The following is a 115,343-nucleotide window of genomic DNA, read 5'->3' as shown; positions in this document are numbered from 1 at the left end:
TTCTCTGGCTGCAATAACTTAAATAGCTTTGCCTGGTCCTCTAAATTCGGGCATGCCGGATAACCAAACGAGAACCGCTGACCTTGGTATTTCGCGGCGAAGCGCTGCTGCATGGTAAAGTCAGGTGCATCAGGGAATCCCCACTGATCACGCATCAGTTGATGGACTCTTTCGGCAAAGCCTTCCGCAAGCTCTAAAGCCAACGCTTGCAATGCATGGCTTTGTAAGTAATCACCTTGTTTTTTCAATACAGAAGCAAATTCGCGGATATTTTTTCCGGCCACAACCGCAAACATTCCGACATAATCCATCACTCCACTATCCACTGACTTCAAATAATCAGCCAAACACAGATACGGAGCTTGCTCTTGGCGTGGGAAGGTAAACCGCTCTATTTCCACACCAGGATTCTCATGGTCATAAATTATCACATCATCCCCATCCGATTGAGCCGGGAAAAACCGATATAATGCGGATGGTTCCAGCAAGCGATCTGATTTTGCCTTCATCAGCAACTCATCTACTTGCTCCTTCAATTTCACCGCTTTTTCATCTTGCTCCTCCAAAAGCCTTGCAACTTTTCCTTTCAATCCTAAATGATGTCCAAATAGCATCTGCATATTCACATAAGGTTCAATATGTGCAACCGAATAATTCCGTAAAATATGCTCCTTTAAATCAGCTGGGACAAATACAGGACCATCCGTCGAAATTGGCGAACGCACCGCTATTTTCCGTTCCGGCCTCGTCACCTTATGCTCAATTTCCGCCTGCTTTAATTGCCGCTCCCTTTGTTCCTCCACCAAAACCTCGCGCTCATCCGCATTCAATACACGATTCGCTAAGGATAGCCCATCCATCGCATCCTTCGCATACACAACAAGTCCATTATAGGCAATTTTATTAGTAGTAAACTTCCTCGAAAGTGCCGCTCCCCCGACTAAAATTGGAAGGTCAATCCCGGCCTCCCGTAAATCCTGTGCTGTCAGGACCATTTGCTGTGCGGATTTGACAAGCAATCCGGACAATCCAACCACATCCGGCTTCTCTCTTCTAACCGCTTCAATTAAATCAGCCGGTGCCACCTTAATTCCAAGATCCACTACATCATAACCATTATTAGATAAAATGATATCGACTAGGTTTTTCCCGATATCGTGCACATCCCCTTTTACCGTTGCAAGGATAACCTTTCCCTTCGAACTTGACTCCACGCTTTTTTCCATAAAAGGCTCTAAAAAGGAGACGGATGTTTTCATGACTTCTGCACTTTGTAAAACCTCAGCGACAATCAACTGGTTGTCATTAAATAGCCGCCCAACCTCCGCCATCCCATCCATTAACGGACCATTAATTATTGCCAAAGGGGAAGGATACTCCTCAAGTGCCTGTTGCAAATCCTCCAGTAAGCCTTCCTTTGTGCCTTCCACGACATAACTTGCCAGGCGCTCCGCTAGACTCAAAGTTTCAACCGCTACCTTCTTCTCTTTCTTCTTCCCGCGGTAAAATTCCGTAAAAACCGCTAGCGCATCATCACTCGTTTCAAATAATAACCGCTCCGCCATGCGTACTTCTTCCTCTGGAATTGAGGCAAAACGCTCAAGCTTTTCGGTATTCACGATGGCATAGTCCAGTCCAGCTTTCGTACAGTGATACAAAAATACAGAATTTAATACTTCGCGCCCTGCAGGAGGTAAACCAAAAGAAACATTGCTTACTCCTAAAATGGTTTGGCACTTAGGAAGCCTTTCTTTAATGAGACGAATCCCCTCCACTGTTTCCTTTGCCGCACAAAAATATTGTTCATCCCCTGTTCCAGCAGGAAAAACAAGCGGATCAAAAATAATATCGCTTGGGTGAATCCCATATTTAGTAACTAGTAAATCATAGGACCGCAATGCGATTTCCAGCTTCCTCTCAGCCGTTACTCCCATTCCAGCCTCGTCAATGGTACCAACGACGACTGCACCGCCGAATTGATGAATAAGCGGGGTTACTTTTTCAAATCGTTCTTCCCCATTTTCGAGATTAATAGAGTTAATAATATTTTTCCCCTGGCAGTAGGTAAATGCCTTTTCGATTACTGCTTCATCTGTCGAATCTATCATTAAAGGAACTTTTACTTTTTTCACAACCTGTTGGATGAATTCCTCCATATCCTCGATTTCTTCACGGTCGGGATCCGCCAAACAGATATCAATAATATGTGCTCCATTTTTCACCTGGGCACGGGCAATTTCGCTCGCTTCTTCATATTTGCCTTCCGCAATCAATCCTTTGAATTTCCGTGACCCAATCACATTTGTTCGTTCCCCTACAAATAGCGGCCGCACACTTTCATCTTCATAAATGAATGGCTCAATTCCGGAAACTGCATGTGGGTGCTCCTCATTTGGAATTCTTGGTACTACATCCTTTAACGCTTCTGCCAGTGCTTTTATATGTTCAGGTGTTGTCCCACAACATCCGCCCGCAACATTTAGCCAGCCCTTTTCTGCAAATCCGCGAATCTTTGCAGATAACGATTCCGGTGATTCATGATAATGTCCCTCTTCATCAGGAAGACCCGCATTCGGATAGCAGCTTACAGCGGTTGTCGCTAAGCCGGATAATGCACGAATATGATCAGACATAAACTCTGGACCTGTCGCACAGTTCAATCCGACCGCTACGGGATTCATATGTTCCACGGAGATATAAAAAGCTTCAATGCTTTGCCCTGCAAGTGTCGTTCCCATCGGTTCAATCGTACCGGAGATCATCAGCGGAACTTTCACACCCAATTCTTCCAAAGCAGCACAAATTCCTAAGTATGCAGACTTTACATTCAACAGATCCTGTGATGTTTCCAGTAAAAGAACATCTGCACCACCTCGAACTAATCCTTTCGTCTGCTCATAATAAGCCTGCCTCAGCTGGTCAAAGGTTGCTCCGCCCGTAACAGATAACGTTTTTGTCGTTGGTCCCATTGAACCGGCAACAAACCGCGGCCATTTCTGCGTGGAAAATTTATCCGCCGCTTGTTTCGCCAATCGGGCAGCCTTAAAATTTATTTCCTCCGCTAAATGACCAAGGCCATATTCATCAAGGACAATACTTGTCGCACCAAATGTATTGGTTTCAATCACATCAGCACCTGCCTGTAAATATGCTCGGTGAATATCGCCGATAACATCCGGGGCAGTAATCGTTAAGTACTCGTTACAGCCTTCATACTCTTCCCCGCCAAAGTCTTCAGCTATCAACTGCTTCGCTTGAATCATGGTCCCCATCGCACCATCTAATATAAGAATTTTTTTCTTCAGCTGTTGTTCAAATAACGTTAGTGCCATGGACCAGTTTCTCCTTTTCGTGTACATAATTTACACAATCCACCGTTAAATCATAGCGAGTAAATGGTGTAATCAAATAAATGCCATTAAAATATTTCATCGCTACATCAACCAATGCCTTCGAAATTGCTAAGCTTTCCTTCGTTGCCTGAACTGGGTCGTCCTTTACTCTTTCCATCACATCTAAAATTTGCTCTGTTAACGTTATACCCGGAACCTCATGATGAAGGAAACTCGCATTGCGATAGCTTGTTAAAGGCATGATGCCAATGTAAATCGGCACCTTCAAATGTCTGGTTGCCTTATATACCTCTTCTATTTGCTGTTCATTAAAAAGCGGCTGGGTAATAAAATAATCTGCACCGCTCCGAACTTTTTTCTCTAACCGAGCAACTGCACGATCCAAATTACGCACATTTGGATTAAAAGCAGCTGCCACAGAAAAGGAAGTTTTTTTTCCTAAAGACTTTCCGGAATAGGAAATTCCTTCGTTAAATTGCTTCATCATGGCAATCAGATCCATGGAAGATAAGTCATAGACAGACGTTGCACCCGGAAAATCGCCAATTTTTGAAGGATCCCCCGTCACCGCTAAAACCTGATTTATCCCCAGAGCATCCAGCCCCATCAAATGGGATTGGAGTCCAATTAAGTTACGATCCCGGCAAGTAATATGAACAAGCGGGCGAATATGATGCTGCTCCTTCAGAATCGTTGCCATAGCGACATTGCTAATACGCGGTGAGGCAAGTGAGTTATCGGCCATTGTTAAAGCATCAATACCCGCTTCCTTTAAACGGTTAGCCCCGGTAAAAAAAGCTTCTGTCTGTAAATGCTTTGGTGTATCAAGTTCCACAATAATCGATGTCCGTTCTTTCACAATCTCATGCAGCGGAGGTTCCTGATCTACATGGGAAGCGAGGACTTCAATCTTTGGGCGAATCGGTTTCACCGTTTTTTCCTTAATAGGCTGCAGCCCGCGGACTCCCTCCGCAATTGCCTTAATATGCTCCGGCGTTGTACCGCAGCAGCCCCCTATCAGGCGTATCCCCTGTTCCACAAGCCGTACGGAACAACTCTTAAAGTACTCAGCATTTTTTGTAAAGACATACCTGCCATCCTCGTAATCTAGCAGACTTGCATTTGGATATGCCGATAAAAATGCCCTGTTAGGCAAGGGTATCTGCTCAAAGGATTGGATCATATGATGAGGTCCTAATCGGCAATTCAATCCGACCACATCCGCCCCAAGCTCTTCTAACCGCCGTAGTCCGTCTTTCACATATGTTCCATTTTGCAAAACCTCTGGTTCTAATAAGGAAAATTGCGCAATAACCGGTACATCCGCTTCCTCCTTCGCAATTTCCACAACTGCAAAAAGCTCCTCCGCATCATAATAGGTTTCGAGCAATATCCCATCGACCCCTTCATGGAGAAGATGATAAAGCTGTTCCCGAAAACTGCGCTTAATCTCGGCAAGAGTGATGTCTGCCTTGCGAAAACCGCGGTATCCTCCCATTGAACCGAGTATATAAGTATCTTTGTTCGCAGCCTGCTTGACAATCCGGACCGCTTCTATATTGATGGCTTTTACCTGCTCCTCCAGACCATACTGGCTTAATTTATAGTAATTAGCACCATAGGTATTTGTTTGGATAACCTGTGCACCCGCCTGTATATATGCTTGATGAATATTAAAAATATCCTCGCTATGGGATAAATTAAATTCCTCGTAGCATGTATCTTTTCCGTAGGAGTAGAGAAGCGTTCCCATGGCACCATCCGCAACTAAAATAGAGTTCTTTAGTCTATCTAATAAGTTCATGCCTTCACTCCTTTTATTTAATGGTTGCAGCAAAACGAATTGCTTTCTGCAGCGATTGTTCGAAATCCTCCAGTAAATCATCTACATGCTCAAGACCGACAGATAACCGGAGAACACCATCTGTAATTCCCCTTCTTTCCCGTTCCTGCTTTGGCATTGCAGCATGAGACATGGTTGCCGGATAGGAAAGGATTGATTCCACCGCCCCCAAACTTACTGCGAAAACAGGAATCCGAACATTCTCGACAAATGCTTTTGTACATTCCCTGTCAGGCAAGCGAAACGAAAGGACAGCACCTGCTCCTTTCGCCTGTGAATGGTGAATAGCGTATCCTGGGTGAGAGGTTAATCCTGGATAAAATACTTCCTCGATAAGCGGGTGTTTCACTAGAAAAGTAGCAATTTGTTCGGCAGTCTTGGAGGACTGCTGAAGCCTGACACTCAATGTTTTCATTCCTCTTAATAACAACCAGCAATCCTGCACCCCTAATACAGACCCGAACGCATTTTGAATAAACCCAACCTTTTTAGCAAGGTCATCGTTCTTTACAACTGCGAGACCAGCCACAACATCACTGTGACCTGATAAAAATTTCGTAGCACTATGAAGGACAATGTCAGCGCCAAGGTCTAATGGCCTTTGAAGAAACGGAGTCATGAAAGTATTATCAACAAACACTAAACAACCGTTTGCTTTCGCTATTTTTATAACACCTTTCAGATCGGTAATATGCAAAAGCGGATTTGAAGGAGTTTCTACATATAAAACCTTTGTATTCGGCCGGATGCCCTGTGCCACTTGATCCAAATCGGTCATATCGACAAAGGTATGTTCTATTTGAAATCTCGTTAAAACCTCTGTAACGATTCTGTATGTTCCGCCATATACATCCTGGGATATGAGAACATGATCCCCTGCGGAAAGAAGCATAAAAGCGGATGAAATGGCAGCCATTCCAGACGAAAAAGCAAAGCCTGCTGTTCCTCCTTCTAAATCAGCAATTGTCTCCTCCAGTATTTTCCGAGTCGGGTTTCCCGAACGGCTATAATCGAACTCGCCAAATTGATTAAAGGATGATTGATGGAAGGTGGATGAATAATGAATAGGCGGGTTCACTGCCCCCGTTACCCCATCAATATATCCTCACCTGTGAACTAGCTTTGTATCAAATGCATGATGAATACCCATTACAGCACCAACTCCTCCTGCCGAATTTTCGCAAATGCCTGCTCTAAATCACTAATTAAATCATCTGCATGTTCAATCCCTACTGAAAAACGCAGCAGCCTGTTGCATACACCACGCTTAATACGTACTTCTTCCGGAATATCAGCATGTGTTTGCGTAGCCGGATAGGTAATGAAGCTCTCCACACCGCCTAAGCTTTCTGCAAAAGTAATCAACTGTAAACTCTTTAAAAAAGCCGGAACCCATTCTGCTTTTTGCAAACGAAAGGACACCATTCCACCTTTATTTGGATAAAGAACACTTTCAACCTCAGGACATTCTTGTAAAAACTCAACTAATTTTTTCGCATTTTCCTGATGGCGTTCCATTCTTATACTCAAGGTTTTTAAACCGCGAATTAACAGCCAGGAATCAAATGGTGACAAAACAGCACCAGCCCCATTATGGTAGGCACTAAGCTTTTCACAAATAGCAGTATCTTTCGCCACAACAAGTCCGGCAAGCACATCATTATGACCGCCTATATATTTGGTTGCACTGTGAAGGACAATATCTGCTCCAAGTGTTATTGGTTTTTGTAAGTACGGGGTTAAAAAAGTATTATCAACAATCAGCAGCAGATCATTTTTTTCTGCAACCGCAGCAATAGCCGAAATATCCGTTTCAATCATTAAAGGATTAGTTGGTGTTTCTACTAAGATTGCTTTAGTTTTCTCTGTTATCGCTGCCTTAAGCTTAGCCGTATCATTTAAATCGATAAAATGTGTACGAATTCCGTAGCTTTCCGAGTATTGTTGAAGCAAGCGATAGGTTCCACCGTATAAATCATCGGAAGCAATAATCTCTTCATTTTGGCGAAAGAGGGATAATACGAGTTGAATAGCAGCCATTCCTGAACTGCAAGCAAATCCTTGCTTCCCTTCCTCCAGTTTGGCAAAGCTATCCTCCAAAAGCGCACGGGTCGGATTTTTCGTACGGGAATAATCATAGCCCGTGGAAAGTCCGATTCCCGCGTGGCGATAAGCGGTTGAAAAGTAAACAGGCGGATTCACCGCGCCTGTTACCTGTTCACTGCGGTTTCCAATTTGTACAAGCTCTGTATGAATATGATGATTTGTCATGAAATATCCTCCTATTTGTTGAATACAAAATAAAAAGGACCTCCATAAGAAGAAGTCCTCGAAAATGCCCTAACATTCTTCTTATCTTTCAGGCAAAAAAATACCTGCTGGAATTAGCACCATTTCAATAAAAATTGACGGTTGCTGAGGCGTCATCGGGCCAGTCCCTCTACCTCTCTTGATAAGATTTTTAGTATTTAGTTATTATTCAGAAATTTACCAACTTAATTAACAATTTACAACAATAATTTGCTTTTATCAAGTAAAATCTTTTTAAAATAGTGGTAAAGCGAAATATATTATTTTGATAAAATCTTCATCAGGCTATCGATTTCGTTTACCCAATAGTTTTCATCTGTATAAACGTCTTGAATCATCAGACCGCTGATAACAGAAAGATAGAGGAACAAGATCCGATGAGGATCCCCTTCACAAAATTCCCCCATCTCCTGACCTTTAACAAATATTGGGATTAATTGCTCAATTGTGTCCTTTGAAGAGAATTGATCTAGAAGCTGCTTTACCTTGACAGGCGTCTCATCGGATGTATGCGCCTGCTGTATGAGCAAGAAATATTGTTTGTGATTTTCCTCCAGCATATTTTTAGTCAATGCTTTTAGCTGTTCAAACGGTGTTCCGGGAAGGTTTCCGATATTCGCTATTGCTGTCTGCGCTTCTTCCAATGCTTCCTGAACAAGCAAGCTGAAAAGCTCTTCTTTAGAGCTGAAATAACGGTAGGACAACCCTTGACTAATTCCTGCTTCTGCTGCAATCATACTCATTTTTGTTCCCGAAATTCCTTTGCGGGCAAATACTTTCAAGGCAGCGCGCTTAATCTCTTCTCTTCTTTCATCTTGGGCATAATCCTGTTCTTTTAACGTCATTTTAAAAGTACACTCCCATCTATTGTGTATTTAGGCTGTATTGAAGCTTATTCATTCTTAATTGAAATAAGGATGTTTATAAGGCTTTCGTTAACAAAAGCTGAGGTTAACCAACTTGTTCTTGGCTGATTTCCCACAGACGCTTTGCTGCCTCCAGATTTTGAGCCGGTACTGATGGAAGAATTTTTTTCATATCCGCATAATAACCGCCGTTATCCTCTGAAATATCATCTGTATCTGCAAGCCATACTAATGTTTCGGCACCTTTTTCCGGACTGCGGGAAAAAGGCTTCATTCCTGCCATTGTTAACCGAGCCAATAAGCCATTATTTTGATTAAAATTTGTTGCAACAAGCCCCGGGTCGAAGCAGTGTGCTGTAACCCCTGTTCCTTCTAACCGTTTAGCTAATTCTGTAGTAAATAAGATGTTGGCAAGCTTCGTCTCGCCATACCTGATAGTAGGTCCGCCGAAAAGCATTTTTGGAAAAGAATATAAGCTTTTAGCATGTATATCATCAAAGTCTATTCCTTTCTTCACCATTTTGTGGCCGTGAGAGGCAGTGGTAATGATACGGGCGTTACCATTTTCCTTTAATCTTTCCAAGAGAAGTGTTGTCAAAAGAAATGGTCCTAAATGATTAACTGCCCACGTCATCTCCATCCCATCGACACTTTCTTGACGTCGATCAAACATTGCTCCAGCATTATTAATGAGAATATCAATTTTCGGGCACTTTGACAAAATCTCTTTTGCTACCTGTCTGATTGATTCTTGAGAAGACATGTCAGCTAAAAACACATCTACCACCGTCTTTCCTCCCGACACATTTTTTAATTGCGTTGCCAATTCATTTGCCTTAACTTGATTTCGTGCGATAATTCCTAAATTTGCACCGCGCTTGACTAGCTCCTTAGCCGTAGCCAACCCTATACCGCTAGTAGCCCCAGTTATAATAATGTACTTTCCTTTTACAGTCCATCTTTTTTCCATTTTAACCATCCTCCTAAGTTATCGTGAATGAATGAATCATTCATTTATTTGATTTTATTTTATGTTGCATTATTTTAATTGTCAATATAGTTTTTATAAAAATTATTAATAATCTGAAAATGAGTGAGATTCTTTTCGAAACAAGGAAAAACAGAGCATTTCAAAGAATTTATATGTATTAAACCAGAAAGGAAGACTTTATCCATGACTGCTATTACGAAAGACATACATAAAAAATTGGCGATTGACAATTTCAATCAAACATGGGATTTAATCGAAAAGGAAAATCGCACCAAAATGGAAGATGATACAATGATACATATGGCGCATACATCCCGTTTTCATTGGGGAATAATTGGGGAACCGGTTAACCTTTCTAGAGGTGAATGGCAAATATCCAGAGTGTATTCCATCCTTAAGCGAGCTGAGCCTGCACTTTACCATGCAAAAAGAAATTTAGAAATATGCCTTGAAAACCAAATTGGGGACTTCGATCTTGCATTTGCTTATGAGGCATTAGCCCGTGCATATATGATCGCTGGGAATATAGAAGAAGTACATCATTATAAAATGCTTGCCACCCAAGCAAGTGAACATATAAAAAAAGAAGCAGATCGAAAATTATTGTTAGATGATCTGAAAACCATATAACTATGGCCGTTATGATGATCGAAACATTTTAAAGATTAATAGACATTATAAAGGAATCAAAAAAGCTAGTCCTCTTTTTTAGAAGACTAGCTTTTTGTTTATGGATTTGAGCTGTTGACTGTACTGCTATTATCATTCAAAAAATTATTAATCGCTTGCTGGTTTTTCTCTTTATCAATTTCCAAAACAGCACCATCATAGGATACATATCCATTTTGGTAAGCACCTTGAACTGGCACTGTTAAAGTATCGATATTTTTCGGACGTTTTAGTAAAAACTCACTAGCTAACGCAATCGCATCACTGGTATCCATATTCGTTTGAATATAAGGCTGGATTGTTCCTAATAACTTAGGTGCTTTTGTAAATCCATTTACACTTAGAACTTCATCCTTTATAGCTTGAAGAACCTCTTGCTGGCGTTCTACACGGCCAAAATCACCTTGAGCATCATGTCTAAACCTTGCATACCCTAATAATTCTTTACCGTGCAGCTTTTGAAGACCTGGATGTAATGTAACACCAATATTTTTTGACATTTCTTTTTTCACATTAATTTCAATGCCATCAGGTGCGAGTGTATCGACAATTTTTTCAAATCCTTTAAAATTCACCATTACATAATACTGAACATCTAGACCAAAATTCTGTTTAATCGTTTTTCGCAGTAATTCCGGTCCTCCTAGGAAGTATGCTGTATTCAACTTATAATTTTTATATCCCGGAATTTCGACAAACATATCCCTCATCAAAGAGATAAGCTTCACCTTTTTATTCTTTGGATCATATTGTGCAACCATCATGGAATCCGTACGGGACTTTTCATTCTTGCGCTGATCGATTCCAAGCAATAAAAAGTTTACCTTTCCATTGGCGTCCTTTTCACCATGAAACACTATTTTTTCTTTTTTAATTCCGTCATTACCTGCTTGTTTGATACCTGAATAATATTGAAAAGCAACATATATCACTGCTGCTATAATAATCACAAAAAATAACAAGAGGAGAATTCTTCTTCTTCTTTTTTTCCTTCTTGTTTTTTTATCAAGTCTTGTAACCATAGTATCCCTCAACTTTGAAGATAGATTTATTCTTATCTATACAATTTTTGGTGACCTTTCTATTATCAATGAAAAACCGAAATTTGTCACCCCTCCAATTTCTGCTGATATAATAGGAGAAAGTTACCTTAAGAGGATGTGCATGATATGAAAGGGATAAATCACCTGTTATTTTCTGTATCAAATTTGGAGAATTCTATCGATTTTTACGAGAAGGTTTTTGATGCAAAATTGCTTGTAAAAGGGAATACCACCGCGTATTTTGACCTTAACGGGATATGGTTAGCACTTAACGAGGAAAAAGATATCCCCCGGAATGACATCCACTATTCCTATACCCATATCGCCTTTTCGATAGAGGAACAAGAATACGAACATTTTTTGTCGAAATTTCAAAACTTAAAAGTGAATATTCTTCCTGGAAGAAATCGTGATGAAAAGGATCGCAAATCCATTTATTTTACCGACCCGGATGGACATAAGTTTGAACTACACACAGGGACTTTGGAAGATAGATTAACTTATTATAAGGAAGAAAAAAAACATATGAATTTTTATACTTAAAATGGTAATATATAAGTGGAAATATTCAGATTTATCAGGAGTCGGAGGATAGGGTTATGTTACAAAGAGATGAAATCTTATTTAATCAACTAGAATCATTCAGAGAATGGACACTTGGACTTTTAAAAAATATTACTGAAGAGCAGGCTGATATTGTGCCTAAAGGATTCAACAACAATATTCGTTGGAATTTAGGGCATATCTATTTGGACCAATACCTTTGGATTAAAGCTGTAACAAAAGAACCAATTCCGATTCCCGAGGGCTTTCAAGAGTGGTTTGGCTTTGGGACAAAACCGGCAGATTGGAAAACTGCTCCTCCGCGTTTAGATCAGCTAAAAAAGTTGTTGGCTGAACAGCCTAAAGTAATTCGTGAACTATACGGAAACCGTTTAGAGGAAGAATTTGCACCAACAGAGCTCGGAATGCATACAATCGCCCAAGTTCTTGTCCGTACTATTTATCATGAAGGAATGCACGCGGAAACGATTAAGTTGATGAAGAGGTTTCTGTAGAATTTGGGATTGAGAAGTAATTGTTCCGGATTAGGGATTGAGAATGTCCTTCACTTTTTTGTGAAGGACATTCCTTGGGGATTGCAATGGAATCGTGTCCTTCATCGACTTTGTGAAGGACATTCCTTGGGGGTTGCAATGGAATCGTGTCCTTCATCGACTTTGTGAAGGACATTCCTTGGGGATTGCAATGGAATCGTGTCCTTCATCGACTTTGTGAAGGACATTCCTTGGGGGTTGCAATGGAATCGTGTCCTTCATCGACTTTGTGAAGGACATTCCTTGGGGATTGCAATGGAATTGTGTCCTTCATCGACTTTGTGAAGGACATTCCTTGGGGATTGCAATGGAATCGTGTCCTTCATCGACTTTGTGAAGGACATTCCTTGGGGATTGCAATGGAATTGTGTCCTTCATCGACTTTGTGAAGGACATTCCTTGGGGATTGCAATGGAATCGTGTCCTTCATCGACTTTGTGAAGGACACTTGAGTGGTTATTCTACTTTATTTTGTCCTTCATCGCAATTATGGAAGGACACTTTGACTGCCTTTCTCCTTTTGTCCTTTTGGCACCATAGAGCATTCTTATAGGAAACTTCAACTGCTTTTCTAACTAATGTTGTGCATGACTATCACCCGGCAGCCTCCATTGAGACCAGGGCCATTCACTAATCTTTACTTATCTGCCTCTTGAAATTCTTTCTGAACTTTTTCTAATAATTCCTTATCTGTTAACAGACGATATCCGGTAAGAGCTAATGCTTTTGCTGCTGTTAGTAAGGCATGTTCTCCTTGTTTGGATCCAGCCGCTTCTCGAAATTCATTTGTATGGGCAACTAGATTGTCCGGTCCGATTTTGATATAGGAGTGGGAAGTTGGAACAACATGGCTGACATTCCCTGCATCCGTTGAGCCAATTCCACCATCTTTTCCTTCCACTGACTCTCCCAGCAGCGCTAATTCTTCCCCTACTATTTCATCTAATGAATGATTAATAATGAAATCATGTACTTCATTTTGGAATCTTTCAATCTTCACTGTACTTCCGGTTGCCAGTGCAGCACCTTCCGCAATGTTACGGATTTTACCTGAAACTTCTTCCGTATGCTTCCATGTATTTGCGCGGATGAAAAATCTTGCGGAAGCATGTTCAGGGATAATGTTGGGGGCATCGCCACCATGAGTAATAATTCCATGAATCCGTACATCTGTTGATAATTGTTGACGAAGTGCATTGATACCATTAAATAATTGAATAACAGCATCTAGAGCATTGATCCCTTTTTCCGGGGCACCCGCTGCATGTGCAGCTTTTCCGTAAAAATGGAAATCCAATGGATCTACTGCCAATGATGGACTGGATAATCCTGTTTTTCCACTTGGATGTGCCATTAATGCCGCGTCAATCCCCTCCAGCAATCCGTGTTTCACAAAGCTGCCTTTTGCACTTCCGTTTGGGCCTCCTTCTTCTGCCGGTGTACCAAATACAACTACTTCTCCACCAGTTTCTTCAATTACTCCTGCCAACGCAATACCTGCCGCGACACTTGTTGTTCCAATGATATTATGGCCACATGCATGACCAAGACCAGGAAGAGCATCATATTCTGCTAAATAGGCAATTTTTGGACCAGGTTTGGAGGATGATTTTCTCGCAACAAACCCTGTTTCATGCCCTGCAACATTTCTAGTAACCTCAAAACCTGCTTTTTCAAGAATCCCTGTCAATGTTTCGGACGCAAAAAACTCTTGGTTTCCGATTTCCGGATTTTCGTGGATACGATGACTTGCATCGATATATACTTCCTTAGAATCCTCAATACTTTTCACAATTTGCTCTCTTTGTGTTTCTACCTTAACAGTCATGTCAAGCTCTCCCTTCTATTATTTAGCCCCAAACTAGTTGGGGCTCTTTAAATGATTTATAGATTCTTAATTTTATCAACCGAAATAGTAACAGGTACGGTAGCCCCTTTATCACGTTTGATAATGTAATCATGTAGTTCTTTTGACTGGTATGCCTTTACAATTTTCAAAAAGTCTTTATCGTTTTTATCCTTTGTACGTGCTGCAATGACATTGATATAAGGCATTGCTGCTTTATCATTTGGATCTTCTTTATAAAGCGGATCTTTTGATGGATCCAATCCTGCCTGTACGGCAAAACCATTGTTAATCACAGCTCCGGCAACATCGTCTAATGATCTTGCTGTTTGTCCAGCGGCAATCGGTTTAATTACTAAGTGTTTTGGATTTTCTTTAATTTGATCAATGGTTCCTTTAGGGTCAAAGTTATCTACTAGTTTGATTAGCTTTGCAGATTGTAAAAGTTTAAGGGCACGGCCTGCGTTTGTTACATCATTTGGAATCGTAATAGTTGCTCCATTTGGTATATCGCTTAAATTTTTGTATTTATTTGAGTAAAGTCCCATTGGTGCAATAACGGTTGATCCAATTGCTGCGATATCCAAGTTATGATCTTTCTTAAACTGATTCATGTAGGTGATTGTTTGAAATGCATTTAAATCAAGGCTTCCATCATTTAATGCTGTATTTGGTTGAACATAATCAGAAAAAGAAATAATTTTTAACTTAATGCCGTCACCTTTCACTTGTTTTTGAATAATTCTCCAAAGATCACTGTCATCACCATTGATGCCAATTTTAATCGTACGTGTTTTTCCATTACTTGATGATGCGGAACTAGATCCACATGCTGATAATACAGAAACGGTTAAAACTAATGCTGCAAAAATAACAAAAAACTTTTTCATCCTCTTTTCCTCCTCACATATCTTGACCATGAATTTCCTAAACTTTGAATTAGTTGAACTATAACGACAAGCAATACAACGGTAATCACAATAACAATAGTGATAAATCGTTGATATCCATATGTAATTGCTAAGTCTCCCAACCCGCCTGCACCAACGGCACCAGCTGCTGCCGTTGATCCGATTAGACCAATCGTCGCAGTGGTAAACGAAAGAATTAAAGATGGTATGGCTTCAGGAAGGATAAATTTCGTGATAATTTGAAATTTCGTAGCCCCCATTGCATATGCCGTTTCCAGCACCCCTTTATCTACCTCCAGCATCGAATTTTCTATTAATCTAGCTAAATAAGGTCCAACAAAAATCGATAAAGGGACAATTGCGGCTGCTACTCCGATTGAAGTTCCCGTTATGAGCCTTGTAAAAGGAATAATTGCAACTAGCAAAATGATGAACGGAACGGATCGGACAATATTGATAATCGTATTCAAAACAGTAAAGACTGCTTTATTTTCCATAATGTGCCCCGGTCTAGTCACAACTAAGATAATGCCTAATGGCAATCCGATGATGGTTCCAAAAATGAAGGAACCGAGCACCGTCAGAAACGTTTCTTGGCACGCCTGCAAAAACTGCGGCCAGAAAAACTCCCAATTAAGCTCCATGTGGTAAAACCTCCTTCACCTCTATACCATTTTCTAAAATAAATTGAATAGCCTTTCTACTCTCTTCCTGTGATCCTTCCAGTGCAACAAACAAGTTTCCATATGGTCTATCCTGCAGCTCTGTTATGGACCCGTACAGAATATTTAAGTGAATATCAAATTTCTTGGAAACCTCCGATAATAATGGATTTGCTGCTCTGTCACCCAAGAAGACAAGTCGATAAAACTTGCCGCTTGAAAGTGTTTTGGAAAGACTAGGCGGAACTTCATTTTGCAACACCGTATTAACAAAGTTGCGAGTAATCGTTTTTTGTGGATTGGTAAATACTTCATATACTGTCCCTTCCTCTACGATTTCGCCATTATCAATAACCGCTACCTTGTCACACAAATCTCGAATAACACTCATCTCATGAGTGATTAAAACAATCGTGAGGTTATATGATTTGTTTACTTTGCGCAAAAGCTCCAAAACATTCTTTGTTGTTTCAGGATCGAGAGCGGACGTGGCCTCATCACAAAGCAATAAATCCGGATCGGTGACCAATGCTCTTGCTATACCGACACGCTGCTTTTGCCCGCCAGACAGATGGCCAGGATAAACATTTTCTTTCCCAGTAAGACCAACGAATTCAATCAATTCTTTTACTTTTGCCTGAACATCTTTCTTCTTTTTGCCTTCCAAATATAGCGGCATGGCAATGTTATCAAAGACCGTTTTAGCAGAAAGTAAATTAAAATGCTGAAAAATCATACCGATTTTCCTGCGGGTTTTACGCAGCTCCTTTTCATTTAATGACATCAAGTCCAATCCATTAAGATGGATTGTCCCCTCTGTCGGTTCTTCCAATCTATTTAGGCATCTGATTAAAGTACTTTTTCCAGCCCCTGAAAAACCAATGATCCCAAAGATGGATCCTTTATCGATTGTCAAATTAATATCTTTTAATGCATGAATCGGCGGCTTCCCTGGATAAACCTTTGAGACATTTTTAATTTCAATCAAGTTGTCATTCCCTCCTAAGTGAATTTTAATCAAGTAAACTGATGAGATAACTTGGTTTTAGAATTAATTTGACGGCCTATTTTCATGAGTTTCCCCTTTGAAAAACCAAAAAACCCTTCCTCTTATCCATATAAAGATAAGAAGAAGGGTTTATATAATAAGCCGTTCTACTTCTTATCTTTCAAATCGATTTCTCGATTTGCAGGAATTAGCACGGTATTTGCAAAAATAGCAAACCCGTTGCCGAGGTTTCATCGGGCCAGTCCCTCCACCTCTCTGGATAAGTAATAGCGTTTTTTATTTAATTTTTGAACTTGCAAGACTAATAATATTGCGATTTTTAAAATAAGTCAAGAGTTTTTTGAAACTTACGGTTTAATTAATAATTTTTGCTTTAAGTGGGAGATTGACTTAATGATGGCATAGCTTAATGGAGATGCAATTATTGCCCCACCAATGGAATATATGATCACCCATTTGATGATATCGTCAATATTATAAGAACTAGGATCTATGAATATATTTCGATCATTAATTAAAAAACCTATTAGAATAATAAAAAGCGAGGAAAAAAAGCTATATATCCAGAGCTTTGAGCCCGGGATAATCGGTTTAACTTTAAAAGTAATGAATAAATAAACTAAAATAGATTGGACAATGGATAGCTTAAATAAATCCGGAAACCACAAATAAGGTATCATTCCAATGAAAAGAGACCCAATTACTGATATTACAATGCCTGCCGCTACACCAATAAGTAATAACATAATCCACCCCCTAAAGACAGCTTATGAACATTCATATAATAACATTAGTATTCACGTAATTCTAAATTTACTTTAATTTACTACTTACAAATTATATAAAATTAACTAAAAAAGGTTAAAAGAACATCCGCTTGTTCTTTTAACCTTTTTCTATCTATTTACTCGCATATTCCCGCTGAAATCCATAATTCAGCATGGCAGTCGAATCCTTATAAACCCCTTCCTTGCTTGAATGCAGCACTACAGATATAAGGTTTTTCCCATCTCTTGTCGCGGATGACACTAAGCAATGTCCCGCCTGATCGGTAAAACCTGTTTTAATTCCATCTGCTCCTTGAAAGAAGTTGTCACTGCCTCGGTTTACAAGTTCGTTTCGATTGTAAAAGGTGAAAAAGGAATCCTTGTAGGTTTCCTCACTGACAATTTCACGGAAGACTTGATTTTTTCTTGCCTCTCTTGCAATGATAGCCAAATCCTTTGCAGTAGAATAATGATTTGGATCGTGAAGCCCATGAGGATTTACAAAATTCGAGTGGGTTGCCCCAATTTCCTTCGCCTTCTCGTTCATTAACCCTGCAAAATAGTGAATCCCTTCCTCTGGACTCATATTCGGTTTCCCACTATCTTTCTTGGCGATATAAATAGCAATCGTTCTTGCAGCATCATTTCCGGATGGAAGAAGCATTGCTCGCAAAAGAACCTTTAATGGAATCACATCACCTCGTTTTAGACCGGCTGAGCTTTCATCAGTAGTTCTTAAGGAAACTTCATCCCCCACCCGCACCAGATCATTCAGATTTCCTTTATCAAGCGCAACCAACGCAGTTAGGATTTTCGTGGTGCTAGCAGGATAAAGGCGTTTATTTTCATTTTTTGCAAATAAAATATTCCCGTTATCCTCATCCATCAGCACTCCTGCTTCCCCTTGGATCGGCAGATTTTCTGAATTGGAATGGATGAAATTCAACTTCATGTTTTTTCCCATATCAAAATGCTGAAATAGAAATATACCTCCTATGACCGCTATAAGGACAAAGATCTTCTTCAAATCCCTTTCACTCCCCTGAAAATTTTCCCATATTAACTTTAACGGAAATTACTTAAATGCCGTGTAAGGATTTCTAAAGAAAAGCTTAAAAAAAGCTAATGATGTGAAGGTTTGAAAAAAGCCATCCTTTAAGACAGAAAGAGATTACCTGCTATTCGGCAATCTCTCCATTGGAAGCATAATTTTAAAATTGGTTTCATTCTTGTTGCTTGTTGCCTCAATCGTTCCATTGTGGAGCTCCACGATGCTTTTCGTGATTGCTAAACCGAGCCCGGATCCACCTGTATCAATGGAACGGGATTTTTCCACCCTATAAAACCGTTCAAATATAAACGGCAAATCCTCCTCTGGTATGGGATTCCCGTAATTCACTACTTCTGCAACTACCATGTTTTTTTCTTTTCCAACCCTTATATCAATGCATTTTCCTTCTTTTCCGTATTTCAGTCCATTTGAAATTAAATTTTCGAACACTCTTACCAATTTATCTCCATCTGCTTCAATAAAAATACTCTCAAATTCACTTTTTAATTGAATTTCCATTTGTCGTTCTTCCAGCTGCGGCAAAAATTGCGCCGAAACTTGGGATAAGAGCTGAACTAAATCAATCCTTGCATACTCGAGCTGGATGGTACCAAAGTTTACACGAGTATACTCAAATAAATCGCTCACCATTCGATCTAATCTTATTGCCTTATCAAAGGCAATGGACACATAGTAACGGAGCTCGACCTCATCATTATATCGATCCTCCTCAATGAGCCTTAGATATCCCATAATGGATGTTAATGGTGTTCGCAAATCATGAGAAACATTTGTAATTAGTTCGTTTTTTGCCTGAACAGCTTTCCGTTCCTCCTTAATGGATTTCTGCAATTGAGAGGATATACTGTTCAAGTTCTGGGCAATATCCCCGAGCTCATTTTTCGAATAAACCGGAACATGAAAATGAAAATCTCCTTGTGAAATTTTGGATGTTCCATCTAAGATTTGGTCAAAATTCTTTGCCCACTTTCTGCTTAAAACCAGAATAAAAATCAAAAATAGAATGCCGCATACCATATATAAAATTTTATGAAGTCCAAGGAAATTATTTAAATAATACAGCCTTAATAAGACAGAGTATGAGAGAAAATGCGTAGCTCTTAGGATGTAGGCGAGAAATAAAAGTCCAAAAGTAACAGCTGCGGATAAAAGTGCACTTAATGCAATCAGCGTTAAAATCCTTAATTGGATTCTGGCAAGAAATCTATTCTTCAATTTTATACCCTACTCCCCAAACTGTTTTAATCAGCTTATACCCCAGCTCCTTCTCTAATTTTTCCCGGAGATTGCTGATATGAACCATGACGGTATTATTAGAGGCAAAGTATTTCTCTTCCCAAACTCTTTCAAATATTTCCTCCGTACTAAAAACTCTGCTTCGATTACTTGCAAGTAAGTAAAGAATTTCAAATTCCTTTGACGTAAGTGTAATTGGTTTCCCATTATGAAGTACCGTATGGGAAGCTCTATTAATTTCTAATGAATTAATATTTAAAAGGTCGCTTTGCTCCTCCTGCTCCACTTGTTTGAATTGATAGGAACGGCGAAGTAATGATTTTACCCTTGCAATTAATTCCAATGGATTAAAAGGCTTAATCATATAATCATCTGCACCCGTCATCAATCCAAGCACCTTGTCCATATCCTCTGCTTTTGCACTCAGCATCAAGATTGGAACGGTATTCGTTTCTCTTAGTCTTCGACAAACCTCCATCCCGTCCAATTTCGGCATCATTAAATCTAAAATGATCAAATCAATTTTCTTTTGTGCAAACATATCTAAAGCTTCCTCACCGTCATATGCCTTAAAAACGGTAAATCCATCATTTTGCAAATAAATAGATACTAGGTTTACAATTTCCTTTTCATCATCTACAACTAATATATTTTTCACGTTTATCACCCAATATAATTATACTATTTTATATCTAGACTACCATTTCATTCCCATTATCTCCATAAACTTTTTTAGAAAAAAGTGAATCAAAATTCTTTCTTTTACGTCTAATGTTCAGATTATTGGAGGAGGAATACGTCCATGGTAAGTTCAGACCAGTTGCTTGGAGATTTATTCCATGAATATAGCGATTTAATTTATCGGTTTATTTTGTTAATGGTGAACAGCCGTGAGGAAGCAGAGGACCTTACACAAGAAGTGTTTATTAAGGCGTGGAAAATTGATTTCATCGCGGGTGTCCGTAAAAGATGGTGAACTACGAGTAAAGCAGGAATAATGAAGGAAGGCCAAGCTGTTATAGAAGTTTGGCCTTATTTATTTTATCGTTTCATTCGATTGACTGAATTATTTTGAGTTATGACCGAATTATTTTGAGTTATGCCTGAATTATTTTAAAAAGAAAACGCCTGAATTAATTTTACAAGGAAGGAATTTTGCAAATAAATAGCTTTATATAATGGTAATTTGGTATATAATTCGTCTAATTTCTGATTCCAATAGCAAGAAAAGCATTCAAATATGCTTTTGTTCTGTTAAACTCATCCTTCAAATCACGTATTTACCCAGTCAAATTAAATATATTTCAAGAATAAACTCCTAATATATCTAATATTTTGACGCAGCCTTCATTAAAGCAGGAAAAAATAAAGCGAACAAAATAACTCCCACCGGTATACTAATCCAAATGTCACTATAGCTAATCATATTCTTTCGCCATACAACCTTATAAAACCATAAACCATACGGAATTAGAAAGAAGATAGATGTTATCACACCAGGGGTATATCTTCTTAGTAAAATTGCTTGACCGATATGTGTAAAAGAATGCAGAAATAAAACAGCGAACAAGCCTAAATAAAACCATTTGTAAAAACCCGTGAATCCATTAAGAAAAACAAAAAGAGTGGCCAATGAAATAATAATAAATTCAGCAAAAACTACAATAGAAAATTGATCGGTTTTCATCGCAAAATTTTTTTCAAAAAAGTTCTTGGCCCGTTTCGGTAATTTATGAACGAGATCCTGTTTATTTTTAGCAATCCACTTCTCCACTACAATGATTTCTTCAAAATCATGAATAGCAAAGATAATTGGAAACAGCCAAACTAGCAAAATAATTAGTTTATCGATATAAATCTCCCCCCAAAACGCTTAATGCCCGATAGCTTCCTCCAGCCTTTGAATAGCTGCGATACTGAATTCCCAATTGATATTTGTATACTTGTGGCCTTGAGCATTTTTGCTATCATCATTTAATCAATCCGTTCTCTACACAAAGTTCTCGTATCTGTTCGGCCACCATCTCAAGATCATCAGATACTTGCGGAATCACATATCCTACAAACAAAGGCGATACCGGAAATCGAGGAATTATTTTACAACTAATAATATTTTCTATGTGATAGAAGAATAGATTATAACTTTCACAACGGTACGGGGCATGATGCAACAAATATTGAACAGCTTTTTGAATAAAATCAGCCATTCGATTCATTTTGTTCCGGTCATACAAATTTACATTCATTTCGCGAAAACCCATAATCGGTTTGGTTGAGATATTAAAATCAACAGATGGATCTCTATAAATCGTAACTCCCTTAAAGTTCTCAGTCTTAATATTTTTCTTATAATCGACGTCTTTCAGCCCGACAATTTGCATATGAGGATGCCTAATGGTGCCGCCGGACAATGGCCCATGATTTTTATAAAAGAGAACGGATGTAAATTTACCGCTATTCTCTAGCTCTAACCAATGACGGACTCCAAACTTTATCACTTTATGTAAATGTTCTTGAGTATATTCCGACAGCTCGCTATTACACTCATCTGTTTCTATCAAAACGGTTTGTAGCGTATTTTGTAAAGTTGGGTATTTATTTTTTAAAAAGATAATGGAATCCTGTTGATCGATAATATTCTCCAATTCTTCCACATTACAGAATGGACATGAAGTTGTCTTATTCGTTACGGTTACAGGCTTTTGTTTTCCGATTTGGGATGTAAAATATAGCTGGGTTTCCATCCAATCACCTCATTCATCTATGTAAAATGTTCTCTTCAGCTCTACTATATTTAAACTCCATTTAGATTTATATTCTACAAGTAAGTGAGTACTCCTTTTTCCATAAAAAATATCTATTTTATTGAGCCGAAGTTTATGAAAGGAGATATCCGTAAAGTGGAGAATTCTTATAGCAATGAAATTTTTAAATAAAGGAGCGAAAATAGCTTGAAGGAATATAAAATAAATACTTATGACGAGGCTGTGCAAGTTGTTAAAGAAGTTGGGATTCTTCCCCTCGCCTCATTCATCCCTGATTTCCCTTCCCTTGACACCATCACGTTGAAGCAAAACTGGCACACGGGAACAGAATTAGATCCATGGCTATGGCGGGCACAATTTCCTGTTGATGGAATCGCAGCTTACGGAAAGTTTATAAAGAAAAAAGCCATTCTCATATCTCGTGAAATACTGCCTTTAGTCAAGACGGTCCTAGGAAGCGAGTACTCCGTGAAGCAGCGTTATGAAGATGGAATGATATCTAAAGAGGCGCTTGATTTATACTCGATTATTAGCGAAGAGGAAGGAATAGATACAAGGGTTTTACGGGTAAAAGCTGGTATGAAGGATAAAGAGAAGAAAAAGTCATTTGAACATGCCTTGCAAGAATTACAGGGAACCATGGATATCGTGATCTCCGGTACAAAACAAAAACAAAACGAACTGGGTGAGATAAACGGCTGGAGCAGCACTTCCTATGAAACAATGGACAACTGGTCAAGGAAAAATAATGTTGTTATAACCGGAGTTAAGAAGGAAAAGGCAAAAGAAATGCTTAAAAAGTATTTTGCAGAAAAATGCAGCACGGAATCCATGAAAGCTTTAGCTAAAATTTTTATGTTTTAATAATGAAAAATGAAAGCCCAACAATAAAATCATAATAGTTTATACAAATTTCATTTCCTACAAAATAGGGGTAAGTTCGTATCTTGGAACGAGATTTAATACATGCAATACCTAGAGGATCATTAAACTTACCCCTGACAGGATTAACCTTCTCTTTGATTTATTTTTACTACTTACGATCATCCATTTTTTGCTCGGTTGGCTCTAAGCCTTGTATTTTAAGGCTTACCTATTTTTAATAAAACTAACATCACTTAAAAATTTAGTTCACAATCATGATGCTCCCAGATATCATATAGATTTCCGTCCATATCTTCTAAGGTAAAAAAGTTACCATTCTCGCCTTCATAGCTTATTTTGCTGACTAATAGTTGCTTTGACAGCAGCTTTTCATGAAGACTTTCTATATCATTTGTATAAAAAGTAGTTACCCATTTTTTTCTTCCACCCACTTCAAATACTGCTCTTGAATCATGATCACTTTTAATTAAGTGAAGAATGGGCCGATTTCCAATAAATAAACTTAATGACTCTTCCATTTTATGTCTAATATTAAAGTCCAGATGTTCGACAAACCAATTGGCTGATTTCTCTAAATCCGCTACTGGAATCACGTTATATGCGATACCTAATACTTTTCCTTCTTTGTCTTGGGAAATCATTCATTTTTCCTCCTTTCATCTTATAAATCTAAATTCTACAAATAAACGGATTCTTCCTCCAGATTATGTAAAATTATCCCCCAGCAATTGCTAAATAACAGGGTCCATTTGTTCAAAAAAAGGATCGCCACCGCAATCCCTTCGTTTTTACTTTAAATTAAATATTCCCTTCCCAGTCTCTATATTGATTGGCAATGATGAATGCTCATGTTTAATGTTCCATGACTCATTTTCTTTTTTTAAGCCGAATGTAAATCTATTAGTAATCTGACGAAGTTTCTCCCCCGAATCTTCGTTATGAGCGGCGAATGTAACAGCACCATGAACGAAAGCAATATACGAATCTGCTTCTACTACTAAATCATTAAAATCTACTTTGAGAAAAACACCTTCATCACTCAAACTATTAAACCACTCCGTCGCCTTTTCCCTCCATGCGGAAATACCAATACATTCCCAGTTCTCCCAGCAATCATAAATATGAATGTCAGAAGCGTATGTAGATAAGAATTTCTCCACATTTTTTTCATGAACCGCTGATTGATAATTTTCAAGCACACTCTGAACGTTATGAAAGACAGTACCCATAACCACATCCCCTTTGCTACTAGTTTTTTTCACTATTCCCATAACCCATTTTCCTTTTCAATTCATTAAAAAAGCTATCTTGTATTAACGCAATAACAACGCAAAGTGGTGTAACTTTCATTTACGTTTTTGAAGATTTTTCTTCATAAGAGATGCTACTTGTATATTTTCTTGATCAGAAGAGTTTATTCGGAATGCGACAATTCCTTTACTCATTCCCTCAATAAAATGGGGATCTACCTCATATAATTTGTATGGACTATCCGCACACCTACCAAACCTCATTTTTTGTTTACTTCCACAAAAAAAGTACTTCTCCTTCTTCTGGAGAAGCACCCGCTAGTTATTCATAATATTGATTTATAAAATCCTCTCTAATAAAATCCCCACTTGTTCTGCCATCACATTAGGGGGAGAAGGCATTCCATCCTTTAACCATGATTCCACTACCCCAACATAAGCATTTCCAACAAATTTAACCATAACATCTTTACTTAGGCCATCATTTTTTCCAGTTGTTGTGTCCACCTCATCCTTGAACTCGTCAATAAGAAAATCAAGAAACTTACTGCGAAAAGAAGGTGCTCCTTTACTTGCCAACATGGTCGAAAAGAATAAGTAATTACTCTCAAAGTATTCAAAAAAGACTATAGTAGCATCTACCCATTCCATATCACATGCCCATTCGCACGCTTCCCTTAGATTATTTATATGTTCTTCCATCAGTTTATCCAACAGATCAAATTTATCTAAGTAATGAAGATAAATAGTTCCTCGATTCACATTCGCTCTATCGGCAATATCTTGTATCGTAATTTCATCAAAGCTTTTTTCTGACATCAGTTCAAGCACTGCTTTTTTTATTGCTTCCTGAGATTTAATTATTCTTCTATCCACTTTCGACATTATATAGTCACCAAACTTCCGTAAGATAATCAACAATTTTAAGTGATTTGTTCAGTAATCAACGGATTTTAATATTTTAACCATTGAAAGCTTTCTTGTTCTTTTTATAATTATAGACATATGTTGATTAATCAATCAATATTGAATATTTTTTGCATCTATTATTTTATAAGAATGGCTTTAAGCCTAAAATATACGAATTATAAGGAGGAAATAATAAATGTCATTATTAATAGATAAAGTTGTAATCATCGCCGGAGCCTCAAGCGGTATTGGTGAAACCACTGTCCGCCGATTAACAGATGAAGGTGCGCAGAAATTGCGGTAGCCATCGAAGCCATTACTCACTTATCATTTTATGCCGGATGGCCAAAAGCATGGTCTGCTTTTAGTTTAGCGAGGGAAGTTTATGTTGAGGACTAAATTTTCCCTTTAGTTACAGGGGGTTAACTTCATCTAGAGAATGTTCATCGCTTTGTGCGAATAATTTCATATCCTAAGCGGACATAGAATCCGTTATTCTTATTAAATGTCCCTATTTTAAGGGGGAAGCGGACACAGATTCCGTTATTCACGAAAAAACACAAGGAAAACACTGCGTTTTGACAATATAACGGATCCTGTGTCCGCAAACATAAGGAATTAACCCATTTTGTCACAAATAAGGGATCCTGTGTCCACCAACCAAATCAGTACACATTTGGTCTCTAAATTCCACAGAAAAGAGCATAAAAAATAATCGAGCTAACCAGAATGAATTTTTTTGAGGGGTGAATTGTAAAAAATATGAGTAATACCTTTAAAATTTATATACTTGCTTTCATTACCTTTATAGTCAGTACATCGGAGTACGTTATCGCAGGCATTCTAGATAAAGTCGCTGCCTACTCTAATGTATCGGTATCGTTGGCTGGACAACTAATCACAGTATTTGCAATTGCCAATGCATTCGGTTCTCCACTTGTCATAATGGCGACGACAAAATTGAACCAGCGTATATTATTAATTCTTTCACTATCATTAATGGTAATTGGCAGTATTATGACAATCAGCCTTCCTGGCTTCGGCTTTCTAATCGTTTCTCGCATTATACTTGCAGTAGGCAGCGGTGTTTTTGCTATCGCGGCTAAAACAGCCGCTGCAAAACTTGCGTCACCAGGACAGCAGGCAGGAGCTATTGGTACCGTTATAATTGGATTCAGTGCGGCTCTCATCGTCGGTGTACCAATTGGTCGTGTTGTAGCAACTGCATATGATTGGAAAGTAATATTTGTGGGCATCGGTGTTCTTAGCTTGCTTGCAATCTTCACTGTCATTTATATGATTCCCGCCACAAATAGCGATGTGACTGTTCCTCTAAGCAAGCAACTCGTTTTGTTAAAGAACCCCAAAATCTTAATGGGTCTTGGTGTAACGTTTTTCTGGCAATTAGGATATGCAGTGCTTTATTCATATATCTCCCCCTTCCTGCTAACCGTTACATCTATGAGCGGTCGAGAGGTGAGTATTGCCCTCTTCGCCTTTGGTCTCGCTACTTTAATAGGTTCCAAGTTCGGCGGATTCATGACTGATCGGATTGGAATTCCGCGATCACTTATTGGTGGCATGGTCATTCATGTAATAGCTCTTGTGTTATTATCTACAATTGCTAAATCAACAATTACTGCTATACCGCTGCTTATGTTATGGTCCTTTTCAGCATGGTCATCTGGTCCTGGTCTGCAGTATAACCTGGTCTGGCAAGCTCCAGAAGCGTCGGGAATCTTACTAAGCCTGTACGGTTCCTTTATACAGTTAGCCATAGCGGCAGCCGCTGGAATTGGCGGCATCGTCACAAAAAGCTCATCGATTCTAACCGTCAGTTGGATAGGTGCCGCATCTGTCGCGATAGCTATATTTATTGCAATGGTTTCATTTAGTTTTAAGAGTAAAGGAATGAAGAACGAAGAAATCGCATAATGGAGGTTTTATTACGGAATATCGCACAGTGCTGAACAGGAATTCAAGTTTCCAATTTTTATAAAGCATAAAATAAACATAATAATGTATGACCCCCTTCCTAACGTTGGGGGTTTTTCTTTATGTTAAAAAAATAGTTCAAAACCTTTCGAGTTAATTTTTTCTATTAAAAAGTTCTAATTTGAACATCACCAGCCCCACTTTCACCATTTTATAAAAGATAAATCTACCACATCCAAAGTCATCAGTCTTAGGTCTTAGATAAAAATAAACCTGTGAAAGGATTTAACGATAAATAAACGATGCTATACTCTGTTTGGCAGGTAAGGAAATTACTGTTATTTTATTACGACTAATAACAAACAAAGAGAAAAAAGTGGAAGGGGTTATGTAGATTTTATGAAGTATTTAACGAAGTGGTCCTTTCGAAATAAGGCTGCCTTAATTGTCATGACCGTTTTAACGTTGGGGCTCGGGATTGGAAGTTATTTTATTTTGCCGATGGAGTTGATGCCAGAAGCTGACAATCCTCAGGTAACGGTTGCGACTATAGGGCAAGGATATAATTCACAAACAATGACTCAAGAGGTTACGGAACCAATTGAAAGTGCAGTAGCAACCATTAAAGGCAAAACCGATGTATTATCTACTACGGGTGATGGTTATTCACAGGTGAACATCTCCTTTGATTCAAAAACAGATATGAAGGAAGCGAAAAAACAAGTAGAAGATGCTATGAATAATTTAAAGCTTCCAGATAATGTATCGAAACCAAATATCATTCAGTATGATACCTCGATGATTCCCGTTGCAGAACTTTCTATTGCCTTCGATAAAGGCTCCAGGGAAGCAAACCTTCAAAAATTAGAGAAAGAGATTTTGCCTAAGTTCGAGAGTATTAAGGGAGTAGGCAATGTCGCACTATACGGCAAGGATAATCCTCTTGTAGAAGTGAAATTGAATTTAAAAAAATTAGCCGCTAAACAGCAATCAATAAATTCTGTTATGAGTTTATTACAAGGACAAAATCTTTCTGTATCTTTAGGTGATAAAAGCATTGATGGGCAAATGAGTAACCTTAAAGTAGTAGGAAAGATTACAAGTATAGATGAACTAGGAAATCTTGTTCTTCCTTCTACAGTACCAGCTGCACCGGCAGTACATTTAAAAGATGTGGCTGATATTCAAAGAAGCAATGGGCAAGAAGGAATCTCCCATGTCAATGGAAAAGATGCAATGGCTATTTCTATCACTAAAGAAAGCAATGCTAGTGCAGTAACGGTTGGAAAGGAAATAAAAAAAGTTGCAGAGGATATTAATAAATCCGGTACAGGAGAACATGCAGAAATATTGTTTTCGAGCTCGAAAATGGTAGTTGACTCTGTCAATAGTATGCTAAGAGAGGTATTATTAGGAGCTTTATTTGCGACCATCGTCATCGTGCTATTCTTAAGGAATATTCGTTCAACCTTGATCACCGTTGTATCCATTCCACTTTCACTAGGACTTACTTTGCTATTACTTTGGCGCTCCGGTATCACGCTGAACATCCTTACATTGGGAGGAGTAGCGGTAGCGGTTGGACGGTTAGTAGACGATAGTATTGTGGTGGTCGAGAATATTTTCCGGAAGACACAGAAGGAAGGCTTTTCTAGAGAGACTGTTATGCAAGCTACGAGTGAAGTTGGTAAGGCAATTACATCCTCTACACTTACGACTATTGCCGTGTTTTTACCGATGGGTCTGATTCAAAGCTCATTAAAAGCGTTCTTGTTGCCATTTGCATTAACGGTTACTTATTCCCTTTTGGCATCTCTATTAGTTGCTTTAACGGTTGTTCCGTTAATGTCATTTGGTCTGTTAAAAAAGGCGAAACTTCCAGAACATAAAGAACCTAAGCGTTATATGAATATTTTAAAATGGAACCTCAATCATAAATGGGTACCAGTACTCTTTGCAATTATTGTGTTTGCAGGCTCTATTACCCTTTATACCGTGCTTCCAAAAGGTTCCGTTAGTGCAGATGATACAACGATGGTGTCTGTTACAATGACATATCCAAGTGACACACCAATAGCAAAAGTGCAAGACAACGGACTCGCTTTTGAAAATAAGCTGTTAGAGTTAAAAGGTTATCAATCTATTATCACTCAACAGGGAAATAGCGAAGAACAAGCAAAATGGGGTCAGGTATCTAATCCTACACAAACCACTTTCACGGTTATCATGAAAGATAATGCCAATGCCGATCATTTTATGAAAGATGTAAATACATTGAAAAAAGACTATCCAAATGCTGATATTCAAGCATCTACAGCATCCTTTATGGGTTCAAGTCAAACGGCAATTACCTACGATCTTGAAGGTCCGGACCGAGAAAAGCTGTTAAAGGCATCCGATGATATGATTAAGTTATTGGATGGGACGAAGGGTGTTAAGAAAGTCTCCTCCAATGCAGAAGAGAAGAAGCCAGTCTATCAATTTGTTGTGGACCCGACGAAAGCTAATACAGGGCAAATTGCAATGCAATTAAATGGATTATTGAACAAAACACCAATTGGAAATATGACAATAGGCGGAAAAGAAACCTCCGTCGTGATGGACACCGATCTTAATCCGACATCGAAAAACGATTTGGATAAGATACAAATAGCAACCCAAACAGGAATGGTTCCCCTTTCTTCTATTGCTAAAATAGAGAAGGTAACACAAAGCAGTACAGTGCTCCATAAAAATGGAAAAGAATATATTCGCATCAGTGCAGAGGTAAATCCTAAAAAGCTCTCCGTTATTTCAACCGATATAGATAAGAAGCTCGATAAGTTGAACCTTCCTAAGAATGTTAAGCTCGTAAAAGGCGGTGCAGTTACTCAGCAAGCAAGCGATTTTGCTGATTTAGGGTTAGTAATGCTGATTTCCATTGGTTTAGTTTATTTAATTATGGTTATTACATTTAAAACACTCCGGACACCTGTTGCGATTCTAATGACATTACCACTTGCTTCCATCGGCGCTGTTCTTGGTCTGGTTGTTTCGAGAGTATCCGTTGATTCGACTGCTCTTCTAGGCGCATTAATGCTGATAGGAATTGTTGTAACGAATGCCATTGTGTTAATTGATAAAATTAAACAAAATGAGGAACATATGTCCATACGTGAAGCCATTGTGGAAGCAGCAGCGACAAGAACACGTCCAATACTTATGACTGCGGTTGCAACCATTTGTGCTATGCTGCCGCTATTGTTTACACACGCTGAAGCAGGAAGTCTTGTTTCAAAAGGGCTAGCTGTTGTCGTTATAGGCGGACTTGCTGTAGCAACAGTCTTGACACTATTTATTGTTCCCGTGTTCTATGAACTGCTTTATTTCAGGAAATCGAAAAAACAACGAAAAACTGCAAAAACAGAGTTAACACAAAGCGTATAGTTTGTTAAAGAAGCTTCTCATGTGAGAAGCTTCTTTTTCGGTTAGTTGCCATGATACAGTATACGGGCATGTTCGGACTCTTAATGTTACCTTTGTTTGCAATTCGCAAGTTCCAATTAATTCCAAACTCCTATACTGATCACAAGGAACTTTTTAATTTCATTTATAAAATATAATAGCTCTAACTATTTCAAGAAAATAATCTCTCCGTCTTTTAGTGTGCATCTCCGTTCACAACCTCCTCCAAGCAGGCTTTAAAGATAATATTGCACCAAAATACTGTTGTGCAGTGGTAAAGGTAATAAATGCACAAAGCTCACTTATTTGCCCTTCAGAAAAATACTCCCTCAATATTTTAAAGGCAGAATCTGGGACATCTCCTTTTTCTTTTAAAAAGACTTCAGCAAAACCTACAGCAACAGACATTTGTTCCGTAAATAAATGAGGTTCGGGTTTCCCTTTTGCTTTACAATATTCACAACCATTTTTTTGTGCTAATGTTCTTCTAACTTGTTCCTTTAATTGCGAGGATAGAAGTCCGTCTTTTTCTAATGCTTCGCCTAACTGTGACCATGCTTCCATCACTTCTTTGTTGTGTCCTAAAAGCTTCTGAAAAGGTGTTTCTCCGTAAACTGATTCATTAATTCTTGCCATTACACAACCTCCTTGTTATATTAAATATACAGTATAAAAATTTCATTTTACATTAAATAAAACATGTAATTCTGATTTATAGATTAAATATTTAACGTAATAGAAGGGATTTTATTAAAAATGAAAATAGATGAAATTGATAAAAAAATTTTACAAGAGTTAAGTGAGGATAGCCGTCTTTCCATGAGTGAACTTGGGAGGCGAATTAACCTATCTTCCCCTTCCGTGACTGAAAGAGTAAGACAGATGGAATCATTTGGGATAATAAAAAAATACACGTTAGAAGTTGATTATGAAAAATTAGGATTTCCCATCCAATGTATAATAGAAGCAACAATTAAAAACGGAGATTATCAAGCCTTTAAGAATTTCATTGAAGGTCTTCCAAATGTAGAGTTTTGTTACCGGGTAGCCGGAAAAGCCTGTTATATGCTTAAATTGCAATTTGAGACCCTCGCCAAAGCAGAAGAATTTATTGATGCTGTAAGTCCATATGCATCCACTGTTACACATTTTATTTTTTCTCAAGTCCCAACAAAATTAAGAATCGATTCTCGTTGAATTTTTTAACTTTATAGATCCTTGCACCTTAAAGAAGGAAATTGTAAAAAATACACCTTGAATTTCTTCATAATAATGACAAAGGACTGTCGAAACAGTCCTTTTTAGCAGTATTATGACAAAAATGTCTTCCGAGTTAAATGAATAAATGCTTCTAAAGGAGCGCTTAGCCATTTGTCCTTATGCCAGGCAATATGAGTAAAAAGCGGGGATTGTAGTGACTTCCATGCTATTTCCTTTATTTTTCCTTCTTTAATATCGTTTTTCACTACCATCTCCGGTAATAATGCTATGCCTAGTCCGGCAATGACACATTGTTTGATTGCCTCTATACTTCCAAATTCTATTTTATCCAAAGGGTATACCCCTGCTGAATTAAGGGTGTCTTCAAGCATCATACGATAAGAACACCCTGCTTCTGTAAGCAAAAGAGTCTCATCTTTAAGATCGTTCACTGAAAGCACTGATTTGGGATGGTTTGGTGCGACAACCAATTTTAACTTTTCTTCGATAAGTTGTTCGACTTTTAACGAACCTTCAGGTTTACTTGCATCCATAATAAAAGCAACATCTAATACCCCCTCCATCAGCTGTTTTCTCGCCATCTCGTCAGAGTGTGCAGGTTTAAAAACGAGTTTCACTTTTGGAAAGGAAGCCTTGAACTCCTTAAGAATGGGGGGCAGTCGATAGGTGCACTGACTCTCTTGAGCTCCAATTGTAATGGTGCCAGTTGTTTCATCATTTCCGTTTGCAGCCATAATGGCTTCCTCGCTTAGTTTAATCATCTTTTCCGCATATTGTTTAAATTGATGTCCTGCCTCCGTTAGAATCAATCGTTTTCCAAGACGCTCAAATAAGGGTTTGCCAATTTCATCTTCAAGAGCTTTCATTTGAGCGGTTACACTGGATTGTGCAAAGTTCAATATTTTTGCAGTCTGGGTGAAGTTTAAATTTTCCGCTGCATACTTAAAAGTAATCAGTTGTTTAATTTCCATAATACCCACCTTTTATAATCGCTTTTTTCGATTGAATAAATCAAAATAATCATCTTTATCGATTTTTAATTTCATTATAAGATATAAATAAGGAAGGAGGAATAAAAAATGTCAATAGCAGTCATATATGGGGGAACTCGTCCAAATAGCAATACAGAGATGCTGACAGAACACGTAATTCAAGATCTGGAAACAGAGAGAATTTTCCTTAAGGATTATCATATTAAGCCAATTATAGACATGCGTCATTCAACAGAGGGATTTCAGGACAGGAAGGATGATTATAATTCCATAATCGACCGTATTCTTCCGCATGACATTTTAATATTCTCTACTCCAATATATTGGTATAGCATGTCAGGAATAATGAAAAACTTCATTGATCGATGGTCACAAACTTTGAGAGACGAGAATTACCCTAATTTCAAAGCAAAAATGGCGTTAAAAAAAGCCTTTGTAGTGGGTGTCGGCGGAGATGATCCACTTATTAAGGGACTCCCTATGATTCAGCAGTTTAAGTTTATATTTAATTTTATGGGAATTAATTTTGCGGGATATGTTATAGGAAATGGAAATAAACCTGATGACATACTTCAAGACAAAAATGCACTTTTCACAGCGTCTCAAATTCATAATGAATTACAATTATTAACCAAATAATGGAGGTTCCAAAATATTCGTTCAGAGAAACTCCCATTAACTCAAAAATAAAGGAATCCATTACTCTTACTTGGATTCCCCTTTTTTTATTAATCGTCTCACAAACCATACTTGCAAAAATAGTATCTCGTATAAAAAAGGATAGGAAATCGCCGAATACCACCATTCCCATCCACCATGAAAGTATTCGTATCCGGCAAGATAAAAGGAATACTCGAACGCAGATGAAAATATGGACCAAGCAAGGACATATCTTATCTTAGCTATACTTGTACCTTTATAAGGATACCAATTTATTAAAAGAACTGTGGCTGCTGGATATATTCCTAGGATAATAACTGTACTTGGCCAGTCAATAACATATGGTTCAAAAAAACCATAAAAATCCCACTTGTCCGTCCATCTATCTGTGAATTCTGCAAAGAATAGCCCCCAAAAGATAGAAGCATAATATACGATAGGTTCTAATTTCTTTTTGGTTAAAAGAGCAACACTATTAAAAACCAAAACAGAAAAATAAAGATACCACATAGACTCCCTCACTTGTCTTTTATAGTTTTAGGATGTCTACATGGTATTTTTTTAATCATTGTAGGTGGAATCATCCGTATTATCTTATCAGAGGCATGTTTTTAAAAATTAACTATGCGTATTTTTCTGACTTTTTAAAAACAAAATCCACAAAAATCTTTGAAAGCATAAGCATTAACATCATAACCACAAAGGAGTAAAAATAGTTCCAATTCTCTATCTCATACAGATGGAAATAAACAAAGATTGGAGCCGCTATAAAACATATAATAGCGGAAAGAAGAATACTGGAGAGAATATACATTTTCCACTTACTAAAATATTGATAAGTTAATGACATACTAATTGGAACTACAAAAAAATCTACTGCATTTAAACGATGGGTAAAAACTGCAAGCTGATGCGGGTAGCTCCAAGCATTAAAATAAGTTCCAATTTCATCTGTGAATCCTACAATCACAAAATTTACTAAGAAAGAAAATGTAATTAATAAAATTCTATAACGATCCATTAACATCAAAAACACAATAAGAAACAGAACATTTAATATCACGATCGTCCACCAATGACCGCTAAATAAATCATGATGCAGCCAAATTTTGGTTTGCAGTGAATGATATTTGTTTTCGATTTGGTCGGATTGATTATACATACTTTTACCCTCTCTTTTTGGACAACAATCAAATGAAATCTAGTTTCCTCAAAAAAAGTATTCCCATATCTTGAAAATAAATTGCACAAAATAATATGTTAAAAGACAGCGCTAACTAATTATTTGATATTTTTTACAATTCAATATTGTGTGTATAATGTATAAATAATATAATCAAAGTGACAAAATAGACAGAAAAGTATAATTTACGACACAATATAACTTGCTAAAACTTTTTTAGGAGAGGTAATATGCTTTATTACATATTTTCTTTCATGGTATCGTGCGGAATCGTTTTGATTTTGATACCACCTTTGAAAAATCTGGCTTTTAAGATAGGATTTGTTGATAATCCCCAACCATTCAATGATCGGAAGACTCATCAGCAACCAATTCCACTTTTAGCAGGCGTAGCTATTTTTTTTAGTTTTACCATTACATACTTTTTATTTATTCACAAAATATCGCAAAAATCATTAGGGATTTTATTAGGTAGCTTATTAATATTGATTATCGGAATGATAGATGATTGGTATAAAACGCAAGGAAAAGAATTTAGAGCATTTCCAAAATTTATTGTTCAAATATCAGCAGCCATCATTGTTTATTTTTCCGGAATTACTTTTAAAGGTTTTACCAATCCTTTTAATGATCATTTTATCGTTCTACCTGAATTTTTGCAGTTTCTTTTAACAATAGTTTGGATTTTTGGAGTTTCTACCGTTATAAATTTTACTGATGGCATTGATGGTCTAGCAGCTGGATTAACAGCAATATCAGGGGGTACATTATTCATCGTTGCAATAGTTCAAAGCCAGCAATTATCTGCAATGATGTCCATCATTATCGTTGGCAGTGCGTTGGGATATTTAAGATTTAATAAACCACCTGCGAAAATGTTTATGGGGGATGCAGGTGCAACGTTTTTAGGTTTTATTCTAGGAATAATTGCTCTTGATGGAGCTCTAAAACAAGCTACCGTTCTCTCGTTATTTATTCCCATTCTAGCATTGGGTGTACCAATATTCGACAATATTCGAGTCATCCTTTTTAGGTATTTGAAAGGGATACCGGTATATAAAGCGGATGCATCTCAGGTTCATTTCGTACTTCTTCGTAAAGGATTAAAAAAAGGTGAGGTCCTTTTATTTCTTTGTTTAGTTAATGTTTGTTTTGGGCTAATTTCTATTATTTTGTCTCTTTTAGGTAATCAATGAGTATGTATAAATGTACATTTCAAAAAATCATCTCTTATAAAATGGCCACCAGATATTTCTGGTGACCATTTTTGATGGGTTTTCATTTTAAGCAACAGCTTGGGTGGTAATACCGTTACCCCAATATTCCCTGCCAGTCCAATTGATTTTCTTCCTTGTTTATCCTCATCAATATAGGCAACATAGCGACCGTCATAAGACCATTCTTGACCATATACATAACGGTTCTTTGTAAGTTGTTTTTCTTTCTCCTCTATTTTGATCCCGAATATATGCGGCTTTTAATGGGGGCTCTGCATTGGTCACTGTTGATAGATGAATCTATACCAAAATGAGAGACAGGCACCACGTTCTATCTAATAAAGATGGGATAACTATAAAAGGGAATTTTTTTACCTTTATTAAGGTTATAAAAATATATTTCAAAAATACAGAAAAAACCGAAAATAACATTGACTAATTGGATAATTAATTATAAAGTTAAATTACATCAAGTTTACTTTTCTGGGTATTATATCCACCACCCACTTTAAATTCTTCTAAGAATCCCCATTAAAAAAATTAGTTTCTGACAGTAATTGAGATAGAAAGGAGGATCAATTTTAATTTTTGGAAATAAAAAAATTGGAGGTATGTTTATGAGGAAAATTTTAACGGTTTTTCTAGCCTGTGTCTTATTATTTACTGTAGGATTCTCCGTTAATGCAAATGCTAGTACTTATTCAGATCAACAAATTGATTTCAAGAGTATGAGTGAACAAATCGGAATATCTGCTGAGCAATTGGAACAAACATATAATGATTATTTGGCTATTAAAGATTATATCTCTATAGGTCAAGATGGATATTATTCTTTTGATGCAGAAGGTGCCTTGAAAAATGGTGTGAATGAAGAATTGGTGACTTCGACAAAAAATGACTTTAATAACATTAATAAAGGAATGAAGGAAGCATACAATAGTGGTAATTACAATATCCTTGCAAGTTGTAAGGGTAAATCTAAGTATGAAGATACTATTGATGGAGGAAGAGTATATATAAATTCCTGTAATACGGATAAAATAGTAATTGCGTTGGCCGCAGGGGCAGCTGCTTCAACAATTGCTGGGATTATATCAGGGGCAGTTGGAATTGTTCCAGGAGCAGTAGTAAATGGAATAGCTGCAGCTTTATACGGTTTTGGCGCAACATACGTTGCAGCAGTAGATAATGGGTGTGGTGTTATAGCTACATGGCACAAATGGATTCTCCCAGTATCTTTAAAAGCTCAGGATTGCCCATAAATAAGAATAAGGGCAGCTAATTGTTGCCCTTGTTTATCCGGAAATATAACACATAAAGGGATGATATTTTGTTAAAGTTGCTATTCTTATTGGTTATATTGCTTTTGATATTTTTCCTTATTAAACCTATTGCGAAAATAAAAAAACTTGATTTTCCAAATCGTTTATTATTAGTAGGTCCTTTGATACTCATTAATATGGGATTATTGCCATCTGTTTTTAAAATACAAATGACTTCTTTTGAATATTTCATGCAAATGGTAAATTTCATTATAATTATTGTATTAATAATGATTAACTATTTATTTAAAGCACGAATAATATCATTTATCCTACTATTTATTTCTGCTATTATATGTGGCTTTTTAATATTAAAGTATTTTTTAATTGAATTATAGGCTATTATAATGCGAATAGTAATAGAATCCGAAACCTCAAGTTCATACCTACTATGTATTAGGGATGGACCTGATATTGGATGATGATTCTTAAAAATCAGTTCCTACTCTTCATAGTGATACAACAGTTTCATCTAGTCAAAAAACAGGTAAATTCTATATAGCCTGTTATGCAAATCGAATAATTAAAAGCTGCCAATCTGATAGCCTCGTTAAATTCTTATTGTTCATTTTTTACTTCCTTAAAAAGTACCCTTTCTAAAGGAGAAACTTACTCATCAAAATATCATCGACATAATCATTTGGACCCAATTTAATTTGCTTTTTTCGCCGACCTTCTTCTGTAAAACCCATCTTAGTATATAAATGAATGGCTCTTTTGTTATTGGAGAAAACCTCAAGGGAAATTTTTTCTACCCTCGAATCTTTTTTAGCCCACGCAAACAGATTTTTTATGAGCGCTCTCCCAATACCTCTATTCGTAAATTCTTCTTGAATACTCATTCCAAATATCCCTTGATGGCTAAATCTTTTACGCGGGGATAATTGAAAATTGAGGAGTCCAATAATCATTCCATTAACTTCCGCAACCAATAATAATCCATGCTTATTGTGGGATAGTATCCAATCTTTTTCTTCCTCAATCGTAATGTTAAATTCCTCTAAAGTGTTCCCCATTACATCTGGATTTTCTTCTAACACCTTTTTCGTATGTTGAATTATTTGTTCAGCATCATTTTCCACTGCTTTTCGAATTTGTAGGGTTTCCAATGCGTTAAAATCCTCTGACAAAATGGCCACTCCTTATCCATTAGCGATTAATAAGTTAGCTATCATTTTCATTCTTTCACTTTTAATCCAAGCATAGTAGCAAAAGCAATGGCTTGCTCAGGGGAAACTTCGCATCCTGCTAAATCTTCCATGTTAACGCTAATTCTTTCAAACGTTGAGCTACTTATATCAATTCCTTTGAGAGGTGTTCTAGAAAAATTCACCTCATTGATATCACATTGTCGAAACGAAACTTTCTTAAATTTGCACTCATAGTAATCAGCATTTCTTAATGAACAATGATCGAACTTCACTTGCTTTAAACTGCCATAGCCATACGAGCTTAGATTCAACATACAATTTTCAAAAAGAACGTTACCAAGATTAGCATCCGAAAGATTTATTCCTAGCATTTTTGAATCTTTAAACTCAACTCTATGAATAATTCCTTCTGTAAAATCGGCATTTGACAAATCGCAGTTTTCAAAGACAACATCTGTTAACTCAATATTTTTAAAAGATACTTCATGAAAGATTACATTTTTAAATATAACCTGCGAGAACTCAATTCTCTCCATTTTTTCTCTTTCGACAGAGGAATTTGATATTATACAAGAATTGAGGAAGGGTTCATCCCTATAAAAGATTTCATGAAAGTTTGCTGATGGTAAATGATGTGGAATTTTGGGATGTTCAATATTTATTTTTGTCATATTATCACCTTAATATCTTTTGAAGTTGAAAATCATAATTTCTATGCGGTCAAATTATGTATGAATATATTATTGAAAAGAGAATTCACTACACTGTCTAGTAAAACACAAATGAAACTATTATGATATGTCTCTATTATGCTCCTATTTTTGAATAGATTTTCGAGAGACCCATTAACTTGTAATGAGTCTCTCGTATGGCACCAATCAAAATATCAAATTGTGGCAATAATATAACGGCACTTATCTTCTGCAGGAATTACTCGTACGTTAATAATAGATCAACTTGATTATTACCTTACCTGTTTTATCAACAAATCCTGCCTTTCCATCTTTCTTCACGTAAACAAGCCCTTCATGGAAAGACCCAACTTGATCATACTGTGGAGTGATGACCACTTTCCCCTTATCGTTAATAAATCCATATTTACCTTTATAAGATACAGTAGCTAAATAATCGTTGCTCTTGTAAAAAAAATCAATGTCATCATATTCTGGTTTCACTAATATTTTTCCCGTTGATGAAGCTATTCCATATTTAGAGCCTTGATTTATTCTAATCAAACCATTATGTTCAAAAGGATCGATTCGGTCATATATAGGTTTTAGGATGACTTTTCCTTCTCTGTCTATTGCACCTTCTTTGTTATTTTCTTTAAAAATAACAAAATCACCCGTAAACTCACCTTCTCCATAGGTTGCTAATCTCAAAGAATCATAGACTGGGTCTGCAATGATTTCTCCCTTATCATTTATAAAACCATATTTATTATTTTGCATAAATATAGCCAACCCTTTTTTGTTAAACAAACTGAAGGAATCATATTGAAAATCAAGAATTACTTGACCCTGCTTATTAATAACTCCGTACTTCCCGTTTTTCATAACGACTGCGGCATTCTGCCAAAATTCATAGAGTGAGTTTCCATCTCCATCGTAAGCTTTCTCATATTGCGGTTCCATAATCCATTTTCCATTTGTATCGATATAACCGAGCTTTCCGTTTACTTCAACCGGAGCAATACCCTTCCTAAATACATCGACGGAATCATAAATCGGCTCCGCAATTACTTTTCCTTTTGTATTAATGAAACCATATTTATTTTTTATCTTTGTTTGGGCAAAGTCATTGAAATACGATGATATTTGATCATATGCAGGTTTGGCAAGGATCTTCCCACTTGTGCTCATTACCCCGTATTTGCCATCCAATTTTATTTTAAATAACCCATTTCCATAATAGCCTATAGAATCATAAATTGGTTTTGCGATAACCTTTCCTTGCTTATTGAGTAAACCGTACTTTTTATTTTGGTAAAATGTAAATACTCCGTTATTGTTTTCCTTGATTTTGTCATATGTTGGTTTTAGTACAACTCGGCCATTTTTATCGATGATTCCATATTTCCCTTTACTGATAAATTGGGCTACACCATTTTGGAATCTTTCAATACTTTCATACTTGGGTGAAACAATCGTTTTCCCGCTTGTATTAATCAATCCGCTTTTGTTATTCTTGATAACTACTATCGGATTTTCAAACATGACGAAATCATATTGCGGTGCCACAATGACAGTTCCCTTCTTATTAAGGAACCCGTATTTATTTTTCTTTTTAACCAGCCATAAATCGGTTTGTCCATATTGTTCAATGCTATCGTACTGTGGTTTAACGGCCACACTCCCTTTTTTATTCAACATCCCGTATTTTCCATTTTGCTTAAATAACACTAGACCATTAGTAAATTCATATCCCAGTTCTTTCTTCCCACTATCAGCAAAAGCTGCGGAATTCCAGGTACACCCCATTAACAAACCAAATAGAATAAACCCAATAAACCAAGCTTTAAGATTATTTTTCATATGCTCCTCCTTTCTTCATCTTAATATATGTATTCTTGATACATTTGGTAAATACCTTCTTCACCAATTCTGCTTTAATAGTTCTCGCTTGTTTGGAAAATGCATGTTCTGTAATTTTCAGTGTTTTTACATTGACTAACCGTTCATTCAATAATAAAATTATACTGAATATTATAAATGTTATGGAGGGTTCGCAATGGATTTGTATTATGAGGTAGTTGGAAAAGGTCATCCTGTCGTTCTTCTTCACAGTGGTGGTGCTGATTTACGGGTTTGGACATTTGTTGCACCTCTTCTTGCCAAGCACTATAAGGTCGTTACTTATGATGGACGCGGTTGCGGGCAATCGCCATCCCCTTTAGAACATACCAATTATGTTGAAGATTTGCTGTCGCTGCTTGACCATCTAGGACTAGAAAAAGCAACCATAATAGGACACTCCCTCGGCGGCTATATCGCTACCGAATTTGCTTTGAATTACCCTGAAAGAGTGTCGAACCTTGTTTTGGTTGGTCCTTCTTTGCTAGGCTTTAATTATTCACAAGAATTTAATGCGTATATGAATAAAATTAACGAGGCTGCCCCAGATATAGAAAAGATGATTGAGCTCTCACTTAGTGGCTCATTGTATCATGTTGTTATGGCTGGCCCACACCGTAACCTGTTGATTCAAATGCAAGAGGATTATTTCAAACGGATATTAAAATGGCCAGCGTTCGAAATGATTTGGCCGAAACCTCCGGCTATTGAAAGGTTGGAGGAATTGACCGCAGATACACTCTTCATCATCGGTGAGAAGGACTCCCAAGATAATCTTCGTGTTGCGGATTGTTTTCGAAGACTCCCAAAAGTCCATTTCGCTGAAATCCCGAATGCAGACCATATGGTAATGCTCACCCACCCTGAAGATCTATATCACTATATTACTGGCTTTATGGAGGAATGAATTTAAGCATGCCCAGAACCCAGAAAGAGAATGAGAGAATACGTCAGTTAGCAAAAGAGAATATTCGCAGTGCTGCTATGAGATTGTTCATTAAGCAGGGATATCATGCTACTTCTATTAGCGATGTAGCTAAAGAAGCAGGCATCTCAAAAGGCTTATTATACAATTATTATAAGGGCAAAGAGGAACTGCTTGCTACAATGGTAGAGACCAGAATTGGAGAATTAATTGAGGTAATGGAAGGTGCAGCCGCAATTGAGACACCTACTGAACAACTTAGATTTATTATAGAAGGCGCGATCGATAAAGTTTATCAAAATCCGGAATTATTCCGTTTCTATCTGCACCTGCAAACACAGCCAGAAGCAGATCAAGAACTAATCAAATACAGCAATATGCTGATTCAAGAAAGTGCCAGACTGTTCGAGTTACAGTGTGAGATGTTCGAAAAGCTGGGTGTTAAAGATCCTCGGATGCGTTCGTTATATTTTTCATCCACGCTTCAAGGAATCATGTTAATGATATCTACTTATCCGCAACAGTTTCCCATTGAAGAAGTAAAAACACAGATGATTCGTGAGTTTTGCTTCGCTTCTTCTGAATAAAAGTGATTTAGGATATCGTATATTCTATTTATTGCGATATCCTGGATTTCTCTTGCCTTTAAGCCACTTGTTGATAAAAGTACTTCAAACCTTTAGTTGAAGCTGCCTATTTAATTGAATTAAGATTTACCCTTTAATGCTAGTCTTTATGATTCCATAATCAAATTGGTGTTACAATGTAGAGCATATTCATAACATCAATATTTATACCGCTTTAAAAAATCTTCTCCCATGAAAAGAAACAAACCGATTATCAATATAAATAGTTTAATAGTGATAATAACCTTTCTTTTTTCTGTTCCTGATTAAAATTTTGATCTAATATTTCCTTAATTTGGGCTTCAAGTATCCTGTCTCCATTCGACAAATTAAGTAAACGTACTAAACTCCTCTTTTCTTTTTCCGACAATAAGTTGTTTTTTAATCCATATATAATATCTAGCGCTTCATATCCTAAAGTACTTAGTAAATCGCTATAATTATGTTTCATAATTCCCCCTCCTATCATTATTGAAGCTTTATGTACTATCGTTAGTTACTGCTTTCCCAACTTAAGTATCATTTTGTCCGATTGGTATAAGATTTATTAACTTTTGCTTTATGCTTAATCCACTAATATTTTAAAGTACTTTTACAATATCTTTAGACTATAATATAATATTAAAAATAAATTCCATAATTCAACACTATCAAGGAAACCATTCAATATCTATTAACTTAATAAGCTTTTAAGATATTTTAATTGACCCGAATATTCTCTTAATACATATGCAAGGGGACATTATCCCTGTTAATGAAATTTAAAGTAATACCAGCTATTTAAATATTATCGAAAGAGGTGGAATAAATGGGAAACGATAATATGTCTCTAAAGGAAAAAAGCATCGTCTTTATTGGCTTTATGGGAGTGGGCAAAACTACTATTGGTTCCTTAGTGGCAAAAAAGCTATATCGAGATTTCATCGATATTGATCAAGAAATTGAAAAAGAATATGGTATGCCTGCTACAGAGATTTTTAAGACTTTTGGTGAGAAAGTATTTAGAGAAAAGGAAAAGAACATTATTGATTTCTACTCTAAACAGAAATTAAAGATTATTTCTGTTGGTGGCGGAGCCTTTTTACAAGAGGAAATACAAAAAATTTGCTTATCCAATTGTATTGTATTTTTTCTAGATCTTTCTTGGGAATCTTGGAAAGAACGAATTAATCTAATTATTGATAGCCGACCTGTTTTACAAGGAAAAAGCCTGGACGAAATAAAAGAGCTTTTTTATACTAGACAACAATATTATACGAATCATCATTCAAAGGTGGAAACGGATAATCTTGATATAGAATCCGTTGCAAATAATATTGTAGATGCATTAAAAACTGCATGGGAACTTTATGATTAACATTAGGAATTATTTTATGAGATAACTACTAATACATCATGGAAGATTTTTAGCTATTTAAAAACCAACTAATTATATTCCCTATTTTTTCTTGTATAACCACTGATCTCTTAGCACAATAAAATGCACCGCGTGTGATGATTCTTCATTAACACACTCGATGCATTTTATATCAATTTCCGTTATTAAATGATTAATATTGTCTGCTCGCTGCTAATGCTGCGCGAATCCCTAGTAAATAACTTTCTTGTCCGAATCCGGAAATTTGACCTGTTGCTATTTCCGCAAAAACGGACTCATGGCGAAATGCTTCACGTGAATGGATATTGGACATATGAATTTCAACGACTGGGACTGTTAAAATAGCCAAGGCATCACGGATTGCGTAGCTATAGTGTGTCCAAGCCCCCGCATTGATAACAACTCCGTCAACTCCCGATAAAAAGGCTTCATTGATTTTATTAACCATTTCACCCTCATGATTGGTTTGAAATGTTTCTACTTCAATGTTTAATTCTTTTGCTAGTTGCTGGATATTATTATTTATTTCATCTAATGTAATAGTTCCGTATTGTTTAGGATCGCGTTTACCGAACATATCATGGTTAACACCATGGAGCATTAAAATTTTTGTCATGTCTTTCTCTCCTTCGGCTGCAAGGTTCGTTTCATGAAAACTACTAAAAAGAAATGTCTTACCCGAACATAATTTTCTTAATGTCATCTATTGGCATATCCTCACCAGTGAACAATTTGAATCCTAGTGCTCCTTGCCAAAGCATCATCCCTAAACCATTAATCGCTGTTGCGCCTGCTTCTTCGGCTTGTTTTAATAATTTAGTTTTTTGAGGGTTGTACACCACGTCTGTTACCACCAAATCTTTACGTAAGACATCCAATGTATCATCCACAATGCTTAATTGATCCAACGGTTTCATCCCTAAGCTTGTTCCATTTGCCAACACAGCACTTTCCGCCACTTCTTTACGGAATCTATCTTTATCCTCCAATGGTAAGATGTTAGCTTTTACACCAAAGGATTTCATTTCATTATTGATATAGTTCACATTTTCTTCTGCGTTATGGAAAAATTGATCATTCCGTGCAAAGATATTAAGTTCTTGAATACCTGATTGTGCTAATTGAATGGCAATCGGTGTTGCAACGCCACCAGAACCAACTAATGTTACCTTTTTACCTTTTAAATCAACGCCTTGTTGTTCAAGGTTCTTCACGTAACCTAAGCCATCTGTATTATAACCGATGAGCTTACCATCTCTATTGACAACGGTGTTACTTGCACGTGCATATTTTGCACTATCATCAAGCTCATCAAGATATGGAAGGACTTCCATTTTATTTGGCATTGAAACATTAAAACCCGCAACTCCCAATGCTTTCATACCTTCTACAGCCTCTTTAAGTGTGTCATTGCCTACTTCAAACGCAAGATAAGCATAGTTTAAACCTAAAAGAGTATATCCCAAGTTATGCATTTGCGGTGAAAGGCTGTGGCCTATTGGTGTAGCCAATAATCCAACTAATTTTGTTCTACCATCAATTTTTCCTAAGTTTTTTTCATAGTTTGCCATAATAACTATCTCCTTATCTCTTTATTTTTGGCTATATTCGTGTTGATCTAGCCTAATGCGTACACGTAAACGGGTTTTATTCGTATGAAAACTAACGTGAACGAATACGCAAGGAGGTATGATCGTCAACCAAAGTAATGAACAAAGCCTACTTTATAAATATCTATAAAAATATCAATTTTTATTTAAAAACTTTTCGCCCGCGATATAAAACAAATATTGCTAATAAAACACTTATAACCGCGATGACCATATCAAATACCAATGTCATGGTGATATTCACTGCACCAACTAAATAGCTTGTGATCATCGGCACAAAAATAAAGGCTAAACTTGAAGCGATATTTACGTAAGATGTGGTCGTTGCTTTATTTTTCACAAAGAACTGTGTCATGACACTTAAAGCTAATTGGAAAATCCCTGCAGTTGATAGACCAAGGATAAATGTACATATTAAAACAACCGAATAAGTTTTAATCGTAAATAGACCTAACATGGATAAAAAGGCTATTGCCGGATAAAGAATCATAATGGTTACAGGCTTTACAAATTTATCTAAAATAGCGGCCAAAATTAATACGGAGACTAACGCACCTATACTAAAGTAACTTAACAGCTGTATAGCGTTATTTTCACCTAAACCAATAAATTTACTTCCAAGCTCCGGTAGCCATGTTTGCCATACTACGAATAAGGCGGTACAAGTGAAGCCAATTAAAATAATTGCTAGCCCTTCACGCCACAATTTAGGTTCTACTTTAAATGGTGAAGACTCCTCTTGACTCTCTTGTGATTGCCCCCCACCATTTGCAGATGGAAACGGCATGAAAATAAGATAAATGCCGCATAACAAATACAGAATACCCCAAATAAAGAATGACCAGCCCCAGAAGATGTGATTCGCTACTAATATGGAGATGATAAACGGCAATAATGTTGCGCCAATCGAAACAAAAGCTTTAACAAGAACAGTCGCAGAGCTTGACTTCTTCGGAAATGCTTCAATCAAAGCAGGATATGTGCCCGAATCAAGCAACGAATTGGCGATACCAGCCACAATAGCAAAAATAAAAGCAAGGGTATAACTTGACGTTATCGGTATACCGATCAAAAATAGTATTTCTAAAAAGCTCCCAATAACAATCACTGGTTTCCTGCCGTATTTGTCGGAAATCCGACCAACAAAAAATAAGGATACAAGTTTCCCTATTCCAATAGCAGAAACCAAAAGACTAATTTTTTCCACTGAAACATGATATTTGCTAGAAAGATTATGCATGTTAGATGCAACGATAATGTTAATCATTCCGAGCATGAAGTAGTTTAAATACATTCCAGCAGATGTCTTAATATATCGGTTTTTCAACTTGTCCACTCCTTTGAATGCATCCCAATCTTTTACAAAATCCCCTTTATGAAAGAGACATAATGCAAAAGAAGGAACCAAAGTATATGAGAATGAATGTTCAGCATTTTGCTTTACTCATTCTACTTTTCAAATACGATGCCGGCTTGTCTCAGTTATAAACGGATATGGCTTTATATCTTTTGAAGATATAGATTCCAAGAACAACACTGACAAAAGCCAAACAAATATCAAAAATAAATACAGAGGATACTCCTAAGTATTTAGTTAATAAGCTTGTTACAAAAGGGACGACAATAAAAGCTATACTAGCCGCAGCACTAACATAAGAAACACTTGCTCCCTTTTTTTCTGAAAACAGTTCCATCATCACTGTCGCTGTTAATTGAAAAATCCCTGACATAGAAAACCCTAAAAAGAACGATACAACCGTAAGAATGGTTGGATTATGATTGAATTGAAGCACGATTAAAGTGATCAATGCCATACATGGATAGATAACCATAGCAGTTATTGGCTTCATTAGCCTTTTTAACAAGATAGCAAGTAATAGTACAGACAGGATACCACCTATACCATAATAACTAAGTAATTCAACCGACTTCACTTTGCTTAAATGAAGCACATCTTGTCCAAAGGTCGGAAGCCAAATTTGAACGACATTAAACAATGAAACAGAAGCAAAACCATTTAGAATAAGGGCAACGCCTTCTTTCCAAAACTTTAGCTTTGCCGGATCAACTGGTTGCTTTATATGTGAATCATCCACCTGTTGTTTCTTATGTTTATTTTTTGTCGGATCAGGAAAGTTAGTTCTTATTAAAAAGAGACCACTCAACAAAAACAACGCTGCAGGTACAAAAAAACTATAGCCGTAAAACATTTGGTTTGTGATAATAAAAGCTATAATGATGGGTAACAGGACTGCCCCTATTGAAATAAAAGCTTTCAATAAAACTGTTACGGTACCTGCCGCATTTGGAAATCCTTCATTGAGTGCAGGATAAGAACCTGAATCTAATAAGGAATTACAGATTCCCGCAATGAGAGCAAGTCCCATGGCGTACTTATATTGAGCTGTAAATGGTATTCCTATTAGAAATATCATATATAAAAAGACCGCTGTCACAATTAGAGGCTTTCTTCCATAACGATCGGAAAGCTTTCCGGATACATTAATACTTAATAAGTGCCCAATACCAACAACTGAAATCAAAGAACTAATATCTGTTCTTTCAACTCCCAATTGTTGAGAAAGAAAGCTCATATTTGATGACAAGATGATATTGACCATTCCTAAAAGTAAGTAATTTAAATAAATTCCTGATGCCATTTTCCAATATGGATACTTCATTCAATATCTCCTCGATGTCATACAAATTCCAAATAAATAAATCCCATTCCCCACCTCAGTACCATTTATAATCTTAGTTTGTTTCTTAAATAAAAATTAAATTCCTGTGTATACACAGCTTACTCAGTCTTGTGAATTTTTACGAAGGTTGCTGAGATGGGAAATGAAAGATATTTTTTTGAAATTCCTATTGAAAATGAGAAAGTTCTAGTGATCCTCCCTCCATTAATTCACCTATCTATCTAGTATATCGTTCTACTAAAAATGAAATTTTTATATACATAATAATAATATATAATTTCGAACTGTAACTTTCTTCAGTAGAACAACACATTAAAATAAAGGTGTTTTTATGGGACATTATTTTTAACTCATTAGATAAATATAGGTATTATTTTTAGTAGAACGTTCTACCTAACAACAAATAAAAATATACTCCTGATTTCTATATGTGTCAAGTATGTGACAAGGGCACTTGAAAATTGGTATGTGGATTGGGCTTTTAGGGTAGTTTTACTTCTATTAAAATGCTGTTTCCGTATAAATTGTGGTTTTTCGTAAATTGTTTTAAATCCTAAATTAGTCTTAGTTTCGGGCATCATTTCTTATAATGGATTTTCTTTTCTAACCCGAAATAAGGAAATGATAATATTTTCTTTCATAAAAAAAGAAGATTAACATTTGTTATCTTCTTTTAAAAATAATCTTTAGTTTTATGAAGTTTCACGAATGATAAGTTCAGGCTTTAGTATTATTCGTTGTTTCTCGGGACTACTTTTTGTCATTTTTTCGTATAAGATATTTGCTGATTTAATCCCAATTGATCTTGGAAATGAAGAAACCGTTGTTAAAGGGGGATGATAAATTTCTGAGTCTGGAATATTATCAAATCCGACTATATCGATGTCAACTCCTGGTGTTAACTCATGCAATGCTAGACCCTGTAAGACACCAGAGGCTACCAAATCGCTAAAGCAAAAAATGGCTGTAGGAGGATTTTCATTTTGCAAAACTTTTGATACCGCATCAAATCCCCCTTCTCTAGTAGGCGGTCCATCAATTATTAGGGATTCATCCAATTTCAATCCAGCTCTTTCATAAGCTAACTGAAATCCCTGCATTCTCTCAATCCATGTAGAGGATGCCTTTATTCCCCCTAAATAAGCAATTCTTTTATGTCCTTTTTCTAGCAGATGGGTAACGGCAATATATGCACCTTTAACATAGTCAATTCCTACATAATCACAATTCGCGTCCTCAAGCTCTCGATTAGCAAGTACAATTGGTATCTGAAGTTCATTGATTTTTTTTACGGTTTTCTCGGAGCTTTTCGAAGCCGGATTAAGAATTAATCCATCCACCCTATGCTCTACCATAGTTGATAGTAATTTGTCCTGTTTCGAAACAGAATCGAAGGTAGTACCCAAGAGTACAGTATAACCAAACTGTTCTAAGGTATTTTGAGCACCTATCAAAAATTCCGAAATAAACTTGTTCGAAATATCGGTCACAATTACTCCTACAATACCAGAGCTTTGTGACCTCAAGTTAGCGGCAACTCGATCGTAAACGTATCCCAATGTATTGATAGAATCAAATACCTTTTTTCGTGTGGCTTCCGAAATTCGAGGATTATTCCTTATAACTAAAGAGACAGTTGATGTAGAAACACCTGCATGCGCGGCTACCTCATGTAATGTAACCCGATGTTTTTTGCTCATATAGATTGTCACCAGCTTTAAAATAAATAAAATATATATCAATGTTGATGAAAATAATACTAATAATAACGGAAATGAAATCTATTATCAAATCATTATTTCAACCCTATTAATTTATAACCAGCGTATTCTTAGCTCTGAAAAATGAAATCAGCTTGTTTTTTCGGAGACTCAGTCTCTAGATAATACTCTTCTGCCTTCCAGTATCGGTTTCTAAACTTTTCAATATTTTGTTGTGTTTCTTTGCTTTCACGCTCAAATCTTTTCTGTCTCGGACAATCAAAATATATAACATAGTCATAATAGGCTCTCCACTCTTTTCTTTGGAGGAACACGCCTTCCACTATTATGAGACAAGTGTCAGGTATTTTCATTACCTGGAGATTATGCGTATCAGAATGTTGATCATAAGTTGGTAGATTTAATATTTCTGAACTCTTTAGTTGTTTAAAGAGATTATTAGTAAGCCCTTCTATATCCCATTGCAAATAGTAATATTCATACCATTCTTCATAACTAGTATTATAACGCTTTTTTCTTTCTGCAACATAATCATCTATATGAAAGATGACAGTTGGGATATTTTTCTCTTGAAGATGCTTTTTAAAGTTTGCTGTAAATGTTGTTTTCCCTGAACGGCTTAAACCATCTATACCCAGAATAAACCTCTGACCTTCTGCCATTCTTTCCTTTAATACAGTTAGTATTTTATCTTCCAAACCGTTCCCTCCTTCCCCATGATGTTAAAATATTTCTTTGGCATCGGAGGGCAAGTTTCTTACATGAATTAGATAATCCGTCATATTTTTATCATCATTACTTGGGTACGCAAAGGATAAATTACTTGCAACTTCCACCGCTAACGTTCTAAACAAATCGCAAGTGACAAAGACAGAATCCCAAAGATTGTCATAATTATAATCGGAATATGTTTTTTCGTACATCTCCCAATAAGTTGCAGAAAGGTAGTTTTTGAAATACTTCCCCATTTTCCCCGCAGAAATTTGGAAGTCGTTGTTCATGCCAATCCACCAGGAGACCATTTCATCCAGTCTGCCTCTTATTACAATTTCAAACATTTGCTTTGCATACGGCAGCTCATCTCTCCATATTCCTTTTGCAACGTTTTGCAAACACCACCAAAAATCATTACAGCAGCCCATGAACATAGGCCCCGTCGGCTTTTTCACATGGTAGTCAATATCAGAAGAAGTCGGGATAGATGGAAGAATGTTGTCTTTATCTAAAAGAGGAATGGTAAGACTGTCTTTGACATAACTTTCCAGCGTACTTTCCTTTGTTTCAATATGTAGGTCGATTCGATTTCCATCTGTAAACAGCATTAAATATCCGTAAGATCCATCAAAATCCATCTCCATCCCCAAAAGTTTATCGATTTTATCGGGCTCTTGAAGGATAAGTAACTCTCCAAAAATATCAATCCATTTTTCGTCCTTTATAAAAGAAGCTGTTTCAGTTACCACATATACAATATCGTAATCCTGAAAAATATCCTTTGGAGCATTGGAGTTCGTTCTGGAGCCGTTCATATATACAGCTCGAATCCGTTCATCTTCGCGTGCTACTCCTAATATTAAATCGAACATTTCCTTTTCGCTTCTCATTGTCATCCCCCGGAAATTAACATTATTTTATAGCTGACTCCCTTTGAATCTTTTCATAATCTTCTTGAAGAATTCCATAAATCTCTAAATCAACTATTCCCTTTCCTGCCCAAAGTGTTGCCTGTCTTATTGTTCCTTCCTTGATAAATCCGTTTGTTAATAAAACCTTTTTGGAATTCACATTTAATGGCATTACTTCTGCTTGAACCCGGTTAACTTTTACCTCTTGAAAAAGAAATTCCAGCAATATCCTAACTGATTCGGTTGCTATGCCTTTACCCCAAAACGCTTCTGTTAAAAAATAGCCGATCGTGACCATATTTACTTTTTGATTAAAATCTTGAGCCTCGATTATTCCTATTAATTTATTGTTATTATCAAATATGCCCCACTTAACCTTCGATTTTTTATAAAAATCACGTTCAAAATGCCCAATCATCTTTCTAACCGTTTCTTTATTATGCTTAGGAATAATTCCACAGAATTCGAACACCTTATCGTTGTTATAAATATCAAATACATCATCCAGATGACACTCACTGATTTTTCCAAGTGTGATACTATTTGATTTTAAAACTGGCAGTCTGGAAAACACCGTATCTATGTTCATGTATTCTCACCATCTTTCTTTTTGGTTGTAGACACTTTGGCTCCTTTCGTGGTGCAATCCTTTCGCTATTGTTACTGTTTCCTCTTGTGCTTCCACTTTTCGGGCACAATACTTCCTCTTTTGTTCCCGTTTCCTCCCAGGCTCCCATTTTTCGGGCACAATACTTCCTCTTTTGTTCCCGTTTCCTCTCCAGCTTCCACTTTTCGGGCACAATACTTCCTCTTTTGTTCCCGTTTCCTCCCAGGCTCCCATTTTTCGGGCACAATACTTCCTCTTTTGTTCCCGTTTCTTCTCGAGCTTTCCCTTTCCGGGCACAATACTTCCTCTTTTGTTACCGTTTCTTCTCGAGCTTTCCCTTTCTTGGCACAATACTTCCTCTATTGTTACCGTTTCTTCCCGAGCTCTCCCTTTCCGGGCACAATACTTCCTCTTTTGTTACCGTTTCTTCTCGAGCTTTCCCTTTCCGGGCACAATACTTCCTCTTTTGTTACCGTTTCTTCTCGAGCTTTCCCTTTCCGGGCACGATCCTTTCACCATTGTTATTATTTTCACGCATGGTTACCCTTTTCTTGGATATTTAGTCCGTTTTAACTTTTTTATTTTCCACACCTATTTTTGGATACGTCAGATAAATTGTGCTTTCAGTTAATATTATTTTTATCGATTTCCTCATTAATGGTGGATTCCCAAAATATCTTTTCCTTCCCAGTTGCATAACTGCTAATTATTTCTCTTAAAGGGTATGGCTGAAGGTTCCTTTCCTCTAGCTCATCGATATTGGCACAATAAGAAAATGATAACAATAATAAAGAATAAATTTTCTATACCAGGTAATGTAATTTAATCGGAAATAGTCTCAATTTTATATTTTTCCTTCAAAACAAAATGCAAATACATTATTCTAACAGCTAATATAAACTTTTTCTCTATTTTCAAAGATGCTGGGCTATGTAAAAATTCCTCAAACTCAAATGTATCTATACCGCAATAAACAGCCAACGTTTCATAGCTAATACCAATATTTCTATGCAGCCCCTCGATAATAGAGATTATTCTTACAGTATCATCTATATTATCTACATGTGTTAAAAAGCTGCTGATTTCTATTGGATGATTGGAATAGGTTGTTGTTTCATTCGAATATAAAATCTTATTGATTAAGCCATCAGACATTTTGTATACATTTTTCAACTTCGAAATATTATCTTCTAAATTAATGCTTTTCATAAAAAACACCCTTAATACTCTATTTTTTGCTAACCTATTAGAATAATGCTTTGTTTATAATTTTCTAAATAACAGATAAGTAACCACAGGAAGCAGTACAACCATCATTTCATCATTATTGATAAGCAATTTAATTAAACCAATTCCCCAAATGATAATTAGAAAAGTTATGAGCCAAACCATTCGAACCCCTTTTATTCTCATTTCGTACCATTTCCTTTTGAGACTCAGGTATTATCGACTATATTATTCTTCAACATAGGAGTTTGTTTTCCTCCCTATTAACTATTACATTCCTTACACAAAACAAAATTATAGGTTGCCTAAGCAACCTACTTACTCCAACATTTTTTCATAACAAACACATTCATGTGCCCTATTAAACTTTTTCTTTACTAATTCAACATCTTCACCAACATAATGAGCAAAAGCCTGAACGGGGAATAAGTTAGGCATTTCACTTTTAATCGTTCCTTTCAACTCATTTCCGCCATCAATGTACACATGTAAGTAGGATTCTACCTTTGTGAATCCATTTTTCACATACCACTTATTTACCCATTCATCGTCTCTCGTCCAAGCTTCTAATCGATTTAATCCCTTGTTTTTAGCAATTCTTTCTGCTTCGTTTAAAAGCTTTGTACCGATCCCTTCTCTCCTAAAGTCAGGATGGACGGCAATATGCCATATCATTCCGCCAAGTCCAGTGCCTCTTGAACACACTGTCCTCTCCTTTATTTCGTATTCAATATCTATTAATCCGACTATTTGACCTTCCTCTTCAGCGACTAATTCCATTGCTGGGTTTTCATAGATTTCCTTTTCCTTTAATACATTGTCAAAATACGCAGTATCCAAAAAGGACAATACCCTGCATCTTACCCATCCCTGTTCATCTTCTATTTGATACGGTCTAATCTTCATAACTAAACTCCTTTTTTAAATGTTAGTCAAATAAATAAAGACCTCCGTTTTTTACGAAGGCCTTCTAAATGAAATAATCTGCAATTTTATCATTCTTAATTTAAACTTGAGGGGCTTGAACCAACGTAAAATTCAATTTGTATACAATTTGATTTAATCATAAAAATCCCCTCCCTTTAAAAATAATTACCAACATTATAAATTATACAAAAATTATAAACGGATGTAAATATTAGGGAAGAAGTATGCAGCAGTATTAAACTCAAAAAGCATTAATAAGGATCATTGAAGTTAATAACGAATACCACAACCATTATCATCCCCTTGCTCCCTGCAGATTTTCATTGACAGAATAACAGAACAGGTGTAACTTAACTTATAGTTAAATATTTTTAGAATTTTCTTATCTAGAGAGGCGGAGGGACTGGCCCTGCGAAGCCTCGGCAACAGACTTTTAGGAGTACTGTGCCAATTCCAGTAGCGAATGCTTGAAGATAAGAAGAGATCGGATATGGAAATTGCCCCTCTTCTTATTTGTGAGAAGAGGTTTTTATATTTTTTAAAGGAAAGAGGGAAAGATTTTTATGACTAAAACACTAGTTAAAGCACCATTTAGAGCCGATCACGTAGGCAGTTTTCTTCGAACAGAACCTATTAAAGAAGCAAGAAAGGCTTTTGCAAATGGGGAAATCGATACAGATGCCCTAAAGGCTGTTGAGGATGCAGAAATTGAGAAACTTGTCCAAAAGGAAATCAAGGTTGGTCTTAAATCCATCACAGATGGGGAGTTTAGACGCTCTTATTGGCATTTAGACTTTTTGGCAGGCTTAGAAGGCGTAGAATTGTTTGAAGCGGAATATATTAATAACTTCAAAGGTGACAAACCAAAAAGTAATGCCATTAAAGTAGTTGGTAAAGTAGATTTTAATGGCCATTATATGTTAGAACACTTTAAGTTTTTAAAACAAGCAGTAGAAAAATACGGTGATGGAAGCCAGGTTGCGAAGTTTTCGATCCCTAGTCCTAACATGTTATTTACTAGAATTCAAGGTGATGAATATTATCATGACAATCAAGAGCAGTTCTATTGTGATACGGTAGCGGCTTATCAAAAAGCAATTCAAGGATTCTATGATGCTGGCTGTCGTTATCTCCAATTAGACGATACTTCCTGGATTGATTTTGTTTCAGAAGATCGTATCAAAGCAGTTGTTGAAAAACACGGTAAGGATGTACAAGAAATCATTGATACTAGAGTTCGTTGTTTGAATGATGCTATTTCTAAGAGACCTGATGATATGTTAATTACCATGCATATTTGCAGAGGAAACTTCCGATCTACTTATATTACAAGTGGTGGATATGATACGATATCGGATGCCATATTCGCGAACTTACAGGTAGATGGACTCTTTCTTGAATACGACGATAATCGTTCAGGTGATTTCGAACCCTTAAAAAGCTTCAAACGTACTGATTTAACCGTTGTATTAGGACTCATTACATCTAAATTCCCAGAACTAGAAGACCCAGACAGAATAAGAGAAAGAATAAATGAGGCAAATAAAAATATTCCTTTAGAAAATCTAGCAATAAGTCCTCAGTGCGGATTTGCCAGTACGGAAGAGGGGAACAAGTTAACGGAAGAGGATCAATGGAAGAAGATTAAACATGTAATTGAAATTGCCGAAAGTGTTTGGGGTACTATTTAAGTATATGATTGATAAAACACCTCCTTCTTTTTTTATAGAATGAGATGTTCTAATTTCCTGATTGTATTAATCCCACCGTATATAAATAGACCGTCCATTTGACGGTCTTATGTATTTATCTATATTTTTTTAGGTACAAATCACAATCTTGTTGCCAATCATTTAAAAAAGCATTATTAGTTCCAATAACGACAGTAGCATCTAGTTCTAAGTCTCTAACTACATTTGTTGTTAATCCGGCATTAGTAAAGATTTCGAACGTTTGAGGTGCTTGGATTTCACTCGTCTCTATCAATAGCTGACCTCCAGCAGCGAGCCAATATGGAGCTTCTTCAGCTACCATCCTTTGAATATTTAGGCCGTCATCTCCTCCGTCTAAGGCTAGCTTTGGTTCATAAAGACGTGCCTCCATGGGAAGCATATCGATTGCTTTAGTGGGAACGTACGGAACGTTGGCAACTAATAAATTTATATGACCTTTAATCGATTGTGGTAAAGCATTATACAAGTCACCTTCAAAAATATAGTCCCGGAAATCCGTTACGTTTCGTCTTGTACATCGAATAGCGACCGGATCGATGTCAGCACAGTACAAGGAAATACCCCCGAGTGTTGCCGCCAGAGCAGCACCTACAGCACCTGAGCCACAACAGAGGTCAACGACTATATCTCCAGAACAAGACAGGTCTGCTGCCTGACGAACAAGAAATTCCGTACGTTTCCGAGGTACGAAAACTCCCTGTTCCACTTCTATCCGCAGACCACAAAACTCTGCCCATCCAATGACGTATTCAAGCGGCAGACCATCTGCTCGCATTTTCACCTTTTGGTTGAGGTCGTCTAAAGAATGTGCCTCTGAAATAAGTATTTGAGCTTCCTCTTCTGCAAATACACAGCCAGCACTTCGAAGCCTGTTAACAATAGATTTTTCCGTTTTGTCGTCCAATTGGATACTTAATTTTACTTTTATTCGCTATCACCCTTTTAATTTTGGTTTATTTATTATTCGATAATAAAAGAAAATATCCTTCTTTAACTGACTTGTTACCTTAACATCTTTTGTTGATGGAAGGCCATTGAATACACTCCCTTCTTGGCTGTTCACAATTATAAGACAATATAAAAAAATAATGTCAGTGTTTTGTATATAACTTCCTTGTAAACCAAAAACACCAATACCCAGCAATCGAGTAGGAGGGGGTGACTAACCCCCGACCTCTCACACCACCGTACGTACCGTTCGGTATACGGCGGTTCACTTAAGTATGACGCAAATGGTTGTATCTATCTAACAGACTTTTAAGCTTTTGATTTCTCCAAAACTTTAGATTTAGTGTTGTGTGTAAGATAGGACTATTCGAAATGCGCCAATATTTCTTACGAGAATTTCCCCATTCATGGGCCTTCTCTCTTGGAACGCCAAGGGATATGAGCCTTTTAATTTTTGTTTTGGGTAGTTTCCATTGTTTCCAAAGGCACATTCGGAGTCTTCTTCGAATATGTTCATCCAGTTGTTTAAAGGGAGTTGGCGTGTCTGCCAGCGCAAAATATCCGCACCAACCAACAAGGTATTCATTTAGTTTCTCAATACGCAATTCCAATGGAATGGGTTTTGACCTTGATGTTAGTTCTTTTATTCTACTTTTAGCTCTCTTTATACTTTCTTTTGCGATACGGATTTTTGGATTACGGTTTGATGTGAAGCTGAATCCAAGAAACTTTCGTTTCCACGGTCTGTCCACCGCACTTTTCTCTTCATTTACTTTTAGTTTAAGCTTCTTTTCAATGAAAGTAGTGATAGAACTCTTGACACGTAAACCTGCCTTCTTGGTTTTTACGTAAATATTACAATCATCTGCGTAGCGGACAAATTTGTGTCCTCTTTCCTCTAGTTCCTTATCTAATTCATCTAACATGATATTGGAAAGTAGTGGACTTAATGGTCCACCCTGAGGAACACCTTCTTCGCTGATAGTTTCCACACCGTTTATCATAATCCCCGACTCTAAGTATTTTCTAATTAACTTTAGAATCGTCTTATCCTTGACTCTTTTTGCTAGGAGTCCCATAAGCATATCGTGATTTACCTTGTCGAAGAACTTTTCTAAGTCCATATCTATTACCCATCTGTAGCCCTCTTCTATATATTGCCTTGCTTCCCTAACGGCATCATGTGCCCTTCTTCTGGGTCTAAACCCATAGCTATGTTCGGAAAAGGTTGGGTCATAGATTGGGGTTAATATTTGGGCAATCGCTTGTTGGACAAAACGGTCTGTCACGGTAGGAATACCTAATAAACGAACGCCGCCATTTGGTTTCGGGATTTCGACTCGTCTGACTGGCATAGGCTCATAGGTTCCGTCCTTTATTGAATTTCGGATTTCTTGCCAATTTTGTAGAATATGCGCTCGTAGGGATTTTACAGGCATTTCATCTACTCCATGGCTACCCTTATTCTTTTCGACACGTTTCAATGCCGAAAGTAGATTGTCCCGTGACAGTATTCGTTCCATCATTTCGATACATCCTTTCACGTGAATATACGTGCTATTTGTGCCATTGTTTATTCCACCCTCTTAAAGTCCCCTGTGGAATTCACCACTTCCTCCTTTAAGTAAGTCCAATTGGATTGTCTGTATCATCATAAACAATGAACGCCTAGTGTATATTCTCCTTAAATGTTCAGTCCTTCCCTAACCATCTTAAGCTAGTCAGGTACTATGACCTCTGCTGACTTCTGGCTGTTCAATTACCCTTCACAAAGTAAGTTACCGAGTGTGCTCGGCATTTCAGCCAGACCTCCCCAGGTAAGAGTACAGTCTTTCTCCCCATCTATCTGCTTCATTTACTCTGTATCATCTTTGGCAGAAAGGACTTCGTTTTGTTTGGCAAACTCATCCAATGATACCTAGCCTTATATGAAGTTCGTGTCCCTCAGACCGGAGATTTGCCGCCCGCTTCCTTCAGATTCTGCGTCACCACAGACACCCTTGCGTTTAGCTACTGCTACTTCTGCCTTCACAGTTCGGGACTTTCACCCTATAGACTGCACCCATGCTGGGCGCACCACAAAAAAGAACTCTAAATATTAGAGTCCTTTGTAATTGATGCTCCTCCAACAGTTGATAGAAGTTGGTCATGAAACATACTAATAGGAAATAAATTCCCTCTTTGTAAATTATTCGTTATTTGCCTTATCACACCCACTTCTCGAAGTTCCTTATCTTCCATTTTTGCCAGCTCATTTAGCTTAATCCATTTGCAATCGATTATCTCCTCTTCTGTTAGGTTCAAAGAACCTCCGCTAAGCTTGGCTGTAAAATGAAATAAAATCACCTGATCTCCCGTACTACTTTGAAAATTATATACACCAGTAGTACTAATAAACTTCACTTCATAACCGGTTTCCTCTTTTACTTCTCGTAAAGCTGCACTCAGAATATCTTCGCCATATTCAATATGTCCACTCGGAAAATTCCATTTACCTATGGCTGTGGGTTTGTTTTCCTTAATCATTAATACTTCTTCATCTTTAAATATTGATACGCTAACTACTAAGACAATCCCTCTTTGATCCATTTTATATTTACACCCATTTCTTTTGAAATGCCGAAATGCTATCATACTCTTCCTGCAGCAGCCTTGTAAGGCGAATGTAAATGGGAGTTAGATCCTGATAAATAGAGACATGTTCACTGTTTGGTGTATGGTGATGGGTTGCACCTACCATTTCATCTGCAACCTTGAATGAATCGATTTCTCCAAGACTGAACAAACCAAGTATAGCGGCACCAAGGCATGAACTTTCAAAGCTTTCCGGGATGTATACTTCATGATTAAATATATCCGCCATCATTTGCCGCCATAGCTCTGATCTTGCAAAGCCGCCAGTTGCATGTATTTTTTGAGGTTCTCCTATAAGCTCTGCTAAAGCTAAGAGAACTGTATACAAGTTAAAGATAACTCCTTCCAAAACAGCCCGGATAAGATGTTCTTTTTTATGGTGCATACCCAAACCAAAAAAGGAGCCGCGAGCATTAAAGTTCCAAAGTGGAGCCCTTTCGCCTGCCAAATAAGGATGAAAAAGAAGACCATCAGAACCGGGAGTTACTCTGTCGGCTATTTCCGTCAACACTTCATATGGATCCTTCCCAAGCCTATTCGCGGTCGCCACCTCGGAATCTGCCAGCTGATCCCGTACCCATCGAAAAATCATACCGCCATTGTTAACCGGTCCTCCGATCACCCAATGATTTTCTGTTAAGCAATAACAAAAGATCCTTCCCTTAGGATCCGTAATCGGCCGATCCACCATCGCACGAATGGCACCACTAGTACCAATCGACACAGCCACCACACCAGGTTCTATCGCGTTAACGCCAAGGTTAGATAAAACCCCATCCCCTGCTCCAACTACAAACGGAGTGGAAGGTAAAAGATTCATTTCATTTGCATAGGCTTCATCAAGACCTACCATTTGATAAGTAGTAGGAACAGGCTGAGAAAGCTCTTTTTCCGTCAAGCCAGCAATTTCTAGTGCTTCGCTATCCCAAGTTAATGTTTGTATATTAAAAAGACCGGTGGAAGATGCTATGGAGTAATCAATAACATATCTACCAAAAAGCTTATAAAAAACATACTCTTTAATGGAGATGAATTTATCCGCACTATGAAACAACTCTGTAAAATCGTTTCTGAGCCAGACTAATTTTGACAGTGGGGACATCGGATGGATTGGAGTACCTGTCCGAAGGTAAATTTCATGTCCATTCATTTCCGACTTAATCTTCTCCACCCAGTCAGAACTTCTGTTATCTGCCCAAGTAATGCATTCCGTTAATGGTTTTCCTTTTTTGTCTACAGCAATGACACTGTGCATAACCGAGCTAAATGACACACACAGGATATCCTCCTCGGGAACACTGCTCTTTTGTTTGGTTTTCTTGATTGCCTGTATGACCGCTCTAAAAATTTCTTCGGGGTCCTGTTCAGCGGTTTCCGGAGTGGGAGAATACATAGGATATTCAATACTATGGCTGGAAACTACTGTCCCACTTTTAGAGTACAGAACTGCTTTTGCACTAGTAGTTCCTATATCAACACCTATCACATACTTAGAACTCATTATTATTCCTCCTTGAACCTTTCACAATCTTTCTCAGTTGCATTTTTTTATACAATAATTCCGCACTTATGGGTTTCCCCAAGCAAACGGTTTCAATTTGAATGTTATTAACTCTCTAATTATGCTATACTCCAAGTAGGAATGCTAGAAAGGGAAATAACAATGAGACAAAATTGTTTGCCGACCATTCGGTCCATCTATTCCAAACTGAGTGAAAAAGAAAAGAAAATTGCAGATTATATACTTGAAAATCCTGAGTTGGTTATCCACCAAACCATCAACGAAGTGGCGGATTATTTACAGCTTGCAGATGCCACTGTTTTTCGCTTTTCCAAAAGAGTTGGATACAAAGGCTTTCAGGCAATGAAAATAGCACTTGCATCGGAACTTATCGAATCAGAACCAAAAACGATCATTTCAAAAATAGATAAAAAAGATAGTAAATGTCCTTCCGAGTTATTATTCAAAACGACTATTGCTTCTCTTGAAAAAACGTTTGAACTTTTGGATAAGAATGCTCTTTCTAAGGCAATTGAAGCTATTCTTAACGCAAACAGAGTACAGTTTTTTGGAACAGAGGCTTCCGCAATCCTTGCCCTTGATTCATTTTATAAATTTTCCAGTGCAGGAATAAACGCTTCTGCTTTTTTGGAGACTCAATTTCAATTAATTACTGCTGCCACGTTAACTAAAAACGATATAGCGATTGTAATATCACAATCCGATACCAGTCAGGGAATACTTCCCATTATGGAGGAAATTAAGAAAACGGGGGCCACTGTTATCACTGTAACAGATTCTTCCAATTCCCAAGTTAACTTACATGCGGATATTGCCCTTTATTCCTTTACAAATGAAATACATGAGGCAGGAATGCTTTCCTTAAGAAGTGCACAGCTGGCATTGCTAGATGCTCTTTATATGAATACCGTCTCTATTATGAACAAAGAAAGTTAAACCAAAAACCCCACTATAATACATGTGAGGTTTTTTGTTTTTTCTTTCTTATCATTGCACCCATTTCTTCTGAAATGCAGCGATTCTTTGATAATCTTCATTTAAAGATCTTGAAACATGAATATAAATTGGGGCGAGTTCCTCATAAATTTGAACGTTTTCCTCTATTGGTCTGTGATAGTGGCTTTCCCCTACCATCTCGGAAACTACTTCAAGGGAATCAACCATTCCAAGGCTGTATAATCCTAATATTGCTGCTCCTAGACAAGAGCTTTCAAAGCTTTCCGGAACAGATAATTCTTGATTAAAGATATCCGCCATTATCTGCCTCCACAAGTGGGATCTTGCAAATCCACCGGTGGCTTGTATTTTTTTCGGTTCCCCAATAAGCTCTTTCAAAGCAAGAAGAACAGTATATAAATTAAAAATAACACCTTCCAGTACAGCTCTAATCATATGTTCTTTCTTATGGTGCAAACCAAGTCCAAAGAAGGAGCCTCTAGCATGCGCATCCCATAATGGAGCACGTTCACCAGCAAGATATGGATGAAATAACAATCCATCAGCTCCCGGACTAACTTTAGCAGCAATTTCAGTCAGCAAATCGTATGGATCTACTCCTAACCTTTTTGCGGCTTCTATTTCTGATGCACCAAGCTGATCGCGCACCCAGCGGAAAATCATCCCACCGTTATTAACTGGTCCTCCGATTACCCAGTGATTTTCTGTTAATGCATAGCAAAAGATCCGTCCCTTCGGATCCGTAATCGGCCTGTCTATTACCGTTCTTATGGCACCGCTTGTCCCAATCGTAACAGCAATGGATCCTGGCTCTATCGCATTAACTCCAAGATTAGAAAGGACCCCATCACTTGCTCCAACAACAAACGGTACATTTTCTGGAATACCCATTTCTTCTGCGAATTTGGAATCCATCCCTGTTAGTCTGAAGGTTGTGGAAACTGGTTTTGACAATTGAGATGAAGTAACACCAGCTACCTTTAATGCCTCTTCATCCCAATTTAATTCTTGTAAATTAAACATGCCGGTAGCAGAAGCAATAGAATAGTCCACTACAAACTGACCAAATAGTTTATAGAAAACATACTCTTTTATGGAGATGAATTTTGATGCACTGCTAAATAACTCGTATTGTTCCTTTCTCATCCAAAGCAGCTTGGAAAGAGGGGACATCGGATGGATTGGAGTACCTGTTCGAAGGTAAATTTGATGCCCATTCATTTCATCCTTTATTTTATCCGCCCATTTAACACTTCGGTTATCAGCCCATGTAATACAAGGGGAAAGAGGTTTCCCTTCGTCGTCAACAGCGATCAAGCTATGCATTGCTGAACTAAAGGATACGCATACAATATCATTTGGAGGAATATTACTAGATAATATAACCTCTTTAATTGTCTTCACAACTGCGTTCATGATTTCTTCGGGATCCTGCACTGCTGTATCAGGAGTAGGAGAATAAAGTGGATATTCAATGTTGTAACTTGAAATAATTTCCCCTTTTTCGGAAAATAATACTGATTTTGTACTGGTAGTTCCTATATCTACACCGATGACATACTTTGAACCCATTTCTTTATACCTCCTAAAAACATACAATACCAAATAGCCTATGCTTATTTGTTTGCTCTTTTATTATATTAAATGCCTTTTGCCATTACTTTTATCTATTTTGTGAAAAAGAAAATTTTTTTCATATTAAACAAGAAAAACTGGCTTCAGGTTTCAGCAACCTTAGCCAGTAAAATACCTATTAAATAAAAACATCGAGAATTAGCGCTAATCCAAATGCAACGAAGGATAAAATGGTTTCCAGTACGGTCCATGTTTTTAATGTTTCCGGAACACTTAGACCCAGATATTCTTTCACCATCCAGAAGCCGGCATCATTCACATGCGAGAACATTAGGGAACCGGCACCCGTTGCAATAACCAATAATTCAAGGTTAACTCCGGTCATATGTTGAATAATTGGTGATACAATTCCAGCTGCAGTTGTTAAAGCAACGGTAGCTGAACCTGTAGCAATCCGGATTAAGCCTGCAATAATAAAGGCAAGCACTAATGGCGATAATGAAAAATGCTGTGCCATTTCTCCAATTGTATTACCTACACCACTGTCAATCAATATTTGCTTAAATCCGCCGCCTGCACCAATAATGGCTATAATAGAACCGACTGGTAAAAAGCATTCCTCTACTAACGTTTTCATTCGATTTTTATTTAATCCTTGTCGGAATCCAAGGAAGTACATAGCAGCAAAAACGGAAATTAATAGAGCAATCAAAGGGCTTCCTATAAATCCAAAGAATTTTTTCAATCCGTCAGATAAACCGATAAATGGAACTAGTGCTGAAAAAACCATAAGAATGACAGGTAGTAAAATAACAAGGAATGAAATACCTGTTCCAGGAAGCTTCTTGTTGTCTATATCCTCAACTTTAATTAGCTCAGGTTCTTGCTCAGGTGTTATACGTTTTGTAATCCATTTTGCAAAAACTGGCCCTGCCAGAATCGCGGAAGGAATTGCAATAATAAGAGAGTACAGAAGTACCTTCCCCATATTGGCATTATAAATTCCAATCGCTGCAATCGCGCCCGGATGCGGCGGAATCAAGCCATGTGCAATGGATAAACCCGCAATAGCTGGTAATCCAATAAGCAGTAGATTTTGCTTAGATGTTTTGTGCAGCGAAATAACTAAAGGAAGAACGATTAATATTCCTACTTCAAAAAATACAGGAATACCAGTAATAAATCCTGCAAGAAGCATAGCCCACGGAAGCCTTTTTATGCCAAAGGTACGGACAAAGAAATTGGATACCTGTATTCCTGCCCCTGACTCTGCCATTAACTTTCCTAAAATTGTACCAAGAGCAAGGATTCCAACTAAGTGCCCCAAGGTACCCCCTACACCTGTTTCAATCCCGGTAACAATCTTATCTAAGGATAAACCGGAAAAGATAGCCAGGAACAAGGTTGCTACTAGTAAACTAATAAATGCGTGCCACTTAAACAATGTAACCCCAATAATAACGATAATAATAGCTAATAGTGCTACAACTAAATGAAACATTATTTTCCCCTCCTCTTTATTCTAATCTCTAATCAAAATACCTCTTCATTCATTTTCGCCAAACCAACTATTAAATAGTTTGATTGGGAAATGAAAGCACTTTCAAATCATAAACCTATTATACGAAAGAAAATTTCTTTCATCAATATGTTTTGAAAATTTTTTTCTCAATTTAATTTACCATTAATATGAAGAAAATTAAAGATAGCCTAACAAGTCAAGCATAATTACTGTTCATTTTTGGAATTATATATTAAAAAGGTGGATTAAATGGACAACTACACAAATGACAACACTGCCAGAAGATATAAAGCCCATGTTAGTATTTTAGGAACAACCCAATTACATTTGAGAAATCCTTATATTATTGCTTGGTGGTCTGCAGCATTCCCTGGATTCGGACATATGCTTTTATCTAAATATCTTAGAGGGTATGCATTATTTATTTGGGAAGTTTTCGTTAATGTTAATGCACATGTTAATTCTGCTATGATTTATTCCTTTCAAGGGAAAATAGACATGGCAAAAGAGGTGTTAGATACAAGATGGCTTCTTATGTATATTCCTGTTTACCTTTTTGGTATATGGGACAGTTTTCGGACAACAGTAGATATGAATAAGGTTTATGTTTTAGCCGAAAGAGAGAATCACGGCTTTAATTCATTTTCAATAGGAGCTTTAGAGATTAACTACCTGGATAAACGAAATCCCACTGTTGCCGTTATGTGGTCATTGTTTATTCCTGGTTTAGGACAACTGTATATTCATAGGATTTTAACGGCATTATTTGTCATCATATGGTTAGTTATATTTTTTTATTATTCGCACATTCAAGAAGCGGTTGTACTCTTATTTTTAGGTAAAATAAAAGAGGCAACTTCGGTTTTAAAGCCCGATTGGCTCCTTTTTATCCCTTCGCACTATGGGTTTGCTATTTATGATTCTTATATGAATACCGTTGAGAATAACAAACTGTTCGAAAAAGATTTAAGAAATTACTTATCTGTACATTATCAATCGGAGAGTTTCAAAATACTAAAAGGACAAAAAGTGAAGTGATATAATTGCAGCTTTTTTCAACGTTTGAAAGCACAGGATTTTTGGAAATGGCAGTTTCTACGTTAGAAAAAAAAGGGATCCAAAAAGAAAATATATTTGCCGCCCCGCTGGATAATAGAACGGAAGACCGTAAAATTTTTGATAGCCTGCACCGTTCAGATGGTACAAGCCTCATTGATATTGGTATGGGGATTGCCACTGCATTTGCGGTTATTGGAGCAAGTATAGGATTTGAATTAGCATGGGGGCCAATATACTGGGGACTGATAAGTGCATTTGTCGGGTTTGTTCTTGGCTTTATTATTCGTCTCTTTATGGAATTGGTTGTAAAGAAAAATAAAAGAGTTTTAAAAGGAAAGCATTCGGAAGTCATTCTAATTATTGATTGTGAAGAATCACAAGCTGCATTAATTGAGGATATACTTTGGAAGCATTTTGCTTTAGGAGTGGCAAAAGTAAAGTGATTGAAATCCCACTTTTTGAGAAGAAACGGGTTAGAGGTATCTCGGCTTTATTACATTAAACACATAAAATCCCTCCTTTTTAATTAAAAGCAGGGACTTTTCTTCATATTATTTATAACATCTTTTCAGGAATTTATTATATTCTCCCTATTCACTATTGGAACTTTTCGATGCTTAGTAGCCTGCTCAAAAGCAAAAGCTAATTTAATTAATAAGCCTTCGGTGTATGCAGTGCTTGCAAATGTTACCCCAAACGGTCTTCCATTTTTCATATAACCAGCAGGTACAGCAATGGAAGGATACCCTGCTTTTGCACAAATGGTTGAACCTATATAAGCAGGAAAAAGAATGGCATCAAGATCATATTTTTTTAAAGTAAAATCAATCCCTTGTTCCTGTGAATAATATAAATCTTTCAATTTTGCCTCTAAATACTCAGGATTTCTTAATGTATTAGCAAGCGATTCTCTTTGCTCCAGTTTATTCTGACCATATTTCAATGCTACTTCTTTATTATCTCTATTGAATTGGATTAATTCCGTCAATGAATGTACTGGAATATTGGATGGTAGTTGAGAAAGATAATTGTCTAAGCTATGTTTTAACTCATATAATGATACACCGTAATCCCACTTTCTATGAAAGGAAGGGATTTCAATATCTTCTATTATCTTCGCTCCTTGGTCTTTAATAGTTTGTATTGCACTCTTATATAATTCGTCATCATACTCTTCAAAATCATGAAAAGCATTAGAATCACTATGAAATACTCCTATTTTTGCTCCTCTTAAACCGGCTGTGTCCAAATAAATGGAATAATCATTTTCTATTCTTCCTTCACTTTTATACGTTGCAGCGTCACCTTCATCAACACCAGACATTGCTCCCAATAAAAGCGCAGCATCCGTAACAGTTCTGGCAAATGGCCCAGCTGTATCTTGAGAGTATGTAAAGGGGATAATGCCCTTTCTGCTGATTAACCCAACAGTTGGTTTAATGCCTACAACTGAGTTTTGTGTGGCAGGGCTAAGAATGGATCCATCCGTTTCTGTACCTACTGATAAAACTGTAAGGTTGGCCGCCACTGCAACGGCAGAGCCGGAGCTTGAGCCACCAACAAAAAGACTATCATCCCCATAAGGGTTTAATACTTGCCCACCCCTTGAACTATACCCTGCCCACATTTCAGTAGACATTCCATTCGCAAATTCTGTCATATTTGCTTTACCTAAGATTACCGCTCCCGCTTTACGCAGTTTTTGAACAAGAAATGCATCATTGCTAGCCATACGGTTTTCTAAGGCAATGGATCCTGCACTCGTGTGCATGGAATCACCTGTTTCAATATTATCCTTTAAAACTACTGGAATTCCGTGTAAAGGTCCTCTCATACCTTTTGTTTTTCTTTCATAATCAAGTCCTTCCGCGATAAAAATCGCATCCGGATTAATTTCAAGTATGGAATTTAACCTTGGACCTTTCTGATCGTATTTTGCAATTCTATGTAAATAAAACATTACCAATTCTTTTGAAGTTATCTCGCCATCTTCCATAGCTTTTTGTATTTCATTAATAGTTAATTCTTCTCTGAAAAAATCATTAAATGGTATAGCCATTCATACACCCCTTATTATTTCTATTCCACTAACCGCCCCTTAAAAAGTGAAGCTAAATGAAGTTAAAATGCTTGCCATCACAATCCAAAAGAATACTCTTTTTCCACTTTACAAATCCGAACAGAGTAATTTTTATACCATTCTTGTTTCCCTTTTTCTTGTGCTATTTTATGAGCTGAATTTTCTTTCCAATTTCTAATAGCTTCTAAGGAATCCCAATAGGAAACAGTAATACCCAATTCATTATCCCTTGCACTCTCAATACCTAAAAATCCCGGCTGCTGGGAAGCTAATTGTTCCATTGCTTCGGCCATTTTTCCATATCCTTTGTCACCTATTGTTCTTTGTGAAGTGAATATTACAGCGTAATATGGCGGTTGAAATGCTTTCATATTGCCATTCATTTTCATTTCCCCTTAAGTATTTTGTGTTAAATCTAATACCTCATTCTCTAAGAATCTACTTCATCAATCTATAATCAGCCTTGCTTTATTGGACATTTTTTGTCATCAAATACAAAAACCACTAGCCACCACTATCAGAACCTTTTCATTGACGACCATAGGTCTTAAATGCTTTATATAGTCCACGATCATCACACCTTTAACAAGTACTCCTCCAATTAATTCGATTCTTTGTGGATTATATCCTCTTTAATGAAAGCGATCTTTTTATGATTGTTAAACATGGATGTTATCTTTACTTAGCGGACACCAGATCCGTTATTTTGTGCAAAATAGGCAAATCAACCAAATTTGCGGACATAGGTTCCGTTATTTTGTATAAAAGCAGTGATTTCCTTATGTTTTTTCGAAAATAACGTACTCAGTGTCCGCTAAGACTTCAAAATAGGGGTATTTAATAAAAATAGCGGATTTCAGGTCCGCTAAAAAATATATCTAGTTTTAGATTACACTCTTTCCAATTTAACAAACTTCCGCTTCCCAATCTGAATAACGGGTTCTTCCTTAATATCCACCAGTAAATTTAGATCAATCACCTTTACTTCGTTTATCCTCACTCCGCCATTTTGGATCATTTTCTGCGCTTCTGTTTTAGATTTTTGTAATTTTAATTCTGTCAGTAAATCAACTATGGGAACTTCCATTTCTCCCTGCCATTTTACAACAGGGATATCATCAGGCAATCCCCCTCTTTGAAATACTGCTTTAAAGGCTGCTTCTGCACTTTCTGCCTCCTGAGCATGATGAAAGCTGCTTACAATCGTTCTAGCCAGAAGCATTTTGGCGTCTCTCGGGTGGAGTTTTCCTTGAGCTAATTCTTCTTTTATTTGCTTTTTCCGTTCAAGCGGCAAATCTGTAACAAGCTCAAAATATTTTACAATTAATTCATCTGGGATGGACATCGTTTTTCCATACATATCGCTTGGGCTATCATCCACACCAATATAATTATTTTTGGATTTAGACATCTTTTCTACGCCATCAAGACCCTCTAGTAATGGAAGTAAAATAACAATCTGTTTTTCTTTTCCGAAATGCTCTTGCAGCTGTCTTCCCATTAAAACATTGAAATGCTGGTCAGTTCCGCCAAGTTCAACATCACTTTCCAGTTCAACGGAATCAAACCCTTGCATGAGCGGATAGAAAAATTCATGCAAAGAAATGGGCTTCCCTGCCCGAAAACGCTCTGAAAAATCATTTCTTTCGAGTAATCTCGCCACTGTGATACTGGATGCTAAATGAATAATATCTTCCAGATTTAATCTGCTGAGCCATTTTGAGTTGTAATGCAGCTCAACCTTCTCCATATCTAATACTTTGCCAAATTGTTCGAAATAGGTTTTTGCGTTATTTTTTACTTCTTCATTCGTTAACTGTTTTCTCACCGTTGATTTTCCTGTCGGGTCCCCTATCTTACCTGTAAAATCCCCTATAATAAGCTGAATCGTATGTCCATTCTGCTGGAACTGTTTAAGCTTATTTAAAACAACCGTATGACCTAAATGAACATCAGGAGCGGAAGGATCTAATCCTAATTTCACCTTCAACGGTTTGTTTTTTAGGATGGACATAGCAATTTTGTTCTTTAGCTCCCAAGCAGGAATGATTTCCTTTGATCCGCTGCTATAAGTGTCAAATTGCCTCTCCACTTCTGCTATTTGTTCGTTCGTAAGTTGTTCCAAAAAGTTTTCCAAAATACTCTCCTCCTATCTCAAATGTGAAAGCGCCTTGCTCATCGGCGTACGGATTTCGTAGTCTCAGGCTCGAGATAAAGGAAACCGTGCTGAGGTATTCCACGAGCTATTGAAAATTGAACTACCATTTTCACCGAGTAAAATTTGAAGTGTAATTTTACCTGATGTTGACTTATCGTAGGGAGGAGACGCAGAAATCCGCTAGCCGATAGGCGCTGAAACTAGACGTAAAAAATTTTTTTAAAGTTATACACAAGGATATATTTTATAAATATAAAAAACCACGCCCCGAAAAAAGGGACGTGGTTAACGCGGTACCACCCTTATTGAAGATTTCTCTTCCGCTTCATTCGAATAACGGTTCGTCCGTTCTTTACTACTATCCGTTCGCAAAGAAAGTTCATGGAGGTAATTCGCCCTTATCTTTATACTGATTTTCACCACCACCAGCTCTCTGCTACAGGGAGATAAGAAACTACTTATTCCAATCATTACCTTTATATTGTAAATATTTCATTTATACTAACCTAAATTAGGGGAAAATTCAAACTAATTTTTGCGTATTTTATCCTAACCTATTTAATTTTTGTAAGATTACCCACATTAAATCTTTTGGTAGTTGCTTCCCCATTGATTGTTTCCCAAGATACTGTTACAACTTTAGAGCTTAACGCTTTTTTTACGTCTTCATCGTTTAATCCTTTTGAATAATAAATGAACTCGTAACTATAATTTGCAAAGTTTTCTTCTGCGTTATCCTGCTCCCACCCAGTCATATGTATAACCCTCGTTTTATCAATTGTATTAATTACTTTCTCAATATCTGGTATTACTATTTTCCGAGAAGTAATACCATTTGATTGCTTCATATCTATTTTATAGGTCAATATTCTAAAATCACTTATGCCGGAGTCTTCATAATTCACTCTTTCAAGTCTATTAAATTCATCTTCCGTTAGCTTTGAAATATTAAATTTAATCGTAATGGTCGGCTCCTCTACATTTTCCTTTTTGTAGAATACGATGGCAATTATCATAATAATTAATACTATCGGCACTACTGCCTTAAGATATTTCCCCATTTCGCACCCCCCATAAAACATACATACACTTAAAAAAACTCGTTTAATCCATTCGCAAAATAATCGTATTCCTTATTATTAAGAATTTTCTCCCCGTAACCCTCGAAGAAAGTTTCTCTATCTATATCATTTTCAAATAAATGGGGTTTAGGACGGATAGCCAATGAAAGATCATATCTAGGGTCACCGTTGGCTCCCCCACTCCAATCAATGATGCCTGAAATGACGCCATTAGAAACTAAAACGTTATCGATTGTAAAGTCTCCATGAATCAGTGCTTGTTTAGCCATGCTAGGTTTATTCGTTTTAATTTTATCTAACAATGCTTTATTTCCATCCACCTTGTAATGATTTAAATTATATTCAGCATGAAGTAGCATATCGTCAATCCATGGCCGCTCACTTTTTAGTCGGTCGGGGCAAGGGGTTGAATGGATTTTGGATAGGATATTTCCAAAATGAAAGATCAATTCCCTTCTTTTGTTTTTATTCTTTTGATTGGATATAGCAGTTCTTAAAGTTTCTCCCTCTATGTACTCCATGAGAACCCAACATTGATCATATTGTTTTTGTTTAACAAACTTCATTGCTTTCGGAACAGGCAGATTGGTTTCATTTGATAAACAATCTAATACAGATACTTCTTTGTTTAACCATGAACAAAATAACTCTCCCTTCGCCCTTTTCAGCACATAGATGCCTTGATTGCTTTCAAGTATGCCAACATCGGAAGTATAACCCTGTCTGGGGAATTGAATAGAGTTAATATTTTTTACATACTCTAATATTTCTGTTGGGATTTCCCCAATTAGAATCGGTTGCAATTTAGAATACCTCCTCGCAATTAATTTTCCAGCCATTTATCCACCCCGATTACATTATAAAAACCCGAATCTATTCATTACTTTTCTTTGAAACTGATTCATTATAAGCTTCTGAACCATTCTTAGGAATGCTTAAAATCATCCAATCTTTATCTTTTAATTGTTTACCAATATATAAGATTTGCCCTAAGTGATAACTAATGTGAGCTACTTCCGTTTGAATTGCTTGCAGAACACTTAATGGTTGCTGTCTTAGCGTTACCGTTTTATGTAAGTCTTCTGGCTGGAAATTCTCCAATGTGTGAAAAAGCAATTTCCAGCCATCTTCCCAAATTTTCATAAGTTGTTCCTGAGGCTCCATATCATCTACAAATTCCGAGTCCCTATTTCTATATGGTTTTTCTCCATCTGCAGTTAAAAAATCCACCCATCGAGAGTGCATATTCCCACTTATATGCTTTATTATTATTGCGATATTATTAGATTCTTCACTTGGCTTCCAGTGTAATTCTTCTTCTGATAATTGCTTAAAAGCCTTCTCTGCTCGTTCCTTAAAATGCCTAAATTGCTGCGTTACAATAGATAGGTATTCTTTTTCTAATTGATTCAAAGCTTTTCCTCCTTATTTATTCAAAATTATTTGGGGATGACCATTCATAAGTGTTAAATAACTTTCACTAATTACGTAAGGCCATTGCGATCGTTTAAGATATAATAAAAATAGAAGTATTTCTTTTCTAACGCTCGTAAATAAAGGAGATCGTAGAAATGTTCCTAGCAGAACTTAATCAAGAGGAGAAAACAGCGTTTCTTGAATTAGCTTCTCTCATTGCCAAAATTGACCATAGTCAATCAATATATGAAGATACAATTCTTAATAAATATAAAAAAGAAATGGAAATGGATCATTATAAAATACAAGGATTCGAGATGGTGGACATCCTTAAAGTATTTAAAAATGAACGCTCTAAAAATATCGTTTTAGCTGAGATCCTGACACTTATTTTTTCGGATGGGGTTTTTCATGATTTAGAAAAAGAATCTGTCCGCTTTATTAAGCAGTATTTTGGATTCAACTCCAATGAATACGAAAGCTTCAAGGACTGGGTAGATAAAATTAGGGAATTAGCAAACCATGAAAATTACCAAACGTTGAGTTAGTGTTTAACAAGATATTTGTTCTGTTATGAATGATGATTGGATATTTAAGTCCAATCATTTTTTTAGATCTAAACATAGCCACCTCGCTTCTTTAATAACCTTCAGCAATTCAACCTTTTATGATATGGATGATGCATGTAAAGAAAAATATGTCCTAATTCTACGAAATTGGCATAAAAAGGTTGCAAGAAAAAGGGATATATTATGGTTCATCATCATAATAATATGCATGCACTGTACATAATCCTTCAACAGAAGCTGGACTGTAAATACATAGCCTTTTCCTGTTTCCACCATTCTTTTTCACACCTTTTATATTCTCTTCAAACTCCAATGTAATATTTCTTTACACTTTTTTTAGAAAGCATTAATACGCGCTTAATGAACAGCCAATATAATAAAGTTAGAAAATTAAAGGAGGTCGTAAAGATGACAGTCCAAATAGTAGTGGATGAAATTATGGGTGGAGAAAGAGTAGAAGTCACCTTAGCAAAATATATTGGTTTATCTTTAACTAAAAAGGATGTACAAATCGTCAAAAATGCGGTGAAGAAAAAAGATGAACAACAAATATACCGAGCTGTTCAAACCATTCTACAAAAACCTCGGAATCGGAAACTGTTGAATTAATTTGCGGTGCTTCCTGCTCATTTACCTTTATATTCCTACATTTATCCTCCACTTTTAACCGATTCTAAAAAAATATCCAAAAATCTTTTGATTTTATAGGTAATATTCTTTCCTAAAAGGGAAATAAGATTGCTTTTAAAAATAACTCAGGCAGTTTGAAAGATAATTCCGTCACTTTCCAACATAATTCAGGCATATCTGGGAATAATTCAGTCACAACTCGGAATAATTCAGCCAATACAAAAAGGAGTAGAATCCAGAGACTATTCAAAAAAGGGTTCCACCAATCGGAACCCTCCTTCAAACCATTTATTCATATAAATGACAAGCGACAAAATGCCCGCTCGCAACTTCTTTCATTTCCGGGTCTACTTCCGCACATTTGGCGGTAGCAAACGGACAGCGCGAACGGAATCTGCAGCCTTGCCTAATATCTAATGGACTTGGCAATTCTCCCTTAATGGACTCGATACTGGCACTTTGCGCTTTGATTGGATCTGGAATCGGAATTGCTGATAATAATGCCTTTGTATATGGGTGGAGAGGATTTTTATACAAATCGTTACTATCCGAAATTTCTACTATTCTTCCTAAGTACATGACCCCAATTCGATCCGAAATATGGCGAACCATAGAGAGATCATGAGCAACAAATAAATAGGTGAGACCCATTTCTTCCTGCAAATCCTCCAGCATATTGATTACCTGAGCTTGAATGGAGACGTCCAATGCAGAAATAGCCTCATCGCATAAAATAAACTCAGGATTAATCGATAATGCCCGTGCAATGCCAATTCGTTGGCGCTGTCCGCCGCTAAACTCATATGGAAATTTCTCCATATCCTGCTTTTTTAACCCTACTTTTTCAAGCAATTCACCAATCTTTTCACTTCTCTCCTTTTTTGATAGATTCGTATGAATCTCTAAAGGTTCATCAATTATCTCCCCGACATTCATATACGGATTGAGAGAAGAATAGGGATCTTGAAAAATAATCTGCATTCTTTTGCGATAAGGCTGCAGTTCTTTAGCCTTTAATTTGGCGATATCAGTTCCATCAAAAATGATTTCTCCTTCGGTTGCATCATATAAGCGATTGATGGTTCTGCCGAGCGTTGATTTCCCGCAGCCAGATTCACCGACAAGTCCAAAGGTTTCGCCTTTATTTATATGGAAAGTGACATCATCGACCGCTTTCACATATTGATCCTTTTTATGAAGAAAGGACGATTTTAAAGGAAAGTATTTTTTCAAGTGGTTTACTTCAATGAGTTTCTGCTGTTTGTTATCACTCATGTTCGCCGTCTCCTTCCCCAGCTAAAAAGCACATGCTGCTTTGTGTTTCTGAAAATTTTTTGTAAGCTGGCATCTCCGTAAAGCATTTCTCCATCGCTAGTTCGCAGCGCTCCGCAAAAGGACATCCCTTCGGAAGATTATTTAAGGATGGTGCAGATCCTTTAATTGGCTTCAATCTGCTTTTTTCTCCATCGTCCATCTTCGGAATGGAGTTTAGCAATGCTTTTGTATACGGATGCTTAGGAGAATAAAAGATTTCCGCAGCAAGTCCTTCCTCCATAATCATTCCTGCATACATCACGACAATCCTGCTGCAAAGGCTAGCTACCACACCTAAGTCATGAGTAATAAGAACGACAGACATATCATTTTCGCTTTGTAACTTTTTTAATAGATTCAGAATTTGTGCCTGAATCGTTACATCCAAAGCAGTAGTCGGTTCATCCGCAATTAATAGTTCAGGATTGCAAGATAATGCCATCGCAATTAGAACCCTTTGCCTCATACCGCCGCTAAACTCATGCGGATATTGATTCACCCTTGCTTCTGGTGAGGGAATCCCGACCATTCTTAGCATTTCAATTGCTTCATTTTTGGCTTCCGCCTTTTTCATTCCGCGAACGCGAACCAATAACTCGACAAGATGATCCCCTACTTTTTTTAGTGGATTTAAAGCAGTCATTGGATCCTGGAAAATCATCGCAATTTCTTTGCCTCTGATTGCTCTTTTTTCCTTATTGGAGAGATTCTCAATATGGCGTCCGTTTAAAATCATTTCTCCGCTTTCGACCTTCGCTGTTTTCGGGATTATTCCCATAATGGATTTCATTAAGACACTCTTGCCACTTCCAGATTCGCCTACGATTCCGAGGATTTCCCCTTTTTGTACATTTAGGTTAATCCCACGAATCGCTTCAAGCCTTGTTTTACCATCATAAAAGGTCGTTTTTAAATCTTTCACCTCTAGTAATGTGTCGCTCATACCATTCACCCCCTATTTACCCGTTTTCGGTTCTACGACCACGCGAAGTACATCACCTAATTTATTAAAGGAATACACCGTTAATACAATTAACACACCAGGTAAAATCGCCATATATGGAGCACTTGCCAGATTGCCTTGCGCCGTTTGCAACATGCTTCCCCATGAAGATAGAGGTTGCTGTACACCAAGACCAAGGAAGCTTAGTGCCGACTCCATTAAAATAGCATTGGCAATACTAACTGTTGATGCAACAATAAAGGTTGGCAGCGCACCTGGAATAATATGCTTAAAAATGATTTTCCAAAAGGATTGTCCTGATGCTTTTGCATATAAAACATATTCCCGTTCCTTTATCGTTAAGGTTTCCGCACGAACCAGTCTTGCTGTCCCCATCCAAGTAAATAAACCAATTACAAGAATGATTGCTTTCAATCCTGGAGTTAGAAAAATACTAATAACCGTTACCAGGATCATCCACGGTATGGATGAAATGATATCAACAATCCTCATGAGGAGATTATCAATTTTCCCTCCAAAATATCCGCTTACAGTTCCCACTAATACACCGATGCAGGTAGAAATCGCCATCGCTAAAAGCCCAACGGTAAGGGATATTCTTCCTCCATATAACGCCCTTGTTAAATAATCACGACCGAGCTCATCCGTGCCAAATAGATGACTGCCATTCGGCTTTTCCAATACCTTTCCAACATTTACTGCATTCGGTGAATAAGGTGATAGAAAGGCAAAGATAGAGGCTAGTATAATGAAAGAAAGAAAGATAAAAGCAAATAATGCCGTTTTATTAGACTTTAATTCTTTTTTCAGCTTTTCGATTCTTCTATTTTTTTGTTTAGCCACTTCCGTTACCTCATTTCCTTAATTCTAGGGTCGATAATGCAATATAGAATATCTGACAATAAGTTCCCCAGAATAACTAAACTGGCCGAAAACAACATAATTGCCATCACAACAGGATAGTCAAATCCTTGGATAGCTTTAACAAAATATGGTCCAATTCCTGGCCAGCCGAAAACAGTCTCCGTTACAAAGGCACCTGTAACAAGCATCGGCAAAGACATCCCCACGATGGTTACAAGCGGTAATAAAGCATTACGAAGAACATGCTTGAATAGAATGGCTGCACCAGAAGAACCGTATGCTTCTTGAACCATTACATAATCTTCCGCCAACTGTCCTATCGTTGATGATCGAACATAGCGAATTAATTCCGGTAAAAAGGCAATCGTCAATACTACGCATGGCAAGACAAGATGGTGAAAGAAATCCGAAGCAGAATCTTCCAGACCAATCGTATGCATGCCCAAAATCGGAAATAAACCCATTTTATATCCAAAAATAAAAATAAAGATCATTGCTAACCAAAAACTTGGGATTGCAATCCCGATTGAGCTAAAACCATCAATCATTTTATCTAGTAATTTACCTTTATTTGCACCTGCAATAAGACCAAGCACAATCGCTAAAATAAGCGCTAATACATATGCCGGTAAAACTAATACGATTGTATTTGGAATTCTTGAAAGTAAGTCTTGCGAAATGCTTTGGTGCGTAACAAGGGAGTAACCAAAATCACCACGTAAAATTCCTTTCACCCAATCAAAATATTGAATATAGGCAGGCTGGTCCAGCCCATATTTTGCTTTTATAAGCTCAATGGTCTTTTGCGACATATTAGGAGTAGTCATGGAATCAATCGCATCATATGGCGCCATTTGAATCAGCGCAAAACAGATGATGGAGATGATAATTAACATCGGTATCGCCTGTAAGACCCTTTTTAAAATATATTTGGCCAATCGCTTTCACTCCTTATTTTGAGACTTTTTTCATAGTGAAGATTGTTCGTCGAAAGCATACTCACATCCATCTGTATAAAGTGCCCCCGGACAATGTTTCGGAAATCGAACCATAGCTTATAACAAAGTGGATGAAAGAGCCTATCCTAAAAATAAAGATAAACAGCGCTAGAGCCGTTTATCTTTATTTACATAAAATTATTTAAAAGAAAGTTTTGACATATCCTCAAATGTATACACCGGAACAAGTCCTGCTTGATCAATTCCAGTAATATTTGAATCAATGGCTAAAATCCGTTTGTTTTCTGTAATCGGATAGAATGCTGCGTCATCAATGATTAATTTTTGAATCTTTTCATAGATTGCTTGACGTTTCGCATCATTTGTTTCTACTCTGCCTTTATTGAATAAATCATCCACTTCCGGATTACTATAGTGCATATAGTTGCTTGGACTTCCTGTTACAAATAAGGAGTTAAAAGTATCAGGATCAATCCCCATAATAAATCCGTTTAAATACATGTCAAAATCTGTTTGTACTTTCTCTAGCTTTTGGCTTAATGCATTTGCATCCATTCCAACTAATTTCAAGTCGATACCAACTGCTTTAAGGTCTTGCTGCATAACAGCTGCTTGCTTTTGTTGAATAGGATCGCTTCCAATATAAGCTAGTTTAAGAGATAATCCCTCTACTCCAGCTTTCTTAAGAAGTTCTTTTGACTTGTTGACATTGAAGTCATGTTTATCGACATTTTCTGTGTAGTAAGTCGCCTTTCTTGGTAAGAAAGTATATGCCGGCTCTGCATAATCATTAGATAGATAGCTTGCTTTAATAATTTCATCGCGATTTAATGCGTAAGCAATCGCCTGACGTACTTCTTTCGATTGTACGGCTTTCGAGCTTAAATTAAAGGCCATGTAACCGATGCGGCCTTCATCATATGGTTTAAGGGTAACCTTAGAATCATTTTTAAACTTTGCAACATCTGAAGGCTGGATAATTAAAGCGTTAATTTCTCCGCTTTGCAGTGATATGTTAGCAGTATTCGCATCTTCAATAATACGGAATACAACTTTATCAATTTTTGGAGCACCTAAGAAATAATCTTTATTTTTCTCAAAAGTAACACTCTCACCAGCTTTATATTGCACAAGCTTATAAGGGCCTGTTCCTACTGGAGTTGCATTTTTAGAACTATTGGCAATATCTTTTTCTCCTTCATAAATATGCTTTGGCATGATAAAGGTATTTCCAAGTGATTCCATTGCCCCCATACTTACTTCCGGAAGCTCAAACTTCACTGTATAATCGTCTACTTTGACAACTTTAACCGGTTTGTTGTTAAAGATAAGCATGCTTCTTGCCCAACCACCGTTTGATTCTTTTAACATTTGATCGTAAGTAAATACAACATCATCTGCTGTAAATGGCTTACCATCTGACCATTTAACATCTTTTCTTAATTTTGCTGTGTACGTTTTGAAATCTTTAGACGGTGTCATACTTGTTGCTAAAAAGTACTTCACATCATCTTTTCCGTTATACATATATAAAGGTGAATAGATCGCTTTAATTTCCATAAGTCCAAAACGATCACCTGTTGTAATAACGTTTACAGAATTACCCGGATCTCCACTAATTCCATAGATAAAAGTATTTGATTTGCTTCCCGATCCATTCGTTTTATCACTGGATGTACTGCTGGAATTAGATGAACATCCCGATAAAACCAAGACAAAACTTAGCAATATTGCAGCAAATAAACCAATTTGCTTTCTCATCACTTGTTCCCCCTAAGTTGGTTTTTTCTTTGTAAAACCAAGTATTAAATAACGGAATAAACAGATATTTTATGTACGACTTTTAATTCCGATTAAATCTATATGTTTTACAGACTATAAATATACGATATTATGATAACGAATTCAATCTTTTCCTTTCACATTACAGAAGTCGGAATTACATGAATAATTCTGCTATAATGAATTTAAAGATTACTAGGAGGAATACAAATGTCTACAGTTCAATTATCCATGCCGATCGGTCTTCAATTAGAAATAGCTCGTTCGGGTGGTTTATCGAATGATCGTATACTAGAAATATGTAAGTCCAAGGATTTTCATGCCTTAAAATCTCTGAATCAGGATGATGAAGACTGGGAAATGCTTTTTCAATTTGCTGAAGAACATTGGGAAGAATTTAAAGAGGCTGTACAAGCTGGGTATAAATTCAAGTTTGTTACACGAAATGGCTTAAAGCATTTCATGATACATAGATATGGACTTGAAGAGGGGAAGGACTTCGAATTTGGCGATACCTATTTTGATCAAGTAAAATTGAAACCTAATCAAGTTGTTGAGCTTGAAGGGATGATTACACAAAATTGGAGAATCAAACGCCTGACTACAGAAAATAATGGGCGTCAATTAATCCGAATTGAGTTATCACGATAAGCGCCGCAGCTTCAGCGAACGTTTTTTGGAGAAGCAGAGGAAGCAGGCACTACAAAAGAAACACAAAGTTGGTAATTAAGCGGACATACGTTCCGTTAAGTAAGTCAAAACAGGTGTTTTTACGTTTTTACCGGACATACGTTCCGTTATTTAGCTAAAAACGATCATTTCCCCATAATTTTTGGCAAATAACGGATTCTGTGTCCGCAAACACCTAGAAAACAGCATTTTTTATGAGAATAACGGATTCTGTGTCCGCTAAACAAAAAAGCGCATGAATTTCAGTAACCATCCATACGCTCCCCTTTATTAATATAAATCAAACATATTAACCTCATAACCTAATTCCTTCAAATAGTTAAAAAACTGGCCACGATGATGAAAAATATGTGTTGTACTTTCCGTCAGCCACTTTGCCTGAGTATGTCCTTCCATTTCAGCTCCAAAATAAAAAGGCTTTGATTTTTTTTCAAGGAAATCCGTTTCGGAAAGTGATTCATAATATGCTTTGAAATCTTGGTATCCCTTTTTTAAAACCTCAATCAGTTCTGAAGCATTCCCAGCCTGCAATTTATTTTCTAAATGACGTATTTCCTGCTCATTTTTCTCTTGCCAAATGGCCAAATCGACAACAGGAATCTGGACAAGGTGATTGGCAAGCTCCAGCAATGTTCTCATGTTTTCACGCGGGCGATAATCCCAATCTTTTTCCTGAACCTTAGATAATAAATTGCTTATTGTACGAACAGCAACATCCCACTCAGAAAACAGTACCTCTTTCATTTTACTTACACTCATTTTTTAAAACCTCCTTTTCAAATACAATTTCGCGAAAGAAATGCAAATTCCTTCATAAACAGAAAACCCAACCATTTCGGTTGGGCAAAACATATTTATACGGTTTTCTTTCTTTTTCGGAAAATGGTTAAAACAACATATAGAACAATTACAATTACAGCAATAATCATGACTGGCTGCACATACGGTTTTGCGAGCTCATTTACTTGCTCCCAGTTTGAAGCGAGCTTATGGCCTAAATAGATGAATAAAATAGACCAAGGGATAGCAGCAAGTCCTGTATATAAAGTAAATTTCCCGAACGACATTTTCGTTATACCTGCAGGAATTGAAATGGCATGTCTTACAACTGGAACAAAACGTGCTGTGAAAACAACACCGGACCCATATTTATCAAACCACTTTTCCGCTAATTCAATATGATGTTCATGAATGAAAATGTATTTGCCAAATTTCTTAAGAAATGGTCGGCCGCCATAAGCACCAATCCAATAAATAATCATTTGAGCAATCGTTCCCCCAATAACACCAGCTATAACTGCCCCAATAAAACTGACGTTTCCTTGCGAAACAAGATAACCAGCAAAGGCAAGTACAATTTCACTTGGTATAATTTCAATAGCCAAGCCTAGTATTATTCCTACATATCCAAGACCAGCAAAAGCCTGTAATAAAGAGTGTACTATATCTCCCATTTTGTGCCTCCATTATATTGCTTTTCAAGTTAATAGACTTTCTTTTATATTCTAAAGTTCATTTTAATACACAAAATGATAGCCTGAGCCTATATGCTCAGACTTTCGAATTTATTCTATATCCCACTATGTATAGTATAACCCAAGCGTGGAAAGGAATAAAAGTTTACAAATGTGGACAAGCTGTGTCACCGTAATTACAGAACTTTGGCTATGCTTTGTATTGATTCCTTTCCCTTTCCATAAATTCCTTCGTAAACCGCAGCCACTCCCTGGCAGCAAAAGATAAATATCTATCTTTCCTCCAGATAATCCCGAGTTCCCATGGAATAACCGGATCCTTTAAAGGTATGATGGAAACACGATTTTGATCCAAGTGTCTGCAAACCGTCTCTGGCAAAAGTGCAATGCCGAGATTTGCTGCAACCATTTCGCTGATAAAATCCCATTGAGAGCTCTCATATATGATATGCGGCTGAAATCCTGTTCGAACACATTCCGTTATAATTCGATCATGAAGGGCAAAATCCTTTCGAAAAAGGATAAAATCCTCGTGTTCCAGATCCTTCAAAAGTGCCACTTCTCTTTTACTTAAAGGGTTTGTCGGATGAGTTAATAGCATTAATTGTTCCTTTACAAACGAAAAAGTGTGGAAAATATCATTCTTCGTTGGCAATACAACAACACCAAGATCGAGTATTCCATTACCAACATCTGATTCAATCTTTTTAGCTCCGTCTTCAAAAAGATGCACTGTAATTCGTGGATATTGCTTATGAAACTCCTGAATTACTCTGGGGAAAAATCGCGAACCAGTCATCGGTGGAAGTCCAATTTGAATGCTGCCTGTTTTCAACTCTACTAAATCATCTAGCTCAGAGGACAGATTTTCAAAGGATTTTATAATATTCTGGGCTTGTCCGAGCAATATTTTTCCTGCATCCGTGAGCTTGACTTGTTTACCGGATCGATCAAATAATGTAACTCCCAATTCTTCTTCGATACTTTTGACCATTTTACTAATCGTCGGCTGAGTCACATAGAGCTGCTGGGCAGCTTTTGTAAAATTACCTTGGGTTGCAACTGCTACAAAATACTGTAAATGCTGAATATCCATTTCTATCGCTCCTATAACCTAAAGGAATGGTCATCATTCTATATATTCATTTTACCTATTGTTAAAGCTGCTGTACACTTTGGATGGGGTGAAGAACACATGATGAATTTTAGTAAAGGTTTTATACAAGTAGCAATTTTAGTTGCTTTTTCTTATATAATGGACAAGCTTTCCAACTTGCTTCATATCGGAATACCTGGCACTATCATCGGCATTATCATTTTGTTTATTTTGTTAAAAACAAACATGGTGAAACTGAAATGGATTGAGATAGGAGGAAACTGGCTGCTCGCTGAATTTCTTCTTTTTTTTATTCCTTCTGCAGTCGGGGTGATTCAATACAAAAGCATGCTCTTGGATAATGGCATTAAAATCTTGATGATTATCATATTAAGTTCTGCATTAGTAATGACATGCTCCGGATTCATTGCAGAAAAAATCATGCATCGAAAGGAAGAGAAACATATATAATGGTCGGTCTATTATGCTTGCTTTTAACAATCGGAATCTATTGGGGAGCGAAGTGGTGCTATCAGTATATGAGGAAAATATACTTAACTCCGCTTCTGATTGCACCAATTCTTATTGTTACTATTTTATTATTATGCAATGTTTCCTATAGTAACTATCAAGGCGGCGGCAAATGGTTAACAGATCTTTTAAAGCCGGCAACCATTGCTTTTGCCATCCCGCTTTACAAATTTTATCCTGTGCTCAAAAAACATTTTAGCGAAATTCTTTTAAGTGTATTAACAGGTTCATTAATTTCAGTTATTGCTTCCGCCTTCATGGCTGGCTTTTTACATTTAAATAAGTCGTTGATTCACAGTATTATTCCATATTCTATTACAACTCCGATTGCCATGGGGGTTTCGTCCAAAATTGGCGGGATTCCAACAGTAACCGCCATCTTTGTGATTATAACCGGGGTTACAGGGATGATACTCGGACCTATTATCATCCGTCTATTTAGATTCAAAAGTGATGTTGCCCATGGAGTATTATTAGGAACAAGCTCTCATGGGGCAGGGACATCAAAGGCTTTAGAAATTAGCAATTCAGCAGGTGCTATTTCAAGTGTTTCGATGATCTTAGCGGCGTTGATGTCGTTTTTTATTTCGCCATTCCTTATTAACTACGTATTTCAATTATAAAAGGGCTCCTATCAAGAGCCCTTTTGTTATGTTATAAGAATTTTTGCAGCACATAAATTACTTCACAAGTTTAGCCTTTGTCTGGATGGTCAGGGTCTTATTTCGCCTTTAATTGCTTCAAATGATGCTCGTCATGCTCTATTTCACCATTTACATATTCTTGGAGTGATATTTTACGATCCTTTATCGTAAACGTCCTGGATAAATCTTCATCCTGCAGTTTGTCTAATAACATTTGCCGATATTTCAAGGCCTCATCAATGATCTCTTGAAGGGTTATTCCGGAATGAGCATACTCTTCTGCCTTCTTGTTCATTTCTTCCACTTGCTCAGCAGTGATTCCCACTAAGGTTTCCCCTTTTAACATATGGGGCAGTCGTTCCTCATAAAAGAAGCGATCCCAAAACATCATGTGCGAAATAATGGCCGCTTTCGACCATTTCCCTTCTTTATATGGCTTAAAAAAGCTATCATGTTCCTTTCCATTGATACTGTTAAGATAATCCATCCATGCTTTTAATGTTCCCATCTGTCACACCCCACTTTTTTCGTTATAAAGGAAATGATAAAATTTAATACCAGTAAATGACCTAAAAAAATGGTACACGTCTAGCTCCAGCGCCTATCGGCTAGCGGATTTCTACGTCTCCTCCCTACGATAAGTCAACATCAGCTCGTGAACTACCTCACTGTGTTTCCTTTATCTCAGTCGAAGACTCCGAAATCCGTACGCCGATGAGCAAGACGCTTTCGCATTTGTTTATTCCTTATTATTTCGCCGGAGTATCGATTTTTTCCTTGTGGGATTTTATAAAGGAAGATCCCTTTTTGAAAAAATAAGGATCGCTATAGTGTACAAAACAAGACCCGAAAATCCTAATCCGAGTGATATTGGCAGAATATCAACCGTGCCTTTTGCAATATCAGAAGGATTAAACGTTGAAAAAACGGTAAGATATTTTAACCAATCAAAATCGGTGCTCATCTTCGCTACTAAATTGATGGCAAAGAAAATAACAGAAAGACCTCCAGATACCGCCAGTGCACGTTTCTCATCGTTAAAAACACAGGAAAAGAAAAAAGAGTATCCGCTAATCACAAAGAAAAGCAGGAACCCAACTACATTCATCTGTATAAAATTGGATACGTGAAGATCATTATTTTTAATAATCATATCCGATCCAATTAGAACCGTTGCTATCGTAATAATCGTTATCAGCAATAGGCCAAAAATTAAAATGGCTGCTTGACTAATAGCAATTTTGGTCCTTGAGACAGAGGTTGAAAGCAAATATGCCATTGAGCCCCGATCCACTAAGCGAACCATTAATTGTGAGGAAAGGATGACACTATAAATCATCAAAATTAGAATAAACAACAAACCATAAAACTCCCCAGCTAAAAATCCGCTAAGATCCTTAGGCATCCCGCCGTCAAATCCGAAGGCACTTAAATATTTTTGCGGCATTTGTTTGAGTACAACATCCATGGCATTTGATTTAGCAAAGGATGGATATATAAGCATAATTAACAAAACATAAAAAGCAGATCCAATTGCATAGCTAAAAAGTGTTTTTCCATTTGTTTTTAAGGTTGATAAAAAAAGTGAGGCATTCATATTGCTTTTTCCTCCCTGTCATAGAAATGCATAAAAATCTCTTCTAGTGACTGTGCATGGATATCTAAATTATTAATCTCGCATTCTGCTAATACTTTGACAAAATGATTGTAGTCTCCTTGCACGGCAACTTTTACTCGTAGCCCGTTCTCTGAAAGGACTTCAAGCCCGGATTGCTTTACTATTTCCAGATCCTCTTTCTTTTGAACGGTAATATCGAACACTTTCCGTTGAATCGATTGAAGATGCTGAACATTTTCTACCGCTACTAATCTGCCATCCTTAATAATGCCTACTCTGTCACAGGTGCGATCGATCTCCTGAAAGATATGGGATGACATTAAAATCGTTTTGCCTTTCGATTTTTCTTCTAGGATTAAATCTATAAATAAGCTTTGCATCAATGGGTCCAATCCGGATGTCGGTTCATCAAGGATTAGTATTTCCGGATCATGCATGAATGCTGCCACAATTCCTACCTTCTGTTTCATCCCTTTTGACATTTTACGAATTGGTGTTTTCACATCAAACTGGAATCGTTCAATGAGCTCTTCCCGTTTTGTGAGATCCTTCATTCCTCGCATTCCCCCAAGTAAATCAAGGAATTGAAGTCCATTCATATTATCTAAAAAGGCGATTTCACCCGGTAAATAGCCAACATGCTTTTGAATTTCAGCGCTGTTACTCCAACAATCCAGGCCATTTATTTTAGCAAAGCCTGCTTTTGGCTTCATAAATCCCATTAAATGACGGATGGTAGTTGATTTCCCCGCACCGTTTGGTCCTAAATATCCAAATACTTCTCCTTGCTTCACCTCAAAGGACAAATCAAAAATGCCCTTACCATTTGGGAACACTTTCGTTAATTGGTTAATTTGAATTCCCATCATTAGCTCCCCTTTTTATAAAATATCAGAATTTGTAGTGAACCATTTTAGAATTGTCTAGCTCCAAGTGAAATTGGCACTTCAAATTTCACCAGCTCCTATCGGCTAGCGACTTACACCTTTCTTTTATGTTTTGAATAATATTTATTCATTGGTTTCATAATAAATCACCACTAATTGAAAATCAATATGTTTTGAATAAATTTTATTGTTTCATTACAAAATATATAGTAATCTTAATTTGAGGTGAAAGAAATGGACGGATATCAACGCAGAACGGAGAAGAAAAAAGAGAGTATAAGAAAAGCGGCATTTGAACTTTTCAGTACATACGGAGTGGAAAAAGTGAGCATTGCCGAGATTGCTAAAAAAGCGAATGTTTCTCCGGTATCAATTTATAATTACTTCGGAAGTAAAGAGGAACTGACTAAAGCGGTTATAGAGGAATTTTTTAATACAGAGATGGAAAAATTCGAAAAAATATTTCATATGGATATTCCCTTCCCAAAAAAGGTGGAAAAGGTTCTGTTTGATCGGATGGAGCTGACAAAATCCATTTCGACCGATTTTCTTAAATCCATAACCGACCCAGCGATCCAAAAAGTTATTGAGGATTGGACATATAAGAAAGCGATGCCCGCGATGATGGAGTTGATTGAACAAGGAAGACAAAGCGGCTATATCAATCCGCAAATATCCATTGAATCCATTATCCTTTATTTCCAGATCTTCACGGAAGCGATTCAGCATCCAGAGTTAATTGCTAATCAAAACAAGCAATCCATTATTGATTTAGGGGACCTTTTCTTTTATGGGTTGATTGGCAAACCAAGAGAAGATTGAAATGAGATTATATTGTAACGATATGATGAAGAAAAAGTTGAACAAATTAATACATTAACCACTATATTAAAAATGGCCATCCATTTTTTTGGATGCCCATTAATTCTACCCAACTAGTATTCTCATAAACTCATGATAGTCTTTTGCCTTGATTAATTTTTGCACGATGGAACTGCTATCAATAATTTTTCCGAGCAATTCATACATCGATTGCAAATCCTCCTGGCTATTTTTCTTCACATTGATGATACAAATAAATTGGACTAACTTTTCATTCCATTGAATCGGTTTTTTCAAAGTACAGATGGTTAAAAATGTCTGATATGACTTTGGCGTAATCGGATGGGGGAGGGCAACTAAATTACCAAAGGCCGTTGGTGCTACCTTTTCCCGTTCATAAACGGCCTCCAGAAAGGTTGGCTCCACTAACTCCATTTCCACTAATTTCTCTTGTAAAAATTCTAAAACAGCTTCTTTCGAAGTGAAATCTTCACCAAGAAACATGAGTTCAGGTCTAAAATACTGCTCCACCTCTGATGTCTGATCAGCCAATAGTTTTTCAATCTTCACTAAATCATTTTCGCCTAAAATCGCATTGATTTCTACAACCGGAACAGGTAATTCTGCTTGAATCGGAATGGAGCTAACAATAAAATCGATATCACTTAAATTATACTGCTTTAAATTATAATATTCGGTTGTACCGACAACGTCGAGTATTTCTCCGAATTGTTTTCTTAATTTATAATAAATCAACTGTGCTGTTCCAAGTCCTGAAGCACAGACAATGATACAGCGTTTAGGGCCTGATTTCAGTTTTTGCCTTTCGATCGCTGCACCAAGATGAAGCGCAAGATACCCAACCTCATTTTCATTCATTTTTGTCCCTGTTTGCTTCTCAATTGCCAGGCCGGCAACAATCCCTGCTTCAAATGCAAGTGGGTAATTCTTCTTTATCGCTTCTAACATTGGATTTCGAATATTCATTCCAAATTTATAACGATTTATTGCTGGTTTTAAGTGAAGACTTAAGGCGATGATCAACTCTTTATCATTTTTCAAATCTAGGTTGAGTTCTATTTTTATTTTGTCTAGAGCAAACATAATCATTTCAATAATTTTTTCATCCATCACCTGCTCGACGACTTTTTCACCGACACTAGATTGATTTAATATTTTTGTACCCAACAAATGAATCGCAATGTAAGCGGTCTCATCTTGAGGAAAAGTTACTTGGAATGCGACCTCAACCTCGTCGACAATTCTTTTTGCCACCTTATATTCACTTTGTCGCATTATTTCTTTCATTTCTGACTTAAACAATGTTACATGATTTCCAGTTTTAATCCGTTCATAAGCAATTCCAATATGGATAAGAAGATTATTAAGAGCGACATCTGATAAAGTTATGTTTGTCTCCTTAATTTGACGCATAATGATTTCTTGAATCTTATCCAAATCTTCTTTTGGTAATGGAGAAAAACTAAAATCTGATATCAATTCGGTGCTCCGACTATTCCGATCAAATAAATATTCTGCAATACAAAATCGCAGTTTCAGTTCATTTCCAACCGCCTTCACCCCATAATTTGGGCGTGATTCTATATGAATATCATACTTTTCTAATCTTTGCTTTACATCCTTTAAATCATTTTGAATAGTCGATTTGCTAATATACATTTCATCCGCTAAATCTTCCAATTTCAAAAATGTCTCACTTAATAATAATCGTTTAATAATATACGAAATCCGTTCCTCAGGTGATGTAGGAATATCTTTATCGTATGTTGCCTTTTCTCCAATATTCGCTTGTAAATACTTTACAAACTTTTGATTATCCAGTATCTCTAGTTTATATCCTTTTCCTCTGAATGAATGAATTCTTGCACCATGATCAGCCAGGATGGAATCAAGATTTTTAATATCCTCTCTAGTAGTTCGGGATGTAACCTGATTTACATTTGCTAAGTATGCACCCGTTGCAAGCCCGTTTACTGTCATTAATTCACGTAAGATCATGCGCATTCTATCGTTAAGCATGATGAATTCTCCTTAGATCATTCTCTTATTTATTAGCATGCCATAAACATAAGAAAATTTCTTCTATTTTCCTCTCTTTTGTGTTTCTTTGAATAAATAATTCAAGATGAAGGTTCCAGTTCTTTATGAACCAGAACCTTTCAGACATTTTACTTCATGGTATTTTTCAACCTTCTTAGATCCTAAAAACCATTATTTTCGGATACTTCCTTTATCCAATACGCACTTTTCTTCAGCGTGCGTTTTTGTGTATGAAGATCAACAGAGATAAAACCGTAGCGATTTTTATAAGCATTCATCCATGACCAATTATCCATGAATGTCCACAGATGATATCCCTTTGCATTGCAGCCCTCTTCAATCGCTTTATGCAGCCATTTTAAATGCTCACGAATAAAATCAATTCGATAATCATCTTGGATTTCTCCATTTTCTGCAAATCTTTCCTCATTCTGTACACCCATACCATTTTCAGAGATAAAGGATTCGATGTTCCCGTAATTCTTTTTCAGATTGATCATTATGTCATAGATGCCCTTTTCGTAAATTTCCCAACCACGATATGGATTCATCTTTCGGCCAGGCATTTCATATAGATCAAAGAACCATTCAGGCATGAACGGACCCTCTGTATTTGGTAAATGATCCTTCGCCTTTACTCGGCGCGGCTGATAATAATTCACTCCTAAAATATCGACCTTTCCGGCTTTTAGCAGCTCTTTGTCACCATTTTCAGTGATTGGAAGTTGATCATATTCCTGCAAAATTTGTATCAATTCCTCTGGGTATTCACCCAAAACAGCTGGATCAAGGAAGCTTCGATTAAAGAATAAATCCGCAATCCGTGATGCCTTTAAGTCTGCAGGATGCTGGCTTCTCGGATAGGATGGGGTTAGATTTAAAATAATTCCAATCTTTCCATCTTTCATGTTACATTCACGGAAAGCTGCAACTGCTTTGGCATGAGCAACCATCGTGTTATAAGCAACCTGTGCTGCACGCTTTCCATCTACTACATTCGGATAATGGAAATCATATAGATAACCACCTTCCACTGGTACAATCGGTTCATTGAAGGTAAACCACTTCTTTACACGATCCCCAAATAGCTCGAATGCAATTTTTGCGTAATATTGATATGCATCGACAACCTCTCTGCTTTCCCAGCCACCTTCATTTTGTAATTCCAGCGGCATATCAAAATGGAAAAGGTTTATAAATGGTTCGATATCGTTTGCTATCAGTTCATCAATCACATGATTATAAAAGTCAACTGCTTGTTGATTTACTTCACCACGTCCTCCAGGAATTAATCGTGACCAAGAAATCGACATACGAAAAGTGTTATGCCCGATTTCCTTCATTAATTGAATATCTTCCTTATAACGATGATAGAAATCCGATGTTGCTTCAGGACCAATATTTTCAAAAAAGCGATCTGGTTCTTGTTGATACCAGTGATCCCAAATATTTTCGCCCTTACCGCCTTCATGTGCGGCCCCCTCTATTTGTGTTGCTGACGTTGCGCTTCCCCACCAAAATCCTTCTGGGAAAATATATTTATTAGACATACTGTACCCTCCGATGCATGAATCTAAGGAAATTAGCTTCATAGATTTATGACTTCATATTTACTGTACGGTTGGTTTATTTATTTCGATAGATTTCAATAATTTCAATCGCTAAATCTCTCACTGTCATCGCAGTCATTAAATGGTCCTGTGAATGAACAAGAATAACGTTCACAGCAGCACCTTCACCGCTTGCCTCTTCCTGAAGCAACTTTGTTTGATAGCCATGGGCCTTTCCAAGTTCTGTACTTGCAGCTTGAATTAATTGATCCGCTTCTTCAAAATTTGCTTCCTTTGCTGCTTGAATTGCCTCCATCGCATTGGATCTACCGTTGCCAGCATATAAGATAATTTGGAATGCAATCTCTGTTATCGTATCCATATGTTAGTCTCCTCTAATGTGTTTGTCCTGACAGAAAATCTAAAGATGCCCTTAATTCCTAACAGGGCATCTTTGCTAACAAACGTTAGCTTGCTTTAGAATTAGATTCATATTTTTCCGTTTCATAATAATTCTTATCTAATATTTTCAAGAATGGCCACCAAATCACTGCTACTATTAAAAAGTTGATAGCCTGTAAAACCCCGCCTTGCCAAGCATTTCCTGTGGCTAAAAATCCATTCAAAACAACTGGCGTCGTCCACGGTACAATCACACCAGCTGGACGTGGAACCAATCCAGTTGACATCGCAACATACGTAACAATCGTTACAATAACCGGAGCTAAAAGCCAAGGAATAAGAACTAATGGGTTCATAATGATTGGCAAACCAAAGATGATTGGTTCATTTACGTTAAATATACCAGCTGGCCCGCCAAGCTTTCCAAGTTCTTTTACCTGTCTGCTTTTCCCAATTAAAAAGATTAAAAAGACAACAGCTAATGTCATACCCGATCCGCCCATACCGACAAGGAAGGAATCGATAAATTGTTTTGTAATAACGTGCGGCAGCTCCGTACCTGCTTGGAAAGCCTTTAAGTTGTCGTCATTTAATGCATACCAAATCGGGTCAAAGACAGAGTTGACAATAATTTGACCATGCAATCCGAAAAACCAGAAGATTTGAATTAATAGTACGGCAACAATCGTAGCTGGTAAACCGCTTCCTAAATGTGTTAAAGGCTGTTGAATAATCGTGTAAATAAAGTTCTGAACCGTGTCGTATGGTGTATAGCTGAAAAGGATACGTACTATTAAAAAGATTGTTAATGTCAAGGTAATGGGAATCAATGCACTAAATGACCTTGATACGGCATCAGGGACACCTGGAGGCATTTTAATGGTCCAATTCTTTTGAACAAAAAAGCGATAAAGTTCACTTGAAATAAAAGCTGTAAAAATTCCTAAGAACATTCCTTGTGCTCCGAGACTTGCTGTTGGAATAACACCAGTTACTTTTTCCACTACTTGCGGTGTCAAGATAAGAAAGGATGCTAACGCAACAACACCGCCATATATTGCATCAACCTTATAAAATTGTGTCAATTTATAACCTATACCGATAATCACAAATAGTCCCATGATACTTAGAGTTGCCGCAGATGCTGGTCCTAAAGCGTCCTGATATTTTGCATAGCCATCAGCGCTTATGACCTTATCAAGGAATGGAAAATTTGCAATAACGACAAAGATTGACCCAAAAATAATTAAAGGTAGCGCCACCATAAATCCGTCACGCAATGCAGATAAATAACGGTTATTATTTAACTTATCTGCAATAGGCAATAAGACATTTTCCAATACTCCCATGAATTTATTCATTTGTTTCCCCCCTAAACTTTGTTTTAATTACCAATTAGCTGAAGAGCCTTATTCAATACAGCAGCCCCATCTACACGTCCATATGCGACAGGATCAATCACATCCAATGGAATACCGACTTCCTCCGCAACTTTGGTAAATTTCCCCTTTAAGAACCTCATTTGTGGTCCAATTAATAAGACATCCGCTTTTTTTATATCCTCAAAAGCTTTGTCTTGGGCAACAGCCCAAATTTCCGTTTCAATTCCCTTTTCAGCCGCTGCTTCTTTCATTTTTGATACTAATAAACTTGTTGACATACCGGATGAACACGCTAACAAAATTCTTTTCATGATGATTTCCTCCTAAATAGTTAGTCATTTATAATTGAAATTAAGAATTATCTGATAGTCCTATAGTAGTATATAAGCGTTTACAATAACACATATTGTTTTTCCGTTAGGTAACGGAAATCCGTGCATAAAGGAACTTCATTCCTATATTTCAATCACAACTTGACCAATTTTTCATTCCTGAATTGTGAGAAATGAAAAATAAAAAAAGCTCTCACAAACTGTGAGAACCCTTGAAGTTGAAGTCCTTTTCTTGTCATCAATACTTGTAGACCGTACCTGTAAACACTCTTTTTTGACTCAAACAGACTCGAGATGCTCAAATGAATTTAAACTTCCATCTTATCTACAAATTTTCTTAGCATTAGTTATGATTGTTGTTCTTCCTGATTATAATAATCAACTCCATACATTGCACCTTCACTTAACATTTGATGATCTTCAAAATCATAAGGGTCTGAATGTCCCACCTTTGTTAATGAAGATTTTTTATGTTTCATTTTTGTAATCCAGGAGTCTGCTTTTACCTTTGCATTTTGAAGCATTACACGTGCCTTTTGACGATTATTCTTGGAGGACAAATACGAGATCCCTGCTATACCAATACCCGCCAGAACCGCTTTGTTGATACTGCTAATTTTCGTCATAATATCTTCCTCCTTGTCCATTTTCTTTTATTTACCCCGTTTTTCCACGAATCATGCAGAAATTCACAAAAAAGTTCAATTAAACTTACTTACTTTTAGTAAGCAGTAAAAAGGTGTATAATAGGAAATAAGGTTTAATCAATGGATTATCCTTTTAGGAGGTGTAACAAGGATGGAAGGATTTAGTCTATGTCCTAAATTTGAAAAGGCATTTCAGTTATTGGGCAAACGATGGGTCGGTGTAATTATTCGCGTGCTCATTGAAAGACCAAAAAGATTTAATGAAATTGCTGATCAAATTCCACATATAAGCCAAAAAATGCTTTCAGACCGTCTTAAAGAATTGGAAGCAGAAGATATAGTCGTTCGGGAGGTTTATCCGGAAACCCCAGTTCGGATCGAATATCGTTTAACAGACAAAGGTCATGCTATTATGCCTGTCTTAGATGAAGTACAGCATTGGGCGGATAAATGGATATGTGTTGAATAGGTGGAACCCTTTTTGAAGGGTTCTTTTTTTATTTTTGATTCTGATGTTTGCGAATTCTTAATTTTATAAATTAACTTAATATATTTTAGTTATTGACTAACTATTTGTAAGTAACTATAATAAAAACTGTTAAATGAATTTGAACATTTAAGGAGGAAAATATAGATGAGTGCTTTAGCGAGTTTAGGTTTACTATTAATTCGAGTTATTTTAGGTGCATCCTTTGCAGCACATGGCTCCCAAAAATTATTTGGATGGTTTGGCGGCCATGGTCTTGCAGGTACAGGCGGTTTTTTTGAGTCCATTGGAATCACACCCGGAAAAACGATGGCATTTCTTGCTGGTTTAGGCGAACTAGTTGGCGGATTGCTTTTTGCTTTTGGTTTATTGACTCCAATTGGAGCTATTTTAATTGCCCTCACAATGATTGTAGCTATCGCAAAGGTACATGGCCCAAATGGCTGGATTAAACCAAATGGATATGAATACAATTTATTATTAATCGTTGTAGCTATTGGTGTTGCGTTAGTTGGACCTGGGACATACGCAATTGATGCGTTAATATTTTAATGACTGAAACCTCTCTAATTTGCAGAGAGGTTTTTTGTCCTTTTATTTTAAAATTAAAACTTTAGAATCATCCCGATAGTTCTTTCATATATTAAATGGGGTTTGAAAATATACAGAAAAATAGGGGGTTTTTTCGTGGGGGTAACAATAAAGAAATCTAATCTTCTTGCAGTAATCTTAGCCGTTTTTATTTTTGCTGCAACAATGTTACTAGTGCCTTTTTCGAAGGCATCTGCGTCAATTAATTACGGGGAAGAAGTAACTGCAGTCGCTCAGCTTTATAATGGGGCAAAATTTAAATATGGAGGAACTACTCCTAAAGGTTTTGATGCAAGTGGTTTTACCAAGTTTGTATAAAAAGATGCAGCAACAGAAATGGTCATTCCACGCACCAGTGCTGACCAATATAAAATCGGCAAACCCGTGAAGCTAAAAGAGTTACAACAAGGTGATCTTGTTTTCTATGCAACTGGTGAAAAGAAAGGCAAGGTTTCCTTCGTATCCATCTACATTGGAGATGGAAAATTCATCGGTGCAACATCTAAAGGTGTTAAAGTAGTGAAAATGTCTGATAAATATTGGAAAGCTCGCTTTATTGGTGCAAAAAGAATTGTAAAATAAAAGTGGGTGTCAGGCACCAGATTAGAACGATTATAATCTGGTGCCTGACACCCTTTCATTATTGTTTTAGTATGCTTTTGCCCAGTAAACAAGGTGCTTAGCTTCTTCCCCACAGCATACACATTTATCGGCGAGATGCTCTTGTTCGAATGGCATACAGCGGGAAGTTGCAGCAGTTTCTTCTTTGATGAAGTTTTCGCACGCTTCGCTTCCACACCACATAGCTTTAATAAAGCCTGGATTTTCAACTAAATTCGTTTTAAATTCATCCATGTTGTAAGCAATAGATGTTTTTTCTTCACGGTGCTTTTTCGCTTTTTCGAATAAATTGTTTTGAATTTCTTCAAGCAACGCTGGAATTTTTGTTTCTAGTTCATTGATTGGTACAATGATTTTTTCACTTGTATCACGTCTTGCCAATACAACTTGACCTTTTTCAATATCCTTAGGTCCAATTTCTAAACGGACAGGGATACCTTTCATTTCATACTCATTGAACTTCCAGCCCGGCATTTTATCGCTTGCATCAATATCAACACGAGCAACTTTGCTCAATTGGTCTTTCAATTCATATGCCTTATCTAAGACGCCTTCTTTATGCTGTGCGATTGGCACGATCATTACTTGTTTTGGTGCAATTCTTGGTGGTACAACAAGACCGCGGTTATCCCCATGAACCATGATTAATGCGCCGATTAGTCGAGTTGTAATACCCCAGGATGTTTGATTTACCGTTTGGAGCTTGCCATCTTTATCTGTGAACTGGATGCCAAATGCTTCTGCAAATCCTGTTCCTAAATGATGGGATGTCCCTGATTGAAGTGCTTTTCCATCATGCATTAGGCTTTCAATGGTTAAAGTAAACTTTGCACCAGCAAATTTTTCTTTCTCCGTTTTTTGCCCTTTCAATACCGGTACAGCCAGATAGTTTTCTACAACCTCTGCATATACCTCTAGCATTTTGCGAGTTTCCTCTGCTGCTTCTTCTTCTGTAGCATGACATGTATGTCCTTCTTGCCATAAAAATTCTAGCGAGCGCAAGAATGGTCTTGTTGTTTTTTCCCAACGAACAACATTTGCCCATTGATTATAAAGCTTTGGCAGGTCACGGTAAGAATGAATAATATTTGCATAATGTTCTCCAAATAAAACTTCGGAAGTAGGTCGAACTACTAGAGGCTCTGCTAATTCTTCTGATCCGCCATGTGTTACCAATGCAACTTCTGGAGCAAATCCTTCAATATGATCTTTTTCTTTTTGAAGCAAGCTCTGAGGAATTAGTAATGGCATATAAACATTCTCATGCCCTGTCTCTTTAATTCTACGGTCCAAAACGCTTTGGATATTTTCCCAAATCGCATATCCGTAAGGGCGAATAATCATGGACCCTCTTACAGATGAGTAATCTACTAAATCAGCCTTTTTGACAACATCTGTATACCATTGTGCGAAGTCGTCTTCCATTGCCGTGATTTCTTCAACAAATTTTTTATCCTTTGCCACGTCATTTCTTCCTTTCGAATTTAATATAAACGCAAAAAAGCCTCGAGTCCAAAAAGGGACCGAGGCCTGGTGGTACCACCCTTATTTACAGCTAAAGAGAAGCTGTACACTTTGCTTGATAACGGATATTTCCGCATGTATCTTAGTTTAAATCGATACAGAACTCCAAGGCAGGTTCAAATGCAGTCTTTAGAAATCTTTCACCAATTGATTTCCTCTCTATAAAAGACGAAAAACATTTTACTAATCCTTTTCAACGTTTCATTATAATTTTTTATTAATATATTCATTTTTTTGGCAAATGTCAAGTTGTAATTTTATTATACAATATAAACTTTAAAGCATATCACCTGTATAGAAAGAACTCGCAAGTTGGTTAAAGTCATAATCTCTCAGTTCTTCAAGTGTAATATTGGCATGTGCACCTTCATGCACCATTAGATTACTGTTTTCACCAACATGTATTAAAATTACAGGCTTCCCAGTAGCAAAAGCATAACCGAGTTCCCAGGCTGTTCCACTGTCTGAATAGTTACCATGGTAGATACCTACAACTATTTCAGACCACTTAATATATTTAATGTCTTTCATAAATGTTTCAATGGACCATTGACGTGAACCAACCTCAACTTGTTTGTCAATTGGATTTCGGAACGGTGAGAACACTTGCAATCCCTTTTCTGCTAAAATTGCCTCAACCTGCTCCAAATATTCCATCTCTTTTTCATTAAAAAATGGACTAGCTAAATAGACTCTTTTCACTTTTCGCCCCCCTGTAGTTCCCTGAGATTATATTACCTTAAATTACATATAAATAATTGTTTTTCCAAGTTGAATTATTTCTAACCTAATTTACTTTAAGCGGATTATCTCGTTTGGTCTTAAAATAAAGTCGTAATACGTTTATTATGAACTGTTCAAAAGGTATCTTTTAAAATTATTTTCCGAGAATATTTTCTAATGCATCATTTAAATTTGAATATTGAAAGGTGTAGCCATGCTTCCTCGCAAGTTCCGGTAGAACACGCTGTCCCTTTAATATCATATCACTCATTTCACCCAACCCAAGTTTCATAGCAACGCTTGGAACAGGCAGCCAGTGCGGGCGACTTAAAACCTTACTAATTGTCTGACCGAATTCCTTCATTCGTACAGGATTAGGTGCCGTAATATTCATAGGGCTATTAATATTAGGATGAGTAATTGCATAAGCGATCATTTGCACCGCATCATCAACATGTACCCAGGAAATCCATTGTTTTCCGTTTCCCATCGTACCACCAACACCTAATTTGTAGGGTAGGACCACTAATGGCAATGCTCCCCCATCTCCAAGAATGACACCAAATCTTGTGAAAACCGTTCGAACATTTAACTCTTTCACCTTCCCCGCTTCCCTTTCCCACTCTTTTACAACGCTGGCTAAAAAATCATTTGCATCGCTCCGGCTATTTTCTGTGTAAGTTTCCGTTTCCGACATCCCATAATAGCCAACTGCCGAAGCATTAATGAGAACCTGTGGCTTTTTTTCCAGATTGGCAATAATCCTATAAATTTCTTTTGTTGTATTTAATCTACTGGAGAGAATTCTTTCCTTCTTCGCTTTTGTCCATCGGGAACCACTTATGGATTCACCCGCTAAATGAATGATGGCGTCTACACCTTTAAGCTCCGCTTCCGGATGATTGCCTTTATTCATCCACTCGACCATTTTTACACCTTCTAGTTTTTGGTGCCCATCTAAGCTTCTTGTTAAGATGGTCACCTGATGTCCATTATTTATAAGATATATTTGCAGTCTTTTTCCTAAAAACCCGCTTCCGCCTGAAATAACGATATGCATATGACACCTCGTAATGTTTATTTCTGTTAAAAATAATAAAAGCAGACAATCCATCAGATGTCTACTTTTATGAGTAAGAATATTACATTGAAACCCCGCCTGAGGCAGCAGTATTTTTCACTTTTCCTGATTTTGCACTATTCCTTCTGTTTGTATCTAATCGTTTTTCAAGCCTCCTAGCAACTAGCGATAAGGCATAATTTACGACAAAATACATAAGGATTGCCAAAATAATACTCGGGATAACGTAGTTAACATTTCCACTATATATACCCTTCACATTATGCAGAAGCTCCGGCAAGGCGATAATGATAGCAAGGGAAGTGTCTTTTAGAAGTGAAATAAATTGACTCACTAACGGAGGGATCATTCGCTTAAGCGCTTGCGGCAAAATAATGAACCTCATTGTTTGAATGTATGTTAGCCCCGAAGAGCGAGCCGCTTCAATTTGACCTTTTTCGATAGAATTTAGACCACTTCGGACAATTTCACAAATCATCGCTGATTCAAAAATCGTTAACGCAACAATGGCGGCTGACTTAATTTCAAATTTGATTCCGATTTCCGGCAAGGCAAAATAAACAAAAAAGATGATTAGCAGAAGTGGGAGATTTCGGATAATCTCTACCACTAATAAGACGATATGTGATACGACGGGAATTTTGGAATAACGTAAAATCCCTAATAAACTTCCTATCGCAAAGCTTAATATAATAGAAATAAAAGCAACCTCTAATGTAACAGCGAACCCTTTCAACATATACAGCAGATTTCCTGCTTGATAAGCACCTGCAAAATCCATTTTTTCACTCCTCCCTAGTAGGCATTAGCCATTCTTTTCTCTAAATAATTGACAAGGAGGCTTAATGGGATTGTAATAACTAGATAAAACATTGCCACAAAAATATATGTATCAAATGTTACATATGTTTTTTCATGGACGGCATCAGCAAAATACATAAGGTCCATCCCCGCAATCATTGCCATGATGGAAGAATTTTTCACCAGATTCAAAAATTGATTGCCAATCGGCGGAATAACAATTTTAATAGCTTGCGGCAAAATAATCATTCTCATTGCTTGCGTATACGTTAATCCCGTTGAACGTGCTGCTTCCATCTGCCCTTTGTCTACGGATTGAATTCCTGCCCGCACAGCTTCTGCAATGAAAGCGGAAGTATAAATGGTTAACGCAATTGTACCAGCAACAAATCCGCTCATATTCACATATACACTTAGCCCAAAATAAAAGAAAAAGGCAATTACCAATACCGGTATATTCCGAATAAATTCCACGTAGCATGCCCCAATAAAATTTAATAACCGAAATGGTGCAATTCTTAAAACCGCAATAATAACACCCAAAATAAAGCTTCCAACAAGTCCGATTAGACTAATCTTTAAAGTATTTAGAAATCCTTCCATATACATATCAAAGTAATTTGTTAGTATGGAGAAATCCAGCAATCTTCTCCCTCCTTTATAAAGGAGATGAGCGCCCGCACTCATCTCCGTTTACCTTACTATTTTTTATTGCTGTTTAATCCATTTGTTTTTAATTTGATCGTATTCTCCGCTATCCTTTAGTTCTTTTAAGAATTTATTAATATACTCTTGGAATTTCTTCTGTCCTTTTCTAACTGCGATTCCGTAAGGTTCCTCTGTAAAGGTCCCGCCAACTAATTGATAATTGTTGTCTTGGTCTGCCATACCATAAAGAATGGAATCATCCGTAGTAAGCGCATCACCTTTGCCTGCCTTCAAAGCTGTAAAGGCTTCTGCATAGTTTTCAAATTCTAACACTTCGGTATCAGGTGCTGCTTTTTTTACATTATCAACTGATGTTGATCCTTTCACCGCTAATACTTTTGTTCCTTTTTTTAAGTCAGCAACACTTTTAATAGGGCTTCCTTTTTTAACTAATAATGATTGACCTGCCATGAAGTACACATCAGAAAAATCAACTTCCTTTTTGCGTTCTTCACTTATAGTCATAGTAGCTATAATGGCATCAATATCTCCATTATTTAACTTAGGAACACGAGTTTTTGAAGTAATTTCCACTAATTCTACCTTGTTTTCATCTCCAAGGATTTTTTTCGCCAATGCTTTAGCAATATCAACATCAAATCCCGTTACCTCACCGGTTTTTGGATCCTTATAGCCGAATAAATTCGTATCGTACTTTACACCTACAACAAACTTTCCACGGTCTTTTATTTCTTGAAGAGTATCTTTACTTGTATCCCCATTTGTTTTCTTCCCGCATCCAGCAAACATAGCAGCAACCAACGTAAAAATCAGCCCAAGAAACAATACCTTTTTTAAACCTTTCAAAGACTCTTCCCCCTTAAATTTTCTTTATATAACTAATAAGTGGTTATATGACTTACCTTTATGCACGTTCAGCACTAGGTATTACATTTTAAATCCCACAACCACCTCTAGCTATTCTTTTTTAATGATTCAATACCCTTTTCAAAAATATTTGTGCTCTTTCTGTTTTGGGATTAGCGAAAAACTCGCTTGGTCTGGCCTCCTCTAATATTTGGCCTTGATCCATAAAAACGACGCGGTTTGCCACTTCTTTGGCAAAGCCCATTTCGTGTGTGACGACAACCATCGTCATCCCTTCCTTAGCAAGTGACTTCATAACCTCTAATACTTCCCCGATCATTTCAGGGTCCAGTGCGGATGTAGGCTCGTCAAAAAGCATGACATTCGGTTTCATCGCAAGACCTCTCGCAATGGCCACCCTTTGCTGTTGTCCGCCGGATAATTGTGATGGATAGGATTTTGCTTTATCCGGAATACCGACCTTTTCCAAGTAATACATGGCCGTTTCTTCCGCATTCTTTGGATCGACCCCTAATGCTTTAATGGGTGCAAGGGTAATATTTTGGAGAACCGTTTTGTGCGGATAAAGATTGAAGTGCTGAAAGACCATTCCAATATTCTTGCGCAAATCATTAATATTTGTTTTTTTATCATTGACCTTGAACCCATTGACTGATAAATCTCCATCTGTAATCGTTTCTAAGCGATTGATACAGCGCAGCATCGTGCTCTTACCAGATCCTGATGGACCAATGACTACTACTACCTCTCCATCCTGCACCTCAAGATTAATATTCTTTAGTACATGAAATTGGCCATAATGTTTATTAACATTTTGAAACGATATCAATCCAACCCCCCCAAGATGTAAAAAATAAAAAGAATAGGACTAAGGTCTACTCTTTGTTATGAAGATAAATTTATAATCTTACAAATCTTCATAATTATATATATTTCGACTTTTCACGAAAAATTCCTCCCACTAATTACCTTAATGGATAAAATAGTACAAAAGTACCATTTCAATGTAAAAATAGGCACACAAAAAACACGTTAACTTTTAAAAAGCTAACGTGTTTTAATAAAACATCTATTCAATCTTGACTTTTGTACTATTTAATTTCCTCTTTAATCTCATGATCTTTATTCGTTACATCTAATACGTCTAAAAGGAACATAAAAATTGGAATACCAACAATTAACCCCCACACACCAAAAAAGTGCTCTGAAAAAATTAAAACCATAAAGGTGTAGAAAATGGGCAGATTTGTTTTGGATGACATTAACTTAGGATTTAATATATATGTTTCAAGTGCATGTATTACCAGGATTGTGATAATGACATATACAACCAGCATCACTCCGCCAATACTGTAGCCTATTAAACTTAACGGAATAAATCCGATGATTACCCCTGCCACAGGAATCAGGCCGAGGAAAAAGATTAATATTGCTAACCCAAATAATTGTGGAAAATGCATAATGGACAACGCAATGGTTGTTAACACTGTATTGACAATTGCAATAATGAACTGTGCCTCGATTACTTTTCCGAACGAACGAATAAATTTTTCCGCAAAAAATTCTATTTCATTATAAAAAGCTGCTATTTTACTATGCTTAAACCTCTTCGTAAAATCAATCAAACGCTTTTTTTCTAATAGAAAAAACAAACTTAGCAATATAGACATTAGTACTTGCACAAAGACTTTGCCAATCCCTGTAAAGTAAGTAAAAACAAAAGTGACGCCATGCTCTAAATATGACGAAATTTTAGAGCTGTTAATCATGTTTACGACATAATTCAACACTTTGTTATTATGAGGCTGAGTGTAAAAAGTAGTTACTTGTTTAACAAGCTGTGAAATTTCTGAAATAATGACAGGCAAATATTTCACAATCCCTAAGGACAATAACCCAACGATCAAACAATATACTATAACAACTGTAAGTTTTCGATTGATAGGAATTTTATCTGTGACAAAATTCACTAATCGATCCATTAAAAAGGTAAAAATAAATGTTAGAAGGATTAAATTGATCATGCTCCTTAGAAAGTACAAAACAACTGCAATAAGAGCAAAAATAATTATCCTTTTAACGCTCTTTTTTTGTATAAGCATTAGCAGTACATCCATCAGTTTTTCATATCCCCTTATAATTTATCTTTTCATTCCAATTATATTATCGTCATCAAATATAAATATCTTTTTTATATCCATATTTTCCTTCATTAGGTGAATATGAACTTCAATTTTCACTATAACACGAAACCGCTATTTGTTATAACTTTTTTCCTTATAAATTATGAATTATTTAAACCAACAACAGATTCGAGCTGCCTTCTGCTTCCTGCAAGAAAAAAGTATATACTAACCGTTACAATGAAAGCCATCATCCAAAATAGCCAGTGACCATTCCACTGATTTAATATCCATCCTCCCATCACTGGACCTACAGAATTTCCAATAGAACGAAATTGGGCAGCACCGAAGTACGTCCCACGTAATTCTTCCTTAGCGATTTGATCAATGAACACACTCGTGGATGGGAAAAGAAAAATTTCACCAATCGTTAATAAAACCATCGAGATAATAAAGCTTATCCAGGAGCCAGCAAATCCCATGAACAAGAATCCTAAAACAAAGAAGAAACTGCCAAGCATCATCACATGCAAGACACGCCATTTCTCTACAAGATGACTGAGTGGAATTTGTAGTACAACAACCGTTATAGCATTTATGGACAATAATAATGAAAATAATACAGGTCCATTTTCAATCATCCTGCCCAAATGCTGCGGTAAGGAGGAATCTATTTGGGAATATCCAATATTCACAAGTATCCCGCCGATAATAAAGAATCTTAAAGAAGAGTCCAATCTGATAATGTTGAATGCATCTTTAATGGTTGACACTTTCTTCACCTGATGACTCAACTTGACTTTATATTTCCTCAATAAACTAGCTAGGATCACACCATAGATTAAATAAAAAGACCCTGTAATCAAAAATGTTACAGTCGACGATACTACACCAAAATATGCGCCAAGTAACGGGCCAACAGCTGCACCAATATTGATCGCTGTATAACGAAGCGCAAATACTCTTAATCTTTTTTCCGGTTCTGTTAAGTCCGCCATCAGTGCTTGACTCGTAGGTTCAAAAAACGAGCGGCATATTCCATTCAGGGCATTTAATAGAAAAAAAGCCAATGGATCCTTCGCAAAAGAAAATCCAATAAATACAAATGCCCAAGTAAAAACGGAGGAAAGCATAATTACTTTTCGTCCAAAACGGTCCGACAAGTGCCCACCTATAAATCCACCTACTGTACCGGATAATGGACCAATCCCCACAATGATACCTATGATTACAGGATGTATACCTTGTGTGTGGGATAAGTATAAGGCTAAAAAAGGCATCGCCATAAAACTTGCTCCCCTTGCAAAAACAGTACCTCCCAGTAATGTCCACACGATAGGATGAAATCCTTTTAAACTAAGTCGACTCATGCTGTACCCTACTTTCTCCAATTGAATACGTTAAATATACAAAAAGAAAGTCGATAAGAAAATTATAAATTTTTTAAGTTTAGACATAAGAAAAAATAATCCCAAGTAAATGACTCTTTACATCATAAAAAAGCAAACAAAAAACCATAAACTTGTTAAGCCTATGGTCACTTAGATTTATATTTCCACTATTTATTTTCCTCTTTTTTTATTTCCTCATCTTCTGAGATGATTCCATTCATTCCTTTTTTAAATTCTCTTAATGTCTCGCCTGCAGCTTTACCCAATTTAGGCAGCTTCGATGGACCGAAAATCAATAATGCTACAACTAGGATAATTAATACTTCACCAAATCCTAAATTACCCACTCTTGCCACTCCCTTCACTTTAGAAGTAAAACTAAATTTACGGGTTAGAATAAATACTCTGAAATTAGTCCTCAATAATCATATCATATTCCTATTTTAGGCTTATTTCAACTGCTGATATCCATAATATTTTCCCCTTAAAAAATAGACTTAAACTGTCTGCTTTTGTAGATTTAAAAGGTTGTTTTCGTTGTTATAAAACTTATTATCATTTAGTTTTTGAGCATCTTTTTTTAATGTATATAAAGTTTTCGCCAACAAAAGCAACCTCGTTTAAAAAATAGACTTAAAAAAGGAAAAATCACATCTTTACAAGTGAAAATGATGGGAGTATATTTTTAATATAAATTTTAACATCGAATAACGCTTAATCCAATTGGAGCGGGGGACCCATACTTGTGAATTGATTGTTCACTTGGGGTGAATCCTTTATAAGGTAGGGCTATTCTCTCATGTCCGAATCCGACAGCTAACCTCGTAAGCGTATAGAGAGGAATGAAAGCTTGTGATCGTAAACTACTGACCACAGAAGGCTACATCCCTTCTGTGGTTTTTTGTGTTGCCGTAAAAGAAAATAAAAATTTATACATCTTTGCTTTTTTAGAAACAATACTAAAGTGAACACATCTTTAAGGAGAATCATCCATGTACAGTTCAATTAAACGATTATTAATCGGAAGACCGTTGAAATCCCATGAATTAGGCGAACAGAAATTATCTAAATTAAAAGCTCTAGCCATTCTTTCATCGGATGCCCTTTCATCTGTAGCTTATGGGACAGAGCAAATTTTAATTGTATTAGCTACAATCGGTACTGCAGCCTTTTGGTATAACATTCCAATCGCAGTGGGGGTTTTATTCCTTTTATTGGCGCTAACCCTTTCTTACAGACAAATTATTTTTTCTTATCCACAAGGTGGCGGAGCCTATTTGGTTTCGAAGGAAAATCTCGGGGTAAATCCCGGACTAATTGCAGGCGGATCCTTGCTTGTCGATTATATATTAACGGTTGCCGTTAGTATTTCTTCAGGAACAGATGCCATTACATCTGCTTTTCCTGTCTTACATCCTTACAGCGTAGAAATTGCTATATTTCTTGTTATTTTTATTACCATTTTGAATTTACGAGGACTAACAGAGTCAGCATCTGTGTTAGCCTACCCTGTCTATATATTTGTATTTGCCATTATCCTTTTAATTATTGTGGGTGTATATAGAGTGGCAACAGGGCAAATATCGCCTAATCTGCATCCGCATTTAGGGACACCGGTTGCTGGAATTTCCTTATTCTTGCTGCTTCGTGCTTTTTCATCAGGATGTTCCGCATTAACTGGAGTAGAAGCTATATCGAATGCTATCCCTAACTTTAAGGACCCAGCTCCTAAAAATGCAGCAACGACATTAGCAATGATGGGCGGAATACTGGCAGTACTATTTAGTGGTATTACGTTTTTATCCTACTGGTACGGAATTGGTCCAAAGGCGACAGAAACAGTTGTTTCCCAAATTGCTTCTCATACATTTGGAAGAAATTATGTTTATTACTTTATACAAGCAGTAACAGCCATTATCCTTGTCCTTGCTGCAAATACGGGTTTTTCCGCTTTTCCACAGCTCGCATATAACCTCGCTAGAGATAAATATATGCCAAGGATGTTTACGATGCGGGGAGACCGCTTAGGCTATTCAAATGGAATCATCTTTTTAAGTATTGCTTCTATATTATTAATCATTGGATTTAAAGCAAGAACAGAGCATTTGATTCCGCTTTATGCAGTCGGGGTATTCATTCCGTTTACCTTATCTCAAACCGGGATGATTATTAAATGGATTAAACAAAAGCCAAATGGCTGGATGTTAAAATTAATTATTAATTTAGTTGGTGCCCTTATTTCGTTCCTTGTTTTTGCGATTATTTTTGTTACAAAGTTCCATCAAGTATGGTTTGTTGTCATCTTTTTACCAGCAGTCGTATACCTTTTCCATACTATTAATAAACATTACAAAGCGGTTAGTGAACAATTGCGTTGCTCTCATCCAGTTCTCGAAAAAATTAACGGGAATGTGTTTATTGTTCCAGTTGCCGGTATTACAACTGTTGTAGAACGATCAATTAATTACGCAAAATCGCTTACGGACGAAGTGATTGCAGTTTACGTGGCATTTGATCGGGAAGATGAAAAAAGAATGGAACAAAAATGGGCAGAGTTGAACAATGGAGTGCGATTAGTGACACTTCATTCATCATACCGAAGCATTATATATCCATTATGTAAATTTCTCGAAACCATTCAGTCAAAAGTAGCTGAAAGTGGGTATGTGGTCACTGTTTTAGTACCGCAGTTTATTCCGAAAAAAAGGTGGCATAACATCCTGCATAACCAATCTGCTTTGCTGATCCGAACAAGGCTTCTATGGAGTAAGGATATCGTTGTGGCGACACTACCTTACCATTTTAAAAAGTAGTTCTGTTCAAGTAGAAAACTGAATTGGTTAATTTGACGGACACCAGTTCCGTTATGTGTGACAAAATAGGTTCTTTCCTAAGTTTCGCGGACACAGGTTCCGTTATTTTGTAAAAAAGCAATGAATTCCTAATGTTTTTTCGCAAATAACGGACTCAGTGTCCGCTAAGAGCTTAAATTAGGGTCATTTTGTTAATATAACGGATTCCATGTCCGTTTAATATTATTTTCAGTATTATTAGGGCTACCGGAAATTACCACCATCCCTTTTTCCTATTTTATTCACAAAATCTATTGATTTTTGTCGAATATCCCTTATAATTAATCACTGTACTAATTAAATATTAAAATCCTCATCAGACCGGTGAGGTAGAGGTCGCGACTTTTAATAGTAGGACGGACGAGGTGCAAAGAACACCGAAGACTCCGTTTGAAAGGAATAGTCGCCGAAGTCAAATCATTTTCTTTGAATTATTTGGCTGGGGCTGTCTCCAAATAGGAACAGAACTGTCACGTTTGTTCTTACCAGACAAACGTGTTGTGCTATCTTTCGGAAGGTATGATGCGGGGTATTGTGATAAGCCGTCGATTTTACTTTCGATGGCTTTTTTGATTCCCCACTCCTTCGAAGAAAAGCGCCTTGCCCATCGACGTACGGTTTACGAACCCGCTAATCGATAGGCACCGAAGCTGGAGACATGAAATGCATGGTGACTGACACCCAGAGATGTGGTATCTGGACACCAGCAGTAAATGAAAAGGAGTGACAACTTTGGAAACACATTCATTATCAAATGCAAAACAAGCTAAAAGTGAGCCTCAAACTTTAAAGCGGAGCCTTAAATCACGTCATTTATCGATGATTTCTCTCGGTGGGACAATCGGAACGGGACTTTTCCTTGCAAGTGGAGGAGCTATCCATACCGCGGGTCCAGGAGGAGTTATCGTTGCCTATTTATTAATTGGAATTATGGTTTATTTCTTAATGACCAGTCTGGCGGAAATGGCAGCCTATATGCCAGTCGCCGGTACTTTTAGTACTTATGCCACCAAATTCGTCGATCCTTCTCTCGGATTTGCACTTGGTTGGAATTATTGGTATAACTGGGCGATTACGATTGCCGCGGAATTATCAGCAGCAACCATTATTATGAAATTCTGGTTTCCGCATACTCCATCTATCATTTGGAGTGCAATTTGTTTAATTATCATGTTTTTACTGAACTATCTTTCTGTTAAAGGCTTTGGAGAAGCGGAATTTTGGTTTGCCATTATAAAAGTTATTACCGTTATTGTGTTTATTATTACCGGATTTTTAATGATCTTCGGGATTATGGGAAATAGCCCGGTTGGCTTTAAAAACTTTACAATAGGAGATGCTCCTTTCCATGGAGGATTTATGGCGATGCTTGGAATCTTTATGGCTGCCGGTTTCTCCTTTCAAGGGACAGAGCTTCTGGGAATTGCAGCTGGAGAAAGTGATAATCCTGAGAAAAGTATTCCAAAAGCAGTAAAACAAGTATTTTGGCGAATCCTTCTGTTTTACGTTTTAGCAATTCTTGTCATTGGATTATTAATTCCATACACAGATAAAAGCTTAGCAGATTCTGATGTTACAATGAGTCCATTTACGATTATATTTAATAAAGCCGGGATTGCTTTTGCCGCGTCTGTTATGAATGCTATTATTTTAACTGCCGTATTATCTGCCGGTAACTCAGGAATGTACGCTTCTACACGAATGCTTTGGGACCTAGCACGACAAGGAAAAGCTCCGAAGTTTTTGGCGAAGTTAAACAAAAATGGTGTACCGGTCAATGCTTTAATTGTTACATCTTTAATTGGAACATTAGCTTTCCTTGCTTCCCTTTTCGGAGATGGGGTTGTATACACTTGGTTATTAAATGCTTCCGGGATGTCGGGCTTTATCGCATGGCTTGGAATTGCCATTAGCCATTACCGCTTCCGTAAAGCATATGTAGCACAAGGGCGGGATTTAAAAGAGCTTCCATATCGATCTAAGCTATTTCCATTCGGTCCGATTTTCGCTTTTATTCTATGTGCTATCGTGATCCTTGGACAAAACTATCCTGCCTTTTTAGCCGATAAAATTGATTGGAACGGAATTTTAGTGTCCTATATCGGATTGCCATTATTTATTATTGTGTGGCTCGGCTATAAGTTTACAAAGAAAACGAAAGTAGTTCCGCTTCAGGAATGTGATTTTACGTATAAAAATTAACCATCTTAAGGCCGTCAAATAGACGGTCTTTTTCATTGCTTAAATATTTATTACCACCTTAAAAGAATGGTCTACGTCTGCTTCAGCGCCTATCTTCTAACGATGAACATGACGCTTTCGCTTTTGTTCTGAACAAAAAAATTTCATTACAAATAATAACGAACCCTCTCATTACGAATAGAATTCCCCTATTTATCAAATTCTAATACTACGTTTACTTAGAGGGAGGGGCATAAATTGGCACAAAGACTTACAAGCGCTGAAATTGGCGGACTTTGGTCCACTTATATGAACAGCAGTATGGAGTGGTGCCTAATTACGTATTTTCTCCATCATATTAAGGATTCCGAGATAAAAGCTATTCTCGATCAAGCTTTAGCATCCTCGAATAAAAGATTGCATTATTTGAGAGAACTGTTTACACAAGAAGAAATTCCAATTCCGGATGGATATACCGATCAAGACATTAACTTAGAGGCGCCACCTTTATTTTATGACCCTTTTGCCTTAACCTTTGTGTATTCGCTTAGTAAAATGGACATGGTCTTGTATTCTTTTATCACCACTGATATATGCCGTATAGATATACAGGATTTTTTCACGTCTATTGTAAAAGAAAACACGGATCTTTTAAAGGCCTCCACTTCTTTATTGTTATCAAAGGGGTTATATGATCGGCCGCCAATGATTCCTTATCCTAAAGAGGTTCAATATATCCAAAAGGAATCGTATATAAATGGGTTTATTGGAAAAAAACGTCCTTTAAATGTGGTAGAGATTACAGAAATTTTTTCAAATATTGAACGAAATTATTTCGCCATTTTGCTTTGTACTGGCTTACTCCAAGTAATTAAGGATCCGGAAATTAAAGAGTACTTGAAAAAAGGGAAGGAAATTTCAGAGAAACAAATTAATCTTTTTAACGAAGTTTTAATGAAAGAAGATCTTTTAGGGCTTGTGCCGATAAATATGGAGGTCACGGAATCTACCGAATCACCATTTTCAGATAAGCTTGTCATGACGCTATTTTCCGCACTAAATGCCATTGACATCACCCTTATCGGCCATGCACTTTCCTTATCATTTAGAACAGATTTGTCTGCCCATTATAGTAAATTTATCGCGGAGATCCTTTTATATTCTAAACAGGGGTTTGACATTCTAGTCGACCGTAAATGGTTGGAAAAACCGCCGGGAGCTCCTGATAGAAATAAACTTCAAAAGTCATAAGAAAAGCGCAAGCGCATTGCTCATCGGCGTACGGATTTCGTAGTCTTCGACTGAGATAAAGGAAACACAGTGAGGTAGTTCACGAACAAGTGAAAATAGCACTTCCATTTTCAACTGATGTTGACTTATCGTAGGGAGGAGACGGAGAAATCCGCTAGCCGATAGGCGCTGGAGCTAGACAAGGTTGAATTCGTTCAATAATTTGAATGTTTAAATATTTTGTGCTTTTTTATCCTTAAATAAAAAGAGCAGAGAAAACTCCCTGCTCTTTTTCCATCTGATTAAATATTTCCCGTAGACATCTTTTCCATCTTTACGTGTGGAGTGCTTAACAATTCAATCCATTTCTTAATTGCTGTAATCATGATCACTAAGCCAAGAACGAGCATGATGATAGACAATACACCATTTAGAAGGCTATAACCGGCAGCTGCATGATTTAAGTATACGTTCTTAACCATCCAGTATCCCGCGTAGTTCACTGTTACATATAAATAAGCAAGAGGGATTAAACAAGTCAGCATATATCGCTTCTTATCTGCAATTTTCAAGATAACGGTTGCTCCAACGATTAATCCGATGGAAGCCATTAATTGATTAGAAACTCCGAATAGTGCCCAAACAGATCCGATATCTCCTGAGAAGAGAAGATAACCCCATAAAAGACACGCAACTGCACTAGCAAAAATAGATCCTGGCAACCAATCCGTTTTCTTCAAAGGCTTATAAATTTCACCAAAGAAATCTTGAATTAAATAACGTGCTACACGAGTACCTGAATCGATTGCTGTTAAAATAAATACCGCTTCAAACATAATAACAAATTGGAAGAAGTAGGGCGCTAAATGGGAGAACCAATGAATCTTTGTAAAAATATAAGTCATCCCAACCGCAAGTGTTACAGCCCCTCCTGTACGTCCTTCTAATCCTAAACCAATTTCACTGGCAAGATGCGGCAGCTGTGAAACATGCATTCCTAATGTTTTAAACACTTCCGGTGTAGAGTTAATAGCAAAGTAGTCAGCAGGCTGTAATGCAGTTGCTGCTACTAATGCCATAATCCCCACTACACATTCTACTAACATTGCACCAAAACCAACAACTTTAATATCTGTCCATCGATCAAGCATTTTTGGTGTTGTACCCGAGCCGACAAAGGCATGGAATCCAGAGATAGCGCCACAAGCAATCGTAATGGAGATAAACGGCCATACCGGACCAGCCATTACCGGGCCACCGCCATGGATAAAGTCTGTAAGAGCCGGCATTTTAATCGATGGGTTAATAATAAACACCCCAATGATTAAAGCAGCAAATACACCAATCTTCATGAAGCTGCTCAAATAATCGCGCGGAGCAAGCAATAACCATACTGGTAAAGCGGCAGCAAAGAACGCATAAATAGGTAAAATAATAGCCAATGTTTTTGTATCTAATGTTAAAAAGTCGCCTAATGCTGTTCCTTCTATATATGGACCAACAAACACGCCAACCATGATTAAAATAAACCCTACTGTTGTTGTCAGTTTTAAATTTCCTGTCTTCTTATAAAAGATTCCCACTCCGACTGCAATCGGAATCGTCATACCAACCGAGAAAGTACCCCATGGATTATTTTGCAATGCATTTAACACAACCATCGATAGACCGGCCATCGTAATCGTAATGATAAAAAGCATCGCTAAGCCTGTACAAAATCCGGCAACAGGTCCCATTTCTTCCTTTGCCACTTCTGATAATGATTTCCCTTTTCGGCGCATAGAGGCAAATAATACGACCGCATCATGTACCGCTCCCCCAATAACCGCACCGATCAATAACCAAAGTAAACTAGGCAGGTAGCCGAATTGGGCTGCCAATATCGGCCCAACTAATGGACCAGCAGCAGCAATCGCCGCAAAATGATGACCAAAAGTCACCCATTTATTCGTAGGAACGTAATCTTTTCCGTCATTAAATTCATGTGCTGGTGTCGGTGTTGCATCATTTAACTTTAACACCTTGGCAGCCATAAACGTTCCATATAAACGATAAGCAATCATCAATATACAAATCGATCCTATTACAATTGTAATCGCATTCATTTTATGACACCCCTTTGACTCTTTTATATAACTTATCTACATTTTACGTAATGAAAACGCTGACATTGGCTTTTCACCGTAAAATGCAGAAATATCGGGGTGAAATACAAATTTGCGGATATGAAGTGCACAAAATTTTTGAAAAACTTTGTCTGTTTTTGTTAGAAAAGCGCAAACGAAATGAAGCGAAATCATACAAAGACAAGTCAAAACCCTTTTCCGCTGGGAGAAGATTCAGAAATCCGTTAACTTACTTGTGTATGTACAAGTAAAATCCGAAGCTCCCATGATGCTACTTATTCCGTTAATGAAAAAATTCGAGAAGCATGTCCCTTCCCGAACTTTTTAAAATCCGATTAATTGTTTCAGTTCTTTTGTATATGTTCTGCTGACAGGAACCGATTCCCCATCGTTCATGACTAAATTATACGTAGAATTGAACCAAGGTTGAATCTCCACTATTGCATCTAAATTAACAAGATATCCTCGATGAACCCGGACAATCGATGTGCCTTGCAGCTTTTTCTCGAATGTCACCAAAGAATCACTGGTTTGGTATTTTTGCTTTTCCGTAACAATAATGGTTTTTCCCTCCATTGTACCGATATATAAAATATCTTGAATATGGATAATGATGATTCTCTCATCAACGGTAATCGCCAGTTTATCAGATGGAGTCTTTTTTTCACCAGCTACAGTATCTTTCTCACCATTTTTTAAAGGGAGAAAGCTTGTAATTTTCTCCACTGTTTGCAGCACTCTTTGCTCTTCAAACGGTTTTAAAATATAATCAATCGCATTTAATTGAAATGCCTTTAAGGCATATTCATCATAGGCGGTTGCAAATACAATGGCAGGATGCTTTCCCTTTTTCTTCAGTTTTTCTACTAGATCCAGTCCCGTTTCATTTGCAAGCATGATATCTACAAATAAAACATCAATAGACGTATCGTCGATCTCTAACGCATCCTCTATACAATCTGCTTCCCCAACAATCTCGACTTGTTTTGTTCTTTTTAAAAGATATTTTAATTCATCTCTTGCTAATGGTTCGTCATCCACGATAAAAGCCTTCAGCATACTCCTCACCCCACTTCTGTTCATCCAATGGCAGACTAATAGTAATTTTTGTACCAGAAGCTGGCTCACTTTCTATCTTAAAATCCGCAACTTGTCCATATATCTCATCTATTCGCTTTTTAATATTCCAAAGCGCTGTACCGGTCCCTTCTTTAGAATGCACCGCTTTAGTCCCTAAGTTTCTTCTTTGGTCTTCCGTCATCCCTACTCCATTATCAATCGTTGTAATGTTGATTTTACCATTTTCCTGACAAGCATGTATGGAAATAACTCCTTTTTTCCCTTTTTCCAAATGCTTGAATCCATGATGTACCGCGTTTTCAACCAATGGCTGCAAGGTAAATGGCGGAATCAATACATCTTTCATCGATTCATCAATCTCCATTGAAACAGTATATTTATTTGGAAAACGTGCTTGTTCTAAAGACAAATAGGCATGAACATGCTCCAATTCTTTTTCGAGCGGAATAAGCATCTGCCTTGCCCCTTGTAAATTACTTCTAAAAAATTTGCTTAGCTGTAATAGTAATTTTCGTGCCTGATCCGCATCGGTTCTAATTAAACAAGAAATAGTATTAATGG

General features: G+C 37.0%; 114 protein-coding genes, 5 riboswitches and 2 other annotated features (2 of these 121 running past the window's edge). Of the genes, 31 read left to right on the top strand and 83 right to left on the bottom strand.

What is annotated here, in order from left to right; all coding sequences use genetic code 11:
* The 6 genes from metH to NSQ59_RS02620 form a co-directional block, all read right to left on the bottom strand.
* On the bottom strand, window positions 1-3,332 hold the 5' portion of the coding sequence (metH, locus tag NSQ59_RS02645; protein WP_340828999.1) for a methionine synthase. It extends 103 nt beyond the left edge of the window; only the first 3,332 of its 3,435 coding nucleotides appear in the window; the start codon lies at window positions 3,330-3,332; the stop codon falls past the left edge of the window.
* On the bottom strand, window positions 3,313-5,157 hold the full coding sequence (locus NSQ59_RS02640; protein WP_340828998.1) for a bifunctional homocysteine S-methyltransferase/methylenetetrahydrofolate reductase: 1,845 nt from the start codon (window positions 5,155-5,157) through the stop codon (window positions 3,313-3,315). The genes metH and NSQ59_RS02640 overlap by 20 nt, the downstream gene beginning before the upstream one ends.
* A 13-nt stretch (window positions 5,158-5,170) precedes the next feature.
* Complete coding sequence (metC, locus tag NSQ59_RS02635) at window positions 5,171-6,295, bottom strand: cystathionine beta-lyase (RefSeq protein ID WP_340833124.1); 1,125 nt, start codon at window positions 6,293-6,295, stop codon at window positions 5,171-5,173.
* Window positions 6,296-6,345: 50 nt separating this feature from the next.
* Window positions 6,346-7,467, bottom strand: coding sequence for a methionine biosynthesis PLP-dependent protein (locus NSQ59_RS02630; RefSeq protein ID WP_340828997.1), 1,122 nt, complete (start codon window positions 7,465-7,467; stop codon window positions 6,346-6,348).
* A 78-nt stretch (window positions 7,468-7,545) separates the two neighbouring features.
* A riboswitch (SAM riboswitch) is annotated at window positions 7,546-7,655 on the bottom strand.
* Between the two features lie 111 nt (window positions 7,656-7,766).
* Window positions 7,767-8,351, bottom strand: a complete 585-nt coding sequence (locus NSQ59_RS02625) for a TetR/AcrR family transcriptional regulator (RefSeq protein WP_055738121.1) — start codon at window positions 8,349-8,351, stop codon at window positions 7,767-7,769.
* Between the two features lie 106 nt (window positions 8,352-8,457).
* Window positions 8,458-9,342 carry an SDR family oxidoreductase gene (locus tag NSQ59_RS02620; protein ID WP_437177094.1) on the bottom strand — a complete coding sequence of 295 codons (885 nt, stop codon included), beginning with the start codon at window positions 9,340-9,342 and terminating at the stop codon, window positions 8,458-8,460.
* A gap of 204 nt (window positions 9,343-9,546) precedes the next feature.
* Here NSQ59_RS02620 and NSQ59_RS02615 point away from each other — a divergent pair, with 204 nt between their 5' ends.
* Window positions 9,547-9,993, top strand: coding sequence for a hypothetical protein (locus tag NSQ59_RS02615; protein ID WP_126647299.1), 447 nt, complete (start codon window positions 9,547-9,549; stop codon window positions 9,991-9,993).
* A gap of 98 nt (window positions 9,994-10,091) precedes the next feature.
* Here NSQ59_RS02615 and NSQ59_RS02610 read toward each other — a convergent pair whose 3' ends face one another.
* Window positions 10,092-11,054 carry an LCP family protein gene (locus tag NSQ59_RS02610; RefSeq protein ID WP_055738118.1) on the bottom strand — a complete coding sequence of 321 codons (963 nt, stop codon included), beginning with the start codon at window positions 11,052-11,054 and terminating at the stop codon, window positions 10,092-10,094.
* A 147-nt stretch (window positions 11,055-11,201) separates the two neighbouring features.
* Here NSQ59_RS02610 and fosB point away from each other — a divergent pair, with 147 nt between their 5' ends.
* Both fosB and NSQ59_RS02600 read left to right on the top strand, forming a co-directional pair.
* Window positions 11,202-11,618, top strand: a complete 417-nt coding sequence (gene fosB, locus NSQ59_RS02605; RefSeq protein WP_055738117.1) for a metallothiol transferase FosB — start codon at window positions 11,202-11,204, stop codon at window positions 11,616-11,618.
* 56 nt (window positions 11,619-11,674) lie between these two features.
* On the top strand, window positions 11,675-12,133 hold the full coding sequence (locus tag NSQ59_RS02600) for a DinB family protein (protein ID WP_340828993.1): 459 nt from the start codon (window positions 11,675-11,677) through the stop codon (window positions 12,131-12,133).
* Between the two features lie 676 nt (window positions 12,134-12,809).
* Here NSQ59_RS02600 and NSQ59_RS02595 read toward each other — a convergent pair.
* The 8 genes from NSQ59_RS02595 to NSQ59_RS02560 form a co-directional block, all read right to left on the bottom strand.
* The gene (locus NSQ59_RS02595; RefSeq protein WP_340828990.1) at window positions 12,810-14,000 is read right to left on the bottom strand and encodes a M20 family metallopeptidase; all 1,191 of its coding nucleotides are present in this window, start codon (window positions 13,998-14,000) and stop codon (window positions 12,810-12,812) included.
* A 56-nt stretch (window positions 14,001-14,056) separates the two neighbouring features.
* Window positions 14,057-14,908 (bottom strand): MetQ/NlpA family ABC transporter substrate-binding protein, encoded by an 852-nt coding sequence (locus tag NSQ59_RS02590; protein WP_340828987.1) that lies wholly within the window; start codon window positions 14,906-14,908, stop codon window positions 14,057-14,059.
* On the bottom strand, window positions 14,905-15,573 hold the full coding sequence (locus NSQ59_RS02585; RefSeq protein ID WP_340828985.1) for a methionine ABC transporter permease: 669 nt from the start codon (window positions 15,571-15,573) through the stop codon (window positions 14,905-14,907). The genes NSQ59_RS02590 and NSQ59_RS02585 overlap by 4 nt, the downstream gene beginning before the upstream one ends.
* Complete coding sequence (locus tag NSQ59_RS02580; RefSeq protein WP_340828983.1) at window positions 15,563-16,579, bottom strand: methionine ABC transporter ATP-binding protein; 1,017 nt, start codon at window positions 16,577-16,579, stop codon at window positions 15,563-15,565. The genes NSQ59_RS02585 and NSQ59_RS02580 overlap by 11 nt, the downstream gene beginning before the upstream one ends.
* 171 nt (window positions 16,580-16,750) lie before the next feature.
* Window positions 16,751-16,866: riboswitch (SAM riboswitch) on the bottom strand.
* Between the two features lie 81 nt (window positions 16,867-16,947).
* A complete protein-coding gene (locus tag NSQ59_RS02575; RefSeq protein WP_340828981.1) occupies window positions 16,948-17,346 on the bottom strand; it encodes a hypothetical protein in 399 nt (132 codons plus the stop codon).
* 154 nt (window positions 17,347-17,500) lie between these two features.
* Window positions 17,501-18,394, bottom strand: coding sequence for a D-alanyl-D-alanine carboxypeptidase family protein (locus tag NSQ59_RS02570; RefSeq protein WP_235950530.1), 894 nt, complete (start codon window positions 18,392-18,394; stop codon window positions 17,501-17,503).
* 144 nt (window positions 18,395-18,538) lie between these two features.
* Window positions 18,539-19,654, bottom strand: a complete 1,116-nt coding sequence (locus NSQ59_RS02565; RefSeq protein WP_340828978.1) for a sensor histidine kinase — start codon at window positions 19,652-19,654, stop codon at window positions 18,539-18,541.
* Window positions 19,644-20,339, bottom strand: coding sequence for a response regulator transcription factor (locus tag NSQ59_RS02560; RefSeq protein ID WP_340833123.1), 696 nt, complete (start codon window positions 20,337-20,339; stop codon window positions 19,644-19,646). The genes NSQ59_RS02565 and NSQ59_RS02560 overlap by 11 nt, the downstream gene beginning before the upstream one ends.
* 138 nt (window positions 20,340-20,477) lie before the next feature.
* On the opposite strand from NSQ59_RS02560, the gene NSQ59_RS02555 reads away from it, so the two are divergent.
* A complete protein-coding gene (locus NSQ59_RS02555) occupies window positions 20,478-20,651 on the top strand; it encodes an RNA polymerase sigma factor (protein WP_083489183.1) in 174 nt (57 codons plus the stop codon).
* Window positions 20,652-21,002: 351 nt separating this feature from the next.
* Here NSQ59_RS02555 and NSQ59_RS02550 read toward each other — a convergent pair whose 3' ends face one another.
* Both NSQ59_RS02550 and NSQ59_RS02545 read right to left on the bottom strand, forming a co-directional pair.
* Window positions 21,003-21,509, bottom strand: a complete 507-nt coding sequence (locus NSQ59_RS02550; RefSeq protein ID WP_340828974.1) for an HXXEE domain-containing protein — start codon at window positions 21,507-21,509, stop codon at window positions 21,003-21,005.
* 136 nt (window positions 21,510-21,645) lie between these two features.
* On the bottom strand, window positions 21,646-22,419 hold the full coding sequence (locus tag NSQ59_RS02545) for a DUF4931 domain-containing protein (protein WP_055738107.1): 774 nt from the start codon (window positions 22,417-22,419) through the stop codon (window positions 21,646-21,648).
* Between the two features lie 207 nt (window positions 22,420-22,626).
* Here NSQ59_RS02545 and NSQ59_RS02540 point away from each other — a divergent pair, with 207 nt between their 5' ends.
* The gene (locus NSQ59_RS02540) at window positions 22,627-23,304 is read left to right on the top strand and encodes an AlkZ-related protein (RefSeq protein ID WP_340828972.1); all 678 of its coding nucleotides are present in this window, start codon (window positions 22,627-22,629) and stop codon (window positions 23,302-23,304) included.
* A 254-nt stretch (window positions 23,305-23,558) separates the two neighbouring features.
* Here NSQ59_RS02540 and NSQ59_RS02535 read toward each other — a convergent pair whose 3' ends face one another.
* The 4 genes from NSQ59_RS02535 to NSQ59_RS02520 all read right to left on the bottom strand — a co-directional run bounded on the left by NSQ59_RS02535 (window position 23,559) and on the right by NSQ59_RS02520 (window position 25,460).
* A complete protein-coding gene (locus tag NSQ59_RS02535) occupies window positions 23,559-23,966 on the bottom strand; it encodes a VOC family protein (protein WP_340828969.1) in 408 nt (135 codons plus the stop codon).
* Window positions 23,967-24,113: 147 nt separating this feature from the next.
* Window positions 24,114-24,554, bottom strand: a complete 441-nt coding sequence (locus NSQ59_RS02530; RefSeq protein ID WP_340828967.1) for a nuclear transport factor 2 family protein — start codon at window positions 24,552-24,554, stop codon at window positions 24,114-24,116.
* Between the two features lie 117 nt (window positions 24,555-24,671).
* Entirely contained in the window at window positions 24,672-24,839 is a 168-nt protein-coding gene (locus NSQ59_RS02525) for a hypothetical protein (RefSeq protein WP_340828964.1), read from the bottom strand.
* Window positions 24,840-24,914: 75 nt separating this feature from the next.
* Window positions 24,915-25,460, bottom strand: coding sequence for a TetR/AcrR family transcriptional regulator (locus NSQ59_RS02520; RefSeq protein ID WP_126647290.1), 546 nt, complete (start codon window positions 25,458-25,460; stop codon window positions 24,915-24,917).
* Between the two features lie 786 nt (window positions 25,461-26,246).
* Here NSQ59_RS02520 and NSQ59_RS02510 point away from each other — a divergent pair.
* Both NSQ59_RS02510 and NSQ59_RS02505 read left to right on the top strand, forming a co-directional pair.
* On the top strand, window positions 26,247-27,419 hold the full coding sequence (locus NSQ59_RS02510; protein WP_340828958.1) for an MFS transporter: 1,173 nt from the start codon (window positions 26,247-26,249) through the stop codon (window positions 27,417-27,419).
* Window positions 27,420-27,818: 399 nt separating this feature from the next.
* Window positions 27,819-30,845, top strand: a complete 3,027-nt coding sequence (locus tag NSQ59_RS02505; RefSeq protein ID WP_340828955.1) for an efflux RND transporter permease subunit — start codon at window positions 27,819-27,821, stop codon at window positions 30,843-30,845.
* A 231-nt stretch (window positions 30,846-31,076) separates the two neighbouring features.
* Here the strand turns inward: NSQ59_RS02505 and NSQ59_RS02500 are convergent, their stop codons facing one another.
* On the bottom strand, window positions 31,077-31,499 hold the full coding sequence (locus tag NSQ59_RS02500) for a carboxymuconolactone decarboxylase family protein (protein ID WP_126647287.1): 423 nt from the start codon (window positions 31,497-31,499) through the stop codon (window positions 31,077-31,079).
* 120 nt (window positions 31,500-31,619) lie between these two features.
* Between NSQ59_RS02500 and NSQ59_RS02495 the strand changes: the two genes are divergently transcribed.
* Window positions 31,620-32,060 carry an Lrp/AsnC family transcriptional regulator gene (locus NSQ59_RS02495; protein WP_126647286.1) on the top strand — a complete coding sequence of 147 codons (441 nt, stop codon included), beginning with the start codon at window positions 31,620-31,622 and terminating at the stop codon, window positions 32,058-32,060.
* 113 nt (window positions 32,061-32,173) lie between these two features.
* On the opposite strand, the gene NSQ59_RS02490 is transcribed toward NSQ59_RS02495, so the two are convergent.
* Window positions 32,174-33,055, bottom strand: a complete 882-nt coding sequence (locus NSQ59_RS02490; RefSeq protein WP_055738097.1) for a LysR family transcriptional regulator — start codon at window positions 33,053-33,055, stop codon at window positions 32,174-32,176.
* Between the two features lie 108 nt (window positions 33,056-33,163).
* Here NSQ59_RS02490 and NSQ59_RS02485 point away from each other — a divergent pair, with 108 nt between their 5' ends.
* Window positions 33,164-33,715 carry a flavodoxin family protein gene (locus NSQ59_RS02485; protein ID WP_340828950.1) on the top strand — a complete coding sequence of 184 codons (552 nt, stop codon included), beginning with the start codon at window positions 33,164-33,166 and terminating at the stop codon, window positions 33,713-33,715.
* A 66-nt stretch (window positions 33,716-33,781) separates the two neighbouring features.
* Here NSQ59_RS02485 and NSQ59_RS02480 read toward each other — a convergent pair whose 3' ends face one another.
* Both NSQ59_RS02480 and NSQ59_RS02475 read right to left on the bottom strand, forming a co-directional pair.
* On the bottom strand, window positions 33,782-34,246 hold the full coding sequence (locus NSQ59_RS02480) for a hypothetical protein (RefSeq protein WP_055738095.1): 465 nt from the start codon (window positions 34,244-34,246) through the stop codon (window positions 33,782-33,784).
* Window positions 34,247-34,358: 112 nt separating this feature from the next.
* Window positions 34,359-34,898, bottom strand: coding sequence for a CBO0543 family protein (locus tag NSQ59_RS02475; RefSeq protein ID WP_340828949.1), 540 nt, complete (start codon window positions 34,896-34,898; stop codon window positions 34,359-34,361).
* A 251-nt stretch (window positions 34,899-35,149) separates the two neighbouring features.
* Here NSQ59_RS02475 and NSQ59_RS02470 point away from each other — a divergent pair, with 251 nt between their 5' ends.
* On the top strand, window positions 35,150-36,115 hold the full coding sequence (locus tag NSQ59_RS02470) for an MraY family glycosyltransferase (protein WP_340828947.1): 966 nt from the start codon (window positions 35,150-35,152) through the stop codon (window positions 36,113-36,115).
* Between the two features lie 638 nt (window positions 36,116-36,753).
* Window positions 36,754-37,398, top strand: a complete 645-nt coding sequence (locus NSQ59_RS02465; RefSeq protein WP_340828945.1) for a hypothetical protein — start codon at window positions 36,754-36,756, stop codon at window positions 37,396-37,398.
* 656 nt (window positions 37,399-38,054) lie between these two features.
* On the opposite strand, the gene NSQ59_RS02460 is transcribed toward NSQ59_RS02465, so the two are convergent.
* The 3 genes from NSQ59_RS02460 to NSQ59_RS02450 form a co-directional block, all read right to left on the bottom strand.
* Window positions 38,055-38,588, bottom strand: coding sequence for a GNAT family N-acetyltransferase (locus NSQ59_RS02460; protein ID WP_340828943.1), 534 nt, complete (start codon window positions 38,586-38,588; stop codon window positions 38,055-38,057).
* Window positions 38,589-38,635: 47 nt separating this feature from the next.
* Window positions 38,636-39,280, bottom strand: a complete 645-nt coding sequence (locus tag NSQ59_RS02455; RefSeq protein WP_340828941.1) for a pentapeptide repeat-containing protein — start codon at window positions 39,278-39,280, stop codon at window positions 38,636-38,638.
* 270 nt (window positions 39,281-39,550) lie between these two features.
* Complete coding sequence (locus NSQ59_RS02450) at window positions 39,551-41,143, bottom strand: WG repeat-containing protein (protein ID WP_340828939.1); 1,593 nt, start codon at window positions 41,141-41,143, stop codon at window positions 39,551-39,553.
* A 196-nt stretch (window positions 41,144-41,339) separates the two neighbouring features.
* Here NSQ59_RS02450 and NSQ59_RS02445 point away from each other — a divergent pair, with 196 nt between their 5' ends.
* Together NSQ59_RS02445 and NSQ59_RS02440 are read left to right on the top strand one after the other, a co-directional pair.
* Complete coding sequence (locus tag NSQ59_RS02445) at window positions 41,340-42,089, top strand: alpha/beta fold hydrolase (RefSeq protein WP_126647281.1); 750 nt, start codon at window positions 41,340-41,342, stop codon at window positions 42,087-42,089.
* Between the two features lie 8 nt (window positions 42,090-42,097).
* Window positions 42,098-42,694: a TetR/AcrR family transcriptional regulator gene (locus tag NSQ59_RS02440; RefSeq protein ID WP_055741097.1), complete on the top strand. Its 597-nt coding sequence runs from the start codon at window positions 42,098-42,100 to the stop codon at window positions 42,692-42,694.
* A 253-nt stretch (window positions 42,695-42,947) separates the two neighbouring features.
* On the opposite strand, the gene NSQ59_RS02435 is transcribed toward NSQ59_RS02440, so the two are convergent.
* Complete coding sequence (locus tag NSQ59_RS02435) at window positions 42,948-43,184, bottom strand: hypothetical protein (RefSeq protein WP_055738090.1); 237 nt, start codon at window positions 43,182-43,184, stop codon at window positions 42,948-42,950.
* 357 nt (window positions 43,185-43,541) lie between these two features.
* Here NSQ59_RS02435 and NSQ59_RS02430 point away from each other — a divergent pair, with 357 nt between their 5' ends.
* Window positions 43,542-44,090 (top strand): shikimate kinase, encoded by a 549-nt coding sequence (locus NSQ59_RS02430; protein WP_055738089.1) that lies wholly within the window; start codon window positions 43,542-43,544, stop codon window positions 44,088-44,090.
* A 193-nt stretch (window positions 44,091-44,283) separates the two neighbouring features.
* On the opposite strand, the gene aroQ is transcribed toward NSQ59_RS02430, so the two are convergent.
* The 12 genes from aroQ to NSQ59_RS02370 form a co-directional block, all read right to left on the bottom strand.
* Entirely contained in the window at window positions 44,284-44,727 is a 444-nt protein-coding gene (gene aroQ / locus NSQ59_RS02425) for a type II 3-dehydroquinate dehydratase (protein WP_055741096.1), read from the bottom strand.
* Window positions 44,728-44,785: 58 nt separating this feature from the next.
* The gene (locus NSQ59_RS02420; RefSeq protein WP_340828934.1) at window positions 44,786-45,682 is read right to left on the bottom strand and encodes a shikimate dehydrogenase; all 897 of its coding nucleotides are present in this window, start codon (window positions 45,680-45,682) and stop codon (window positions 44,786-44,788) included.
* 181 nt (window positions 45,683-45,863) lie between these two features.
* Entirely contained in the window at window positions 45,864-47,048 is a 1,185-nt protein-coding gene (locus tag NSQ59_RS02415; RefSeq protein ID WP_340828932.1) for an MFS transporter, read from the bottom strand.
* Window positions 47,049-47,199: 151 nt separating this feature from the next.
* Complete coding sequence (locus tag NSQ59_RS02410; protein ID WP_340828930.1) at window positions 47,200-48,402, bottom strand: MFS transporter; 1,203 nt, start codon at window positions 48,400-48,402, stop codon at window positions 47,200-47,202.
* A gap of 713 nt (window positions 48,403-49,115) precedes the next feature.
* Entirely contained in the window at window positions 49,116-50,129 is a 1,014-nt protein-coding gene (locus NSQ59_RS02405) for a LacI family DNA-binding transcriptional regulator (RefSeq protein WP_437177105.1), read from the bottom strand.
* A 125-nt stretch (window positions 50,130-50,254) separates the two neighbouring features.
* Entirely contained in the window at window positions 50,255-50,842 is a 588-nt protein-coding gene (locus NSQ59_RS02400; RefSeq protein ID WP_340828927.1) for a kinase, read from the bottom strand.
* 24 nt (window positions 50,843-50,866) lie between these two features.
* The gene (locus NSQ59_RS02395) at window positions 50,867-51,748 is read right to left on the bottom strand and encodes an aminoglycoside 6-adenylyltransferase (RefSeq protein ID WP_126647273.1); all 882 of its coding nucleotides are present in this window, start codon (window positions 51,746-51,748) and stop codon (window positions 50,867-50,869) included.
* 22 nt (window positions 51,749-51,770) lie between these two features.
* Window positions 51,771-52,358, bottom strand: coding sequence for a GNAT family N-acetyltransferase (locus NSQ59_RS02390; protein WP_340828924.1), 588 nt, complete (start codon window positions 52,356-52,358; stop codon window positions 51,771-51,773).
* A 6-nt stretch (window positions 52,359-52,364) separates the two neighbouring features.
* Window positions 52,365-52,673, bottom strand: coding sequence for a hypothetical protein (locus tag NSQ59_RS02385; protein WP_340828922.1), 309 nt, complete (start codon window positions 52,671-52,673; stop codon window positions 52,365-52,367).
* A gap of 525 nt (window positions 52,674-53,198) precedes the next feature.
* A complete protein-coding gene (locus NSQ59_RS02380; protein WP_340828921.1) occupies window positions 53,199-53,585 on the bottom strand; it encodes an HTH domain-containing protein in 387 nt (128 codons plus the stop codon).
* Between the two features lie 54 nt (window positions 53,586-53,639).
* Entirely contained in the window at window positions 53,640-53,768 is a 129-nt protein-coding gene (locus NSQ59_RS02375) for a hypothetical protein (RefSeq protein WP_268888324.1), read from the bottom strand.
* 153 nt (window positions 53,769-53,921) lie between these two features.
* Window positions 53,922-54,509 carry a GNAT family N-acetyltransferase gene (locus tag NSQ59_RS02370; RefSeq protein ID WP_340828918.1) on the bottom strand — a complete coding sequence of 196 codons (588 nt, stop codon included), beginning with the start codon at window positions 54,507-54,509 and terminating at the stop codon, window positions 53,922-53,924.
* A 400-nt stretch (window positions 54,510-54,909) separates the two neighbouring features.
* A riboswitch (SAM riboswitch) is annotated at window positions 54,910-55,010 on the top strand.
* Between the two features lie 83 nt (window positions 55,011-55,093).
* Here NSQ59_RS02370 and NSQ59_RS02365 point away from each other — a divergent pair.
* Window positions 55,094-56,221, top strand: coding sequence for a 5-methyltetrahydropteroyltriglutamate--homocysteine S-methyltransferase (locus tag NSQ59_RS02365; RefSeq protein ID WP_340828917.1), 1,128 nt, complete (start codon window positions 55,094-55,096; stop codon window positions 56,219-56,221).
* Between the two features lie 115 nt (window positions 56,222-56,336).
* Here the strand turns inward: NSQ59_RS02365 and NSQ59_RS02360 are convergent, their stop codons facing one another.
* The 4 genes from NSQ59_RS02360 to gntK (NSQ59_RS02345) form a co-directional block, all read right to left on the bottom strand.
* Window positions 56,337-57,167 (bottom strand): putative protein N(5)-glutamine methyltransferase, encoded by an 831-nt coding sequence (locus tag NSQ59_RS02360; RefSeq protein ID WP_340828915.1) that lies wholly within the window; start codon window positions 57,165-57,167, stop codon window positions 56,337-56,339.
* Between the two features lie 313 nt (window positions 57,168-57,480).
* Window positions 57,481-58,737: a group II intron reverse transcriptase/maturase gene (gene ltrA, locus NSQ59_RS02355; protein WP_340828527.1), complete on the bottom strand. Its 1,257-nt coding sequence runs from the start codon at window positions 58,735-58,737 to the stop codon at window positions 57,481-57,483.
* A 565-nt stretch (window positions 58,738-59,302) separates the two neighbouring features.
* The gene (locus NSQ59_RS02350) at window positions 59,303-59,800 is read right to left on the bottom strand and encodes an NUDIX hydrolase (RefSeq protein ID WP_340828913.1); all 498 of its coding nucleotides are present in this window, start codon (window positions 59,798-59,800) and stop codon (window positions 59,303-59,305) included.
* 7 nt (window positions 59,801-59,807) lie between these two features.
* Window positions 59,808-61,349: a gluconokinase gene (gntK, locus tag NSQ59_RS02345; protein ID WP_340833122.1), complete on the bottom strand. Its 1,542-nt coding sequence runs from the start codon at window positions 61,347-61,349 to the stop codon at window positions 59,808-59,810.
* 159 nt (window positions 61,350-61,508) lie between these two features.
* Here gntK (NSQ59_RS02345) and NSQ59_RS02340 point away from each other — a divergent pair, with 159 nt between their 5' ends.
* Window positions 61,509-62,303 (top strand): MurR/RpiR family transcriptional regulator, encoded by a 795-nt coding sequence (locus NSQ59_RS02340; RefSeq protein WP_340828912.1) that lies wholly within the window; start codon window positions 61,509-61,511, stop codon window positions 62,301-62,303.
* Between the two features lie 51 nt (window positions 62,304-62,354).
* On the opposite strand, the gene gntK (NSQ59_RS02335) is transcribed toward NSQ59_RS02340, so the two are convergent.
* Window positions 62,355-63,896: a gluconokinase gene (gntK, locus tag NSQ59_RS02335; protein ID WP_340828909.1), complete on the bottom strand. Its 1,542-nt coding sequence runs from the start codon at window positions 63,894-63,896 to the stop codon at window positions 62,355-62,357.
* A gap of 181 nt (window positions 63,897-64,077) precedes the next feature.
* Window positions 64,078-65,400 (bottom strand): GntT/GntP/DsdX family permease, encoded by a 1,323-nt coding sequence (locus NSQ59_RS02330; RefSeq protein ID WP_340828907.1) that lies wholly within the window; start codon window positions 65,398-65,400, stop codon window positions 64,078-64,080.
* Window positions 65,401-65,670: 270 nt separating this feature from the next.
* Between NSQ59_RS02330 and NSQ59_RS02325 the strand changes: the two genes are divergently transcribed.
* Together NSQ59_RS02325 and NSQ59_RS02320 are read left to right on the top strand one after the other, a co-directional pair.
* Window positions 65,671-66,459: a hypothetical protein gene (locus NSQ59_RS02325; RefSeq protein ID WP_340828906.1), complete on the top strand. Its 789-nt coding sequence runs from the start codon at window positions 65,671-65,673 to the stop codon at window positions 66,457-66,459.
* A 5-nt stretch (window positions 66,460-66,464) separates the two neighbouring features.
* On the top strand, window positions 66,465-66,923 hold the full coding sequence (locus NSQ59_RS02320; RefSeq protein ID WP_340828903.1) for a hypothetical protein: 459 nt from the start codon (window positions 66,465-66,467) through the stop codon (window positions 66,921-66,923).
* Between the two features lie 125 nt (window positions 66,924-67,048).
* Here the strand turns inward: NSQ59_RS02320 and NSQ59_RS02315 are convergent, their stop codons facing one another.
* The 6 genes from NSQ59_RS02315 to NSQ59_RS02290 all read right to left on the bottom strand — a co-directional run bounded on the left by NSQ59_RS02315 (window position 67,049) and on the right by NSQ59_RS02290 (window position 73,213).
* A complete protein-coding gene (locus NSQ59_RS02315) occupies window positions 67,049-68,539 on the bottom strand; it encodes an amidase family protein (protein ID WP_340828902.1) in 1,491 nt (496 codons plus the stop codon).
* Window positions 68,540-68,616: 77 nt separating this feature from the next.
* On the bottom strand, window positions 68,617-68,943 hold the full coding sequence (locus NSQ59_RS02310; protein ID WP_340828900.1) for an antibiotic biosynthesis monooxygenase family protein: 327 nt from the start codon (window positions 68,941-68,943) through the stop codon (window positions 68,617-68,619).
* A 506-nt stretch (window positions 68,944-69,449) separates the two neighbouring features.
* Entirely contained in the window at window positions 69,450-70,697 is a 1,248-nt protein-coding gene (tyrS, locus tag NSQ59_RS02305) for a tyrosine--tRNA ligase (RefSeq protein WP_340828899.1), read from the bottom strand.
* 293 nt (window positions 70,698-70,990) lie between these two features.
* Window positions 70,991-71,198, bottom strand: a binding site (T-box leader).
* 74 nt (window positions 71,199-71,272) lie between these two features.
* A complete protein-coding gene (locus tag NSQ59_RS02300) occupies window positions 71,273-71,779 on the bottom strand; it encodes a hypothetical protein (RefSeq protein WP_340828897.1) in 507 nt (168 codons plus the stop codon).
* 29 nt (window positions 71,780-71,808) lie between these two features.
* Window positions 71,809-72,603 carry a phosphotransferase family protein gene (locus NSQ59_RS02295; protein WP_340828895.1) on the bottom strand — a complete coding sequence of 265 codons (795 nt, stop codon included), beginning with the start codon at window positions 72,601-72,603 and terminating at the stop codon, window positions 71,809-71,811.
* A 70-nt stretch (window positions 72,604-72,673) separates the two neighbouring features.
* A complete protein-coding gene (locus tag NSQ59_RS02290; RefSeq protein WP_055738065.1) occupies window positions 72,674-73,213 on the bottom strand; it encodes a DUF1572 family protein in 540 nt (179 codons plus the stop codon).
* A gap of 158 nt (window positions 73,214-73,371) precedes the next feature.
* On the opposite strand from NSQ59_RS02290, the gene NSQ59_RS02285 reads away from it, so the two are divergent.
* Both NSQ59_RS02285 and NSQ59_RS02280 read left to right on the top strand, forming a co-directional pair.
* Window positions 73,372-73,764 carry a hypothetical protein gene (locus NSQ59_RS02285; RefSeq protein ID WP_055738064.1) on the top strand — a complete coding sequence of 131 codons (393 nt, stop codon included), beginning with the start codon at window positions 73,372-73,374 and terminating at the stop codon, window positions 73,762-73,764.
* Window positions 73,765-74,193: 429 nt separating this feature from the next.
* Window positions 74,194-74,394, top strand: a complete 201-nt coding sequence (locus NSQ59_RS02280; protein WP_055738062.1) for a hypothetical protein — start codon at window positions 74,194-74,196, stop codon at window positions 74,392-74,394.
* A gap of 309 nt (window positions 74,395-74,703) precedes the next feature.
* Here the strand turns inward: NSQ59_RS02280 and NSQ59_RS02275 are convergent, their stop codons facing one another.
* The 5 genes from NSQ59_RS02275 to NSQ59_RS02255 all read right to left on the bottom strand — a co-directional run bounded on the left by NSQ59_RS02275 (window position 74,704) and on the right by NSQ59_RS02255 (window position 80,277).
* Window positions 74,704-75,690: an ABC transporter ATP-binding protein gene (locus tag NSQ59_RS02275; RefSeq protein WP_340828891.1), complete on the bottom strand. Its 987-nt coding sequence runs from the start codon at window positions 75,688-75,690 to the stop codon at window positions 74,704-74,706.
* The gene (locus NSQ59_RS02270; protein ID WP_340828890.1) at window positions 75,683-76,672 is read right to left on the bottom strand and encodes an ABC transporter ATP-binding protein; all 990 of its coding nucleotides are present in this window, start codon (window positions 76,670-76,672) and stop codon (window positions 75,683-75,685) included. Before NSQ59_RS02270 ends, NSQ59_RS02275 begins: the two co-directional genes overlap by 8 nt.
* A gap of 12 nt (window positions 76,673-76,684) precedes the next feature.
* Complete coding sequence (locus NSQ59_RS02265; RefSeq protein WP_055738059.1) at window positions 76,685-77,536, bottom strand: ABC transporter permease; 852 nt, start codon at window positions 77,534-77,536, stop codon at window positions 76,685-76,687.
* Between the two features lie 5 nt (window positions 77,537-77,541).
* A complete protein-coding gene (locus tag NSQ59_RS02260; RefSeq protein ID WP_055738058.1) occupies window positions 77,542-78,495 on the bottom strand; it encodes an ABC transporter permease in 954 nt (317 codons plus the stop codon).
* Between the two features lie 198 nt (window positions 78,496-78,693).
* Entirely contained in the window at window positions 78,694-80,277 is a 1,584-nt protein-coding gene (locus NSQ59_RS02255) for an ABC transporter substrate-binding protein (protein ID WP_340828887.1), read from the bottom strand.
* Between the two features lie 231 nt (window positions 80,278-80,508).
* On the opposite strand from NSQ59_RS02255, the gene NSQ59_RS02250 reads away from it, so the two are divergent.
* On the top strand, window positions 80,509-80,949 hold the full coding sequence (locus NSQ59_RS02250; RefSeq protein ID WP_055738056.1) for a hypothetical protein: 441 nt from the start codon (window positions 80,509-80,511) through the stop codon (window positions 80,947-80,949).
* A 309-nt stretch (window positions 80,950-81,258) separates the two neighbouring features.
* Here the strand turns inward: NSQ59_RS02250 and NSQ59_RS02245 are convergent, their stop codons facing one another.
* The 3 genes from NSQ59_RS02245 to cidR form a co-directional block, all read right to left on the bottom strand.
* Window positions 81,259-81,747 carry a DinB family protein gene (locus tag NSQ59_RS02245; RefSeq protein ID WP_055738055.1) on the bottom strand — a complete coding sequence of 163 codons (489 nt, stop codon included), beginning with the start codon at window positions 81,745-81,747 and terminating at the stop codon, window positions 81,259-81,261.
* A 95-nt stretch (window positions 81,748-81,842) separates the two neighbouring features.
* Window positions 81,843-82,442, bottom strand: coding sequence for a DedA family protein (locus tag NSQ59_RS02240; protein ID WP_055738054.1), 600 nt, complete (start codon window positions 82,440-82,442; stop codon window positions 81,843-81,845).
* 211 nt (window positions 82,443-82,653) lie between these two features.
* Window positions 82,654-83,559 (bottom strand): cidABC operon transcriptional activator CidR, encoded by a 906-nt coding sequence (gene cidR, locus NSQ59_RS02235; RefSeq protein ID WP_055738053.1) that lies wholly within the window; start codon window positions 83,557-83,559, stop codon window positions 82,654-82,656.
* 99 nt (window positions 83,560-83,658) lie between these two features.
* Here cidR and NSQ59_RS02230 point away from each other — a divergent pair, with 99 nt between their 5' ends.
* Together NSQ59_RS02230 and NSQ59_RS02225 are read left to right on the top strand one after the other, a co-directional pair.
* Window positions 83,659-84,030, top strand: coding sequence for a CidA/LrgA family holin-like protein (locus NSQ59_RS02230; protein ID WP_340828886.1), 372 nt, complete (start codon window positions 83,659-83,661; stop codon window positions 84,028-84,030).
* On the top strand, window positions 84,030-84,713 hold the full coding sequence (locus NSQ59_RS02225; RefSeq protein WP_055738051.1) for an LrgB family protein: 684 nt from the start codon (window positions 84,030-84,032) through the stop codon (window positions 84,711-84,713). The genes NSQ59_RS02230 and NSQ59_RS02225 overlap by 1 nt, the downstream gene beginning before the upstream one ends.
* A 97-nt stretch (window positions 84,714-84,810) precedes the next feature.
* On the opposite strand, the gene NSQ59_RS02220 is transcribed toward NSQ59_RS02225, so the two are convergent.
* The 3 genes from NSQ59_RS02220 to NSQ59_RS02210 form a co-directional block, all read right to left on the bottom strand.
* Window positions 84,811-85,242 carry a DinB family protein gene (locus NSQ59_RS02220; protein WP_055738050.1) on the bottom strand — a complete coding sequence of 144 codons (432 nt, stop codon included), beginning with the start codon at window positions 85,240-85,242 and terminating at the stop codon, window positions 84,811-84,813.
* A 279-nt stretch (window positions 85,243-85,521) separates the two neighbouring features.
* On the bottom strand, window positions 85,522-86,331 hold the full coding sequence (locus NSQ59_RS02215) for an ABC transporter permease subunit (RefSeq protein ID WP_055738049.1): 810 nt from the start codon (window positions 86,329-86,331) through the stop codon (window positions 85,522-85,524).
* Window positions 86,328-87,218, bottom strand: a complete 891-nt coding sequence (locus NSQ59_RS02210) for an ABC transporter ATP-binding protein (protein ID WP_055738048.1) — start codon at window positions 87,216-87,218, stop codon at window positions 86,328-86,330. Before NSQ59_RS02210 ends, NSQ59_RS02215 begins: the two co-directional genes overlap by 4 nt.
* A 255-nt stretch (window positions 87,219-87,473) precedes the next feature.
* On the opposite strand from NSQ59_RS02210, the gene NSQ59_RS02205 reads away from it, so the two are divergent.
* Window positions 87,474-88,061: a TetR/AcrR family transcriptional regulator gene (locus tag NSQ59_RS02205; protein WP_340828882.1), complete on the top strand. Its 588-nt coding sequence runs from the start codon at window positions 87,474-87,476 to the stop codon at window positions 88,059-88,061.
* 105 nt (window positions 88,062-88,166) lie between these two features.
* Here the strand turns inward: NSQ59_RS02205 and NSQ59_RS02200 are convergent, their stop codons facing one another.
* The 6 genes from NSQ59_RS02200 to NSQ59_RS02175 all read right to left on the bottom strand — a co-directional run bounded on the left by NSQ59_RS02200 (window position 88,167) and on the right by NSQ59_RS02175 (window position 94,414).
* Window positions 88,167-90,101: a BglG family transcription antiterminator gene (locus NSQ59_RS02200; protein WP_340828880.1), complete on the bottom strand. Its 1,935-nt coding sequence runs from the start codon at window positions 90,099-90,101 to the stop codon at window positions 88,167-88,169.
* 182 nt (window positions 90,102-90,283) lie between these two features.
* Entirely contained in the window at window positions 90,284-91,672 is a 1,389-nt protein-coding gene (locus NSQ59_RS02195) for a glycoside hydrolase family 1 protein (RefSeq protein ID WP_340828879.1), read from the bottom strand.
* A gap of 76 nt (window positions 91,673-91,748) precedes the next feature.
* Window positions 91,749-92,054, bottom strand: a complete 306-nt coding sequence (locus NSQ59_RS02190; RefSeq protein WP_055738044.1) for a PTS lactose/cellobiose transporter subunit IIA — start codon at window positions 92,052-92,054, stop codon at window positions 91,749-91,751.
* Window positions 92,055-92,139: 85 nt separating this feature from the next.
* Entirely contained in the window at window positions 92,140-93,435 is a 1,296-nt protein-coding gene (celB, locus tag NSQ59_RS02185) for a PTS cellobiose transporter subunit IIC (RefSeq protein ID WP_340828876.1), read from the bottom strand.
* Between the two features lie 23 nt (window positions 93,436-93,458).
* Window positions 93,459-93,767: a PTS sugar transporter subunit IIB gene (locus NSQ59_RS02180; protein WP_055738042.1), complete on the bottom strand. Its 309-nt coding sequence runs from the start codon at window positions 93,765-93,767 to the stop codon at window positions 93,459-93,461.
* 368 nt (window positions 93,768-94,135) lie between these two features.
* Window positions 94,136-94,414: a hypothetical protein gene (locus NSQ59_RS02175; RefSeq protein ID WP_055738041.1), complete on the bottom strand. Its 279-nt coding sequence runs from the start codon at window positions 94,412-94,414 to the stop codon at window positions 94,136-94,138.
* A gap of 172 nt (window positions 94,415-94,586) precedes the next feature.
* Here NSQ59_RS02175 and NSQ59_RS02170 point away from each other — a divergent pair, with 172 nt between their 5' ends.
* From NSQ59_RS02170 to NSQ59_RS02155, 4 genes are all read left to right on the top strand, one after another.
* On the top strand, window positions 94,587-94,904 hold the full coding sequence (locus NSQ59_RS02170) for a winged helix-turn-helix transcriptional regulator (RefSeq protein WP_055738040.1): 318 nt from the start codon (window positions 94,587-94,589) through the stop codon (window positions 94,902-94,904).
* Between the two features lie 165 nt (window positions 94,905-95,069).
* On the top strand, window positions 95,070-95,474 hold the full coding sequence (locus NSQ59_RS02165; protein ID WP_055738039.1) for a DoxX family protein: 405 nt from the start codon (window positions 95,070-95,072) through the stop codon (window positions 95,472-95,474).
* A 135-nt stretch (window positions 95,475-95,609) separates the two neighbouring features.
* On the top strand, window positions 95,610-95,831 hold the full coding sequence (locus tag NSQ59_RS02160) for a hypothetical protein (protein ID WP_340828873.1): 222 nt from the start codon (window positions 95,610-95,612) through the stop codon (window positions 95,829-95,831).
* Window positions 95,832-95,849: 18 nt separating this feature from the next.
* The gene (locus NSQ59_RS02155; RefSeq protein WP_340828872.1) at window positions 95,850-96,095 is read left to right on the top strand and encodes a C40 family peptidase; all 246 of its coding nucleotides are present in this window, start codon (window positions 95,850-95,852) and stop codon (window positions 96,093-96,095) included.
* 66 nt (window positions 96,096-96,161) lie between these two features.
* Here NSQ59_RS02155 and proS read toward each other — a convergent pair whose 3' ends face one another.
* The 10 genes from proS to NSQ59_RS02105 all read right to left on the bottom strand — a co-directional run bounded on the left by proS (window position 96,162) and on the right by NSQ59_RS02105 (window position 105,660).
* Window positions 96,162-97,559 carry a proline--tRNA ligase gene (gene proS / locus NSQ59_RS02150; protein ID WP_055741092.1) on the bottom strand — a complete coding sequence of 466 codons (1,398 nt, stop codon included), beginning with the start codon at window positions 97,557-97,559 and terminating at the stop codon, window positions 96,162-96,164.
* Between the two features lie 90 nt (window positions 97,560-97,649).
* Window positions 97,650-97,864, bottom strand: a binding site (T-box leader).
* A gap of 70 nt (window positions 97,865-97,934) precedes the next feature.
* The gene (locus NSQ59_RS02145) at window positions 97,935-98,360 is read right to left on the bottom strand and encodes a nucleoside 2-deoxyribosyltransferase (protein ID WP_055738038.1); all 426 of its coding nucleotides are present in this window, start codon (window positions 98,358-98,360) and stop codon (window positions 97,935-97,937) included.
* 175 nt (window positions 98,361-98,535) lie between these two features.
* Entirely contained in the window at window positions 98,536-99,441 is a 906-nt protein-coding gene (locus tag NSQ59_RS02140) for a TIGR01777 family oxidoreductase (RefSeq protein ID WP_340828870.1), read from the bottom strand.
* Between the two features lie 82 nt (window positions 99,442-99,523).
* Window positions 99,524-100,243, bottom strand: a complete 720-nt coding sequence (locus tag NSQ59_RS02135; protein ID WP_055738036.1) for an amino acid ABC transporter permease — start codon at window positions 100,241-100,243, stop codon at window positions 99,524-99,526.
* Between the two features lie 14 nt (window positions 100,244-100,257).
* The gene (locus NSQ59_RS02130) at window positions 100,258-100,908 is read right to left on the bottom strand and encodes an amino acid ABC transporter permease (protein ID WP_055738035.1); all 651 of its coding nucleotides are present in this window, start codon (window positions 100,906-100,908) and stop codon (window positions 100,258-100,260) included.
* Window positions 100,909-100,971: 63 nt separating this feature from the next.
* Entirely contained in the window at window positions 100,972-101,721 is a 750-nt protein-coding gene (locus tag NSQ59_RS02125; protein ID WP_055741091.1) for a transporter substrate-binding domain-containing protein, read from the bottom strand.
* Window positions 101,722-101,899: 178 nt separating this feature from the next.
* Entirely contained in the window at window positions 101,900-102,628 is a 729-nt protein-coding gene (locus NSQ59_RS02120) for an amino acid ABC transporter ATP-binding protein (RefSeq protein WP_055738034.1), read from the bottom strand.
* Between the two features lie 262 nt (window positions 102,629-102,890).
* Window positions 102,891-103,916, bottom strand: coding sequence for an AI-2E family transporter (locus tag NSQ59_RS02115; RefSeq protein WP_445669192.1), 1,026 nt, complete (start codon window positions 103,914-103,916; stop codon window positions 102,891-102,893).
* Between the two features lie 167 nt (window positions 103,917-104,083).
* A complete protein-coding gene (locus NSQ59_RS02110; RefSeq protein ID WP_340828861.1) occupies window positions 104,084-105,292 on the bottom strand; it encodes an MDR family MFS transporter in 1,209 nt (402 codons plus the stop codon).
* 188 nt (window positions 105,293-105,480) lie between these two features.
* Window positions 105,481-105,660 carry a twin-arginine translocase TatA/TatE family subunit gene (locus tag NSQ59_RS02105; RefSeq protein WP_055738031.1) on the bottom strand — a complete coding sequence of 60 codons (180 nt, stop codon included), beginning with the start codon at window positions 105,658-105,660 and terminating at the stop codon, window positions 105,481-105,483.
* Between the two features lie 354 nt (window positions 105,661-106,014).
* Window positions 106,015-106,158: riboswitch (cyclic di-AMP (ydaO/yuaA leader) on the top strand.
* A 147-nt stretch (window positions 106,159-106,305) separates the two neighbouring features.
* On the opposite strand from NSQ59_RS02105, the gene NSQ59_RS02100 reads away from it, so the two are divergent.
* The 3 genes from NSQ59_RS02100 (at window position 106,306) to NSQ59_RS02090 (ending at window position 111,597) form a co-directional block, all read left to right on the top strand.
* The gene (locus NSQ59_RS02100; protein WP_055738030.1) at window positions 106,306-108,126 is read left to right on the top strand and encodes an APC family permease; all 1,821 of its coding nucleotides are present in this window, start codon (window positions 106,306-106,308) and stop codon (window positions 108,124-108,126) included.
* Between the two features lie 361 nt (window positions 108,127-108,487).
* Window positions 108,488-108,679: riboswitch (Lysine riboswitch) on the top strand.
* Between the two features lie 218 nt (window positions 108,680-108,897).
* Window positions 108,898-110,367: an amino acid permease gene (locus NSQ59_RS02095; RefSeq protein WP_055738029.1), complete on the top strand. Its 1,470-nt coding sequence runs from the start codon at window positions 108,898-108,900 to the stop codon at window positions 110,365-110,367.
* 237 nt (window positions 110,368-110,604) lie between these two features.
* A complete protein-coding gene (locus NSQ59_RS02090; protein ID WP_340828859.1) occupies window positions 110,605-111,597 on the top strand; it encodes a DUF3231 family protein in 993 nt (330 codons plus the stop codon).
* A 281-nt stretch (window positions 111,598-111,878) separates the two neighbouring features.
* Here NSQ59_RS02090 and cstA read toward each other — a convergent pair whose 3' ends face one another.
* The 3 genes from cstA to NSQ59_RS02075 all read right to left on the bottom strand — a co-directional run.
* Window positions 111,879-113,681: a carbon starvation protein CstA gene (cstA, locus tag NSQ59_RS02085; protein ID WP_055738028.1), complete on the bottom strand. Its 1,803-nt coding sequence runs from the start codon at window positions 113,679-113,681 to the stop codon at window positions 111,879-111,881.
* Window positions 113,682-114,026: 345 nt separating this feature from the next.
* On the bottom strand, window positions 114,027-114,761 hold the full coding sequence (locus tag NSQ59_RS02080; RefSeq protein ID WP_340828858.1) for a LytR/AlgR family response regulator transcription factor: 735 nt from the start codon (window positions 114,759-114,761) through the stop codon (window positions 114,027-114,029).
* On the bottom strand, window positions 114,736-115,343 hold the 3' portion of the coding sequence (locus NSQ59_RS02075) for a sensor histidine kinase (RefSeq protein WP_340828857.1). It continues 1,180 nt past the right edge of the window; the window shows 608 of its 1,788 coding nt (coding positions 1,181-1,788); its start codon lies off the right edge, out of view — the gene reads right to left on this strand; its stop codon occupies window positions 114,736-114,738. The genes NSQ59_RS02080 and NSQ59_RS02075 overlap by 26 nt, the downstream gene beginning before the upstream one ends.

The sequence above is a fragment of the Margalitia sp. FSL K6-0131 genome, from assembly GCF_038008735.1.
GTDB lineage: Bacteria > Bacillota > Bacilli > Bacillales > Bacillaceae_C > Margalitia > Margalitia shackletonii.
Note: the sequence above shows the minus strand (reverse complement) of the source record. Positions and strands in the feature narration are given on the sequence as shown.

What these genes read in the sequence shown, in the direction of transcription:
- NSQ59_RS02310 (WP_340828900.1), bottom strand. Translation starts at nt 68,943, where the DNA reads ATGAATGGCAATATGAAAGCATTTCAACCGCCATATTACGCTGTAATA.
- NSQ59_RS02110 (WP_340828861.1), bottom strand. Translation starts at nt 105,292, where the DNA reads ATGAGTCGACTTAGTTTAAAAGGATTTCATCCTATCGTGTGGACATTA.
- NSQ59_RS02500 (WP_126647287.1), bottom strand. Translation starts at nt 31,499, where the DNA reads ATGGCAAGAATTAATGAATCAGTTTACGGAGAAACACCTTTTCAGAAG.
- NSQ59_RS02530 (WP_340828967.1), bottom strand. Translation starts at nt 24,554, where the DNA reads ATGGGTACTGTCTTTCATAACGTTCAGAGTGTGCTTGAAAATTATCAA.
- NSQ59_RS02245 (WP_055738055.1), bottom strand. Translation starts at nt 81,747, where the DNA reads ATGAGTGTAAGTAAAATGAAAGAGGTACTGTTTTCTGAGTGGGATGTT.
- NSQ59_RS02220 (WP_055738050.1), bottom strand. Translation starts at nt 85,242, where the DNA reads ATGGGAACATTAAAAGCATGGATGGATTATCTTAACAGTATCAATGGA.
- NSQ59_RS02525 (WP_340828964.1), bottom strand. Translation starts at nt 24,839, where the DNA reads ATGAGGTTTGGTAGGTGTGCGGATAGTCCATACAAATTATATGAGGTA.
- ltrA (WP_340828527.1), bottom strand. Translation starts at nt 58,737, where the DNA reads ATGATGGAACGAATACTGTCACGGGACAATCTACTTTCGGCATTGAAA.
- NSQ59_RS02410 (WP_340828930.1), bottom strand. Translation starts at nt 48,402, where the DNA reads ATGAAGTATCCATATTGGAAAATGGCATCAGGAATTTATTTAAATTAC.
- NSQ59_RS02450 (WP_340828939.1), bottom strand. Translation starts at nt 41,143, where the DNA reads ATGAAAAATAATCTTAAAGCTTGGTTTATTGGGTTTATTCTATTTGGT.
- NSQ59_RS02180 (WP_055738042.1), bottom strand. Translation starts at nt 93,767, where the DNA reads ATGAAAAGAATTTTGTTAGCGTGTTCATCCGGTATGTCAACAAGTTTA.
- NSQ59_RS02535 (WP_340828969.1), bottom strand. Translation starts at nt 23,966, where the DNA reads ATGATTTCCCAAGACAAAGAAGGAAAAGTATTAGGTATCGCATATAAC.
- NSQ59_RS02250 (WP_055738056.1), top strand. Translation starts at nt 80,509, where the DNA reads ATGTCTACAGTTCAATTATCCATGCCGATCGGTCTTCAATTAGAAATA.
- NSQ59_RS02505 (WP_340828955.1), top strand. Translation starts at nt 27,819, where the DNA reads ATGAAGTATTTAACGAAGTGGTCCTTTCGAAATAAGGCTGCCTTAATT.
- NSQ59_RS02210 (WP_055738048.1), bottom strand. Translation starts at nt 87,218, where the DNA reads ATGGGAATTCAAATTAACCAATTAACGAAAGTGTTCCCAAATGGTAAG.
- NSQ59_RS02475 (WP_340828949.1), bottom strand. Translation starts at nt 34,898, where the DNA reads ATGTATAATCAATCCGACCAAATCGAAAACAAATATCATTCACTGCAA.
- NSQ59_RS02325 (WP_340828906.1), top strand. Translation starts at nt 65,671, where the DNA reads ATGGACAACTACACAAATGACAACACTGCCAGAAGATATAAAGCCCAT.
- NSQ59_RS02375 (WP_268888324.1), bottom strand. Translation starts at nt 53,768, where the DNA reads ATGGTTTGGCTCATAACTTTTCTAATTATCATTTGGGGAATTGGTTTA.
- NSQ59_RS02300 (WP_340828897.1), bottom strand. Translation starts at nt 71,779, where the DNA reads ATGGGGAAATATCTTAAGGCAGTAGTGCCGATAGTATTAATTATTATG.
- NSQ59_RS02640 (WP_340828998.1), bottom strand. Translation starts at nt 5,157, where the DNA reads ATGAACTTATTAGATAGACTAAAGAACTCTATTTTAGTTGCGGATGGT.
- NSQ59_RS02365 (WP_340828917.1), top strand. Translation starts at nt 55,094, where the DNA reads ATGACTAAAACACTAGTTAAAGCACCATTTAGAGCCGATCACGTAGGC.
- NSQ59_RS02255 (WP_340828887.1), bottom strand. Translation starts at nt 80,277, where the DNA reads ATGAGAAAGCAAATTGGTTTATTTGCTGCAATATTGCTAAGTTTTGTC.
- NSQ59_RS02275 (WP_340828891.1), bottom strand. Translation starts at nt 75,690, where the DNA reads ATGAGTGATAACAAACAGCAGAAACTCATTGAAGTAAACCACTTGAAA.
- NSQ59_RS02620 (WP_437177094.1), bottom strand. Translation starts at nt 9,342, where the DNA reads ATGGAAAAAAGATGGACTGTAAAAGGAAAGTACATTATTATAACTGGG.
- NSQ59_RS02455 (WP_340828941.1), bottom strand. Translation starts at nt 39,280, where the DNA reads ATGACAAAAATAAATATTGAACATCCCAAAATTCCACATCATTTACCA.
- NSQ59_RS02080 (WP_340828858.1), bottom strand. Translation starts at nt 114,761, where the DNA reads ATGCTGAAGGCTTTTATCGTGGATGACGAACCATTAGCAAGAGATGAA.
- NSQ59_RS02595 (WP_340828990.1), bottom strand. Translation starts at nt 14,000, where the DNA reads ATGACTGTTAAGGTAGAAACACAAAGAGAGCAAATTGTGAAAAGTATT.
- NSQ59_RS02175 (WP_055738041.1), bottom strand. Translation starts at nt 94,414, where the DNA reads ATGACGAAAATTAGCAGTATCAACAAAGCGGTTCTGGCGGGTATTGGT.
- NSQ59_RS02575 (WP_340828981.1), bottom strand. Translation starts at nt 17,346, where the DNA reads ATGTTATTACTTATTGGTGTAGCGGCAGGCATTGTAATATCAGTAATT.
- NSQ59_RS02445 (WP_126647281.1), top strand. Translation starts at nt 41,340, where the DNA reads ATGGATTTGTATTATGAGGTAGTTGGAAAAGGTCATCCTGTCGTTCTT.
- NSQ59_RS02610 (WP_055738118.1), bottom strand. Translation starts at nt 11,054, where the DNA reads ATGGTTACAAGACTTGATAAAAAAACAAGAAGGAAAAAAAGAAGAAGA.
- NSQ59_RS02630 (WP_340828997.1), bottom strand. Translation starts at nt 7,467, where the DNA reads ATGACAAATCATCATATTCATACAGAGCTTGTACAAATTGGAAACCGC.
- NSQ59_RS02545 (WP_055738107.1), bottom strand. Translation starts at nt 22,419, where the DNA reads ATGGAAACCCAGCTATATTTTACATCCCAAATCGGAAAACAAAAGCCT.
- NSQ59_RS02420 (WP_340828934.1), bottom strand. Translation starts at nt 45,682, where the DNA reads ATGGCAAACTATGAAAAAAACTTAGGAAAAATTGATGGTAGAACAAAA.
- NSQ59_RS02490 (WP_055738097.1), bottom strand. Translation starts at nt 33,055, where the DNA reads ATGGAAATTAAACAACTGATTACTTTTAAGTATGCAGCGGAAAATTTA.
- celB (WP_340828876.1), bottom strand. Translation starts at nt 93,435, where the DNA reads ATGAATAAATTCATGGGAGTATTGGAAAATGTCTTATTGCCTATTGCA.
- gntK (WP_340828909.1), bottom strand. Translation starts at nt 63,896, where the DNA reads ATGGGTTCAAAGTATGTCATCGGTGTAGATATAGGAACTACCAGTACA.
- NSQ59_RS02240 (WP_055738054.1), bottom strand. Translation starts at nt 82,442, where the DNA reads ATGGGAGATATAGTACACTCTTTATTACAGGCTTTTGCTGGTCTTGGA.
- NSQ59_RS02370 (WP_340828918.1), bottom strand. Translation starts at nt 54,509, where the DNA reads ATGAAGATTAGACCGTATCAAATAGAAGATGAACAGGGATGGGTAAGA.
- NSQ59_RS02315 (WP_340828902.1), bottom strand. Translation starts at nt 68,539, where the DNA reads ATGGCTATACCATTTAATGATTTTTTCAGAGAAGAATTAACTATTAAT.
- fosB (WP_055738117.1), top strand. Translation starts at nt 11,202, where the DNA reads ATGAAAGGGATAAATCACCTGTTATTTTCTGTATCAAATTTGGAGAAT.
- NSQ59_RS02270 (WP_340828890.1), bottom strand. Translation starts at nt 76,672, where the DNA reads ATGAGCGACACATTACTAGAGGTGAAAGATTTAAAAACGACCTTTTAT.
- NSQ59_RS02195 (WP_340828879.1), bottom strand. Translation starts at nt 91,672, where the DNA reads ATGTCTAATAAATATATTTTCCCAGAAGGATTTTGGTGGGGAAGCGCA.
- NSQ59_RS02170 (WP_055738040.1), top strand. Translation starts at nt 94,587, where the DNA reads ATGGAAGGATTTAGTCTATGTCCTAAATTTGAAAAGGCATTTCAGTTA.
- NSQ59_RS02495 (WP_126647286.1), top strand. Translation starts at nt 31,620, where the DNA reads ATGAAAATAGATGAAATTGATAAAAAAATTTTACAAGAGTTAAGTGAG.
- NSQ59_RS02285 (WP_055738064.1), top strand. Translation starts at nt 73,372, where the DNA reads ATGTTCCTAGCAGAACTTAATCAAGAGGAGAAAACAGCGTTTCTTGAA.
- NSQ59_RS02115 (WP_445669192.1), bottom strand. Translation starts at nt 103,916, where the DNA reads ATGGATGTACTGCTAATGCTTATACAAAAAAAGAGCGTTAAAAGGATA.
- NSQ59_RS02480 (WP_055738095.1), bottom strand. Translation starts at nt 34,246, where the DNA reads ATGTGGTATCTTTATTTTTCTGTTTTGGTTTTTAATAGTGTTGCTCTT.
- NSQ59_RS02430 (WP_055738089.1), top strand. Translation starts at nt 43,542, where the DNA reads ATGGGAAACGATAATATGTCTCTAAAGGAAAAAAGCATCGTCTTTATT.
- NSQ59_RS02390 (WP_340828924.1), bottom strand. Translation starts at nt 52,358, where the DNA reads ATGAACATAGATACGGTGTTTTCCAGACTGCCAGTTTTAAAATCAAAT.
- NSQ59_RS02125 (WP_055741091.1), bottom strand. Translation starts at nt 101,721, where the DNA reads ATGTTTGCTGGATGCGGGAAGAAAACAAATGGGGATACAAGTAAAGAT.
- NSQ59_RS02165 (WP_055738039.1), top strand. Translation starts at nt 95,070, where the DNA reads ATGAGTGCTTTAGCGAGTTTAGGTTTACTATTAATTCGAGTTATTTTA.
- NSQ59_RS02435 (WP_055738090.1), bottom strand. Translation starts at nt 43,184, where the DNA reads ATGAAACATAATTATAGCGATTTACTAAGTACTTTAGGATATGAAGCG.
- NSQ59_RS02465 (WP_340828945.1), top strand. Translation starts at nt 36,754, where the DNA reads ATGAGGAAAATTTTAACGGTTTTTCTAGCCTGTGTCTTATTATTTACT.
- NSQ59_RS02100 (WP_055738030.1), top strand. Translation starts at nt 106,306, where the DNA reads ATGTACAGTTCAATTAAACGATTATTAATCGGAAGACCGTTGAAATCC.
- NSQ59_RS02140 (WP_340828870.1), bottom strand. Translation starts at nt 99,441, where the DNA reads ATGCATATCGTTATTTCAGGCGGAAGCGGGTTTTTAGGAAAAAGACTG.
- NSQ59_RS02600 (WP_340828993.1), top strand. Translation starts at nt 11,675, where the DNA reads ATGTTACAAAGAGATGAAATCTTATTTAATCAACTAGAATCATTCAGA.
- NSQ59_RS02590 (WP_340828987.1), bottom strand. Translation starts at nt 14,908, where the DNA reads ATGAAAAAGTTTTTTGTTATTTTTGCAGCATTAGTTTTAACCGTTTCT.
- NSQ59_RS02520 (WP_126647290.1), bottom strand. Translation starts at nt 25,460, where the DNA reads ATGTCGAAAGTGGATAGAAGAATAATTAAATCTCAGGAAGCAATAAAA.
- NSQ59_RS02280 (WP_055738062.1), top strand. Translation starts at nt 74,194, where the DNA reads ATGACAGTCCAAATAGTAGTGGATGAAATTATGGGTGGAGAAAGAGTA.
- NSQ59_RS02625 (WP_055738121.1), bottom strand. Translation starts at nt 8,351, where the DNA reads ATGACGTTAAAAGAACAGGATTATGCCCAAGATGAAAGAAGAGAAGAG.
- NSQ59_RS02205 (WP_340828882.1), top strand. Translation starts at nt 87,474, where the DNA reads ATGGACGGATATCAACGCAGAACGGAGAAGAAAAAAGAGAGTATAAGA.
- NSQ59_RS02350 (WP_340828913.1), bottom strand. Translation starts at nt 59,800, where the DNA reads ATGGATCAAAGAGGGATTGTCTTAGTAGTTAGCGTATCAATATTTAAA.
- NSQ59_RS02555 (WP_083489183.1), top strand. Translation starts at nt 20,478, where the DNA reads ATGGTAAGTTCAGACCAGTTGCTTGGAGATTTATTCCATGAATATAGC.
- NSQ59_RS02190 (WP_055738044.1), bottom strand. Translation starts at nt 92,054, where the DNA reads ATGGATACGATAACAGAGATTGCATTCCAAATTATCTTATATGCTGGC.
- NSQ59_RS02485 (WP_340828950.1), top strand. Translation starts at nt 33,164, where the DNA reads ATGTCAATAGCAGTCATATATGGGGGAACTCGTCCAAATAGCAATACA.
- NSQ59_RS02230 (WP_340828886.1), top strand. Translation starts at nt 83,659, where the DNA reads ATGATGAATTTTAGTAAAGGTTTTATACAAGTAGCAATTTTAGTTGCT.
- cstA (WP_055738028.1), bottom strand. Translation starts at nt 113,681, where the DNA reads ATGAATGCGATTACAATTGTAATAGGATCGATTTGTATATTGATGATT.
- aroQ (WP_055741096.1), bottom strand. Translation starts at nt 44,727, where the DNA reads ATGACAAAAATTTTAATGCTCCATGGTGTTAACCATGATATGTTCGGT.
- NSQ59_RS02225 (WP_055738051.1), top strand. Translation starts at nt 84,030, where the DNA reads ATGGTCGGTCTATTATGCTTGCTTTTAACAATCGGAATCTATTGGGGA.
- NSQ59_RS02155 (WP_340828872.1), top strand. Translation starts at nt 95,850, where the DNA reads ATGGTCATTCCACGCACCAGTGCTGACCAATATAAAATCGGCAAACCC.
- NSQ59_RS02330 (WP_340828907.1), bottom strand. Translation starts at nt 65,400, where the DNA reads ATGTTTCATTTAGTTGTAGCACTATTAGCTATTATTATCGTTATTATT.
- NSQ59_RS02470 (WP_340828947.1), top strand. Translation starts at nt 35,150, where the DNA reads ATGCTTTATTACATATTTTCTTTCATGGTATCGTGCGGAATCGTTTTG.
- proS (WP_055741092.1), bottom strand. Translation starts at nt 97,559, where the DNA reads ATGGAAGACGACTTCGCACAATGGTATACAGATGTTGTCAAAAAGGCT.
- NSQ59_RS02510 (WP_340828958.1), top strand. Translation starts at nt 26,247, where the DNA reads ATGAGTAATACCTTTAAAATTTATATACTTGCTTTCATTACCTTTATA.
- NSQ59_RS02395 (WP_126647273.1), bottom strand. Translation starts at nt 51,748, where the DNA reads ATGAGAAGCGAAAAGGAAATGTTCGATTTAATATTAGGAGTAGCACGC.
- NSQ59_RS02340 (WP_340828912.1), top strand. Translation starts at nt 61,509, where the DNA reads ATGAGACAAAATTGTTTGCCGACCATTCGGTCCATCTATTCCAAACTG.
- NSQ59_RS02615 (WP_126647299.1), top strand. Translation starts at nt 9,547, where the DNA reads ATGACTGCTATTACGAAAGACATACATAAAAAATTGGCGATTGACAAT.
- NSQ59_RS02135 (WP_055738036.1), bottom strand. Translation starts at nt 100,243, where the DNA reads ATGGATTTTGCAGGTGCTTATCAAGCAGGAAATCTGCTGTATATGTTG.
- cidR (WP_055738053.1), bottom strand. Translation starts at nt 83,559, where the DNA reads ATGGATATTCAGCATTTACAGTATTTTGTAGCAGTTGCAACCCAAGGT.
- NSQ59_RS02585 (WP_340828985.1), bottom strand. Translation starts at nt 15,573, where the DNA reads ATGGAGCTTAATTGGGAGTTTTTCTGGCCGCAGTTTTTGCAGGCGTGC.
- NSQ59_RS02200 (WP_340828880.1), bottom strand. Translation starts at nt 90,101, where the DNA reads ATGCTTAACGATAGAATGCGCATGATCTTACGTGAATTAATGACAGTA.
- NSQ59_RS02440 (WP_055741097.1), top strand. Translation starts at nt 42,098, where the DNA reads ATGCCCAGAACCCAGAAAGAGAATGAGAGAATACGTCAGTTAGCAAAA.
- NSQ59_RS02215 (WP_055738049.1), bottom strand. Translation starts at nt 86,331, where the DNA reads ATGAATGCCTCACTTTTTTTATCAACCTTAAAAACAAATGGAAAAACA.
- NSQ59_RS02380 (WP_340828921.1), bottom strand. Translation starts at nt 53,585, where the DNA reads ATGAAAAGCATTAATTTAGAAGATAATATTTCGAAGTTGAAAAATGTA.